The organism is Alkanindiges illinoisensis, assembly GCF_004377485.1.
GTDB lineage: Bacteria > Pseudomonadota > Gammaproteobacteria > Pseudomonadales > Moraxellaceae > Alkanindiges > Alkanindiges illinoisensis_A.
Map to the genome: position 1 here is coordinate 1 of NZ_SNTY01000009.1, position 87,330 is coordinate 87,330.

Annotated in this window: 72 protein-coding genes, 1 other RNA gene and 8 pseudogenes; 33 read left to right on the plus strand and 48 right to left on the minus strand. The window is 45.5% G+C overall.

The window, feature by feature from the left end; genetic code table 11:
• Window positions 1–134 precede the first annotated feature (134 nt).
• The 3 genes from E2B99_RS02120 to E2B99_RS02130 form a co-directional block, all read right to left on the minus strand.
• The gene (locus tag E2B99_RS02120) at window positions 135–917 is read right to left on the minus strand and encodes a hypothetical protein (protein ID WP_134243349.1); all 783 of its coding nucleotides are present in this window, start codon (window positions 915–917) and stop codon (window positions 135–137) included.
• A gap of 180 nt (window positions 918–1,097) precedes the next feature.
• On the minus strand, window positions 1,098–1,730 hold the full coding sequence (locus E2B99_RS02125) for an acyltransferase (RefSeq protein WP_134243350.1): 633 nt from the start codon (window positions 1,728–1,730) through the stop codon (window positions 1,098–1,100).
• Between the two features lie 55 nt (window positions 1,731–1,785).
• Window positions 1,786–3,498 (minus strand): glutamine--tRNA ligase/YqeY domain fusion protein, encoded by a 1,713-nt coding sequence (locus E2B99_RS02130; protein WP_134243351.1) that lies wholly within the window; start codon window positions 3,496–3,498, stop codon window positions 1,786–1,788.
• Between the two features lie 210 nt (window positions 3,499–3,708).
• Between E2B99_RS02130 and E2B99_RS02135 the strand changes: the two genes are divergently transcribed.
• A complete protein-coding gene (locus tag E2B99_RS02135) occupies window positions 3,709–4,218 on the plus strand; it encodes a peptidylprolyl isomerase (protein ID WP_134243352.1) in 510 nt (169 codons plus the stop codon).
• A 39-nt stretch (window positions 4,219–4,257) separates the two neighbouring features.
• Entirely contained in the window at window positions 4,258–5,007 is a 750-nt protein-coding gene (locus E2B99_RS02140) for a UDP-2,3-diacylglucosamine diphosphatase (RefSeq protein WP_134243353.1), read from the plus strand.
• Between the two features lie 83 nt (window positions 5,008–5,090).
• Here E2B99_RS02140 and katE read toward each other — a convergent pair whose 3' ends face one another.
• The 5 genes from katE to E2B99_RS02165 form a co-directional block, all read right to left on the minus strand.
• Window positions 5,091–7,232 (minus strand): catalase HPII, encoded by a 2,142-nt coding sequence (katE, locus tag E2B99_RS02145; RefSeq protein WP_134243354.1) that lies wholly within the window; start codon window positions 7,230–7,232, stop codon window positions 5,091–5,093.
• Between the two features lie 324 nt (window positions 7,233–7,556).
• On the minus strand, window positions 7,557–8,597 hold the full coding sequence (gene fba, locus E2B99_RS02150; RefSeq protein WP_134243355.1) for a class II fructose-bisphosphate aldolase: 1,041 nt from the start codon (window positions 8,595–8,597) through the stop codon (window positions 7,557–7,559).
• 157 nt (window positions 8,598–8,754) lie between these two features.
• A complete protein-coding gene (locus E2B99_RS02155) occupies window positions 8,755–9,165 on the minus strand; it encodes a hypothetical protein (protein ID WP_134243356.1) in 411 nt (136 codons plus the stop codon).
• 553 nt (window positions 9,166–9,718) lie between these two features.
• On the minus strand, window positions 9,719–10,096 hold the full coding sequence (locus E2B99_RS02160; protein ID WP_134243357.1) for a hypothetical protein: 378 nt from the start codon (window positions 10,094–10,096) through the stop codon (window positions 9,719–9,721).
• A 25-nt stretch (window positions 10,097–10,121) separates the two neighbouring features.
• Entirely contained in the window at window positions 10,122–11,315 is a 1,194-nt protein-coding gene (locus E2B99_RS02165) for a phosphoglycerate kinase (protein ID WP_134243358.1), read from the minus strand.
• Window positions 11,316–11,512: 197 nt separating this feature from the next.
• On the opposite strand from E2B99_RS02165, the gene E2B99_RS02170 reads away from it, so the two are divergent.
• Both E2B99_RS02170 and E2B99_RS02175 read left to right on the plus strand, forming a co-directional pair.
• Window positions 11,513–11,896, plus strand: a complete 384-nt coding sequence (locus E2B99_RS02170) for a DUF2237 family protein (RefSeq protein ID WP_026470297.1) — start codon at window positions 11,513–11,515, stop codon at window positions 11,894–11,896.
• Window positions 11,886–12,491: a Maf family protein gene (locus E2B99_RS02175; RefSeq protein WP_134243359.1), complete on the plus strand. Its 606-nt coding sequence runs from the start codon at window positions 11,886–11,888 to the stop codon at window positions 12,489–12,491. Before E2B99_RS02170 ends, E2B99_RS02175 begins: the two co-directional genes overlap by 11 nt.
• Before the next feature lie 134 nt (window positions 12,492–12,625).
• Here E2B99_RS02175 and E2B99_RS02180 read toward each other — a convergent pair whose 3' ends face one another.
• The 4 genes from E2B99_RS02180 to E2B99_RS02195 form a co-directional block, all read right to left on the minus strand.
• Window positions 12,626–13,672 (minus strand): hypothetical protein, encoded by a 1,047-nt coding sequence (locus E2B99_RS02180; protein WP_205669624.1) that lies wholly within the window; start codon window positions 13,670–13,672, stop codon window positions 12,626–12,628.
• Window positions 13,673–14,181: 509 nt separating this feature from the next.
• Window positions 14,182–16,059 carry a tRNA uridine-5-carboxymethylaminomethyl(34) synthesis enzyme MnmG gene (gene mnmG, locus E2B99_RS02185; protein ID WP_134243361.1) on the minus strand — a complete coding sequence of 626 codons (1,878 nt, stop codon included), beginning with the start codon at window positions 16,057–16,059 and terminating at the stop codon, window positions 14,182–14,184.
• A gap of 338 nt (window positions 16,060–16,397) precedes the next feature.
• Entirely contained in the window at window positions 16,398–17,294 is an 897-nt protein-coding gene (locus E2B99_RS02190) for a bile acid:sodium symporter family protein (RefSeq protein WP_134243362.1), read from the minus strand.
• Window positions 17,295–17,464: 170 nt separating this feature from the next.
• Window positions 17,465–18,679, minus strand: a complete 1,215-nt coding sequence (locus tag E2B99_RS02195; protein ID WP_240687695.1) for an alkane 1-monooxygenase — start codon at window positions 18,677–18,679, stop codon at window positions 17,465–17,467.
• Window positions 18,680–18,848: 169 nt separating this feature from the next.
• Here E2B99_RS02195 and E2B99_RS02200 point away from each other — a divergent pair, with 169 nt between their 5' ends.
• The 5 genes from E2B99_RS02200 (at window position 18,849) to E2B99_RS02220 (ending at window position 24,511) form a co-directional block, all read left to right on the plus strand.
• The gene (locus E2B99_RS02200) at window positions 18,849–19,814 is read left to right on the plus strand and encodes an AraC family transcriptional regulator (RefSeq protein ID WP_134243364.1); all 966 of its coding nucleotides are present in this window, start codon (window positions 18,849–18,851) and stop codon (window positions 19,812–19,814) included.
• A gap of 291 nt (window positions 19,815–20,105) precedes the next feature.
• Window positions 20,106–22,010 carry a phosphotransferase gene (locus E2B99_RS02205; protein ID WP_134243365.1) on the plus strand — a complete coding sequence of 635 codons (1,905 nt, stop codon included), beginning with the start codon at window positions 20,106–20,108 and terminating at the stop codon, window positions 22,008–22,010.
• Between the two features lie 16 nt (window positions 22,011–22,026).
• Window positions 22,027–22,521, plus strand: coding sequence for an HAD hydrolase family protein (locus E2B99_RS02210; RefSeq protein ID WP_134243366.1), 495 nt, complete (start codon window positions 22,027–22,029; stop codon window positions 22,519–22,521).
• A gap of 54 nt (window positions 22,522–22,575) precedes the next feature.
• A complete protein-coding gene (locus E2B99_RS02215; RefSeq protein ID WP_134243367.1) occupies window positions 22,576–23,325 on the plus strand; it encodes an NTP transferase domain-containing protein in 750 nt (249 codons plus the stop codon).
• 130 nt (window positions 23,326–23,455) lie between these two features.
• Entirely contained in the window at window positions 23,456–24,511 is a 1,056-nt protein-coding gene (locus E2B99_RS02220) for a WavE lipopolysaccharide synthesis family protein (RefSeq protein ID WP_166738964.1), read from the plus strand.
• A gap of 122 nt (window positions 24,512–24,633) precedes the next feature.
• Here the strand turns inward: E2B99_RS02220 and zapE are convergent, their stop codons facing one another.
• From zapE to E2B99_RS02235, 3 genes are all read right to left on the minus strand, one after another.
• The gene (zapE, locus tag E2B99_RS02225; protein ID WP_134243369.1) at window positions 24,634–25,773 is read right to left on the minus strand and encodes a cell division protein ZapE; all 1,140 of its coding nucleotides are present in this window, start codon (window positions 25,771–25,773) and stop codon (window positions 24,634–24,636) included.
• A gap of 102 nt (window positions 25,774–25,875) precedes the next feature.
• Window positions 25,876–26,529, minus strand: a complete 654-nt coding sequence (locus E2B99_RS02230) for an alpha/beta hydrolase (protein ID WP_134243370.1) — start codon at window positions 26,527–26,529, stop codon at window positions 25,876–25,878.
• Window positions 26,530–26,727: 198 nt separating this feature from the next.
• Complete coding sequence (locus tag E2B99_RS02235; protein WP_134243371.1) at window positions 26,728–27,759, minus strand: AraC family transcriptional regulator; 1,032 nt, start codon at window positions 27,757–27,759, stop codon at window positions 26,728–26,730.
• 251 nt (window positions 27,760–28,010) lie between these two features.
• Between E2B99_RS02235 and E2B99_RS02240 the strand changes: the two genes are divergently transcribed.
• Both E2B99_RS02240 and ovoA read left to right on the plus strand, forming a co-directional pair.
• Window positions 28,011–29,546, plus strand: a complete 1,536-nt coding sequence (locus tag E2B99_RS02240) for a flavin-containing monooxygenase (RefSeq protein ID WP_240687694.1) — start codon at window positions 28,011–28,013, stop codon at window positions 29,544–29,546.
• Between the two features lie 393 nt (window positions 29,547–29,939).
• A complete protein-coding gene (gene ovoA / locus E2B99_RS02245) occupies window positions 29,940–32,204 on the plus strand; it encodes a 5-histidylcysteine sulfoxide synthase (RefSeq protein ID WP_134243372.1) in 2,265 nt (754 codons plus the stop codon).
• Between the two features lie 145 nt (window positions 32,205–32,349).
• On the opposite strand, the pseudogene mfd reads toward ovoA, so the two are convergent.
• A pseudogene (gene mfd / locus E2B99_RS02250) lies at window positions 32,350–35,826 on the minus strand (transcription-repair coupling factor); the annotation flags it as partial.
• Window positions 35,827–36,093: 267 nt separating this feature from the next.
• On the opposite strand from mfd, the gene E2B99_RS02255 reads away from it, so the two are divergent.
• Both E2B99_RS02255 and E2B99_RS02260 read left to right on the plus strand, forming a co-directional pair.
• Window positions 36,094–36,381 (plus strand): AbrB/MazE/SpoVT family DNA-binding domain-containing protein, encoded by a 288-nt coding sequence (locus E2B99_RS02255; RefSeq protein ID WP_134243374.1) that lies wholly within the window; start codon window positions 36,094–36,096, stop codon window positions 36,379–36,381.
• The gene (locus tag E2B99_RS02260) at window positions 36,368–36,760 is read left to right on the plus strand and encodes a type II toxin-antitoxin system VapC family toxin (protein WP_134243375.1); all 393 of its coding nucleotides are present in this window, start codon (window positions 36,368–36,370) and stop codon (window positions 36,758–36,760) included. Before E2B99_RS02255 ends, E2B99_RS02260 begins: the two co-directional genes overlap by 14 nt.
• A 251-nt stretch (window positions 36,761–37,011) precedes the next feature.
• Here E2B99_RS02260 and E2B99_RS02265 read toward each other — a convergent pair whose 3' ends face one another.
• The 5 genes from E2B99_RS02265 to E2B99_RS02285 all read right to left on the minus strand — a co-directional run bounded on the left by E2B99_RS02265 (window position 37,012) and on the right by E2B99_RS02285 (window position 40,912).
• Complete coding sequence (locus E2B99_RS02265; RefSeq protein ID WP_134243412.1) at window positions 37,012–37,785, minus strand: nitroreductase family protein; 774 nt, start codon at window positions 37,783–37,785, stop codon at window positions 37,012–37,014.
• A gap of 265 nt (window positions 37,786–38,050) precedes the next feature.
• On the minus strand, window positions 38,051–38,596 hold the full coding sequence (hpt, locus tag E2B99_RS02270; protein WP_134243376.1) for a hypoxanthine phosphoribosyltransferase: 546 nt from the start codon (window positions 38,594–38,596) through the stop codon (window positions 38,051–38,053).
• Between the two features lie 214 nt (window positions 38,597–38,810).
• Window positions 38,811–39,584 (minus strand): glutathione S-transferase N-terminal domain-containing protein, encoded by a 774-nt coding sequence (locus E2B99_RS02275; RefSeq protein ID WP_134243377.1) that lies wholly within the window; start codon window positions 39,582–39,584, stop codon window positions 38,811–38,813.
• A 78-nt stretch (window positions 39,585–39,662) separates the two neighbouring features.
• Window positions 39,663–40,184: a ribonuclease E activity regulator RraA gene (gene rraA / locus E2B99_RS02280; RefSeq protein ID WP_134243378.1), complete on the minus strand. Its 522-nt coding sequence runs from the start codon at window positions 40,182–40,184 to the stop codon at window positions 39,663–39,665.
• Entirely contained in the window at window positions 40,181–40,912 is a 732-nt protein-coding gene (locus tag E2B99_RS02285) for an NAD-dependent epimerase/dehydratase family protein (protein ID WP_134243379.1), read from the minus strand. Before E2B99_RS02285 ends, rraA begins: the two co-directional genes overlap by 4 nt.
• A 303-nt stretch (window positions 40,913–41,215) precedes the next feature.
• On the opposite strand from E2B99_RS02285, the gene rpsT reads away from it, so the two are divergent.
• From rpsT to E2B99_RS02300, 3 genes and pseudogenes are all read left to right on the plus strand, one after another.
• A complete protein-coding gene (gene rpsT / locus E2B99_RS02290; protein ID WP_026470274.1) occupies window positions 41,216–41,485 on the plus strand; it encodes a 30S ribosomal protein S20 in 270 nt (89 codons plus the stop codon).
• 247 nt (window positions 41,486–41,732) lie between these two features.
• Window positions 41,733–42,896: an acyl-CoA dehydrogenase family protein gene (locus E2B99_RS02295; protein WP_134243380.1), complete on the plus strand. Its 1,164-nt coding sequence runs from the start codon at window positions 41,733–41,735 to the stop codon at window positions 42,894–42,896.
• A 103-nt stretch (window positions 42,897–42,999) separates the two neighbouring features.
• Window positions 43,000–43,455, plus strand: a pseudogene (locus E2B99_RS02300) (Holliday junction resolvase-like protein); the annotation flags it as partial.
• Window positions 43,456–43,666: 211 nt separating this feature from the next.
• On the opposite strand, the gene E2B99_RS02305 reads toward E2B99_RS02300, so the two are convergent.
• The 3 genes from E2B99_RS02305 to E2B99_RS02315 all read right to left on the minus strand — a co-directional run bounded on the left by E2B99_RS02305 (window position 43,667) and on the right by E2B99_RS02315 (window position 45,860).
• Window positions 43,667–44,080, minus strand: coding sequence for an ADP-ribosylation/crystallin J1 (locus E2B99_RS02305; protein ID WP_134243382.1), 414 nt, complete (start codon window positions 44,078–44,080; stop codon window positions 43,667–43,669).
• Between the two features lie 14 nt (window positions 44,081–44,094).
• The gene (locus E2B99_RS02310; protein ID WP_134243413.1) at window positions 44,095–44,811 is read right to left on the minus strand and encodes a histidine phosphatase family protein; all 717 of its coding nucleotides are present in this window, start codon (window positions 44,809–44,811) and stop codon (window positions 44,095–44,097) included.
• A 98-nt stretch (window positions 44,812–44,909) separates the two neighbouring features.
• Window positions 44,910–45,860 carry a 3'(2'),5'-bisphosphate nucleotidase CysQ family protein gene (locus E2B99_RS02315; RefSeq protein ID WP_134243383.1) on the minus strand — a complete coding sequence of 317 codons (951 nt, stop codon included), beginning with the start codon at window positions 45,858–45,860 and terminating at the stop codon, window positions 44,910–44,912.
• 30 nt (window positions 45,861–45,890) lie between these two features.
• Between E2B99_RS02315 and yrfG the strand changes: the two genes are divergently transcribed.
• From yrfG to E2B99_RS02335, 4 genes are all read left to right on the plus strand, one after another.
• Entirely contained in the window at window positions 45,891–46,571 is a 681-nt protein-coding gene (yrfG, locus tag E2B99_RS02320) for a GMP/IMP nucleotidase (RefSeq protein ID WP_166738965.1), read from the plus strand.
• A gap of 30 nt (window positions 46,572–46,601) precedes the next feature.
• A complete protein-coding gene (locus tag E2B99_RS02325; RefSeq protein WP_134243385.1) occupies window positions 46,602–47,069 on the plus strand; it encodes an RNA-binding S4 domain-containing protein in 468 nt (155 codons plus the stop codon).
• 180 nt (window positions 47,070–47,249) lie between these two features.
• Window positions 47,250–48,305 (plus strand): recombinase RecA, encoded by a 1,056-nt coding sequence (gene recA / locus E2B99_RS02330; protein WP_026470267.1) that lies wholly within the window; start codon window positions 47,250–47,252, stop codon window positions 48,303–48,305.
• 129 nt (window positions 48,306–48,434) lie between these two features.
• On the plus strand, window positions 48,435–48,932 hold the full coding sequence (locus tag E2B99_RS02335) for a regulatory protein RecX (protein ID WP_134243386.1): 498 nt from the start codon (window positions 48,435–48,437) through the stop codon (window positions 48,930–48,932).
• Between the two features lie 82 nt (window positions 48,933–49,014).
• Here the strand turns inward: E2B99_RS02335 and ffs are convergent.
• Together ffs and E2B99_RS02345 are read right to left on the minus strand one after the other, a co-directional pair.
• Window positions 49,015–49,111: signal recognition particle sRNA small type (gene ffs, locus E2B99_RS02340), an RNA gene on the minus strand.
• Window positions 49,112–49,465: 354 nt separating this feature from the next.
• Complete coding sequence (locus E2B99_RS02345) at window positions 49,466–49,957, minus strand: hypothetical protein (RefSeq protein ID WP_134243387.1); 492 nt, start codon at window positions 49,955–49,957, stop codon at window positions 49,466–49,468.
• 488 nt (window positions 49,958–50,445) lie between these two features.
• Between E2B99_RS02345 and E2B99_RS02350 the strand changes: the two genes are divergently transcribed.
• The 3 genes from E2B99_RS02350 to E2B99_RS02360 all read left to right on the plus strand — a co-directional run bounded on the left by E2B99_RS02350 (window position 50,446) and on the right by E2B99_RS02360 (window position 53,543).
• A complete protein-coding gene (locus E2B99_RS02350; protein ID WP_134243388.1) occupies window positions 50,446–51,504 on the plus strand; it encodes an MBL fold metallo-hydrolase in 1,059 nt (352 codons plus the stop codon).
• Window positions 51,505–51,695: 191 nt separating this feature from the next.
• Window positions 51,696–52,625, plus strand: coding sequence for a YbgF trimerization domain-containing protein (locus E2B99_RS02355; protein WP_166738967.1), 930 nt, complete (start codon window positions 51,696–51,698; stop codon window positions 52,623–52,625).
• A gap of 216 nt (window positions 52,626–52,841) precedes the next feature.
• Entirely contained in the window at window positions 52,842–53,543 is a 702-nt protein-coding gene (locus E2B99_RS02360; RefSeq protein WP_430981436.1) for an SIMPL domain-containing protein, read from the plus strand.
• Window positions 53,544–53,639: 96 nt separating this feature from the next.
• On the opposite strand, the gene lpxA is transcribed toward E2B99_RS02360, so the two are convergent.
• From lpxA to rimO, 12 genes are all read right to left on the minus strand, one after another.
• Window positions 53,640–54,428 carry an acyl-ACP--UDP-N-acetylglucosamine O-acyltransferase gene (lpxA, locus tag E2B99_RS02365; protein WP_134243414.1) on the minus strand — a complete coding sequence of 263 codons (789 nt, stop codon included), beginning with the start codon at window positions 54,426–54,428 and terminating at the stop codon, window positions 53,640–53,642.
• A gap of 26 nt (window positions 54,429–54,454) precedes the next feature.
• Window positions 54,455–54,946, minus strand: coding sequence for a 3-hydroxyacyl-ACP dehydratase FabZ (fabZ, locus tag E2B99_RS02370; RefSeq protein WP_134243391.1), 492 nt, complete (start codon window positions 54,944–54,946; stop codon window positions 54,455–54,457).
• Window positions 54,939–56,030: a UDP-3-O-(3-hydroxymyristoyl)glucosamine N-acyltransferase gene (lpxD, locus tag E2B99_RS02375; RefSeq protein WP_134243392.1), complete on the minus strand. Its 1,092-nt coding sequence runs from the start codon at window positions 56,028–56,030 to the stop codon at window positions 54,939–54,941. The genes fabZ and lpxD overlap by 8 nt, the downstream gene beginning before the upstream one ends.
• Before the next feature lie 17 nt (window positions 56,031–56,047).
• On the minus strand, window positions 56,048–56,551 hold the full coding sequence (locus tag E2B99_RS02380; RefSeq protein ID WP_134243393.1) for an OmpH family outer membrane protein: 504 nt from the start codon (window positions 56,549–56,551) through the stop codon (window positions 56,048–56,050).
• A 45-nt stretch (window positions 56,552–56,596) separates the two neighbouring features.
• The gene (bamA, locus tag E2B99_RS02385) at window positions 56,597–59,086 is read right to left on the minus strand and encodes an outer membrane protein assembly factor BamA (protein ID WP_134243394.1); all 2,490 of its coding nucleotides are present in this window, start codon (window positions 59,084–59,086) and stop codon (window positions 56,597–56,599) included.
• A gap of 52 nt (window positions 59,087–59,138) precedes the next feature.
• Window positions 59,139–60,494: an RIP metalloprotease RseP gene (gene rseP, locus E2B99_RS02390; protein ID WP_134243395.1), complete on the minus strand. Its 1,356-nt coding sequence runs from the start codon at window positions 60,492–60,494 to the stop codon at window positions 59,139–59,141.
• A complete protein-coding gene (locus E2B99_RS02395) occupies window positions 60,491–61,720 on the minus strand; it encodes a 1-deoxy-D-xylulose-5-phosphate reductoisomerase (RefSeq protein ID WP_134243396.1) in 1,230 nt (409 codons plus the stop codon). The genes rseP and E2B99_RS02395 overlap by 4 nt, the downstream gene beginning before the upstream one ends.
• Window position 61,721: 1 nt before the next feature.
• Window positions 61,722–62,525, minus strand: a complete 804-nt coding sequence (locus E2B99_RS02400) for a phosphatidate cytidylyltransferase (protein WP_134243397.1) — start codon at window positions 62,523–62,525, stop codon at window positions 61,722–61,724.
• The gene (uppS, locus tag E2B99_RS02405; protein ID WP_134243415.1) at window positions 62,518–63,282 is read right to left on the minus strand and encodes a polyprenyl diphosphate synthase; all 765 of its coding nucleotides are present in this window, start codon (window positions 63,280–63,282) and stop codon (window positions 62,518–62,520) included. The genes E2B99_RS02400 and uppS overlap by 8 nt, the downstream gene beginning before the upstream one ends.
• Window positions 63,283–63,378: 96 nt before the next feature.
• Complete coding sequence (gene frr, locus E2B99_RS02410; RefSeq protein ID WP_134243398.1) at window positions 63,379–63,933, minus strand: ribosome recycling factor; 555 nt, start codon at window positions 63,931–63,933, stop codon at window positions 63,379–63,381.
• Between the two features lie 75 nt (window positions 63,934–64,008).
• Window positions 64,009–64,734 carry a UMP kinase gene (gene pyrH, locus E2B99_RS02415; RefSeq protein WP_026470252.1) on the minus strand — a complete coding sequence of 242 codons (726 nt, stop codon included), beginning with the start codon at window positions 64,732–64,734 and terminating at the stop codon, window positions 64,009–64,011.
• A gap of 315 nt (window positions 64,735–65,049) precedes the next feature.
• Window positions 65,050–66,384: a 30S ribosomal protein S12 methylthiotransferase RimO gene (gene rimO, locus E2B99_RS02420; protein WP_134243399.1), complete on the minus strand. Its 1,335-nt coding sequence runs from the start codon at window positions 66,382–66,384 to the stop codon at window positions 65,050–65,052.
• Between the two features lie 563 nt (window positions 66,385–66,947).
• Here rimO and glnL point away from each other — a divergent pair.
• From glnL to E2B99_RS02445, 5 genes are all read left to right on the plus strand, one after another.
• Window positions 66,948–68,048, plus strand: coding sequence for a nitrogen regulation protein NR(II) (gene glnL / locus E2B99_RS02425; protein WP_134243416.1), 1,101 nt, complete (start codon window positions 66,948–66,950; stop codon window positions 68,046–68,048).
• Window positions 68,049–68,105: 57 nt separating this feature from the next.
• Window positions 68,106–69,545, plus strand: coding sequence for a nitrogen regulation protein NR(I) (gene glnG / locus E2B99_RS02430; RefSeq protein WP_430981437.1), 1,440 nt, complete (start codon window positions 68,106–68,108; stop codon window positions 69,543–69,545).
• Between the two features lie 151 nt (window positions 69,546–69,696).
• Complete coding sequence (locus E2B99_RS02435) at window positions 69,697–70,143, plus strand: hypothetical protein (RefSeq protein WP_134243401.1); 447 nt, start codon at window positions 69,697–69,699, stop codon at window positions 70,141–70,143.
• Between the two features lie 163 nt (window positions 70,144–70,306).
• Window positions 70,307–72,736: a penicillin-binding protein 1B gene (gene mrcB / locus E2B99_RS02440; RefSeq protein ID WP_134243402.1), complete on the plus strand. Its 2,430-nt coding sequence runs from the start codon at window positions 70,307–70,309 to the stop codon at window positions 72,734–72,736.
• A gap of 18 nt (window positions 72,737–72,754) precedes the next feature.
• Entirely contained in the window at window positions 72,755–73,417 is a 663-nt protein-coding gene (locus tag E2B99_RS02445) for a hypothetical protein (protein WP_134243403.1), read from the plus strand.
• A 132-nt stretch (window positions 73,418–73,549) separates the two neighbouring features.
• Here E2B99_RS02445 and E2B99_RS02450 read toward each other — a convergent pair whose 3' ends face one another.
• Window positions 73,550–74,572 (minus strand): Nudix family hydrolase, encoded by a 1,023-nt coding sequence (locus E2B99_RS02450; protein ID WP_166738968.1) that lies wholly within the window; start codon window positions 74,570–74,572, stop codon window positions 73,550–73,552.
• Window positions 74,573–74,699: 127 nt separating this feature from the next.
• On the opposite strand from E2B99_RS02450, the gene hemP reads away from it, so the two are divergent.
• From hemP to E2B99_RS02465, 3 genes and pseudogenes are all read left to right on the plus strand, one after another.
• A complete protein-coding gene (gene hemP, locus E2B99_RS02455) occupies window positions 74,700–74,864 on the plus strand; it encodes a hemin uptake protein HemP (RefSeq protein WP_026470245.1) in 165 nt (54 codons plus the stop codon).
• A 193-nt stretch (window positions 74,865–75,057) separates the two neighbouring features.
• Window positions 75,058–77,181, plus strand: a complete 2,124-nt coding sequence (locus E2B99_RS02460; protein WP_134243405.1) for an alpha/beta fold hydrolase — start codon at window positions 75,058–75,060, stop codon at window positions 77,179–77,181.
• A 71-nt stretch (window positions 77,182–77,252) separates the two neighbouring features.
• Window positions 77,253–77,908 (plus strand): annotated as a pseudogene (locus E2B99_RS02465) (GGDEF domain-containing protein).
• A 700-nt stretch (window positions 77,909–78,608) separates the two neighbouring features.
• On the opposite strand, the gene E2B99_RS02470 reads toward E2B99_RS02465, so the two are convergent.
• A complete protein-coding gene (locus tag E2B99_RS02470; protein WP_134243406.1) occupies window positions 78,609–79,115 on the minus strand; it encodes a DUF6438 domain-containing protein in 507 nt (168 codons plus the stop codon).
• A gap of 262 nt (window positions 79,116–79,377) precedes the next feature.
• On the opposite strand from E2B99_RS02470, the gene E2B99_RS02475 reads away from it, so the two are divergent.
• Window positions 79,378–79,887 (plus strand): DUF4124 domain-containing protein, encoded by a 510-nt coding sequence (locus tag E2B99_RS02475; RefSeq protein WP_134243407.1) that lies wholly within the window; start codon window positions 79,378–79,380, stop codon window positions 79,885–79,887.
• Window positions 79,888–79,938: 51 nt separating this feature from the next.
• Here E2B99_RS02475 and E2B99_RS02480 read toward each other — a convergent pair.
• From E2B99_RS02480 to E2B99_RS02505, 7 genes and pseudogenes are all read right to left on the minus strand, one after another.
• A pseudogene (locus E2B99_RS02480) lies at window positions 79,939–80,811 on the minus strand (putative bifunctional diguanylate cyclase/phosphodiesterase); the annotation flags it as partial.
• Between the two features lie 245 nt (window positions 80,812–81,056).
• Window positions 81,057–81,230 carry a hypothetical protein gene (locus tag E2B99_RS14540; protein ID WP_166738969.1) on the minus strand — a complete coding sequence of 58 codons (174 nt, stop codon included), beginning with the start codon at window positions 81,228–81,230 and terminating at the stop codon, window positions 81,057–81,059.
• A gap of 199 nt (window positions 81,231–81,429) precedes the next feature.
• Window positions 81,430–82,574, minus strand: a pseudogene (locus E2B99_RS02485) (IS3 family transposase).
• A gap of 429 nt (window positions 82,575–83,003) precedes the next feature.
• Entirely contained in the window at window positions 83,004–83,417 is a 414-nt protein-coding gene (locus tag E2B99_RS02490; protein WP_134243408.1) for a PaaI family thioesterase, read from the minus strand.
• Between the two features lie 178 nt (window positions 83,418–83,595).
• Complete coding sequence (locus E2B99_RS02495; protein WP_134243409.1) at window positions 83,596–84,615, minus strand: fatty acid desaturase family protein; 1,020 nt, start codon at window positions 84,613–84,615, stop codon at window positions 83,596–83,598.
• Between the two features lie 237 nt (window positions 84,616–84,852).
• Window positions 84,853–85,731: pseudogene (locus E2B99_RS02500) on the minus strand (SDR family oxidoreductase).
• A 31-nt stretch (window positions 85,732–85,762) separates the two neighbouring features.
• Window positions 85,763–86,626, minus strand: a complete 864-nt coding sequence (locus E2B99_RS02505; protein WP_134243410.1) for a PaaX family transcriptional regulator — start codon at window positions 86,624–86,626, stop codon at window positions 85,763–85,765.
• 359 nt (window positions 86,627–86,985) lie between these two features.
• On the opposite strand from E2B99_RS02505, the pseudogene E2B99_RS02510 reads away from it, so the two are divergent.
• Window positions 86,986–87,119 (plus strand): annotated as a pseudogene (locus E2B99_RS02510) (Fic family protein); the annotation flags it as partial.
• A 96-nt stretch (window positions 87,120–87,215) separates the two neighbouring features.
• Here E2B99_RS02510 and E2B99_RS02515 read toward each other — a convergent pair.
• Window positions 87,216–87,330: pseudogene (locus E2B99_RS02515) on the minus strand (IS5/IS1182 family transposase); the annotation flags it as partial.

Here is an 87,330-nt window from a genome sequence, read left to right on the forward strand (position 1 = left end):
CAATTACGCAAAATAATTCGGTACTATTGAACATCAGGACTAGAGTTGTGAGTTTGGTGTGGTAACTCAACTGATGGCTCTAGTCCTCTTATTTTTCAAGTCAATTGCTTATCCGCGATTCGGGTTAGATTATTTTAATTCCCTGTAGCATTGGCAATCTTTTGCATTTTTAATAATGACGATAAACGAAACAAAAGCTGCAAACTTAATGCACTAAAAATCGCGATTAAAACTGGCCACCAAAAACCATAATGCTGCCAGGCAAAAGTAAGAATCAGAAAAAACAGACTGAGCGAACATAAGCCCTTTACCATGCCCCGATATAACTGAGTGACAGCTGCCGCACCCTGATTACGATGGGTAAATACCGCCAACACTGAACCAATTAATGGAAACACGGCCAGAATGCCACTCCAGCTTCCACCGAGTAGCTGGGCTGATTGTGTTACTGCAAGCGTTAAAACAGCGCCTGATATTAATCGTAGCGGTAAATCTTTTAAACTGCTTGCACCACTGGATTTAAATGGCACTTTAGGTAACAAAACAGGTGTCAGCACAATTGCCATTAATGCCAAAACCAATGCGAAAAAAGGAGTAAGCGTCAGCTGTGCCAATAAAGCAGCCGTTGTCAGCCAGACCAATAGCGACAATGCGTAAGTTACTGGCCAGGATTTTGATAAACTGAGCCAGCTATAGGCTAACCCAAACGCCAGCAAGGCAACCACTGAAGCAATGGCAGAAGTCGATGCAACAACACCAAAAGCTTGCCCCTGCTCCATGGCAAGAAAAACAACAATCGGCCCAGCAACCACTGGTAAACCACCCAGCATGCCTGCCAGTTGTGCACCCCATTTTTTTCCGGCAAGGGTTACTAGTGCAATAAATAACGGCACAATGGTGAGTTTTAAAAGCAGCATAATTTTCCTTATGGTTTTTAATACGATTTGAAAAAATGGTTATTGGAATAATAGATCTCTTGCATAAGTCTGGTTTCGACAAGCTCAACCAACGCTGCCTGAGCCTGTCGAAGGCGAGTTGGTACAACTTATGAAAGAAGTCTAATGTATTAGCAGAGATTATAGATGACTGCTATTTCTTTATTTCTTATCGCGCCGATCACCGATTTTTTTGGCAGGACTTCCGGCCATAATGGCATAAGCTTCTACAGGATGCGTGACAGTGCTGTCCATACCGATCACTGCAAAGTCATCAATTTTGACGCCATCGACTACGCCCACATTGGCCCCTAGCCAGACATCCTCACCAATATAAATCCCGGTTGAAGTTACAGCCTGCTCATGAATGGTACTATCCAGCTTCATGCCATGATTAAAGGCGTAAAGATGACAATAAGCCGCCAGCCTCGCATTATTGCTGATGTGAATACCTTTGCGCCCACCATCCAGCGTACAATGATGATTTAATGCTACGTTTTTACCCAGCGTGATTGGGCCATGCAGCACACAATCAGCCGCAATAAAACTGCCATCACCAATAATGATATTGCGATTGGGTTCGGCAAACAGGTGAGCATCCGGTGAAATAAAACAGTCCTTGCCAATCTGCACACTTTCCATGCTTTGCAGATAATCCTGATAGTCTTGCTGCCACGCTTGCGCCCATTCCCGGTGCTTGGGTTTTAAGCGCCAATATAGCCACGGCATATAACTCAGGCGTTTTTTGTGCTGCTCGCGGTATTTTAGTAATGGATCAGAAAATTCTATTGTCATCGGTTAAAAAACCAGAAGCCTCCCTTGAATAAGGGAGGTTGGGAGGGTTGATATGTTAACTCGGCTTATAGCTATCTCTTAAATCAAGAATACGGTTAAATACCGGTTGATTTTGGGTGAAATCTTTTTCATCTGCTACAAAGTAGCCTTCACGCTCAAACTGGAAACGGTCACCCGCTTTGGCTTGTGCAAGAGACGGCTCAATCACTGCCTGTAACACTTTAACTGATTCAGGATTGAGGTTTTGCATAAAATCATCGCCTGCTTCCGGATTAGGGTTGCTAAACAGGCGCTCATAAATACGCACTTCAGCAGACACACCCTGCGCACTGTCTACCCAGTGAATCACGCCTTTCACCTTGCGGCCTTCCGGGTTTTTGCCAAGCGTTTCTGGATCAATGCTGCACTTTAGCTCAACTACTTCGCCGTTTGCATCCTTGATCACTTCGTTGCATTTAATCACATAAGCATGACGCAAGCGCACCTCACCATCAGGGATTAAGCGTTTGAAACCTTTAGGTGGTACTTCGGCAAAGTCATTTCTATCAATGTAAATCACAGAGGATAAAGGAATATCACGTTCGCCCATATCTACATTCGGATGACGTGAATGCTGCAAGGTCATACTATCTGGCAGGTTAGTCAGGGTTACTTTGAGCGGGTTAAGCACAGCCATGGCACGCGGTGCGGTATTTTCCAGTGACTGGCGAATACAGAATTCCAGCAAGCCAATATCCACCACACCATCGGCTTTGGAGACACCGGTACGCTGGCAAAAATCCCTTAAGCCTTCAGCAGTAAAGCCGCGACGGCGCATCCCAGCAATGGTTGGCATACGCGGGTCGTCCCAGCCTTGTACCACGCCATCATCCACCAGTTTTTTCAGCTTGCGCTTACTGGTTAAGGTGTAATCCACATTCAGGCGCGAAAATTCAATCTGGCGCGGCTTGGCCTGTGTATTGACTTTGGAAATGATCCAGTCATAAAACGGACGATGGTCTTCAAATTCCAGCGTACATAGCGAGTGGGTAATGCCTTCAATTGCATCAGACAGCGGATGCGCATAATCATACATGGGATAAATGCACCATTTGTCGCCAGTCTGGTGATGGTGTGCCTTCAGCACGCGATACAGTACCGGATCACGCAGGTGGACATTTGGGCTGGCCATATCAATCTTGGCACGCAACACCGCAGCACCTTCGTTAAATTCACCCGCACGCATTTGCTCAAATAGCTTGAGGTTTTCCTCAACGGTTTGATCACGGTTGGGGGAATTGGTGCCTGCTTCAGTAAAACTGCCACGGTTCAGCTTGATTTGCTCCGGGGTTTGCAGATCCACATAGGCATCGCCTTGCTCAATCAGTTGCACGGCCCATTGATATAATTGGTCAAAATAGCTGGAGGCATAGCGGATCTCACCATTCCAGTCAAAACCCAGCCAGTGAATGTCATTTTTAATATTGTCGACATATTCCTGCTTTTCAGCAGACGGATTGGTGTCATCCAGACGCAGGTTACACAGGCCATTATTTTCAATCGCTACGCCAAAATTCAGGCAAATGGACTTCACATGACCCAGGTGCAGGTAGCCATTGGGTTCTGGTGGAAAACGTGACACAATCTGGCTGTGTTTGCCACTGGCCAAGTCATCTGCAATAATCTGGCGAATGAAATCCAGACCGGCCTGTGCTTGCTGCTGTTGTAGTGCGTTGGAAGAGGTTGGGGTCAAGTCAGGCATCGCAGTGGCAGCATCATTTGGCTTCATATGGATCACACGCAGGAAAAGGTTTAGGTACGAAAATTGAAAAATATACTCGCAAAACTCGAAAATTTCGTCAAAACTATGTCACTCAATTTAGGAACGCTTTCGTTTAGACCGCAATTTCTTGCTTTACTGGCCTTGCAGTTTACCGTTTGCGTCTCTATCACTCAACCAATTCAAACGGCTTTTGCCGCACAACCTGGAGATACAGCAATGAGTCACCCTCAAGTTGAGTTAAATACCAACAAAGGTCGCATTGTATTGGAATTAAATCCTGAAAAAGCCCCAAAAACTGTGGCGAATTTTCTGTCCTATGTAAAAAGTGGACATTATGATGGCGTTATTTTCCACCGTGTCATTGATAACTTCATGATTCAGGGCGGTGGCATGGACGCTAATTTCAAGGAAAAACCAACTCGTGATTCCATTGAAAACGAAGCAGACAACGGTCTAACCAATGAAGAAGGCACTGTGGCCATGGCGCGTACCAATGCACCGCACTCTGCCAGCGCCCAGTTTTTTATCAACGTAAAAAATAATACGTTCCTGAACCATACTGGCAAAACACCACAGGGCTGGGGTTATGCGGTATTTGGTAAAGTGGTTGAAGGCATGGATGTTGTAAATACCATTAAAAAAGTAAAAACCGGCAATCGCGGCTATCACTCTGATGTACCCGTTGAAAACATTGTGATTGAATCTGCTAAAGTCATTAGCGAATAAATGGCCTGCTAACCATGCTTTCTTGTCTAGAGCAATTCTGTGCGACAGCTGTTTATTGCTGATTTACATTTGTCTCCTAAACACCCTCGCCTTGTGCGGGGGTTTTTAGATTTACTGGCTCATTATCAGAGCCATGTTAACCAGCTTTATATTCTGGGCGACTGGTTTGAAGCCTGGCTGGGTGATGATGATCATTCACAGTGGCTGGATGACATTGTTCATGCTTTACAAGTGTTTAGTAACGATGGCACCGAGATTTTTTTTATGCATGGCAACCGTGATTTTGCGCTGGGCCAGCAGTTTATGAGCCGCTTTGGTGGCCAATTAATTACCAAAGAACGTATTACTATTGAGAATGCAGGCCAGCGCATTGTTCTGGAGCATGGCGATGCGCTATGTACCGATGATATTTCCTATCAGCGCTTTAAAAAAATTATCCGTAATCCTTTAATCATCAATAGCTTGCTTTATTTGCCATTGTCATTACGTCGTAAGGTTGCCCAACAAGCCCGGCAAAAAAGCAAAGCTAGCCATCAGCGCAAGTCTGCCTATATTATGGACGTGAATGAACAGGCCGTTGCCCGTGCGCTTGTCAGCAATGATATTTTGCTGCATGGACATACACATCGTCCTGCTATCCATGAATACAGCAATGGCAAAAAACGTGTGGTGCTGGGTGACTGGCGCGAATCAGAAGCTACAGATTCGACCACAGGTTCAACCAATGGCAGTGCCATGATTGCCCTGCTTAATGAACAAGGCTTACAACTCATTGAATGGAAGTTTTAGACCAGTTTCTAACTAACAATTAATTAATAAACCGCTTCAAAAAAAACCAGCCTGAATTAGACTGGTTTTTTGTTAGCTTAAAATCAGGCTGGAACCATTTTAGCCAGTGGTTCACGTGCCCAAACGCGGTGCTTTAACAGACCCTGCTTTAACTGATCCTGCACATCAGCAAAACTGTTTCCGCTGAGGGTGCCTTCATCCGGGGTCAGACGCAGCTGCTCCAGTAATTGAGCATGTTCACCCAGCAGTACCAGTGGCTTTAAGTGCTTATAAGTTTCCAGCAAATAATGCAGACCTTCACCGTTTTGCTGCATATCGGCAATATCATCACCATCGACTACCACCACAGCATCAAACATAATGGATGGCATGCTATCCATGGCTGCATCAACTTTGAGCATTTCACCCTTACTGGTTTTAACAGGCGCCGGACTTGGGCCAACCAGCTTCACTACGGCCATTTCCTTTAACGCCCAGTTCAGAATGTCCTCAACCGTATCGGCATTGACGCCATTGCTTACCAGTACCGAGATTTTTCGTGCCTTAATGTCTTTTGGCAAAAAGCTCATCTGGCTTAATGATGGTGCTGGTTGCAGATTTACTTCAGGCACCTCAACCGTGCCTTTAGTAGGCGGCTCAACACCAATATTCAAGGCTACCTTTTGAGCCAGCTCCAGATCAATATTGGCTAAAATTTCATTTACGGTACGCTCACGAATCCATGGTCTTTGCACTTTGCCCAGTTCAAAGCTATAGGCATTTATTACATGTTGTTGCTCAGGCTTGCTCAGGCTATGAAAGAACAAACGTGCCTGAGAAAAATGATCGCTAAAGGATGGACTGCGCTGACGGATTTTATGGCCATCTATACGTTCCTGATAACTCTCAAAACCGCCCTGTGCTGCTGCTGGCGGCGTTTCCTGTGGCCAGTTACCATCTATTGAATTGGGATGATAAGAGGCTTGACCCTTATTGATGGTATTGCGGTGAATGCCATCACGCTGATGATTATGAAATGGACAAACCGGGCGGTTAATTGGTATTTCATGGAAATTTGGCCCACCCAAACGGCTGAGCTGGGTATCTGTATAGGAAAACAAACGACCCTGTAATAATGGGTCATTACTAAAATCTATACCAGGTACAATATGCGCGGGGCAAAATGCTACTTGCTCAGTTTCAGCAAAAAAGTTATCTGGATTGCGGTTTAAGATCATTTTACCCAGTGGCGTAATAGGTACTAACTCCTCAGGAATAATTTTTGTGGCATCTAGAATATCAAAGTCAAACTTGTGCTCATCTTCTTCTTCAATAACTTGCACACCCAATTCCCATTCTGGATAATGCCCGCTTTCAATGGTATCCCACAAATCACGGCGATGAAAATCAGGATCCTTACCGGCAATTTTCTGCGCTTCATCCCAGACTAAAGACACAACACCTTGCAGCGGTTTCCAGTGAAACTTAACAAACCGTCCTTTCCCTTTACTGTTAATAAATCGGAAAGTATGCACGCCAAAGCCCTGCATGCTATGTAAATTGCGTGGTATCGCACGATCAGACATTTGCCACATGACCATATGTGCTGACTCTGGGGTTAAGGAAATAAAATCCCAGAACGTATCATGTGCAGATTGTCCGGTTGGAATTTCATTGTGTGGTTCCGGCTTTACCGCATGGACCAGGTCTGGAAACTTAATGGCATCCTGAATGAAAAATACCGGAATGTTATTACCAACCAGATCATAATTGCCTTCATCAGTATAGAACTTAACCGAGAATCCTCGCACATCACGTACTGTATCTGCTGAACCACGTGGTCCCTGTACTGTCGAAAACCTTACAAATACTGGTGTTTGTTTAGTGGGATCTTGCAGAAATTCTGCTTTAGTAAGTTCAGAATGATTTTTATAGCTTTGGAAATAGCCATGCGCTGCTGAACCACGGGCATGTACAATCCGCTCTGGAATACGTTCATGATCAAAATGGGTAATTTTTTCCCGTAAGATAAAATCTTCCAGCAAAGTAGAACCGCGCACCCCTGCTTTTAAACTATTTAGGTCATCAGCAACCTTAACCCCTTGATTGGTGCGTAATGCCTGGCCAGTCGCGTCTGATTTGAATTCATCAAGCTGCTGGATTTTTTCACTTGAATTTTGTCGATCTAATGTATCTGTGCCAGCAACTTTGCTTTTAGCCGTGCTTTTATCTGTATTACTTTTCATATCCTGCTCCAGTGCGATGGGTTTTTTGTCTAATAGATGTGATTAGACGTTTATGACCGGTCTGTATTGTCAGCGCTATGAATAAGGTAAATTGAAAGGTCAATCAATATGCAGGTACAGCTTAATAACACATGACAACAGGAAGCACGGCTATAACTACAATGCTGATATACAAGATACGTTTAGCTACATTGTTAAGCGTTAACCTTAAAAAGATTCTTTAGTTATTTTAATAAATGAGAATGATAAGTTTGATGGCTGAAAACCATAAAAAAACCCGCAGACAGATAGGCTACGGGTTTTTTACTAAAATTTGATAAGCTGTTATTTGCTGTAGCGACTTACCATTTTTTCCAGAGAAATCGGGTTGATCTTGCTGGCATTTCCAGCTGTACCGAATGCTTCATAACGGGCTACACAGATTTCCTGCATGGCAGTAATGGTCTTGGCAAAGTATTTACGTGGATCAAACTCAGCCGGGTTTACTGCCAGTTCGCGACGGATAGCACCTGTAGAGGCCAGACGCAAATCAGTATCAATATTGATTTTGCGTACACCATGTTTAATAGCTTCTACCAACTGTTCTACTGGAACGCCGTAGGTTTCCTTGATGTCGCCGCCATACTGATTAATCACAGCCAACCAATCCTGTGGTACAGAGCTGGAGCCATGCATTACCAGATGGGTATTGGGAATGCGGGCATGAATTTCCTTAATGCGCTCAATCGCCAGAATGTCATCAGTTGGTGGACGGGTAAACTTGTAAGCCCCGTGACTGGTTCCCACCGCAATTGCCAAGGCATCCACGCCAGTATCTGCCACAAACTGGGCTGCTTCTTCCGGATCGGTCAATAACTGCGAATGATCCAGCACACCTTCGGCGCCTACACCATCTTCTTCACCAGCCATGCCTGTTTCCAGACTGCCCAGACAGCCAATTTCCCCTTCCACAGAAACACCACAGGCATGCGCCATTTCAACCACACGGCGGGTTACGCTCACGTTGTAATCATAATTGGTTGGCGTTTTGCCATCTTCACCCAGTGAACCATCCATCATGACCGAGCTAAAGCCCAACTGAATGGAACGCTGGCAAATCGCAGGACTGGTGCCATGATCCTGATGCATTACCACCGGAATATGTGGCCACTCTTCGATAGCAGCCAGAATCAAATGACGTAAGAAAGGTGCACCGGCATACTTGCGAGCACCGGCGCTGGCCTGCACAATCACCGGAGAGTTGGTCTGGTCTGCGGCCATCATAATGGCACGCATTTGTTCCAGGTTATTTACATTAAAAGCAGGAACCCCATAATTATATTCAGCTGCATGGTCAAGCAACTGGCGCAAGGAAATCAGTGCCATATTATCCTCCAGAAAATTAGGCCAATTCTAACGTGTGTCAAGCAATATGTCAGTGATATTAGGAATTTTTATTCTTGTGGCCGAAGGGCTTTAAATAAATAAAAGGTGCTAAAACAACAAATCCCGTATCATGTACGGGATTTGCGTTTACTAGTACTTAGCGTGCACTGTTATCAGCAGCTGCACTATTGGTAGCAGCAGCAGCGGCTTCATTAGCAGCTTTTGCTGCAGAGTTGGCAGCATCAGCAGCAGACTGTGCGGCGTCGGCCGCTGAGTTACTACCAGTACCTGCAGTTGCAGTGGTGCCAGTAGCTGTACCGGTGGTATCAGTTGCTGTAGTGCCTGTAGTACCAGTTGCAGTGGTGTCACCCATACCAGTTGCAGTGGTATCAGTGGTTGTCATGTCAGTCATGGTATTGTCGGCTGTAGTTGCCATGTTATTCATGTTGGCACTGGTATCAGCAGCCGCAGAATCAGCAGTCGCTGCTGCATTATCTTCAGTACGTTTGCTACACGCGCCCAAGGCCAGTGGAATTGCCAGTGCTGCAACTAATAAAACCTGTTTCATAAATCACCTCATAAAAATTCAAATTATTTATCGATATAACTCTGGGTTGACTCAACAGCTTTTCTGAATGGATAACCTGTTGAACTTTCACCAGCTTGATTGCAACTTCATATTTATCAATCGCAGACAGGTTAGCATTGGTGTAATTGATCGGAAACCCTGCACTGTCTATAATTTCTTATGCAAATGTTGAAGTTCGGTTAATCACTTTGCCGCTTAAAAATGAAAGGCAGATGACAGTATTTTGTTGATTTATGGTTATATCTGTTGGTTTACATGATTTTGTAGCTTTTTATAAAAGATTTTCATATATCAATAAAGTTTTTAGCTTATAAAACAGATTAATAATTCTATGACCGATATTTACAAACCGATAACGATTATTAGCGATGATAATGAACATTTATTCGGTAGGGAATCAACACTATAAAATGATTAGCAGGTGATAGTTCAACTGTTTTTTTAATAGTGAAAACAAAATCCAAGGGTAAACGGGATTTTTATAAAAATTAAACCCTGCACCACTGACAGGGTTTAACTCAAAAGCGATCAATTAATCTTTTTTGGCATCAGCAGTTTCTTCAGCTGCATTAGCTTCTGCTTTGGCAGCAGTTTTATTGGCTGCTTCAGCAGTTGCATTGGCCGCATCAGCAGCAGAGCGCGCAGCCGCAGCTTGCGCATCATCGGCAGCATCGCCTACTGCATCGGCTGCATTAATAGCTGTACCTGCAACGACTGCACCAGCAGTTTTGGCAGCTTCAGCAGTTTTGGCAGCAGCTTCACGGCCTTCCTCTTCAGCACGCTCAGCAGCAACACTGGCATCCTGAGCAGCAGAGTCAGCAGTAGCTTCTGCATGCTCTTGAGTGCGTTCGCTACATGCAACCAGGGAAAAAGGAATTGCCAAAGCAGCAATCAGTAAAATATGTTTCATAAGTCACCTCACAAACCAAGTAGAATTAGTTATTGGAATAACGCTCGGTTAATACAGCAACTGCTGGTAGAACCTTGCCTTCGACAAATTCCAGAAAAGCGCCACCACCTGTTGAGATATAACCAATTTGATTAGATACTTCATATTTATCAATCGCTGACAGCGTATCACCACCGCCAGCAATGGAAAAGCCTTCACTGTCGGCAATTGCCTGTGCAAGTGTTTGAGTTCCGTTACCAAAGGCATCAACCTCAAATACACCCACCGGGCCATTCCATAAAATGGTCTTGGCATTTTTTAGTAATGCTGCAAATTGCTGGGCAGTTTGTGGGCCAATGTCCAGAATCATGTCATTGTCACTAATGTCGCTTACATTTTTAGTGACTGCTTGGCTATTGGCTACAAAATCCATGAAATCGCCACTGAGCTGGCTGGCATCGGCAACTACCACATCAACTGGCAAAGGCACATTCACCTTGGCCGCAATGGCCTTGGCGGTATCAATCAGATCTGCTTCATACAGAGACTTGCCCACGTTGTAGCCAGCGGCTGCAAGGAAGGTATTGGCAATACCACCGCCCACAATGAGCTGATCGCAAATACCGGACAGCGAGTTTAAAACATCCAGCTTGGTAGACACCTTGGAACCCGCCACAATGGCCACCATTGGTTTTTCTGGCGCCTGCATGGCACGGCCCAGTGCATCCAGCTCGGCTGCCAGTAATGGGCCTGCTACGGCAACCTTGGCCAGTCTTGCTACGCCTTCAGTCGAGGCCTCAGCACGGTGCGCAGTGCCAAATGCATCCATCACAAACACATCGCACAAATTGGCATAGGCTTGGGCCAGTTCACTGCTGTTTTTCTTTTCGCCCTTGTTAAAACGCACATTTTCCAGCAAAACCACCTGACCAGGATTTACCTCAACACCATTTAAATAATCATCCTTTAAAGCAACAGGCTGGCCTAGCGCGTTCGATAAATACTGTGCAACAGGTGCCAGCGATTGCTCTGCCTTTGGCTCCCCTTCAACTGGACGACCCAAGTGCGAGCACACAATGACTGCTGCACCCTGCTTTAGGGCTTGCTGGATGGTGGGCAACGCCGCACGCAGGCGGGCATCGCTGGTAATTTGTCCATTTTTAACAGGAACATTTAAATCTTCGCGGATTAAAACGCGCTTGCCGTTTAAATCAAGATCGGTCATACGTTGAAAATTCATTTTAATCTCCACCCTTTATCAAGAAATCATTGCCAAAATAATTGGCGCAAATGTTAAAGCAAATCATTACGGGAATCTATGTTTCAATTTACGAAGAAATAATGAAATTTAGCGAAACGAATTGGACAAATACCGTATAAAATCCTATTGTCTAGACAGAGAAGTCTACCCATTCAGGTTTTGGATCTATTTTAACCATGTCAATAAACCCTGTTCCCTCACAGAATATTCGAAACGTTTTGGGTGAACGTTTGGCAAGCTGCTGCTTTGACCCGATAACTGGTTTTTTTCGTGATGGCTTTTGCCATACCGGTCCTTATGATCTTGGCCAGCACACGGTATGTGCACAGATGACCTCAGAATTTTTAAGCTTTTCACAGCAGGTTGGTAACGACCTAAGTACACCATTGCCCGAAATTGGTTTTGACGGCTTGCAACCGGGTGATTTCTGGTGCATTTGTGTGACACGCTGGAAAGAAGCGTATGATGCCGGGGTCGCTCCCCCGATCAAATTACAAGCATGCCATGAACGGGCGTTGGATTTTATATCACTGGAGGTGCTGCGTAATTATGCGATCTGATCAATTTCGGCCACCGATTATTCTGGCCTCGACCTCAAGCATTCGGCGTCAGCTTTTATCACGCCTCAATGTCCCCTTCGATGTGATTTCCCCAGAAATTGATGAATCGCCTTTTGAGCGAGAAAATGCCCAGACCCTGTCCTGTCGTCTGGCAGAACAAAAAGCAGCAACCATATCAGCACAGTTTCCTCATGCACTGGTGATTGGTTCTGATCAGGTGGTGTGGATTGAAAGTGAACCGCATGTGTTTATTGGCAAACCTTTAACCGCAGCTCGGGCTTATGAGCAATTACGCAATCTTTCCGGCAAGCTGGTGCATTTTGAAACTGCCGTTAATGTGCAGTGCCAGCAGTTAAATATTAACCGTACTGAATTGATCCGTTTTCTGGTGCATTTTCGCAATTTAAGCGCGGTTGAAATTCAGCGTTATGTGGCGTTCGACCAGCCATTTTATTCAGCAGGCAGTATCAAAGCCGAAAGTTTGGGCATTAGCCTGTTTGAAGCCATGCATGGTGAAGACTTTACGGCACTGATGGGTTTGCCCTTGATTAAACTCAGCCAGATGTTGCGTGAAGTCGGCTGGCAAGTGCCTTAACTGTTTTAGCCTATAGATTACATAAAAAAAGCCCTTTGGATTTAAAAGGGCTTTTTTGATTCCGTAAATAAAATTATTTTGCTATCTCAATAATTTAAGATCATCATTTCAATTTAGATACGCATCAAATTGATTTATGAATATACATTCCATGTGTCTAGTAAACGCCAAATTGCAGCATCTATTTCTTTCCAATTTTTTAAATCTTTGACCGTAGCCTGCCACTCTACCCTTAGCCCGCCATATAAATTGGTATAACTTGTCGCATAAATGGTCATATTTTCCGAATGCACGTTCTTACTCGTATATAAATAAACCTGGGGATGATGTGGATGACGGGTTATGCCAAGACATATTGAATTATTGCTCTCATCGGAAGGATAACACTCCAGACCAAATGCTTCATATTTTAGGCGTTTATTCGCTAATCCATTCAAAGTTAATAAATAATCAATCCTTTTTTTGGGCCATGTTAATTTGGATGAGTCAAAATTTTCGACTGGCTGTAATGTAACTCTGACTTGATTTAATAGGGGATACATTGAATTATCAAAGATTGGAATATTTTTTGCGTTATTGATAATTAAATCGAATTTAAAGGCATTATTAATGTCGGTAATATCTTTTATTTCTTCAGGTTTAAATTTTAAAATTTTCTTTGGTACATAGTTAACAGGAAACTGACCTAAGAAGAACTTTCCATTAGGATCGTTGTATTCAAAAGTATTTAACTTTCCAGCCTTTGCATTAATTAACAACTGCGGCGTTACTTTCCATGTCACGATATCGCCAGTTTTTAAGCTATTACGATACGTTTTAATCGGTGCGTCTATTTTTAAGGGAGAAACATTCCATGCAGTCAATAACCTCCAGATTGCTTCATCAATTTGCTGGGCTTTAGCCAAGTTTTTTTTATCTGTACGCCACTCAACCTCTACTCCACCAAATACCAATTCGGTGCTTTTACTTTCTAGTAACTCATCCTTACCCAAAGACGCATATAAATGAAAACCTGAAATTAGTTTATTTTTAGATTGACCCAGACAGGTTTTGCTACCGCTACCGTCTGCATAAACCCTGTCATAACAGGTTAAACCATTATTTATAAGGATAGGATTATGGTCTAACACTGCGAGTTCAGGATCAAAATCTTGTTTGGTTGTTCTGGTTAACCTATCCACATAAACAGGTTTGACATTGACTACAACCTGATCAGGGTCATCTAATTAATGAATAAGGACTTTATTAATATCGGTTGGCAGCGCTGTAGGACCATTAAAATACAAATAAAACTCAAGCCCATATGGAAGATCCATTGCTTTTACTGGCAGCGTTTTGGCTGTATGTTCATCAAGTTTTTCAAACTTTATAGGTTGATGGTCTATCGGAAACTGGCCAATATAATAAACATATTGAGGACGATAAAATTCTGCTTCACATCTTAGGCATTTCATATCAGGAATATGGTGCCGCCGCTTACCTAGTTTGTTTTTATAATAAAGCGGTCATTAAATTTCCAGGTGACAATTTCGCCCTCGTTCCCAGGACTTTTCGGTTTCAGACCACAAGCACTTAAAATCAGAACACTGCAAAACAGGGTAATCATGCGCCGAATTTTAATCACTGCCACGATTCCCTGCCTTATGCTTTATCAGGTTATAAACTATACTTTATAGAATGAAGAGTTATATTAACTAGCCCGCTTTAAACCCTGTTTTTTCAGCGTCACCATCAGCAAATGTACCGCCGCTGGCGTGACCCCAGGAATACGGCCTGCCTGCGCCAAGCTGGCCGGACGCACATCTTTAAGTTTTTGGGTGATTTCACGGGATAAACCGGATACCGCATCGTAGTCAAAATCAATCGGCAACAAACTTTCTTCCAGTTTTTTCAGTTGCGCAACATCGTCCTGCTGGCGATCAATATAACCCGCGTATTTAACACTGATTTCAATTTGCTCACCCACCAACTGGGAAACGTCTGAACCTGTGAGTTCAGCGATCTGGTTAAACGTTACGTTTGGACGCTTGAGCAAGTCAATGGCATTGCATTCCTTGCTCAGCACTTCGCCAGTTTGCTCCACAAAGCGCTGGCCCAACTTGTTATTAGGCGCTGCCCATAATGCCCTTAAACGTGCAGTTTCTTGTTCAACGCTTTCCATTTTTTCGCAAAAATGCGCCCAGCGTGCGTCATCTACCAGTCCCATTTCCCGGCCAATAGCAGTCAGACGCTGGTCAGCATTGTCTTCACGCAGCATCAGGCGGTATTCGGCACGACTGGTAAACATACGGTACGGCTCTTTGGTACCCAGCGTAATCAGGTCATCGACCAATACACCCATATAAGCCTGATCACGACTAGGCGTCCAGCCGTCCTGATCCCAGGCCCGGCGAGCTGCATTTAAACCAGCCAGCAAGCCCTGTGCACCCGCTTCTTCATAACCTGTTGTTCCATTAATTTGACCAGCAAAAAACAGGTTTTTAATCGACTTGGTTTCCAGTGTTGGCTTAAGTGCCTGCGGATTGAAATAATCATATTCAATGGCATAACCGGGACGCAGGATATGCGCATTTTCCATGCCCTTAATTGAGCGTACCAGCTTAAACTGGATATCAAACGGCAAGCTGGTTGAAATCCCATTTGGATACAGCTCATGCGTGGTTAGGCCTTCTGGCTCCAGAAAAATCTGATGGCTGTCCTTATCACTAAAGCGATGGATTTTGTCTTCAATAGATGGACAATAGCGCGGCCCTACCCCTTCAATCACGCCTGTGTACATGGGTGAGCGATCCAGACCACTACGGATAATATCGTGGGTTTGTTCGTTGGTATGCGTGATATAGCAATTGATTTGCTGCGGGTGCATCGACACGTCACCCATAAAAGACATCACGGGCGTTGGGGTGTCACCCGGTTGCGGCGTCATGACTGAAAAGTCTACTGATCGCGCATCAATCCGTGGTGGTGTTCCGGTTTTTAAGCGGCCAACCGGTAAATTCAGTTCACGCAAACGGTCTGCCAGTGCAATGGATGGTGGATCACCCGCGCGGCCACCACGGGACTGCTGTAAACCCACATGAATCACGCCGCCCAAGAACGTTCCGGTAGTAAGCACGACAGATTTGGCATCAAAGCGAATGCCCATTTGCGTAATAACGCCTTTAACGGTATCGCCTTCAACCACCAGATCATCAGCAGCCTGCTGGAAAATATCCAGATTAGGCTGGTTTTCCAGTACATCGCGAATGGCAGCCTTGTACAAAATACGGTCAGCCTGCGCACGGGTTGCCCGCACCGCTGCGCCCTTACGGCCATTGAGTACACGGAACTGGATACCACCTTTATCGGCGGCCAGCGCCATGGCACCACCCAACGCATCAATTTCACGCACCAGATGTGATTTGCCAATACCGCCAATGGCAGGATTGCAGCTCATTTGTCCTAAAGTTTCAATATTATGCGTGAGCAGCAGGGTTTGTCGCCCCATACGGGCAGCAGCAAGCGCGGCTTCAGTACCGGCATGACCACCACCAATCACAATCACGTCATACGCTTTAGGATAATGCATCTTGATGTCTACAGGCTAAAAAACAGGCGGCAATTATAGTCTACTTTTGTCATTCGCCATAGTAATAGTTAAGGATCTATTTTCAGCTATTTGCTTGCAACAACCATGCGTGACCGCTTAAAAGTATTTCAGTTACCAGAATTTATTTTGGACGATGCTGGATTTCAGTGAGCAGTAATATTACTTGCTATGAGCTTATTGAATGCTCTGCTGGCTTTATTAATTTCTTTCAATGTTAATTTGTTTTAACCTGTAGCATCTACTGCCATTTATTCAAATAAAAAGCCTGCTGAGCTTAAGCAGGCTTGATTTAATTACTTTTTAATATAATTTACCCATCAGGATTTATGCATTGAAGTGGTTGGCACCGGAACTGTTTTGTTAAATTTGCCTTTGCTAATAATCAGGCCAAAGATTGCGGCATAAATAAACATAAACATGGAATAGACCGCAGCAGGAATGGCGACAGTCATGTTATTCATTAAGCTAAGCGCAATGGTTAAGGCAAGCGTGCCATTGTGGTTACCGATTTCAAAGGCGCTGGCCCGTGCCTGAGCTTCGCCAATTCCCAACAAACGTGGAACCACATAGCCCACACACAGGCTAAGAATGCAAAACAATGATGTTGCTGTACCCACCTGCACCAGATACTCAACCACATGGTCTTTTTCCTGAAACAATGCACCCAGTATGAGTAGCGCCAGCAAAACCACGGAGAAAACCCTGACCGGCTTATCCATGCGCCTAGCAAAATTAGGCGCATAATGGCGCACCACCATGCCGATGGCAACCGGCACAATGACAATGGCAAATACCTGCAAAACCTTGGAGAATTGCAAGCTAAGCTGCTCATCGCTATTGAGGAAATAACGGCTGGCCCAGTTAACAATCAACGGCAGGGTAAAGGCTGCCAATATGGAATTAATGGCTGTCAGGGTAATATTCAATGCAATATCACCCTTAAACAAATAGCTGTACAAATTGGCAGTGGCACCACCCGGGGATGCAGCCAGTAGCATCATGCCCAGCGCGAGTAAAGGTGACAGGCTAAACACCTGGGTAATAACAAAGGCAAGCCCTGTGAGCACAATAAGCTGGCAAACCAGCGCAATAAATACTGCTTTTGGATGCTGCGCAACCCGGGCAAAATCCCTGAGGCTAAGCTCCAGGCCCAAGCCCATCATCACCACTGCAAGCGCCAGTGGCAGCAGTTGTACAATAATATTTGATTCCATGTCGTGGCTTCCCTGAAGTGACTATTTTGCTGATTGCAGGGTTTCACCTTAGCAAATACTGTCACCGTGGAACAACCCGGAACATGCACTGGCCAGTTTGCCATAAAAAACCCGTCAATTGACGGGTCGCAGGGTACAGCTACAGCAACAACAACTTTTGTGCAATTGGCCTATTCAGTTTCAGCCAGCTTGCCAACCTTGGTTAACAACTGATCGACTACGCCATATTTGGCAAACAGGCGGGCACGCGCTTTGGGATGCACATTGGCCTTGTTCAAGTCACCTTTATAGTGATCCACCACACGCTGATCCATTAATTTAAACCACCACTGTGGAATGATGGCTGGCAGCAATAATGAAGAATAGCCTGCTGGCAATTGTGGCACGTCATCAAAATGGCGCAGGGCCTGAAAGGCGCGGGTTGGATAGGCATGATGGTCAGAATGACGCTGCAGCTGGTACAAGAACAGGTTGGTTACCATGCTATTGCTGTTCCAGCTGTGTTCCGGCATGGTGCGCACATACTTACCATCCGGTAATTGCTCACGCTTTAAGCCGTAATGTTCAAGATAGTTGATTACCTCAAACAGGGTAAATCCATAGACGGCCTGAGTCAGCATATATGGAATGACCCGGCGGCCAAATATCGCAATCATCGCGGCATGAAATGCCGCAGACATGGCCCAGCCTTGTAGCAGCTCATTGTCCAGGCACCAGAATTGCTTGCCCTTGCGTGCCAGACGGCGGGTCTCGATTTCAATGGCTGATTTGAAGCTCCCAACGACGGTGCGTGGCCAGAACTGCCAGAAGCTTTCACCCATTTGTGACGATGCCGGATCTTCCGGCGTGGCAACGCGCTTGTGATGTCCGTACGGATGCTCAATACGGAAATGGATATAACCGGTTGGCAGCAGTGCCAGATGTGATAAATAATGATAAACCTTTTCAGATTTGTGGCTTAGTTCATGCGCTGTGTTTAAAGCAATGCCATTGACGGCACCCACCGACATTCCTAGAACAATCTGGTCAATTAACGGGGTTCCCTTGCGGCTTGCAGCATAGGCGCCTACCACGGTTGCCAAATACTGGGCTGGAATATAGGCTTTAACGATACGCATATAATATGGATCGTTTTCCAGCTCTTTAATGGCTTCTTCGGGGTGATTTTCAGCATCTGCACCCACTATCTTGTCAATCAGTGGAATCACGCCATGCATCATGATTGGCCCTAGACCAGCCAGCACACGCAGCTTTTTGGGGGCAATGGCGTATCCTGCAGCTGCACCTAGTCCAATGAGCGGCAAGGCAGGGCTTAACAGCCACAAATAGCGCTTGGGATCTTTATGTTTGGCGTTTTCAGTGGCTCGCTGTTTAAGCAAGGCCATCGGGGTGTTGGCGTTCATGAAACTTCACTCCGGCAATCATAGACTCTATGACCTTATCATTGACCAATGGTAGAATAACTGCCAGTGGTGATCGTCCAAAAAATCTATTGCAGACACTTTTGACATCATTTGTAATAAAGACCAGAAACATTGCACAGCAGAGCCCGCCATGGATGCTTTAAGTAAAATTCTCGACGATATACATATGCGTGGTGCTGAATATTTATATGTTTCAGGTCGAAATGACTGGAATTTCTGTCTGGATACCCAGGGCGAGTTTGTATTTCATATTGTACTGTTTGGCCATGCCAAACTGCATATTGATCACCAGAGCGGCATGACCACCCCACTGTCAATTCAGGGCGGCGATATTGCCATTATTCCGAGTGGTAAAAAGCATCAGGTGTATGGCTGTAGTGCCAATGCAGCACATATCAAATCCCATAACCTGTACCCCGAATTTAATGGCCACCGTAATGATCCGGTGCTTCTGGGTGATCCTGGCCGGGGGCAGGCCTTGCTGCTGACTATTCGCTGCCTGCTGGATGTGGACATGGCGCGACCCTTGCTGACTGCCTTGCCTGTGGTTATGACCATTAGCAATGCCATGGGCACAGGCGCACCGCCCTGGTTACAGATTGGACTACAATTTTTGGCATTGGAAGCCGAACGCAGCCGTCCCGGACGTGACACCCTGCTCAACCGGTTGGTAGGTATGCTGCTGATTGAATGTGTGCGTGATCATATTGAACAGTTACCGGAAGGATCGGAAAACTGGCTGACTGCTTTACGTGACCCTCAACTGGCACCAGTGCTGAGTGCCATTCACGCAGAGCCAGAAAAGCCGTGGACGGTTGCTGATCTGGCCAGTCTGGCCTGCATGTCACGCTCTGCTTTTGCCGAACGCTTTAGCAGTACAATGGGTGATACCCCACTGGCCTATCTCGCCGCTCACCGCTTGCGTCTAGCAGCATGGCATTTGCGTGAAAGCCAGATTTATAACAACCAGCAAAGTATTGCCCGCATTGCTGAAAAAGTAGGTTACGCCTCAGAAACCTCGTTTAGCCAGGCCTTTAAGCGGTTTTATGGCTACTCGCCCAGCCAATACCGTAAGCAGAATCCTGAGCCACAGTAAAATGTGTGATACGTCACACTCCAAGATGACATTTTTGTTAAGGCTTACGGCTTTTTTAAGCCATTATTAAATAAAAATTAATTGGTCAAACGCTAGTGTAAAGTGGTTTAAACTCACTCAAAACCCATCGGGCGCGTAACAATGACTACAAATTGTTCGTGTTTCCACACAAAACGTAAAACGACAGCCACATTACTTATCGCCTTTAATCAATGCTCCAACACACAGACTTAATAAAACAATTTTGATTCTGCTTGTGGCAGTTTGATTTTAAAAACGAGGCAATGATAAATGACTCAGGCTCTTGCTGCGGCTATGTTTTGCCAAAAATTTCCTGTGGTCTTTGACTGGACTATTCTCATTGAAAGTCATCATCTGGATTTTGCAGAATTAAACAGCCTCAATTGTCACTCAACCGCATGGTCAATGAGCAAAGGCAGGCCATTAATCTACACACAGATTGAAAACCTGATTGCTCATGGATTTAAAAAATTCCTGATTGCACTGTTTCAGGTCGATGGCATTGTTAAACAGCAAATCCAGCAGTTACAGTCGCTCTATCCGGCCTGCACCTTTAAATGCATGCAAGTGCGGGATTCATGGTTTTTTGAGCAGGGCGGCGGCCTGACCTTGCAGGGTGAAAAGTATCTGCAACACTACATTAATATTTTTTTACGGCATGATCCGGCTAATCCTTCTTTTGTCTGGGTACAAAAAATCCAGAGTCGCAGCTTTAATCCCCTGCAATATTTAAAAATTGATCCACATCACTCTTGTCCGCTGGTTTGGGTTAAGGAAAGCCTGACCAGCAGCCCTACTTCAGATTCCACCACTGACCCACTCCATAAAAACTCATCGGTGGCGGCCTCAGAGCCGTTAGGATTTTGGCTGGATATTAAAGGCTTTGCCCATCGTTATCGCGCAATGCGTACAGCAGCTACGCTGTCGCACGGCTCTAGAATTCAGCGCTGTTTTCAGCAAGTGAATCAGCACTGTGAAGAGATTCTGCTCAAGTCTGAGGACGACAGTCTTTTAGCAGACAGCAATAATGACAGCATGGTCGCAAGCCGTTGTTTTAATCAGGTGTCTATTGACCAGAAAATGGGTGTAGTAACCAAGCAATCCAGTGAAGTCAAAAAACTACAGCAGGAAGTGCATTTTTACCAGAGCCTGCCTGCACACTTGCAAATTTACTTTCCACGACTGATTGATTCCGGTATCAGCTCCAGTGTTGATAATGCAGGCACTGGAGCTGATACAGCATGGTATTCACTGGAATACTATCCCTATAAATCCTTGTCGCAATACTTTGTGTACTACGCCCTGCCTATGGAAAGCTGGGATGACATTTTTGACCGTCTGCTATTTATCCATCAGCAATTTACCAAGACAAGCAGCCTTGATGCTCATGCCTGTAATGAGGCTTCCCGGCTGATTGACAGTGAAGCCCTGAATCAGTTTTATGCACAAAAACTAAATGCACGGCTGGCACAGGCAAAAACCAGTGCCGCACTTGAACAAATTCTTGATGCCAAAACCATTTGTCTTAACGGACAGACCTTGCAAGGCTTTAGCAGCTTACAGCCATGGCTAATGGATCAGATTCAGCAACTCAGCAGTAATGTAGAAATGGGTTTTATGCATGGTGACCTGTGTTTTTCCAATATTTTGTTTGAACCCGGCAGTGGCGTATTACGGCTGATTGACCCACGTGGTGATTTTATTGGTTCAGTCAACCAGGGCGACCCACGTTATGACCTTGCCAAGGTATTGCATTCAGTGCATGGCCGTTATGATTTTATGATTAATGACTTGTTCCGGCTGGAACAGGATGGCCTGAATTTTGAGTTCACCATGCCGCAGTCAGACTATCTGGAAAAACTGCAAACTCTCTTGTTTGACAAAATCGCTGCTCAAACCCCTTATGCACGCCATGAATTGATTTTGCTGGAAAGCCTGCTGTTTTTAACCATGTTGCCCCTGCACCGTGACCAGCCCAAACGTCAGGTTGCCTTTTTACTAACTGGACTCAAGCTACTTAATACGGTTTATGACAGCCTTAAATCTTCTGCTAAAAATGGGTTAGAGCTACATAACAAGCCTGCTAACACTATAGCTATTACCCATCAGCAAAACTGGTCAGCCGAAGTGGCACAAAAAAAACCGCAGACAATTGAAGAAGTAATTTCCGTATAAAAACTAGAGGTTGAAAATGCGTTTATGTATTGATATTGATGGCACGCTTTGTGAAATCAGACAGGCAAACCAGACCTATGCCGAAGTACAACCGCTACCCGGTGCAGTCGAAAAACTTAGAACACTACGCCAGGCTGGACATTACATTATTTTAGCCACTGCCCGGCACATGAAAACCTGTGATGCCAATGTGGGTATGGTTATTGCGCGACAGGGAAAAATCCTGTTGCAATGGCTTGAAGACCACCAGATTGAATACGATGAAATCTGGTTTGGCAAACCCAATGCGGATATTTACATTGATGATCGGGGCTATCGTTTCAATGGCAACTGGCATGACATCTCGGTTGAACAGCTTAATACATTGCTCATTGATGATGCTGCCAAAACCAATCCTACCCAAATACATAGAACGGCTGATGGCCAGATTACATGCAACAACAAAGCTGATTCCTCGGAGCGCACGACAATGGCTAGTATGCCTAGCGCCACTGTCACTGAAAGTGCCTGAGTTTCAGCTTAAAAATATTGTCCGAATCAAATTATCCGAATCAAGGAGCTTGAAATGAACATTGTTATTCCTATGGCAGGTGCAGGTTCACGCTTTAGCAAAGCCGGTTTTAAAACGCCAAAGCCACTGATTGATGTGCAAGGCAAACCCATGTATCAGTGGGCGACCAACTCTTTACCACTGGAATATGCATCACGGCTGATTTTTATTGTGCGTGAAGATGCCTTTACCGAACAGATTATCGCAGACATCAACAAAACCTATGGCATGTTTGAGCCGCGCATTAAGGTGCTGGAAAACCTGAGCCGTGGTCAGGCAGAAACGGTTTATCTGGCGCACGACCTGATGGATTTGACCCAGCCGACCCTGATTCATAATGCCGATACAGCTTTTCAAAGCATGGATATGCCGGATGATGATGTGTTTGGCGGCCTGGTGGTGTTTGAATCAGCCCCAAATGATGCGCGCTGGAGTTTTGCACGTACCCACGATGAACAGCCTGACCGGGTGGTTGAAGTGCGGGAAAAGAAAATTATTTCACGACTTGCGTCTACTGGAACCTATTATTTCTCTGATAGCGCCTGGCTCATGTATTCCATCAAGCATTCCTTAATGAACGACATCACCGAACAGGGTGAGTTTTATATTGCCCCGTTGTATAACCGTGCGATTGAAGACGGACATTATATCCAGTGCTTGAATTGTGAGAATTTTACCTGCCTTGGCACGCCAGAAGAACTGGAAAACGCCTTGCCACGCATGCCCTTGCTCATGAACAGCCAAATCACCCAGATTGCGGTATAAATTGAGCCAGATAGAAAACGATTAACGACCTTTTGATTAAAGAATTCGACACCGACAATCAGATTACGCTCTAGAAATGACAGAAAAAATGATCAAGCATCAGGATTTTTTTAAGTTAAACGCGGCGCAAATGATGCAGTATATTCAAAGCACTGCATTGCCGCCCGCTGCATTATCGCATCGACAAACTCAGCGCAACGCACAACCATCAGCCAATGCATCTGGCACGCCATTACAACCTATTGACAGTCGTGACATTAGCGTGGTGATTCAGGGGCCTGTGTTTAGCAATATGACGCCATTGGCACCTAATGGTATTACCCGGCAGGTACTTAAAGCACTGAGGCAGCATTTGCCGCAAGCCACCTTAATTTTATCCACCTGGAAAGGCCAGCCGATTGACGGACTGGATGCTGATATTATTTTACAGCTTGATGATCCGGGCACGACCAATTTTTATAAACCAAATGCCAAGGCAGAAAACCTGTATAACAATGGCAACCGGCTGATTTATTCAACCCAGGCCGGGCTGGCACAGGTAAAAACCAAATATACGCTAAAAATTCGGAGTGACCTGCTGCTATTCCATCCGCTGTTTAGCAGTTATTTTGACCAGTTCCATCATGTGGATGCGCCGTGGCATGTACTGGAACAACGCATTATTGGCTTCCCGGTTTATAGCCTAAAATATGAAACCACGCCGTACAATCCACAAAGCAAGCAAACTGAAAGAATTCAGCCACGACCATTTCATGTGTCGGACTGGGCTTATTTTGGTCTCACAGTAGACTTAAAAAAACTGTTTGATTGCCCGCTAATGGATGAGCCTGCAACCTCGCGCTGGTTTGAAACCCGTCCAAAACCTGCCAATGATCTTTGGCCAGACCGCTTATGGCGCTACTCACCGGAGCAATATATTGTATCCAATCTGGCACAACGCACCTTGGGCATTACACTAGAACATGCTTCACAGGATGATGCAGAAATCCTGCAAGCTTCCGAGCGTTTTATTGCCAATAATTTTATTATTCTGGACCAGCACCAGTGGGGCTTATGGTCACTTAAATTGCAGGTTTATCAGGACCAGTTAGCACCTGAACTGTTAAAAGGCCTATATAGCCATCAGGTCTGGTATCGGGATTATCAGAAATACAGCATGAATACTCCAAATCTGATGCAGGCTTAATTTCTGCTTGTCATTAAAAAGCTGCTTCCTCTGGATTAGATTACAGATGAAGCAGCTTGGGCATTTTAATAAGGCTATGATTCAATCTGACTAGGGCTTAGCCTGACTATAATTTAACCTGATTAGGATTCAACTTGTCGGTGTTCGGCCTGCAGGTATTCATCAGATTGCATTTCCAGCAGACGCGAACGGGTACGCTCAATTTCAAATGCCAGTTTTTCACCCTGATATAACTCCAGAATGGATTGCTGTGCGGTCACAATCAGCTTGACCCGGCGATCATAAAATTCATCCACCAGATAAATCAGCCGTCGCGTGGCATCGGCAATATTGTCATTTAACACAGGCACTTTACCCAGCAAAATGGTGTTATAGGTATTGGCCAGCTCAATATAATCCGCTGGACTCCGTGGCTTCATACAAAGCTCGGCAAAATCACACCATAACGTGTCTTCGGTGCGGCCACGCGTTTCAATCTGGCGCTCATTGACAGTAATTGGTTCATCTGAGTATTCATGCTGGCAGGTTAAGGCGGCAAAGCGTTTGGCCATCCAGATTTCGGCATCGTGAGTGAGCGGTGATAAATACAGATGCGCCTGTTTGAGTACCCGCAGGCGGTAGTCAATGCCGGCATCCACATTTAAGACCTTGCAGCGGTTTTTGATCATGGCAATCGCTGGCAAAAAGCGGTCACGGTGAATACCGTTCTTATACAGGCCGTCCGGTGCAATATTAGAGGTAGCAACCAGCGTAATACCGCGGTCAAACAGCTTCTGGAACAGGTCGCTTAAAATCATGGCATCGGTGACATTGGTGACAAAAAATTCGTCAAAACAAATCACCACAGCATCCTCATAAATGCGGTCTGCCACGGTATCCATGGGATCGCGCTGACCAGTCAGGCTATTAAGTTCCTTATGCACGCGCTGCATAAAATGATGGAAATGCATACGCATCTTGCGGCGAAAGGGAATTGCGTCAAAGAACTGATCCATGAGCCAGGTTTTGCCACGGCCCACGCCGCCCCACATATAAACCCCATTGGGAACCGCAGGCTGCCTTAACCGGCCAAATGGTTTTTTGGTGGCCTCATAGCGCTGGATCAGTTGTTGCCAGACCTCATCCAGTGCATGAATGGCCGCGCCCTGCTCTTCATCCGGCATAAATTGGCCAGACGCCAGCGCATCCGTATAGCGCTGCTCGGGAGAACGCGCATCCGGCGCATAAGGATTTCTGGGATGTTCTGGCGCTTCAATACTCATATAGGCTGCTCTAAAACTGCGTGGACTCAGTAAATCTAAAAAAATGCGGGTTTGAAACGTCTTAAATCACGTTGGGGTGGCTTAAGAACAGATGTCACACAATCAGGGAAAATGCTGTACCAGTTGCTGCCCTAAATCCGGCAAATGACCATGAAAAAAATGGCTGCAACCCGGCATCATGACCAGTTGCAGATCAAGCTGGTTTGCCCATGATATCACCTCGGCTGGCGGCACCACTTCATCCTGATCACCCATCAGTACTACGGTATCTTTGGCAAGACTGAGTTCATGCATCGGGTAATGATGCACTGGCGGCGCAACCAGAAAGGTTTTAACCAGCTTAAATTCGGTTAATTCTGCATTGATTTGCTGCTGGTTAAAGCGTGAAGCCACGGCTGCGGCAATGTATGCGCCAAAGGAAAATCCGGCCAGATACAATTGACGAGGTTGAAAATCAGACTGGTTTTGAAACGGGTTTTGCTGAATGATCCAGTTGAGAACAGCCAGCGCATCATCAATTTCGCCCATGCCATTGTCATGCTGGCCGCTACTACTACCCACCCCACGGAAATTAAAGCTAATAACCGACACATTCTGGTTTTTAAAAAAACGGGCCAGTGTGGTCACGACTTTATTGTCCATCGTGCCGCCAAATAAAGGATGGGGATGGCAAATGAGCACGATACGCTCAGACTGCTGCCAAAGTGCCCGTACCTGCAATGAACCTGCTGGCGCAGCAATTTGAATATCAGTCATTGGCGTAACCCTCAAACCTTAATTTATGGAATAAATGTCTGCCTACAACATGAGCCTGTGATCACCATGCCTGACATGGCCTGCTCAATGCAGAGCTGTATATTAAGGGGTTTGCCTGCCAGTTGTAATAGGCTAAGACTAAAATCTAATCATTAAAGCCAATAGAGATTGATCTTTTTACAGGCTGTCTATTATTGTCTACCTAGCCTGCTGCGTCTTGCGGTACTGGTTTGGGCTTTGGCCACTCCAGCGCATAAAGGCATGGGCAAACGCCGAGGCTTCGTTGTAATGCAGTTTTTCGGCAATTTGCTCAATGGAATCCGCAGTAGATAATAGCAACTGGCAGGCCTGCTCATACCGCAACTGGTCGCGCAGTTTGCGAAAACTGGTGTCCTGTTCCGCCAGCCGATAGCGCAAGGTACGCTCAGACAAGCCCAAGGCAGTAGCTACCGCAGCAATTGGTGGCAAAAAATGCAACTGCATTTTTAGGTAATCCAGTACCTGCTCTTTAATGGATACAGCTTGCTGCTCTTCCTGTAAATAGTGCTGTAATACCTCATCGCACTGTTGTCGATAGCGCTGATGGGTAGCTGCATCAGCCACCATGATCCGGTGATTTAACGCCACTGTTTTACAGTAAAACGCGCCACAGGGCTGGTCAAAATACAGCGGCACTTCATAAAACTGCTGGTATTGCTGCAAGATATGCTCATCACGCGGTGCGCTAAACGGTAAATCAATCCGCTCTAGTGCAATATGGATTCCTAATGCAGCCTGCATGTCTTTTAGCAGCTTTAAGGTGCCTGCAATTTCAGCATCCGCCCGGAAACGATGCAACACCGGATCAGTTTCCACAGAATCATAGGTCAGGATGGTTAAATCCTGTTGCTGCCTTAAGGCAAGCCTGCCAAACAAGAAAGTGATTTTTTGATAATAAACGCCCAGTCGCATGGCTTCCTGCAAATCCGGGCTGGTCATCAGTAGCATGAGTAGCGGTCCATAGCCTGCCAGATTAAATTGCTGGCCGATATACAAGCCAATGGCCGGATGGCGAATCTGCCCGACAATCTGCTTTTGAATGGCATATTCCAGCTCAAGGTCAATAGCGGCTGAAGGATCAAGCTGGGTCATATCCAGTGCCAGATTGTGCAAAATGGCCTGCGTGTCTTCGCCAGCAGCCTGCAAACCCTGCAATAAATACAATAATCCCAGCACTGAACGCTTGGCCATAGTTCTCCCTTGCCATCAATTTGCATCACTAGCTTAATAGTGATGAACACATGCTTTTACTAAAACTGATAAAAGCAAATTTCACTAAACAGAATATGTAGCACAGTTTACAAAAAAGTGCTTTTGCCGAAAAAAACAATTTTCATGTCAACCTTAGCATGGTTTATCATCGCGCACTTATTTAGTATTGCCCCCAAATTACATTTTTTCTTGAAAAAAATGTCTTACCTACTGTTGCCCAGGAGCCTGACATGAATGCTTCAGTAAACCCGAAAATGAATGGTGGATCATCTTCCGATGCCTTGCGCGTGCTGGAAATGGTCATTATTGGTGCTGGTTTTGGTGGTCTGGGCATGGCAATCCGCATGCTACAGGAAGGCCGTAAAGACTTTTTACTGCTGGAAAAAGCCGATGACGTGGGCGGAACATGGCGTGAAAACAGCTATCCGGGTGCTGCCTGCGATGTGCAATCCCACATGTATTCTTTTTCGTTTGCGCCAAAGACTGACTGGTCCAAGCGCTATGCTGAACGTCCTGAGATTTATAACTATATTCAAGAAACCACGGAAAAATTTGGCCTGCGTCAATACCTGAAATTCAATGCCGAAGTGGTAGGCGCACAGTTTGATGAACAAGGCGCGCTCTGGACACTAAACCTGAAAGATGGCTCTGTGCTCAAAACCAGATTTGTGGTGCTGGCCTCTGGCCCGCTGCATGTGCCGCAAATTCCAAACTATAAAGGCATGGAAAAGTTCAAGGGCAAGATTTTCCATTCTGCGCAATGGGATCACAGCTACGACCTAACGGGTAAAAAAGTGGCTTCTATTGGTACAGGCGGTAGTGCCATTCAGTACATTCCTGAAATCGCGCCGAAAGTTCAACAACTCGATGTTTATCAGCGTACGCCAGCCTGGGTTATTCCACGTGATGAGCGTAAATATGGCAACTTTGACAAAACATTATTTGAAAAAGTGCCATTTGCCCGCCAGATTCACCGTGCCCGTCTGTACTGGAGCAATGAATCGCGCGTAATGCCAATTTTCCATCCAAAAATTATGGAAACGGCGCAAAAAGCCATTGAACTGTTTATTCGCTATCAGGTGAAAGGCGACAAGGCACTGGCCAAGAAACTCACTCCCAATTATGTGATGGGCTGTAAGCGCATTCTGATTTCCAATAAATACTACCCGACCTTTATCCGCAAAAATGTTGACCTGATTCTGGACAGCATTCAGGAATTTACTGAAACTGGCATTATCACCAAAGACGGTACGCATCGCGAGGCGGATTGTGTAGTACTGGGAACCGGCTTTATTGTTGACCCGCGCATTTACATGAAAGATTTCCCCTGCACCGGCTTGAATGGCCGCGAGCTGATGAATGACTGGAAAGACGGTGCCGAAGCCTATTATGGCATTAGCGTTGCGGGCTATCCAAACCTGTTCCAGCTGGTTGGGCCAAACACGGCGCTGGGTCATAATTCGATTATTTTTATGATTGAAGCGCAGGCCAATTATATTCTGGACGCCATTAAAACCGTTGAGAAGAAAAAGGCCGATTATCTGGACGTGAAGCCGGACGTTCAGGCCGAATTTAATGACAACGTGCAAAAGAAACTAAAAGGCACCGTGTGGCAAAATGGTGGTTGTGTGAGCTGGTATCAGCAAGCCGATGGCAAAAACTTTACCATCTGGCCGGGTTACACCTGGCGCTACTGGCTAGAAACCCGCAAGATCAAGCCAAGTGCCTATAACTTTGTAAAAGTAAAAGCCAAGCAGGTCGCCTAAAATAGATTAATTGCCTAAGAAAGAGTCGCTTTTGCGGCTCTTTTTTATTGCCATTATTGATGAATTCAAAGTAAGCAAAATCACAAAAGCTGCAATAAATTCTTTATATTTAAAATGCTAGATACCAATTTACTATGCAGCACACTATATATCGTTACTTAACAATATAAGAAAATCTGGCACTCTGGCTTAAGCAACTAGCAAAAGACAACTACCAGTCTTAGCAAATTAGATGCTCACTTTAGTTGTTCACTAAATTAATAGTTCAATGCGCGTATTAAATCGGGGTTTTATTACAGGTTTCAATCATAAAACCAAAATGCAGGCTAATACAGCTATTGGTTTTCTGCATTTTTCATGTGACCTGTAAGCCAATCAATGAGGAATTCACAAATGTTTTCAGAAGCTTGTATCCAAAAAAAAGCAATTTCACGTCAAGACTGTGCGAATAAAGAAACTAATCAAAACTCTACTTTTGTGAATAAGACTGAGCCAGCAATAGGTACTTTTCATAATGATGAGCACAATATAACCAAGTCTTCTGCCCTGCTTTCACGCACGCCTAATTTACGCGATAGTGACCAAGTAACCATGCGCCGTACCTTGCGGCATTATTTTCTGGACACTTTCAACACTTACGAATCGCTGTTTGACTGTCTGGCCAGTGAGAATGCGTTTTATATCAAGCCCATCAGCCTGCGCCATCCGCTGATTTTTTATTATGGCCACACTGCCACGTTTTTTATCAATAAATTACTGCTTGCTCGCCTGATTAATGAACGTGTCGATCAGCGCATGGAATCCATTTTTGCGGTAGGTGTGGATGAAATGAGCTGGGATGACCTAAATGAAGCTAACTATGACTGGCCCAGCGTGCATGACGTTAAGGCCTATCGGGACAAGGTTCGTACGCTGGTACTAGATTTAATTGACCATGCGCCATTACACATGCCAATTGACTGGGAAAACCCGTGGTGGGCCATCATTATGGGGATTGAGCATGAGCGCATCCATCTGGAAACCTCATCCGTACTAATTCGCCAGCATGACCTTTCAATGGTCAAATCTTCACCCAACTGGCAGCCCAATAATTACAGTGGTGTTGCGCCGGAAAATCAGTTGATTCATGTGGCTGCGGGCAAAGTACGATTAGCCAAAGATAAAACCAGTCCTTTTTATGGCTGGGACAATGAATATGGCGTGCATGACGCAGAAATTACTGCCTTTGAAGCTTCAAAGTTTTTGGTGAGCAATCAGGAATTTCTGGAATTTGTAGAAGCCAAAGGCTATCAAACTGCTGAATACTGGACAGAAGAAGGTCAAGGCTGGCTACAATTTACTAACGCTGAGCATCCAACATTTTGGCGTAAAGCACCGGATGGCTGGTATTTACGCCTGATGACTGAAGAAGTTTGCATGCCATGGGACTGGCCCGTGGAAGTGAACTATCATGAAGCCAAGGCTTTTTGCAACTGGAAAAAGCAGCAAACTGGCCACGCGGTGCGCCTGCCTACTGAAGATGAATGGTATCGATTGTATGATATAGCTAGTATTCGTGATGTCGGTGCAGCACCAGCTCAGGCCAATATTCATCTGGATCATGGTGCTTCAAGCTGCCCGGTGAACCAGTTTGCACAGGGCGAGTTTTATGATGTCGTTGGCAATGTCTGGCAATGGACAGAAACGCCAATTTATCCGTTTGAAGGCTTTGAAGTCCATCCGATTTATGATGACTTTAGTACGCCAACCTTTGATGAACGGCATAACCTGATCAAGGGCGGCTCATGGATATCGACAGGCAATGAAAGCCTGCATTCGGCACGCTATGCCTTCCGGCGGCATTTTTTCCAGCACGCTGGTTTTCGCTATGTTATTTCTGGAGAGATTAATTCTGTGCCAGCCTCACACTATGAAACTGACAAACTCATGTCGGAATATGCCGAATTCCATTATGGCGATGAATATTTTGGTGTACCTAATTTTAGCAAGGCACTGGTTGAGTTAGCCGTCGCAACTTTAACAAAGCATCAGCTGGATGGCCTGCCTAAACATACTGCACTGGACCTGGGTTGTGCTTCTGGCCGGGCTACTTTTGAACTGGCACGCTATTTTGATCAGGTGACTGGAGTTGATTTTTCAGCCCGATTTATTGGTCAGGCCGTGCAACTGGCCAAGGGTGAAACCTTGCGCTATACCTTGATTGATGAAGGTGAGCTGGTTTCTTATAAATCCCGTTCGCTGGCTGGTTTAAAGCTGGAAGACACCAAGCATAAGGTCGGTTTTTTTCAGGGTGATGCCTGTAACCTAAAACCTGTCCTCACGGGTTATGATTTTATTCTGGCTGCCAATTTAATTGACCGTTTGTATGATCCTGCCAAGTTTCTTTCCAGTATTCATGAACGGTTAAACGTGGGCGGTGTGCTGATGCTGGCCTCGCCGTATACCTGGCTGAGTGAACATACACCACGAAAGGACTGGATTGGCGGCTTTAAAAAAGACGGTGAAACTTTTACCACATCTGACGGCTTACAAGCGCTATTAAGCAAACACTTTTGCCTGATTCAGGAACCGCAGGAAATTCCATTTGTGATTCGGGAAACCAAACGCAAATTCCAGCATACACTATCTGAAGTGACATTTTGGCAGCGGACTGCTTAAAGTGTTTTATCTGTGATCACAGCATAATTCAAGTTAGAAAAATGCTGTGATGACAGAACCATGGCATCTACTTACGCTTTTTCTTGGTCTTGCCACTGCCCTCACTCAAGCCTTTTGCAGCTTCCTGCTGTTGTACATTATCACTCTCACCACTCAACTGCTGCAACAACTGCACAACAAACTCAATTCGCTCACTGGTGTCCTGCAACTGGGCAGAAATCTTCAAGCGCTGGCCGCCTTCCATCCGGTACATAGTAGGTTTGGACTGCATCAACTTGATAATAGTAATTGCCTCAACCGGGGTATCTGGGGAAAACTCAATCATGCCACCATTGACATTTATATCCATTTTTTCAATGCCAAGGCTCTCCGCCTTAATCCGCATTTGATGCACGGCAAACAGGTTTTGCGCAGGCTTTGGTAGCAGGCCAAAACGGTCAATCATTTCCATGCGGATATCATTGAGCTTGTCGACTTCCGATACATTACTGATGCGCTTATAAAACAATAAACGCTGATGCACATCGCTCAGGTAATCATCAGGAATTAAGGCTGGCATATGCAGGTTAATTTCCGAAGTTAATGACAGCGGCGCATCCAGATTGGGTGATTTGCCGTTTTGAATGGCCTTGGTGGCACGCTCCAGCATGTCCATATACAGGCTGTAGCCAATCGCCTGCATGTTGCCGCTTTGCTCCTCGCCCAGCAGCTCGCCTGCACCACGAATTTCCAAATCTTCGGTGGCCAGTACAAACCCTGCACCCAGGGTTGAGGCACGCTGAATGGCATCCAGCCGTTTTTCAGCATCGCCTTTCAGGTGTTTAATGGATGGTACTAATAGGTAAGCATAAGCCTGATGGTGCGAGCGACCAACGCGGCCACGCAACTGGTGCAACTGCGCAAGACCCAGCTTGTCTGCCCGCTCAATGATAATGGTGTTGGCGCTGGGCACATCAATCCCGGTTTCAATAATGGTGGAACATACCAGCACATTAAACTGTTTGTGATAAAACTGCTGCATCACCTGCTCCAGCTCGCGCTCACGCATTTGCCCATGTGCCACAGCAACGCGGGCTTCAGGTAATAAGCGACGCAGGTCTTCTGCGGCACGTTCAATCGAATCAACATCATTGTGCAGGAAATACACCTGACCGCCACGCAGCAATTCACGCAAAATGGCTTCTTTGACCGTGGGGTTATTGTGCTCCATGACAAAAGTTTTCACGGCCAGACGACGTGCGGGCGGCGTGGCAATAATCGACAGGTCGCGCATGCCGGAGAAAGCCATGTTTAGGGTACGTGGAATCGGCGTTGCAGTTAGCGTTAGCATGTCCACATCGGCACGCAATGCCTTGATTTTTTCCTTGTCGCGCACGCCAAAACGGTGTTCTTCATCCACAATCATCAGGCCAAGGTCATGAAACTTCACGCCTTCCTGAAGCAGCTTATGCGTGCCAATCACAATATCCACTTTGCCTTCCGCCAGATCGGCAATGGCTTTTTTCTGGTCTTTGCTGGAACCAAAACGCGACAGTACTTCAATGCGTACTGGCCAGTCCGCAAAACGATCCTTAAAGTTTTCATAATGCTGTTGTGCCAGCAGTGTGGTAGGCACCAGTACCGCCACCTGCTTGCCTGCATGCACGGCCACAAATGCTGCCCGCATGGCCACTTCGGTTTTACCAAAACCCACATCGCCACACACCAGCCGATCCATCGGCTTATCCTGGCTCATGTCATACAGCGTGCCTGCAATGGCATTGGCCTGATCCATGGTTTCTTCAAAGGCAAAGCTATTTGCAAACTGCTGGTAGGCATGCTCATCAATTTCAAAGGCCAAGCCCGGTTTGGCCTGCCGCCGTGCCTGAATATTTAACAGCTCTGCGGCCACATCATGGATTTTTTCCAGTGCCTTGCGCTTGGCCTTGTTCCAGGTATCCGTGCCCAGCTTATGCAACGGTGCATGGTCTGGATCGCCGCCACTATAACGGCTGATCAGTTGCAGATTGGCAACCGGCACATACACCTTGGCATTTTCAGCATAATCAACCTGCAAAAATTCATGGGTTTGCTCGTCAATTTCCAGTGTTACCAAACCGCCATAACGCCCGACGCCGTGGTCAATATGCACAACCGGCGCGCCAATCGACAGTTCAGCCAGACTTTTTACCAGAAATTCTTCGGACACTTCGCTGCTTTTGCGACGACGACGCTGCACTACGCGCTGCTCAAAAAGCTGGTTTTCAACAATGAGTACAAAATCTTCCAGTAATAGCCCACGTTCCAGTGGTGCCACCGCAATAGCCACCTGATGACTACTTTGCAAAAACTCCTGCAAACTGTCACAGACTGCCAAGTCACGCCAAACGGGTTTAAATAATTCTTTTAAGCCTTCACGCCGCCCGGCACTTTCGGCCACAATCAGCACACGGCCTTTAAACAAATCAATAAAGTTTTTCAGGTTAATGAGTGAATCACTGACTTTATGGTCAATCGGAAGTTTGGGCGGCAAATTTGCCACCACGTTAAACACGCCAGCGCGCTCACTGATGGGATTTTCCGACAGCACCAAGCGGCCAAAACTTTTTAGACGGCCCAGCAGCTCATTTACAGTGAGAAACAGCTCATTCGGCGGCAAAATCGGCTGGTCAATATTATGGCGGCGGTCTTCATATCGCTGAGTCACTTCCTGCCAGAAACTGTTCAGGCATTCTTCTATCGCAATATCAGTGGCAATCAGTGTGTCTTTTGGCAAGTAGTCAAACAGCGTACCGCCCTCGATAAACTCATCACGGCTAAAGAACAGCGGCTGATAGTATTCAAGACCTGGCGCAGCAATGCCATCAAGGACATCCTGATAAAGCGGCATTTTCTTGGGACTGGCCTGCGGAAAAGCTTCTGCAAACCGCGCCCGAAATTCACCGCGCCCTTCAATTAATGGAAACTCACGGGCTGGCAGCAAGGTAAACTGCTCAACCTGCTCTGTCGTGCGCTGGGTTTCCACATCAAAATGGCGCAGGGTTTCAATTTCATCATCAAATAAATCAATACGAATGGGCGCTTGCTGACCCGTGGGAAAAATATCCATCAGGCTGCCACGTATTGCAAATTCACCTGGTTCAAATACGGTATCAACAGCACGGTAACCGGCCCGTGTCAGGCGCTGGCGTTCATGTTCTACATCAAATTTCTGGCCTTTACGGATATCAAAATGCTGACCCAGCAACCAGCTTGGCGGCGCAATGCGCTGGCTTAAGGTACTGGCGGCAATCAGCACAATGCCAGTGCTTGGCATGTTGGCCAGCAATGCCAGCCGCTCGGAAATAATTTCCTGATGCGGTGACAGTCGGTCATACGGCAGGGTTTCCCAGTCCGGGAACAAATACGGCTTGATACCAAAAAAATGCAGCTCTTCTTCAATCTGTGCCACCTGAGTGGTGTTTTTTGCCACCATCACTATCAGTTGCTTTGCGCTTTGACTGGCCTGTGTCAGTTCACTCAGAAGCAATGATGGCAGTGCACCCGGGAGATTGCCAATCCAGCGCCGCTCGCCTGCTGGTATTTGTTGTAAGTTGCTTTGTTCAAAGTGTTCAGCAATAGATGGCAAAAGCAGTGCGGTCATGGTTTAAGAGTGATTTTTTCAATATAAAAGAGGGCTTAATGGTAACAGCGTTTGGTCTTTCTGGCCTGTTGGTTATGTGTGAATCCAGAGCCATCCTCACCCACAAAATAGGTATGAAAGTCTTTTATTTTTAATCATGCATTAACGGATTTTCTTAATTTTTAATTTCAATATTTTCTAAATCTTAGTTGATCAGTACTGTATCTTGATTGATTTTAATAAGATTAAGTGATATTCTTACCTACGTCTTACTTCAAGGACTGTACAATGGAAATCGCTAATCTCTCCAAGGTTTCTACAGTAACCCGGCTTTCTAGTAAAGGTCAGGTGATTATTCCCAAAGCTATCCGAACAGCACATCAGTGGGAGAGTGGCGCGGAATTTAATGTTATAGATACCCCAGAAGGCGTATTGTTACAACCTAAAGCTTTATTTGCGCCAAGTAGCTTAGATGAAGTAGCAGGCTGTCTTCCTATGGTAGCTAAAAAAACACAACATGAAATAGACATTGCTATTGCTCAGAAGTTAAAGCGGGTATGGCATGATAGCAATTGATACCAACATTATTATTCGTCTTTTAACCCATGATGACAGTAAGCAATACGATATTGCCTATAAGCTTTTTCAAGATTCAGTTATTTATATTGCTGACTCAGTGATATTAGAGAGCGAATGGGTATTACGTTACGCTTATGACTTTTCAGCTGCACAAATTTGCAACGCGATGACTAAATTATTTGGTTTACCAAATATCATTCTGGATAATCCTGCTTTAATCGCTCAAGTGATTAACTGGTATAGTCAGGGATTAGATTTTGGTGATGCTATGCATCTGGCAAAATGTGAACAGGTTAGCCAATTGAAAACCTTTGACCAAAAATTTATAAAAAAAGCCGTAGGTTTAAGTTTATGTCAGGTTACGCTGGCTGGTTAGCCTTCTTGTATAGAATAGATTTTCATTACTCGCCCTTCCATAAAAAAGGGATACCCGTCTGAGTATCCCTTTTATGTGCCTGTACTAGAAACAGGCGTTAAATTACCCAAACATGATGCCTAGGAACAGGTATGCTGGGCAATGCGTATTGCTTAAATTCACTATCAACCCATTACAACCTCAATGCAAGCCATCATTGATAAACAGCCAGCACATTTGTAAGCAGATTTAAATATAACGTCTGAAAATTCTTAAACTTCTTTAACAAACAAATTACGGTCAAAGCGCAATTGTGGCCAGAACACGCCATCGTCAGCACGCTCGCCTGCACCAATCACCATAATCGGGAATTCTTCATCCTGCAAATCTAGCAGCTTGCGCACACGCGGTTCATCAAAACCTTCCATCATGCAGCTGTCAAAACCATGTGCCCGCAAGGCCAGCACCAGATTTTCACAAGCCAGCGCTGTACTTTTAGCTGCCCATAAACGCGCATCCGCATGGGTAAATGCAGTGACCGGCAAAGGCTGAAATTGCCCAACAATACTAAATACCACCTTTTTGGCAGCGCCCAAAGTGTTCAAGAAACCAGTTTTATAGTTATAGGCAATCAGGCTGTAATACTGCTTCACAGGCTTTGGGGTTTTCGGCATGGGCCAGTATTTCAGGTTGTTTTTGGCCATTTCATCTAAGCGGTCAGTACGTGCCACGCAGACAATTAATTCAGCCGCAGTTTTGGCCGCCAGCTGGCTCATGCAGGCGGTGACCAGTTTGGCTTTTTTCTCAGGGCTGCGCACCACATAAAATGTCCACGGTTGCAGGTTGGAGGAATTTGGTGCCAGCAATGCCATATCTAGGCAGTCATCCAGCACCGCCTTGGGAATTTGTGTATTGGTAAACTTGCGAACTGAACGACGACTGGTCACTACTTTCTTAAAATTTTCCACGCTAATATCAGCAGGCGCTGGCTCAAAATAGCGCTCTTTACCGTCTATTTGAATGGTAGATAAACTGTCCTGTGGCATTTGCTGTGATGAGGGCTGATTTTCTAAATTTCTGTCTTGAGTGCGTGAGCCAGACTTAGTCATTGAAATATCCAGATTTAATATGAATAACTTCACGCTATAACAGCATTACTAAACCGTCAAGTTTAATATCTGGGCTATTCGGTAATAATTTTATCAAAAGCAATGGCTGAAGAATTAAGGTTTCAAAAGCCGTGCAATAAAAAGCCCCGATAGTGATCAGGGCTTTTATTAGCCATATTTAAACTTTATTGATTAGACCTGTTTAATCATTCGCATTTTCAGCCAGCGTTACAATGCCAATATACGGCAAATGACGATAGAACTGCGCATAATCCAGCCCAAAGCCGACAATGAATTTGTCGGGAATAGAAAAGCCAATATATTTAACTGGCACTTCAACTTCACGGCGTGAAGGCTTGTCAATTAATGTACAAATTTCCAGTGAAGCAGGTTTACGCAGTAAAAACAGGTCGCGCACCTTACTTAAGGTATTACCCGAATCAATGATGTCCTCCACAATCAGCACATGCGTATTTTCAATGCTTTCATCCAGATCCTGCACAATTTTCACATCGCGCGAACTGGTGGTATTGTTGCCATAACTGGACACCGTCATAAAATCCACTTGATGTGGCACAGTAATTTCACGGCACAAATCAGCCATAAAAATAAATGAGCCGCGCAACAGGCCAATCAGTAAAAGATTGGAACCTGCGTGCTGGTAATCCTGATTAATTTGCGCGGCAAGCTCCTTGATACGCGCTTTAATTTGTTGCTCACTAATCATGACATCAACATGGTGGTTCATGGCTAATCTCTCACTGACGGGTTTTACAGGTAGCGCGGTGCAAATGCTGCACTTTTAGATTTGAGCGTGCAATGCAGGCGTAATCAAACACACGATTGCATGATGGACTGCTCAATAAAAAACGATGCAACTGGATGATGCATCGTTTTTGAAAAAGGCGGCTATTTTAACCAGAAAGCTGCATTAATGTGGCATATTTTGCAACAATTTTGCGTTAAGCATAGGTTTTGTTCAGATAATCGAGAATATCTTTTGACTCATACAAACTAATACCTGTATTGGGATCAACCAGATAAGGCACCTGTAAACGCCCCTGCACGGCGTAAACACCAGCACGCTTGCCACCAGCAATCGGTACATATTTACCCGGCTTTAAGCGCAGTTTGGCTGGCCCCATGTCCTGCCAGCGCTCTTTGGCGACATTATGTAATACATACGGCAGTTCCAGTTCAGACAGACGCTCACGCACCAGACGGGTATAAGGGCTGCCTTCAAAGCTCCATAGCTCCAGCAACTGGTCTGGTACCGCTTTTTGGGCATTGTTTTTTTCTGCCATCAAGCCATTGATTCCGCCAGCAATGGTCACTAAAAATCCACCCACTGGAATTTTTGGCAGGTTCTGGTATTTACTCGGCGTTTTGCCATTTTTGCCATAAGTTTTGAATAAATAATCAATAATATCCTGTGATTCCAGCAGTTTGATGCCTGTGTTTTCATCTACCAGAAATGGAAACTGGGTTTTACCGGCCAGTTGCTTAACCTGTGGACGAAAGCGTGTGCCTTTTTTAGGACAAGGATAAATTTCCACATCCAGATTCAGCATGGTGAGCACTTCCCGCACGCGACGGCAATACGGTGACGCTTCAAAGTCATACAGGCGAATGGGTTTTGCTGGCTGATTGGGATTTGGCGTGCCCATGACCCCACGCCCGCCCTCTAAAATAGTGGCCAACACAGAACGCAAGACTTTGGCTTGATGTACGATCATAATTCTCTCAATTCAATTCTTTAGTAAAAAATGGCAGTTATAGTGCGGCAAGTTGCTGTGCTGCTAGTTGCTGTGCTACTAAAAGTCAGTTAGTTTCTCGGTAGATACCAGAATGCCATTATTGTCTGCATAAATATAATGACCCGGTTCAATGGTAACACCGCCAAAAGTTAAGGTCAGGCCAGTTTCACCAGCGCCTTTACGGTTACTTTTTTGTGGAATGGCTGCCAGTGCCTGCACGCCCAAATCAAGCTGCGCCAGAGCATCGACGTCCCGCACACAGCCATACACAATCACACCAGCCCAGTTATGCTTAACCGCACTTTCGCCAATCAGATCACCCAGCAATGCACAGCGCATGGACGCACCACCATCCACCACCAGTACCTTGCCAGCGCCTTCTGTGGCCAGTAATTCCTTTACCCGTGAATTGTCTTCAAAGCATTTGACAGTCACCACTTCACCACCAAAGGCCTTGCGTCCACCAAAATTCCTGAATGATTTACCATCAAGGGATGGGCTCATTACTTGGGTTTGTGGATGGTCATCCAGTAAGTCACAGGTCACAAAATCAGGCACTACAGCGGTTACAGTGGTCATGCAGGAGTCTCCAGGGTCATATTGAGTAAATCAGTGTTGGAATAAACAGTTTTGCCATAACTTATTTGGCCATTAATAAGGCATGTGGCTGCCAGATACATGGCCTGTGCTACCCGCTCAGCCTCAATGGGTCGATAGCGCCAGTCCGCAGGCAATAAATGCTGACCCAGTGTAAAGGCTTTTTGTGCCATGCTTTCCATCAAACGTTGATCACGATGCTGACCCAGCAGCAAGGATGGCTGAAAAATGGACAAACGCTCAAAACACAACTGCTCAATAGCACGCTCAAGCTGGCCTTTAATCCGGTTATAAAATATTGGGGAATCGGGTTTAGCACCGGTAGCACTTAGCAATAAAAAGTGTTGTGCACCCAGCTCCCTAACAATTTGGGCAAAATTCAGGTTATAAGTTAAATCAACCTGACTGAACTGTTGCTTGCTACCCGCCTGTTTTAAGGTGGTACCCAGTGTGCTAAAGGCGTCTGCGTGCTGTAAATCCAGCCGGGTCAGCATTTTTTCAAGCCGTCCGAAGTCAGGAATAACAATTGTTTCCAGCGATTGCTCGGGTGCTGTGCCTAGCAGTGCAACAGGTGCTTGCCGCACTACCTGATAGACCGTGCGATAATGCCTGGAAGCCAGAAGTTTCTCTACCAGCAAAGAACCAACCAGTCCGGTTGCTCCAATCACAATAGCACTTTTTTGCCGTGAGTCAGCCTGAAACACTGTCATAAGGAAAAATCGCCTATGTTATTGTTTTAGCGAATCATACAAGAGCAGAATGTCAGCATAAAGGTGTATTGATTAAAATAATGTTCAAATCTGGTGGCAAAGTGCTGAGACTGCACGCTTATATAGCATTCAGGCTTGACTTTAGGCATCATTTTGGGCAGAATTCGCCACTTGTTTACGGGCTGGGTTGTTAGCAACCTTAATGCGCATGTAGCCATATTATCCAGTGTTAATGGTGGATGGACACATGAGCAACGCAACAAGGCCCGCCCATAACTAATCTATTTTTCAAGGAGTGCACGAGTGGCAAACTCTGCTCAGGCTAAAAAACGCGCCCGTCAAAACGTGAAAGCGCGTCAACACAACGCAAGCTTGCGTTCCATGGTTCGTACCTACATCAAAAAAGTAGTGAACGCAATTGCTGCTGGCGAACACGCTGTAGCAAGCGAAGCCTACAAGAAAGCTGTTCCGGTTATCGACCGCATGGCTGACAAAGGCATTATTCACAAAAACAAGGCTGCTCGTCATAAGAGCCGCCTGAATGCCCATATCAAGGCACTGGCTAGCAAATAATTTGCATAGTCCTCCAGTAAATCGTTTCTGGTAGCGTTCATTCGTCACTAAAAATGATTTTTCAAAAGGCTCACTTCGGTGGGCTTTTTGCATTTAATGAACAAGAAGATATTTAAAAAAGCAGCATAGACTGCCTGATCAAAAAGACCTATTCACTATTTTGCCTGATTTTTTTGAGCATTTTGATCAAATCATTCGTAAAACAGGCATGGCAGAATCAAAAGCAATTTGCAATGGAAACTGCCTGATGAATCCTAACCCGCTGTATTATACACCTGACCACCTCGCATTTGCCGACACCATCCGTAAGTTTACCGCGCAGGAAATTACCCCTTTTGTCAACGAATGGGACGAGGCTGGCACCTTTCCACGCGAGTTGTATAAGAAAGCTGCTGATATTGGCTTGCTAGGGCTGGGTTATCCAGAACCCTATGGCGGCACACCTGATGTCGATGCATTTTATACAATGCTGGCCTCTATTGAGCTGGCGCAGTGTAGTTCAGGCGGTTTATTGGCGTCCCTACTCTCACACAGCATTGGCGCCCCACCCATCAAAAATTTCGGCAGTGATGAATTAAAAGCCAGGGTACTGCCACAGATTTTATCCGGTGAAAAAATTTCAGCACTGGCCATTACCGAACCCGGCGGTGGTTCAGATGTCGCAGCGCTTAAAACCCGCGCCATCCGTGATGGCGACCACTATATTGTGACTGGTGAAAAAACCTTTATTACCTCGGGCATCCGTGCCGATTATTACACAGTTGCCGTGCGCACTGATCCTGATGCCAAAGGTGCCAATGGAATTTCAATGCTGCTGGTTGAAGGCAACACGCCGGGCCTTTCGAAATCCCCACTGGATAAAATGGGCTGGTGGGCTTCGGATACGGCTCACCTGCACTTTGATGAGTGCCGCGTTCCCGCAAGTCATCTGATTGGCCCGGAAAACATGGGCTTTTTGGTGATTATGCAAAACTTCAATATGGAGCGCTTCTGGCTGGCTGCCTCATCCTATGGTTTTGCCAAAGTCTGCTATGAAGATGCATTGGCGTGGGCGAAAGATCGCAAAACCTTTGGCAAGCGGCTGGTGGATCATCAGGTGATGCGGCATAAGCTGGTGGATATGGCCACCCAGTTGCAAACCACGCGTGCGCTCTTGGAGGATACAGCTTGGAAACTGGGCCAGCCTGACCAGCAAGGTTCCGATCTGGTGGCACAAATCTGTATTTTAAAAAATGTGGCAACACGTGCCATGCAATTTTGTGCAGATGCAGCCGTGCAAACGCTGGGCGGCATGGGCTATATGCGCGGTACACGGGTTGAACGCATTTACCGTGAGGTTAAGGTCAACATGATTGGTGGCGGTGCAGAGGAAATCATGAAAGATCTGGCTAGTCGTCAATTGGGCTATTGATTTTAGGCACACAGCCATTTGGTCTGACTGTGAGTCAAAGCGTTTGTATCTATCAGGGTATTATGGTTTGCTATAATGCCCTTTTTATTTCATTTAGGTATTTATGGCGATTGCAGTAGCGATTTTCATGGGTATTGTCATTGGTGGCCTGCTCACCTATTTTATGCTGTCCAATAGTCGCAATACCAGTGTAGTCACCGAATATGAGCAAAAAATCCAGCAGCTCCAGCTAAGCCATCAACAAGAAATCCAGCGTGCGGTTAAAAAAAGCCTGAACACCAGCCGCGCAACCATTAAAGGCCGCATCGCCGAGCAATTTGCTCCATTGCTGCCTGACTTTGAATACCTGCCTTCTGATGCCAAGTTTCTGGGTGATCCGGTGGATTACGTGATTTTTGATGGCTATACCGACTGGCGTGACGGTAACTTGCCCAGCGACGCCATTGAAGTCATTTTAATGGACATAAAAAGTGGAGAGGCACGCTTAAGTCAGGGCCAGCTTGCCATTGCTGAAGCGATTAAACAGGGTCGGGTTCGTTTTGAAACCTTGCGAATTAATCCGTCTGAGCCTGATCTGTCCAGTGATGGAATGGAGTCAGGTTTTTCAGTTCAGCAATTTAATGATCCTGATGAAGAGGCTGATAATTACTTTGATTATACGGCTGATAAAACCATGCAAAAATAAATCTGCAAGTTGACCGACAAATGCTGAAGTAATCGGATGGAAGTCGGGTTAACGTCAAATCTTCAAATGTTACAAATCACCATCACTACCACTCCGAAACACCACTGTCATTTTTATGCATATAATCCGGTATTTGCGCGTCTTCCCGAAATTTCTCGCCTTTAAATACATTAATGATTTCTATGGTGCCCTGAATCTGTGAGTTAAAGTTTTCCAGCTCAGCAGCAGGTATCCATAACTCTTGACAAAAAGAATCGCCAACCACTTTGACTTCAAATTGGCTTAAATAGGCATCCGGCATTTTAAAGCGAGTTACATAGCCTATATAACCACCACCTTGATCCTGCGTGTTCCACTCTTTGGCAATTTTTTCAGCATATTGCTGTGTTAATACCGGATAAAAAATAGGTTGCCAATATAATCTGGGCGGAAATTTTTTAAAGCCGCTTTCTTTAATTAATTGATATTCAAATAACCCAACTGGTCTGTATAAGTACATTTTTATGGCCTACCTTAAATATTTTGAACTTTAAACTGATAATGCTGACCGCGCCAGATCCAGTTCACACGACTACTTTCAAAGCTATCCCCGTCAAACCATAAAAACGCGCCTTCCATCATGTCAGGCCAGTCCTTGCGCTCAATCGTGGTTTGACCTGCCATCACCGCAAACAGGGCTGCCAGAATAGTGTCATGGCTTACCGCCAGCAATAAATGATTGTCCTGTTTGGGCAAATGATCAAACAGCAGGCGCAAGATATCCTGCGCGCCCTGCACTGGAATTTTCATACCGGGTAATTGATTGCTCAAAAAACAGTTTATAAATTTTAATGCCCCATACTGCTTGAAACGTGGCCCGGCCTGTGCAATATCTACGACAAAACTACCCGGCTCTACCAACAGGTTATGCTGGTTAATGTTTAACAGGGAAGTTTCTGACTGCTGCTGCGGATTAAGCGGGATTTCGATAGCAGCTTGCGCCCCTTTTAACATCTCGCTTGCGGTATCAACACAGCGCGGAATGGGACTGCTCAGACAGGATGCAATTTGCAAATCGGTATTTGCTGATAGCCATTGACCCCACTCAAAAGCCAGATCACGGCCAAGTGACGTTAATGGCAGTTGATAGCTGGCAAAACCGTTGCTGTCAGCAGGCTCACGAATGGAATGACGTGTAAGCAATACCAAGGGCTGATTACCTTTTGGCAGCAGCTCAATGGCCTTAAACATGGAAGCAGGCAAATGTTGGGTTAAAGCACTGGTCACGTCATTTTTAAATCAGGCAAACTGGTCACTGACTATATCACGAGTCATGCACAAAATTGGGTCTATGTCAGCGCTTTTAGGGTTTCCTGAGCGACTTGTAAAGCAGAGGGTAGGAAATCATTTTGCCGCACTGCCATAAAATGCCCGTTTAGCAAATCATGGCGCTGGTTATAGGCAAATGGCCGTCCCTGCAAGTCATACACGCCGCCGCCAATGGCCTCCAGCAAGCCTTGCCCTGCCGCAGTATCCCACTCGCTGGTCGGGTGAAAACGCGGGTACACATCAATTTCACCCTCGAGCATCAGACAAAACTTGTAAGCACTGCCAGCATTTTTGCAGTCAAAGGTTTGCTGGCGGTCATGCAATACCTGCTTAAACTGCTGATACACTTTCCATTCACTACGACGACTAATTGCAATCTGCCAACTGCTTAAATTAACAGGTTTTGGTTGAATTTCCTGCCACAGCAAACTATCCCCTGCCTCATCAATCCGGTAGAGCGGCTGGTTTTTGCGCGTTAAATATATGCGCTTTAAAGTTGGAATACCAATAATGGCCAGCTGCACCACGCCGTGATGGATCAGCGCAATATTGACAGTAAATTCACCCGTTTGATTAATAAACTCACGCGTGCCGTCCAGTGGATCAACCAGCCAGAATTCATGCCAGTCAAAGCGCAGCTTATAGTCTGATGATTCTTCCGATAGTACCGGAATCAGTGGATTAATCTTTTTTAAACCCTGTTCAATCAGGTGATGCGCCGCCATGTCTGCTTCCGTGACTGGTGACTTATCGGCCTTATTGGAAATCTGCAATACTTGGTTTTGCTGGTAATCCTGATAAAATTCACACAACAGATGATTGACGTTTTTTACCAGTTCTACCAGCAACTGAATAGACTGATCCGCCTTTAAAACCGCTGGACTTTCAACTATTGATTCTGCAACTGTTGCACTTTCAACCGCTGCATCATTAATCGGCATCTCATCCGGCATGGGTTTATCTTCAATCATTTTTCACTTCATTATTTACAGGAAATGGTTTTGAACATTAACTGGCAAGCAATTGATCTCGTCATGTTTGACATGGACGGAACCCTACTTGATCTGGCGTTTGATAATCTGTTCTGGCAACAGGCGGTGCCACAGGCATGGGCAGCCTTGCATCAGCATCCTTTCGATCATGCATTGGAATTGCTCAAGCCACAATTCAAGGCACAGGAAGGCACGCTAAACTGGTATTCCCTGCCTTACTGGAGCAATGCGCTGAACCTTGATCTAACCACGCTGAAAATTCAATATCAAGATCATATTTGTCTGCGCCCGCATGCCTTGCAGTTGCTGCATGACCTTAAAATGGCCAATAAAAAGCTGTGGCTGGTAACCAATGCACATCCGATTGTCCTCAACGTTAAAATGCAAAAAACCGGAATTGCCCACTGGTTTGATCATCTGATCTCAAGCCATGACCTGGGTTTTGCCAAGGAACAGGAATTATTCTGGCATAAGCTGGCTGCCCAGTATCCTTTTGATAAGAAAAGAACAATTTTTGTGGATGACAGTGAACCTGTCTTACAGGCTGCGCAACACTATGGCATTCAACATGTTTATGGCATTGTGCAACCAGATAGTAAATTACCGGCACGTCAGCAGTTGAAATTTCCAGCAATAGACCAATTAAATGAACTAAGCAGCAGCTTATTATCCATTCAGGTTGAGGAATGATTGACCCCTAACAGGTCTAATGGAATGTTAATGAAAAAAAACCAAACGCTGGACACTCAGCGCTCAGATGCTCAATTATCCCCGAACGCGCTGCAAACTATGCGCATTGACAAATGGCTGTGGGCAGCCCGTTTTTTCAAGACCCGCAGCATGGCCAAGGAAGCTATTGAAGGCGGCAAAGTGCATTATGACGGTGACCGCGTCAAGGTCAGTAAAGAAGTTCGCATTGGCATGGAGCTAACCATTCGGCAGGGATTCGATGAGAAAACTGTGGTGATCAAGGCCTTGTCGGAAGTGCGCGGCGGTGCACCTCAGGCACAGCTTTTATACGAAGAAACGCCACATAGTATTACCAAGCGCGAGTTTTATAGCAGTCAGCGCAAACTGGCCAATCTGGCACGTCCAGACCATCGACCCAGCAAGCGTGACCGTCGTCAAATTAATCATTTTAAGCAAGAAAATTCAATCACTTATAGTACTGATGATGAAGGTTATTAATCGCCTTTAATCCACGACAAGCTATGTCGTTTTACTTGGTTTTCCCCTATTCACCCACTCTGTTTTTTGGCATGATGTGCTTGCCCAAGTTGCAAATCAGATATAGTCGACCCAAGGCATCCACTTTAGTTTTGAAAGCAATCAGCGTATAAACGCGATACAGTTAATGAGGTTTATGAGATGGATGAGAATAAAAGCAAGGCATTAAGTGCAGCTTTAAGTCAAATTGAAAAACAATTCGGTAAGAATACCGTCATGCGCTTGGGCGACAACACCGTACAAGCCATTGAGGCCGTATCGACTGGCTCTTTGAGTCTGGATATTGCGCTCGGTATTGGCGGTCTGCCAAAAGGCCGTATTATCGAAATCTATGGCCCGGAATCTTCCGGTAAAACCACCATGACTCTGCAAGTGATTGCAGAGTGTCAAAAAGCTGGTGGTACGGCAGCTTTTATCGATGCTGAGCATGCGCTTGATCCGCAATATGCACGCAAGCTGGGCGTTGATATTGATAACTTGCTGGTATCACAGCCAGACCATGGTGAACAGGCACTGGAAATTGCCGACATGCTGGTGCGCTCTGGTGCGGTTGACCTGATTGTGGTGGATTCTGTTGCTGCCCTTACTCCTAAAGCTGAAATTGAAGGCGAAATGGGTGACTCGCACATGGGTCTGCAAGCCCGTTTGATGAGTCAGGCACTGCGTAAAATTACCGGTAATGCCAAGCGTTCCAACTGCATGGTGATTTTCATTAACCAGATTCGTATGAAAATTGGTGTCATGTTCGGTAGCCCGGAAACCACTACTGGTGGTAATGCCCTAAAATTCTATGCATCCGTACGTCTTGATATTCGCCGGATTGGCGCCGTGAAGGAAGGTGATGAAATCACTGGTTCTGAAACTCGCGTTAAAGTGGTGAAAAACAAAATGGCTCCGCCGTTCCGTGAAGCACTGTTCCAGATCATGTATGGCAAAGGCACCAACCGTCTGGGTGAGCTGGTCGACCTTGCGGCCAATCAGGAAATCGTGCAGAAATCCGGTGCCTGGTATGCCTATAAGGGTGCCAAGATTGGTCAGGGTAAAAATAACGTGATTCGTTATTTTGAAGAAAACCCGGCCATTGCTGCCGAAATTGATGCACAGGTTCGTGATCAATTGCTGGTTAAGGTTGATCCGGCCAAGCTACAGGAAGACGATGATGAGCGTGAACCAAGTCTGGCTGAACTGGACTTGTAAAACGCCCTGCCTTAACAGGTATGATTTTCTGACTGTTTAGACAAACGCCTTTATGGTTAACCCTGTAAAGGCGTTTTGTTTTTAGGCTATTGGTGAATCAGATAAATTCTTTCTCATACTGGTACGAGCATGAAAAATTTTCAGAAAAATAGTGATCTGCCCAAACCGGCAGGCAGCTTAAAAGGCCAGCGCTTGCGCAGTACTGCCTTTGCCTTGCTGGCCAAACGTGAGCACTCCAAGCAGGAACTTAAAAGCAAATTGCTTCTTTACGGTGCCAGCCCTGAAGAGCTTGAGCCATTGCTGGCAGAACTCACAGGGAATGATTATCAAAGTGATGAACGCATGGCTGGCATGCTGGTGCGCGCTAACATGCGTAAAGGCCGTGGCCCGGCCCGTATCCAGCAGGAGTTAAAAAAGCATCATATTGAGGCCGAGCTGGCTGAGGAAGATATTGAGCAGGTGAACTGGCTGCAACAGGCTATGGAACTGCGCATGCGTAAATTTGGTGAAGAACTGCCTACCGAGCAAAAGGAAAAGGTACGTCAGGTACGTTTTTTACAGTATCGTGGTTTTAATCTGGATATCTGTTTTAAGGCCATTACCAAAAATAGTCTGGATGATGAGTAAAGAACTGGCGTAATTTCAGGCAAGGAAAAAAGGCTGATTTTTGGCTTTTATGGTTTATTAGTTTTTATCAATATGGTGGCAACCCCATCAGCTTACCTTCGGCACATCACTAACCTGCTACCGTTGCTACCTTCCGGTCCTGGCGGGGTTCACAAGCAGTCATTGCGAAGACACCAATGGGGTTACCATTGCAAGGGCAAGTATAGTGATTATTTAAGCTAATGCAAGACCGCAGCCGTTCAAAACTTGTGCATCTGATTAATTTTGCTTTGTTTTCCTTGGAATACAATAAATAATTCAAATGATTTATACATGATTAAATCAATCAGCAAGGTATTAATTTTAAAATCAGCTAATTATAGTGAGTCAATTATTTTATAATTTTCATCCCTTAGCTTTCTCATTATTGGGGTGGCTTTCTCAGCATTAAAATAATAAAACCCGGGCTTTAATGATGTATAAAGCCACATTTAAATAAAAGTGGCTTTATAGTTAAAAATGATCATGAATTAATACTTAAAAAGAATCAATACTTAGCCATCAGACTGGGTGCTAGGATCTTCCTGAATGGTGCTTTGTGGCTGATTTGGCTGAGTCTGATTGGATTGATAGGACTGATTTAACGGTTTTTTCTCGCTATTCTGGTCTTGCCAGTTCATTTGCCCGGTTTGGCTACCTTGCTGGTTCATCTGATTATTCTGGTCTTTTTGGTTTTGTTGATTCATTTGGCTGTTTTGACCAGTCTGGTTGTTCTGGTTCATTGAATTGTGTTGGTTATGCTGATTTATCTGGTCACTTTGCTGGTTTTGTTGATTTTGGCTCTGATTATTATTGGGTGTCTGCTGGTTATATTGACTTTGCTGATTCATATCAGACTGGTTTTGTTGAGCCTGATTATTCATGCCAGACTGATTATTCATACCGGCCTGGTTTTGCTGATTTTGCTGGGTTCCCTGACGCTCGCCATATCCTTGCGCGTTGTTGCCCATGTTGTTGGCCATACTATTATTAGACTGATTACTCATAGTGCACCTACCTTGACGATTAATGACTACCGGAAATTCGGCATATTCAACATAGCCGTAATACTCAAGTTACGATGTTTTAAAAGCATCAGGTTTAATAGCATTAATGCTGCTTTGGGTGAATATAAGTAAGCGAAGTAATTTTTTATAGAAAACGTAACTTTTTATTTATTAAAATTTTCTCATTAATTGAAGTAAAAACATCTAGTTATTTAAATTCTCATTTTTAGGACAGAAAATGGTCTTTATAATTAATTCAAAATTCAATTTCTCTTATTCTAAAATGGTTTAATACCTGTTATTCAGAACAATTTTAAGATTCAATGCGCACAAATACCTAATTTTTAATAAAATTCATGCTAACTGATTAATTTAAACTTATTTAGCTACTTATGACGTTTTTTCTAGGCTAACATTCAATTAGATTGCACAATTACCTAATGGCTATTTCATCAATCCCTATTGAGCCAGCCATACTGGAGAATTTTATGTCGCGCTTGCGTCGTTCCCATCCGATTCACCAGCTTACCACCCAGTTTAGTGGACAACATGCTTTGTTAGTGCCAGATTTTGAGTATGTACCTAGTGATCACAGCACAAACCAAGGCTTTTTTAATCCTGCGTCAGCGATTACGGCCAACGATGCGCATCGCAGTGTCGCGCTATATGAATGGTTGTTGTTCCGCAAACCTGCCCAGTGGCCAGCTCAGGAAACTGTAGCTTCCTGTCCGGATAAGCCGCAAGTACGCCCTAATGCAAATCTTAACGATTGGCAGGTGTGGTTTGTTGGTCATGCCACTGCACTGATGCAGATTGGACCCTACAACTTTTTAACTGATCCCGTATGGGCACAACATGTTAGCCCAGTTCCGCATCTGGGGCCAAAACGGGTACGCCCTGCTGGTATTGCACTAGATGAGCTGCCACCCATTGATGCAGTCCTGCTAAGTCACAATCATTATGATCATCTGGATTTGGCCAGCTTAAAATGGCTGCATCAGCGTGATCGTATGCCCATTTATACCGGCTTGGCCAATCGCTGTTATTTACCAGACGAGATGCAGGTCATTGAACTGGACTGGTGGCAACAGGCTGACTTTAATCCTGATGCCCGCATTAAAATCGTTTATACCCCGGCACAACACTTTTCAGGCCGTGGCCTAAAGGATCGTAACAAGGCATTATGGGGCGGCTTATCCATTTTAACGCCGGATGATCATTGTTTCTTTGCAGGCGATACCGGTTACTCGCCACATTTTCAGCAAATCCGGGAAAATCTGGGGGCGCCGCGTTTAAGTCTATTGCCAATTGGCGCGTATGAGCCTCGCAAGATCATGCAAACCATGCATATGAATCCGGCCGATGCAATTCAGGCACATCTTGATCTGCACAGCAAGCAGTCACTCTCCATTCATTACCGTACATTTCAGCTTACAGATGAAGCCATTAACCAGCCTTTACTAGAGCTAGCTTCAGCAATGACTAAAGCACAAGTCACGGATGGTTGTTTTTTCAATTTGCTGGAAGGTTATGGACGCAAGGTATAAGTTGTACAACGGTTATGTCACCTGAACCAACAAAAAAACCTTGATTTAAAGCTGGATTGGCTTCAATTCCATGATTGTCTTGGTGTATTTTTGTAATAACTGCTTTTAATGATGAGATGTTGCTTTTTATGGCCAGTTTTTCAATTTCAAAAAAATTTATGCAGGGTCTACTGCTAGCAGGAGCGCTGGGCATGACTGCGCTTCCGCAGGCACAGGCAGTTCCGATTGAGCAAGGCAGCCTGACTCAAGCCAATAACAGCGCAGTGTCATCAGCTGGCAGCGCAGCAACAGATGACCAAGGCTCTACCTTGTGGCAGCTTTATCAGCAGGTACAGCAGCTGCAACAGGAAGTTCGTGAATTGCGTGGCCAGCTCGAATCACAACAAGACACGCTGGATAGAACCCAAAAAGAGGTAAAAAACCGTTATACCGATCTAGATCAGCGACTTGAGCTATTAAAAGAGCAAACCCAGCCTGCTGATGAAAACAGCGACAATCCTGATGATGGTACAGGAAATGGGGATACTAACTCAGCCACACCAGAGGCCAATTCGCCTGTAAGCAATCCACCCGGCACCAATATGACGCCGCCTGATAATCCCAAGCCTGCAGCAAAAACCACATCTCCAGCACTGGATGCCAATCCACCTGTTTCCAGCACACCATCAGCACCTGCAAGCAGTAAACCATCTTCTGACAAGACACTGTATGTACAGCAGGACGGTTCAAATGACAAACAACCTGACAAACAAGCCTATATCAGCGCTTATGATGCATATAAGGCAGGTGGCGCGTCCAAAGCCATTAAGCCAATGCAGCAATTTATTGCCAGTTTTCCCAATAGTGTTTATGTCCCCAATGCCTATTACTGGCTTGGGGAGTTTTATTTAGCCAGCAATCCGGCTGATTTTGTTAAAGCTAAAAAAAGCTTTAATGAAGTCATCACCAAATATCCAAAAAGTGCCAAGGCTTCCACCGCCTTGTACCGGGTTGCTACCATCACACAGGAAATTGACAAACGCACCAGTGAAGCTACAGCTTTAATGAAAAAGCTGGTGCGTGATTATTCAGGTTCGCCCGAAGCCCAATACGCCCGCAGCTTTATTACTGCGCATCCATAATTTTTTGTTTTTTAGCCAATTTTCTACTTAAAACAATGAAGTATTCACATTAAACGAACTGAGTTTAATCAGCAGTCCAGCCATGATGCTTGTCATAAACCTTAAAGCAATGATTTTTCATAATCGACTTTCTGGTTATTTTTCTGGGCAACAATTAACTTTAAATTGGGTCATAAGGATTTATAACTGATGAAAAACATCAAATCACACAGCTTCATTCAACGTGCAATTTATAGTACGGTTCTTGCAGGTTCACTAGTGGGTTTAAGCGCGCCAGCAGCATTCGCGGATACTGACAAACCGCAGTACCGTCTGATTCAGCTCCAGGCCGATGCGACGCGTGAAGTCACCAATAACCAGATGGAAGCCGTGCTGTTTACCGAACTCAACAGCAATAGCCCAACCAGCCTGTCGCAGGATATTACCCGTACCCTGAATGAAGCCATGCGTCAGGCAGCCAAATATCCACAAGTTAAAGTGAGTACCGGGGCACAAAGCACCTACCCTATTTATGATGACAAGAACAAGCTCAAAGGCTGGCGTGCCCGTGCGCAAATTGAGCTTAAAAGCACTGACTTTAAAGCCACCAGTGATTTGATTGCAGCCTTGCAGGACAAGATGCAGGTTCAGTCCATTAATTTTAGTGTCTCTGATGATGAACGCAAGCGGGTTGAAAATGAATTAATGGTGGAAGCTTCTCAGGCATTCCAGCAACGTGCTCGCCTGTTACAGCAATCCTGGCAAGCCAGCGGTTATGAACTGGTAAGCCTTGATTTAAATGCCATGAACAATGAACGTCCACCTATCATGTATGCCATGAAAGCCAGAGATGCCGCAGCTTCCATGGAAAGCCAGAATGTGCAAGGCGGCAACAGTCAGCTTCGGGTTAATGCTTCAGGTAGTGTTCAATTGCGTTAATTATTTCTGAGCTTAACTCAAGGCTGCAAGCTTTAAGCATAAAAAAACCGCCCAGTTGTTTAATCAATATGGGCGGTTTTTAATCGATGCTAAAACTTAACGAACAATGCCGCGCTTCGATGATGTCAGTGAATCAATCAGCAATTGTACTTCTGGCGTTTGCGGTAACAGCTCATTAGTGAGTTTATCAATGGCCTGAACAGTCGTTAGGTTTTCACGATAAACCATTTTAAAGGCTTTACGCAGATTATTGATTTTATCAGCATCCCAGCCTTTGCGACGCATGCCTTCATAATTCATGCCATAGGCATGCGCTGGATTACCAGACACCATGGTATAAGCAGGAACATCTTTTAAAATCGTGCTACCGCCACCAATCATGCTATAGGAATCAATGCTGCAAAACTGGTGAACACCTGAATTTCCGCCAATAATAATATGATCACCTACACTCACATGCCCGGCAATACCGACATTATTGGCAAAAATATTATCATTGCCAATCATGCAATCATGCGCAATATGGGTATTTACCATCAGCAGGTTACGATGGCCAAGCCGGGTTAGGCTTTGATCCTGCACAGTACCACGATGCAGGGTGCAGGCTTCACGGATAATATTATCATCCCCAATTTCAAGCCAGGTTTCCTCACCCTTGAATTTCAAATCCTGGCAAATTTCACCAATGCTGGCAAACTGAAAAATCCGGTTGCGTTTGCCAATGCGGGTCAAACCTGCAATTACCACATGTGGGCCGATGTCACAATCCACATCAATGCTCACCTGCGGGCCAACAATACTATAGGCACCAATCGTGACACTGGCTGCAATCTCTGCGGTTGGATCAATAATTGCAGTAGGATGAATGTTTGGGTTGTAAGCCATACGGCTATTTTGTACGCTGTTATTGTTCATATTAATGTAATCTGTTGTTCCGAAACCAGAATTTCAGCACTGGCCACAAGTTTTCCTTCTACATGAGCCTGGCAACTGAACTTGAAAATCCCTCTTCGCTGCATTAACAGCTCAGCACTTAATATGAGTGTATCCCCAGGAATTACCTGACGCTTAAAACGTACCTTGTCTGCACCGGCAAACAAAAACATGTAGCCATCACGCGGGCGCTTGCCTGCACTCATAAAGCCTAGAATACCAGCAATTTGTGCCATTGACTCAACAATTAGCACACCAGGCATAATTGGCAAGCCTGGAAAATGTCCCTGAAAGAATTCTTCATTGATAGAAACATTTTTTAAGCCCTTGATAGACTGATTAGGTACAACATCAGTCACCCGGTCAACCAGCAAAAAGGGGTAACGCTGCGGCAGATAACTGCGGATAGCGTCAGCCTGCATGGGCAACTGGTAATCAAGGGATACAGCAGCGGAAATATCTTTAGTCATCTTGAGGTAATGATGATGGCGGGTAAGAAGTTGCCCGCGATTCTACCTGTTCAACCCGCGCTTGCAAATGCTCAATTTGTTTAATTAGCTGGGTTAATGGCACATCAGCAAGCTGCCGCAAACGTACCACCATTTTCTTCCATTGCGAATTTTCAGCAAATGATGTGCCGGAAGAATAAGTACCTGGTTGATTAATAGATTTGGTAATCATAGCCATGCCCGTCAGGTTAACATGATCACAGATGGACAAATGCCCGGCAATACCGGAAGCACCGCCAATAATACAATGCTTGCCAATGCTGGCACTACCTGCAATCCCGACATTCGCTGCGATGGCAGTGTAATCACCAATCTGTACATTGTGGGCAATCTGCACCAAATTATCGATAATGACGCCATTACCAATCGTGGTATCATCCAGCGCGCCACGATCAATCGTACAGTTAGCGCCAATCCGTACATCATCGCCAATAATGACACGTCCCAGCTGGGCAATGCGATACCATTGACCTTCATGCGGGGCAAAGCCAAAACCATCGGCGCCAATTACTGTACCTGCATGAACCCGGACTCGTTCGCCAAGCTGGCAATGATGCTGAACCGTGACATGCTTATCCAGCCATGACCCCTTGCCAATGGCGCTTCCTTTGGCAATACAAACATGGCTTTCCAGAATGACATTGGCAGCAATATTGACCTCATCTTCAATGACCACATAAGGGCCAATGGAAGCCGTTGCATCAATAATGGCTGAAGGAGCAATCACTGCCGTTGGATGAATAAAGGCAGCAGGCTTGGGGGTTTGGTCAAATAAATGGCTCAGGCCCGCAAAGGCAGCATAGGGATTGGGTACAATCAGGGCATTGCCCTTATACTCTCCCATATCTTCCTTTCGAATAAGGACAGCACCAGCTTGTGTGTCAGCTAGCTGGGATTTATAGCGACTATTGGATAAGAAAGCCAGATGCCAGGGCTTGGCATGCTGTAATGAAGCCAGACCCTGAATGGCAATATCCGGGTTACCGATCAGCTCAGCATTAAGCCGCGCCGCCAGTTGACCCAGTGTCAATGCGGAAGTAACCATACCAAATAATCTGGCAATTACTGGGTAGCATCCAGACGTTCAGTAATTTTGCTGGTAATGTCCACAGTTGGGCTGCTCCAGATGACATTTTTCTTTTCAATGATAATGTCATAATTGCCTTCCTTGCGAATATCTTCAATGATTTTCTCAAGTTTTGGCAGCAGCGTTTTGTACATGGTGGCTTGCGTTTCATCAACACGCTTTTGCAAACCTTCAGCCGTACTGTTGTATTCGTTGATCTTGCTTTGAGCCTGCGTTTGCAATGCTCTCACCTGATCTTCCTTCAGTACTTTGGCATCAGTCTTGAAGCGATTTTCAATACCAGCCAGTTCTTTTTGCAGGGCTTCAATCCGGTCACGCTGCGGCTTTAGGCTACTGTTTAGGTTAGCCACGGTTTGCTTGGCGTATTTTGAATTAAAAATTGCTACCTGAGAATCGGCAACTGCAACATTATTGGCATAAGCAGCACTGGTTGATAAAGCAGCAATGGTCAGTGCGGCTGTGGCAAATAAATGACGCATATTAAACTCCTTGTGACTCTTAAATGTTTTTAAGCATCCATTTGCTTAAAAGGTACGTCCAATTTCAAACTGAACACGTTTTGTTTCATCACCATCTTTCTGATTAAGCGGATATGCATAGCTCAGCGATAATGGACCAATCACCGTAATCCAGGTAAACCCGACACCAGCACTGTACCGAATGTTATCTGCACTGATTTCAAAATCTGAAGCATCGGTATTGTAGACCTGACCACCTTCGACAAACAGGACAGGACGGATCTGGCGTGACCAGTCACCCTTGAATGGTACAGGCAATACCAGCTCTACCCCACCCTGAATCAGGGCATTACCACCAATTGCTTCTGGATCTGTATCGGTAGTACCAGTTTCCTGATAAATCACTGCGGGACTGCGCGGGCCCAGCGTACTTACCTTATAACCGCGGACTGAGCCATAACCACCAGCAAAATAGTTTTTATAAAACGGCAAGTCATTACCATAGCCCAGTTTGCTATAAGTGCGCAGAACAAATTTGTCACCCAGTGGAAATAGCGCCTGACCATCATACGTCAGTTTTTGATATTCCACATCACTACCGGGCAAGGCAATATCCAGCGACAAACGATGGTACATCCCTTTGGTTGGGAATACCGGACGGTTTAGGGTGTTATAGGCCCAAGCCAGATTTAAATTATACGTTAAATAATCACCTTCAAAGCTGCTGTCATAGAGCTTTGTGGTTTGTTGTTCGGTTTCATAGACAATACTACCATCGGTACCACGGACAACGTTCCCATCTTTATCTAATTGTGGAATTTTATTGCCATTGGCATCTGTTTTGTCCACCGTTGTGGTTTTATAAACACTACCTGTAGGCTTACCACCATTAGCCAATAAATAATCACGTATCGCTGTTGATACAAACTGGCCCGTAGAAATCTGGGTTTCATCCACATTGAATGATGCACTGACATTCTGGTTTTCATCCAGCGGATAACCAAACGTTAAGCTACCACCTACAGAATCTGTAACATAAGTACTAACGTTCAGTTTATCCAGCTTGGTTTTGCGGAAATAGGCGTTATAACCCCGGCTGACCCCATCAATCGTGAAATAAGGATCCAGAACATTCAGGTTATAATAATCCAGTGTTTCTGAGCGTGACAGATCAATTGCCACCTGATTACCAGTTCCCAGAAAGTTAGTCTGGCTAAGACCCAGCTGGAAAGTGACACCGCCACCTTGCGAATAGCCTACCGCTACAGTACTGGTACCAGAGTTTTGCTCTTCAACCTTAACATTGAGATCAATCTGATCGGCTGTATTAGGAACACGCACAGGTTCAATTGCTACAGTCTTGAAATAGCCTGTGCGTTCCAAGCGCACTTTGGACAGATCAATTTTTTCATTGGTAGCCAGTGCACCTTCCATTTGACGCATCTCACGGCGTAGCACTTCATCGGCTGTCTTGGTATTGCCATTAAAGTTAATACGACGCACCGTGACCTGCTTGCCCGGATTAATATAATAATTTAGGTTAACGGTCTTATTTGCTTCATCAATGTCAGGTACAGCATTGATCTCGGCAAAATAATAGCCGGCATTACCATATTTGCGGGTTAGTAACTCCTTAACCGCATTAACTTGCGCCTGCGAGTAAGTTGCACCTTCCTTGAAAATTGCCAGTGGACGTAATTCATCTTGCGAAAATAGCGTATCGCCTAAAAACTTGGTTTGACCAAATTTATACTGCTCACCTTCACTAATGCTCACTTCAATAAAAATGCGCTTTTTATCTTCACTAATGTTTAACTGGGCATTATTCACATTAAAATTAACATAGCCCTTGTTTAAATAAAGCGCACGCAGACTTTCCAGACTGGCTGTCATGCGCTCGCGGGCATAGCGGTCATTCCGGGTCAATACGGATGACCATGAGCTTTCTTTAACTGCAAAGGCTTGCAGGATGTCACTGTCCTTAAATACGGTATTGCCAATGACATTAATATCAAAAACCTTGGCTGCCGTACCCTCAATGAACTTGAAGTTTAAATCAACCCTGTTGTTGGCCCGTGGGGTAGTTTCCACAGTGACGTCAGCATCATAACGACCCTGCTGGGCATATTGCTGCTCAAGCTCATTTTCAATATTTTGCAAGGTCGCACGCTTGAGCACCTGACCTTCACCCAGATTCAGGCTTTTTAAACCCTGTTTCAGGGTATCGGTTGGAATCAGTTTATTGCCAGTGAAGGTCACTGATGAAATTACAGGACGCTCAATAACCTTGAACACCAGTGTATTACCGTCACGTACACTTTGAATGTCATCAAAGTTGCCAGTGGCATATAAGGCACGAATACTATCTGCCACTTTTGCATCAGTAATCTGATCACCGCTGCTGACCGGCAATACCCCGTAAACGCTGGCTGGTGCAAGCCGTACCAGTCCTTCAATCCGGACGTCCTGTGCTACAAAATCTTCAGCATTGGCCTGCTGTACCAAAGCCATTGCGCTAACCAGTGTCAGAGGCAGTGTAAAATATGAGTGCCGCATGCCTAAGGATTCCAAAAGTAAAAATTAATTAAAAATCATTGTTACACAGCTGTTAGATCAGGCGTGCAAAATCATTAAATAGTGCAAGGATCATCAATGCCCCAAGTAATACTATACCAATGCGCAAGCCAATCATTTGAATTTGCTCGGACACTGGTTTACCGCGCAGTGCTTCAATAAAATAATAGACTATGTGTCCACCATCAAGTACCGGGATAGGTAATAAGTTTAAAATTCCCAGACTAACACTCATTAAGGCCATAAGCCTGATAAATGGCTGCCAGCCCATTTCGGCACTTTGGCCAGCCATATTGGCAATAGTCACTGGACCAGACAAGTTTTCCAGGCCAATTTTTCCGGTAAACATTTTACCCATGGCCTGAACTGTAATTACCGACAATTGCCATGTTTGGTTAGCGGCCATGCCCAGCGCGGTGAGCGGACTGTACTGAACTGTTTGGGTATATTCTGTTGGAATTTTATAATTTTCAACTTTAGCGCTTGCACCCAGAAATCCATATTCAGTGCCTACCGCATCCTTTTTACCCTTGGGCATTACTTTTAACTGCAAAGGTTTGCCATCACGTACGATGTCAAATACCAACACCTGCTCAGGATGGCTGCGTACAATCTGGGTCACCTGAAACCATTGATTGATTGGTCGCTGATTAATCTGTACAATCTGATCGCCAGCTTTCAGCCCCTGATTTGCAGCGGCTTCATGAGGAGTTACCTCACCAATAACAGGCTTAATATCAGGCTGATAAGGTAAAAAACCCAATTGTTCAAGTGGGTTTTGCCCACTGGTGCGCATGAAATTCTGGATTGGCAGGTTGTAGGTTTGAAGTTGCTGATGACGTTCGGCAGTGATCTGAATGCTGCCAGTTTCACCCATGCGCTCTACCAGCGCATAGTTCAGGTTTTCCCAGGTTAAGGTCTGGGTGCCATCCACTGCGGTAATTTTATCACCGACCTGTAGCCCTGCCTGAGCCGCAGGAGAATGGGGCTGGATTTGACCAATACGGGTATTTAATTGCTCACTGGCAGGCAGAAACAAGATCCAGTACAGCACAATTGCAAATAGCAGGTTAATCAGCGGACCAGCTGCCACAATGGCAATACGGCTCCAGGCTGACTGGCGGTTAAAGGCATAGGGAATATCTTCAGCGGCAACTTCACCTTCACGCTCATCTGCCATGCGTACATAGCCACCCAGCGGAATGGCAGCAAGCTGATAGCATACTCCGTCTTTGCCGTGCCATTTCAATAATGTGGGGCCAAATCCAATGGAATAGACCAGTACCTTGACTCCCATTCGTCTGGCAACCCAGAAATGGCCGAACTCATGAATTGCAATCAAAGGCCCTAGTAAAACAATTGCTGCAAGAATAATAAATACGATATTCATGTAGTCCTGTTGGCATTCGCCATTATCCATTGCCCTGCAAGCTCGCGCGCTTCAAGGTCTTGCACAAGGATTGTGTCAAGGTCGTGTGCAGGAAGCACATTGATTTGTGTTATTACTGCGTGTATGAGTTGTGTAATCTGTGTAAACGCAATTTTATTAGCCAGAAATGCTGCAACAGCAACTTCATTGGCTGCATTCAATACAGCAGGCGCACAACCGCCGGTTTTCATGGCGGATTTTGCCAATGCCAAAGCGGGAAACCTGACTTCATCCGGTTGCTCAAAGTTCAGGCAATTGGCAGAAAATAAATCCAATGGCGGAACGGTGGTTGCAATCCGCTGTGGCCATGCAAGCGCATGTGCAATTGGCGTACACATATCAGGATTACCGAGCTGCGCTAGGGTAGAACCATCAATGTACTGCACCAATGAATGAACAATGCTTTCCGGGTGAATGACCACTGTCACGCGTTCAACGGGTAACTCAAACAAATGACAGGCTTCAATCAGTTCGAGCCCTTTATTCATCAGGGTTGCTGAGTCAACAGAAATTTTCTGGCCCATTGACCAGTTAGGATGTTTGCAGGCTTGTGCTGGCGTAGCCTGCTGCATTTGTTGCAGTGTCCATGTCCTGAATGGGCCACCGGATGCCGTCAGCAAAATCTGTGAAACACCAGCCCGATTGCCGTGATTTGCAAAGCGTGCTGTACTGCTGAAATAATCTGTAGGCAGGCATTGAAAAATGGCATTATGCTCAGAATCTACTGGCAGCAAGGTGGCTTGAGCCTGCTTGACGCGCTGCATAAACAGCTCACCTGCCATGACCAATGCTTCCTTATTAGCAAGTAACACGCGTTTCCCTGCATCAATGGCGGCCAGTGTCGGTTTTAATCCGGCGCTGCCAACAATTGCTGCCATCACAACGTCCACTGCTGCTGCACTAGCAACCTGACATAACCCGGCTTCACCCTCAACAATTTCAATAGCATGTATTTTCTTGTCATTACAATGCAATGCAAGTAATGATCTAAAAGCATCTATTTTGCCGTCTGGAACAACCACAACTTTTGGAGAATACTGTTCAACCAATTGTGCCAGTTCATCTAGACGCTGAAAGCCTGTCAAGGCATAAACCTGATACTGATCAGGATGCTGAGCCAGCACCTTTAGGGTACTTTTTCCAATGGAACCAGTAGCGCCAAGAATCGTTACCTGTTGCACTGGCATCTTAAAAACCACCTAAAAATTGCTGCTGTAACCATAACCCTAGTGCAAACACCGGGGTTGCGGCCATTAAGGAATCTATACGATCCAGTACGCCACCGTGGCCGGGCAAAATTTTTCCTGAATCCTTAATCCCAGCCTTGCGCTTGACCATGGATTCAAATAGATCGCCCTGTACAGAAGCAAGTACAGTGACAATAGACAGCGCAATAAACACAACCAGTGCAGTGGCATCAAGCTTGAGTTGACCAAAGCCTACCGCCAGTATCACTACCAGTGTTAATGCTAATCCGCCAATCAATCCCTCTACTGATTTATTGGGACTGACATTGGGCGCCAGTTTGCGCTTGCCAAATGCACGTCCAGCAAAATAGGCGCCGCTATCAGCACACCATACCAGTGCAAACACATACATGAGCCACCACGGCGACTGTTGCCATAAGGCAAAAATAGCTATTACCGTTGCAACTAAGAGTATTGCACCGAGGACATTCAGACTTTTATTGTACCAGCCTGTTTTTTCAGGATATTGCTTGACCCACGACAGACTTATGAGCCAGATCAGTAAGGCAATTGCCCAGAGATAAGGCCAGCTTTGTGGTAAAAATAAAGTACCCGCAGAAATTCCAGTAACAATAGCTGCATATAGAATGTATTGTTGATTGGGAATTAAACGTGCCCACTCATAACCGGCAATTGCCACCATGAGTAACATCAAGCCCATCATGGGCAGTACACTTGTGCTGGCAAACATACACAGCAGGACAATAGCAACTAAAATCAGTGCTGTGCGAATGCGCTCAATCATTATCAAAGCTCGTTGCTGTTGCAGGATGGTTATTATCGAGTTGCTGCTTAACCTGCTCGCTCGTACGACCAAAACGGCGTTCACGCTGGGCAAAAACCTTAAGCGCCTTATTAAATTCTTCTACTGAAAAATCAGGCCATAAGGTTTCAGTAAAATATAGCTCTGCATAGGCAGCTTGCCAAAGCAGAAAATTGGACAACCGATAGTCGCCACCAGTACGGATCATCAAATCGACTGCTGGCAGGTCGGATAGCGAAATATACTGTTGCAGCGCCTGTTCGTTAATCTGACCGACATTTAACAGCCCACGCTCTACCTGAAGCGCCAGTTGCTGGGCAGCCTGAGCAATGTCCCACATGCCGCCATAGCTTACGGCAATCACCAGCGTCATTGAACAATGATGCGCTGTGGCACTTTCAGCTTCCAGCATGAGCTGCTGTAGTTCATCAGATAGCTGGGCACGATTGCCAATAAAGCGCAAGGCAATATCGTGTTTGATCATGCGGGGAACCTGCTCGCGGATAGTCTGGGCAAACAGTTCCATCAGCAGGGCAACTTCCTTGTGGGGGCGCTGCCAGTTTTCACTGGAAAAGGCAAATACAGTGAGTACCTCAACATCCAGACGACGAGCCTGCTCGACCACAGGATCAAGCTGTACCTTGCCCGCTCGATGTCCCCCACCTTCTGGCAAGGCTTCACGCTTTCCATAACGGTTGTTGCCATCCATAATAATCGCCACATGACGTGGCAAGTTCATGGAAGTCTGATCAGCGCCCTGCTGTTCACTGGAGACAGGCTCAGCAGCAACCGGATTACTGGAAATGGAATTACTGGACATAGGGTGCCTGCTGTATTAAACCTGAATCAACTCGGCTTCTTTGGCAGCAAGCATTTTATCGACATCCGCCACATACTTGTCGGTCAGCTTTTGAATTTCTTCACCAGCACGACGTTCTTCATCTTCGGAAATTTCTTTTTCTTTAAGCAAATCTTTAATATCACCCAAAATATCACGGCGAATATTACGGATAGCCACTTTGGCATTTTCTGCTTCACCGCGCGCCAGCTTTTGCATGTTGCGACGGGTTTCTTCAGTAAGCGCTGGTAACGGCACACGGATAATGTCCGCAGTGATTGGATTTAGACCAAGATCACTTTCACGGATTGCCTTATCAATGGTACTGGTCATGCTACGTTCAAACGGCTGTACCACCAGTGTACGTGCATCGTCGACACCAATGTTGGCCACCTGATTCAGCGGCACATCGCTACCGTAATAAGGCACCATAACGCCATTGAGCATGGAAGGATGGGCACGGCCTGTACGAACTTTGGCAAAGCCTGCTTCCAGCGCCTCAATACTTTTTTTCATGCGGCTCTCGCCGTCTTTTTTCAAATCATTAATCATGACCAATCTTCCTCATTTTATTCCAGAATCAATATATTGTAGCAATGTCGGCATTTAAGCGTACCGGCCTGCCATCTAGCGGGTCACGTGGGTTCCTTCAGGCGCACCCATCACAACAGAAAGCAGTGCACCCGGTTTGTTCATGTTAAAAACCTGCAATGGCACACTATGGTCACGGCACAGGCAAATCGCTGTCAAATCCATAACACCGAGCTTACGATCCAGTACTTCATCAAAGCTCAGGTAATCATACTTGATCGCATCGTCATGCTTGCTTGGGTCTTTGTCGTACACACCATCAACTTTGGTGGCTTTTAGAATCAGGGTTGCTTCAATTTCAATACCACGCAGGCATGCTGCGGTATCCGTGGTAAAGAATGGATTGCCCGTACCTGCTACAAATACGCATACTTCACCATTTTTCAGGTGGCGAATTGCATCACGGCTGCTATAGGTTTCTACTACCCCGTTAATAGAAATGGCAGACATCAAACGGGTTTTAATATTGCGGCGTTCCAGCGCATCACGTAGCGCCAGACCATTCATGACTGTGGCCAGCATGCCCATCTGGTCGCCAGTGACACGGCCTACCAATCCTTCCTGTTGTAGCTGGCTGCCCCTGTAGAGGTTACCACCACCCACCACAATGCCAACCTGCACGCCAAGGCCCACCAGATGTGCGATAGACAGCGACATTTGATCCAGAATAGAGGCATCAATGCCCATATCCTTATTGCCTGAAAGCGCTTCTCCTGACAGTTTAAGCAGTATGCGTGAAAAACGCGGGCTATTCTCAGCCATTGTGTTGCTCCCAAGCAATTCAATTATAAAACTTTAAAACAGATAACTTTATATCAAAAACAGCAGCATAAGGTTGGTGTAAATGGCAAGACTAAATGCAGATAATTAAATTTGCACACAAATTTACCCTGACATCCTCATCGCTATCCCAGACACTAGCTAACCGGGGCGCATGGTAACAAATGCTGTGTCATGCGCCAATCCACCAAATTCACCTTAAGGCAGAATCACTGTAAAATTTATCAAATACAGGCTGATAAAAGCTGAACTTTTAGCAGTCCCGCATCAAAACACTACAGACCTGACAAATAGACTTTATGCCGAAATTAGCTTGGCAAACAGGTCATATTCATCGGCATCGGTAATTTCAACATACAGCATCTGGCCCGGCTGAATCTGGCTTTTGTCGATATCTTCAACAAATACGTTGCCATCAATTTCGGGGGCATCGGCATAAGAGCGCGCGACAGCAACCGGATATTCGGGATCAAGCTCGTCAACCAGCACCGTCATGCGCTTACCAATTTTATCCTTAAGGATTTGCTGTGATATTTCTTGCGCAACCAGCATAAAGCGCTCGTAGCGATCCTGCTTAATCTCTTCAGGCACCAGATCCGGTAAATCATTGGCTGGCGCACCTTCAATCGGTGAATAGGTAAAGCAGCCTACGCGATCCAGTTTGGCCTCGCGTAACCAGTCCAGCAGGTACTGAAAATCTTCTTCGGTTTCACCGGGAAAACCAACCACAAAAGTGGAACGAATGGCGAGGTCTGGACAAATAGAACGCCACAGCTTGATTTTTTCCAGCGTGTTTTCGCTGTGTGCTGGGCGTTTCATCAATTTTAAAATACGCGGGCTGGCATGCTGGAACGGAATATCCAGATACGGCAGGATTTTGCCATCACGCATCAGTTCCAGTACGGCATCCACATGCGGATAAGGATAAACGTAATGCAGGCGCACCCAAACGCCCAGTTGCCCCAGCGCAGCACACAGGTCATAAAATTTGGTTTTAAGCGGCTGGCCGTTCCAGAAATCCAGCTTGTATTTGGTATCTACACCATAGGCCGAAGTATCCTGCGAAATCACCAGAATTTCTTTTACGCCTGCATTCACCAGCGCCTGTGCTTCATCCATAATGCTACCAATTGGACGCGACACCAGATCGCCACGCATTTGCGGAATGATACAAAACGTACAGCGGTGATTACAGCCTTCGGAAATTTTTAGGTAAGCATAATGCTTGGGCGTCAGGCGAATGCCCTGTGGCGGCACCAGATCAATATACGGATTATGCGCTGGCGGTGGCGGCACATATTCATGCACGGCACTTATCACATCCTGATAAGCCGCAGCACCGGTCACTTTTAGAACGCTGGGATGCATGGCCCGGATTTTTGCTTCATCCTTACCCAGACAGCCTGTCACAATCACCTTGCCATTTTCATTGATCGCTTCACCAATGGCATCCAGTGACTCCTGTACGGCGGATTCAATAAAGCCGCAGGTGTTGACCACCACTAAATCTGCGCCCTCAAACGAAGCTGCAACGTCATACCCTTCCGTACGTAACTGGGTAAGGATTCGCTCCGAATCAACCAGTGCTTTAGGACAGCCCAGAGATACAAAACCGACTTTAGGGGATTTCATGCATACAGCTCCAACAGATTAGTGCATATTGTAAGCACTTTGGCGTTGCTTTAATAGTATAACCAGACCTTGCCAAGCGGGTTTTCTTGCATGGTGCGTATCAATTGCACACTGGAATTACAGAAAGCGCTGACTTATGTTAATGAAGCGTTGCGCAGGATGCTCTGATTTAGGGCGTTAATTTTAAATTACAAGACAAATCCCTATTAATGCATTAATTTGGTGCACTGTGGGGTACGGCTTTGTTTTATAATAGGGCACTCATACCAAGTTACCGTCTATCCAACTTGTCTTTTGCAATACTTAAAACACTAAAAATGGCCTTTAAACCTTTTGAATTATTTTTTAAAGCCTAAATCCAGTGTTGGCGTGCTAATTGCTAAATGAATACACGTCTATGAAAAGTCTAGCATTCAGCTCTTTTAGCAATATACTGGGCTTTTTTAGACCACATAAATTTCTGTACGAGCACAGGTTTTTAGCCAAGATTTAACGATTAACTGCTTATTTAGCGACAGCCTAACTCTCTATTACGGTTTAATTGATCCATGAGCCATTCAGTAATGCATCTTAGTCCACCTGTTGATTATCGCAGTCTGGTTGATCACATGCTAACGGCCATTATGCAGGTATCGCCCAATCTTGAAATTGAGTATTTGAACTCTGCCTGTGAAGCATTACTAGACATTAGCCGTACCCGCGCGATTGGCATGCCGCTGTTGTCGATTCTCACTGAACAGGATGAAAACTTTGATACCAAAGCGGCCATTTTACGCACCCTGCACACTGGTCAGCCCTATACCCGCCGTGAAGCTATCCTGACGATTGGCCTTAAAGACAAGGCCGTGGATTATTCCGTATCGCTAATTATTGATGACCGGATTGGTGCCATAGCCCACCAGCATTTATTGATTGAAATTCAGCCGATTGACCGTCTGCTACGTATCAACCGGGATGAACATCTGGCCCAGCAGCATCAGATTGCCCGCCAGCTGGTGCGTGGAGTTGCGCATGAAATCAAGAATCCTTTGGGCGGTATTCGCGGGGCAACCCAGCTACTGGCGCGCAGCCTGCCTGATGGCAGTGTCAGCGAATTTACCGACATTATTATTAGTGAAGTGGATCGCCTGCGTACACTGGCCGATACCATGCTAGGTTCACGGCATTTGCCATCCCTGCAAAAAGTAAATATTCACGAACCACTGGAACGGGTGCGTAGCCTGATTTTAAGCCAGACTAAAAATACCGTGCAGGTCATTCGTGATTATGACCTGTCCCTGCCGGAAGTCAGTGCCGACCGTGACCAGATGATTCAGGTGATGCTAAATATCTGTGTAAATGCCGTGCAGGCCATTAGTGAAAATCCGGAAATTTTTACTGACCGTGATCCCAAAATTGTGCTGCGCACCCGTATCCAGCGCATGTTTAACATCAATGGCGTGCTGCACCGTAGTGTGATCCGGGTTGACCTGGAAGACAATGGCCCCGGTATTCCGGCGGATATTGTCGAGTCGGTGTTTTACCCGATGGTGACAGGCCGTGCCAGTGGCACCGGGCTTGGCCTGAGTATTGCACAGAATATTGTGCATCAGCATGGCGGAATGATTGAGTGCCAGTCTGAACCCGGCTGTACCGTATTTAGTTTGTTTTTGCCTTGGGAATAATTGGAGATAGTCAATATGTCGCATGAAGCCATTTGGGTGATTGATGATGACCGTGCCATGCGATGGGTACTTGAAAAGACCTTTAAAGAAGAAGGCTTTAATGTCACCAGCTTTGAAGAAGGCCAAACTGCGCTGGATCGTCTGGAAAAAGAACAGCCTGATGTAATACTGACCGATATTCGCATGCCCGGCATCGATGGGCTGACGTTTTTATCCCGGGTCAAAGCCTCTCATCCTGACTTGCCTGTGATTATTATGACCGCCCATTCAGATCTTGAATCTGCGGTATCCAGTTACCAGACCGGGGCATTTGAATACCTGCCCAAGCCTTTTGATATTGATGAAGCGCTGACATTGGTCAGCCGCGCTATTCAGCATGCTGCCAAGCTACAGCAACAGGATACCGGACGAATTGCTCCCTTAAAGACGGTTGACATTATTGGTGAATCGCCTGCCATGCAGGAAGTTTTCCGGGCAATTGGTCGTTTGTCGCAATCGCATATTACGGTGCTGATTAATGGTGAATCCGGTACGGGAAAAGAGCTGGTTGCCCATGCGCTGCATCGCCATTCGCCACGTAGCGCCAAGCCATTTATTGCCCTAAATATGGCTGCCATTCCCAAAGACCTGATTGAAACCGAGCTGTTTGGCCATGAAAAAGGCGCGTTTACCGGAGCCAATACCCAGCGTCAGGGCCGGTTTGAACAATCCAATGGCGGAACACTGTTTCTGGATGAAATTGGCGATATGCCATTTGAAACCCAGACTCGCCTGCTGCGTGTCTTGGCGGATGGCGAATTTTACCGCGTGGGTGGTCATACGCCAGTCAAGGTCGATGTACGCATTATTGCAGCAACCCATCAGGATCTGGAAAAACTGGTGGCTTCCGGCAAGTTCCGCGAAGATTTGTACCATCGCTTAAATGTCATTCGGATTCATATTCCCAAGCTGCGCGACCGCAGTGAAGACATTCCCATGCTGGCCAGCCATTTTCTGGCCCGTGCTGGTCGCGAATTATCGGTAGACCCAAAAATCCTGCGCAAGGAAACGATTGCCTATATGCAGCAACTGCCATGGCCCGGCAATGTGCGTCAGTTGGAAAATACCTGTCGCTGGCTGACTGTCATGGTGACTGGCCGTGAAATTTTCCCGGAAGACTTACCCGCAGAGCTGCGCCAGTTACATCAGCAGGAACACGATCAACTGCTGATCAGCCCAAGCAATGACAAAGTTGTGACAAATACGCATGTCGCAATCAGTCCTGATCAGTGGGATGGCCTACTGCGCCAGTGGGCCACGCAAAAACTGCTGGCTGGGGAACAGCAACTGCTGGAAACTGCTTTACCGCTGTTTGAGCGCACCATGATTGATGCCGCACTGGATTATAGTCATGGTCGCAAGCGGCATGCAGCAGAGTTGCTGGGCTGGGGACGTAATACCCTCACCCGCAAACTTAAGGAACTGGGTATCAGTAGCACTGACGATGACGAGCTGTAGCAGCCGTCATCTTTTTTCTATGCAGTCACCAGTTATCCAAAACTGATGAGATATGTTTGGCTTTAGGCCAGCGCTACTCATATAATGAGCGACATCAGAGATTTGGCTATTTTAAAAAAATACCAGAGCTTGCTGAAGGAGCTCAAAAACCATGATAAAACTAAAGTGGAATAATCGATTTTTGGCGGTACTCATTACACTTATTGTTCTTTTTGTGGCGGTTGTCGGCTGGATTATTGTGCGTGAAAACACAGTAACCTCGTCAGCCTCTTATGTGTCGCATTCGCCCATTAATCATGTTTTTAATAAGGTGCAGCCACCAGCCACGCCTGTTTATGCGCCTTCACGTGCACCTGATTCGGCCAAACAAATGTATGCACACATGCAAAACACCAGTGCAGCCCATCCATTAAGCTCTCAATCCAGTGCTGACCAGAACTACAATATGGGCTATGAATGGGCCAATGAGCAAAAAATTAGCACATCCGAACAATGCAGAATGCTAAGTACTGAATATTTAAGCGGTTGTCATGCCTATCTGGAAGTTAAAAATTACGTCAACCAGACTGATGTCAATCCCAATACGCCACGCTATTAAGCGTTTGATATTACTATTAACTTTAAAGTAAAACAGCAACTGTCATACAGGCAGAATTTAGTCGGGCAATTTGCATGTTTTAACAGTGTTTCGATTGCATCTATAACACTGCTCACGCATTATCGCCTTTAATTTTATTTATCATTTTTTATTTTTTCGACGCATGAATTTATCACGTGGTTTTACCTTCATCAGCATGGTGCTGGTTATTATTATTCTGGCTGCATTCGTTGGTCTGGGCATTTATACCGTAAGGCTTGACTATATTGTACGCAGCAAATTTGAAGGCAAGCGCTGGGAAATTCCTGCCAAGGTATTTGCACGGCCACTTGAACTGTTTAACGGTGCACTGGTAACACCGGATAACCTGAAACAGGAACTCAAACTGCTTAATTATAAAAAAGCTGATAACTATGAATCACCGGGAACCTATGTTGATAAAGGCAGCATGGTCTATGTGCATACCCGGGGCTTTGATTTTGGTGATTCCACGGAACCAGAACAGGTACTGGAAGTCACCACCGATGGCCAACAGGTTACGGATGTCCGCAGTACCCAGCAAAATGGCACCGGCATTGCCCGTCTGGAACCCATTCTGGTGGGTGGTATCTATCCGCGCCACAATGAAGACCGCGTACTGATCCAGCTTGGCAAAGTTCCCCAGCCTTTAATTGATGCCCTGATTTCCACGGAAGACCGCAAGTTCTATAGCCATCATGGCGTATCTATTCGCGGAATTGCGCGGGCAATGGTTAGCAACATGACTGGCGGCCCGCGTCAGGGTGGCTCTACCCTAACCCAGCAATTGGTAAAGAATTTTTATTTAAGCCCTGAGCGCACCTTAAAGCGCAAGGCCAATGAAGCCCTGATGGCATTGCTGGTAGAACTGCACTACAACAAAAATGACATTCTGGAAGCTTACTTAAATGAAGTGAATCTGGGACAAAATGGCAATCACTCCATTAATGGTTTTGGCCTGGCATCACAGTTTTATTTTGGCCAGCCCTTAAATGAGCTGAAGTTACCGCAAATGGCATTTCTGGTGGGTCTGGTAAAAGGACCAAGCTTGTACAACCCGTGGCGCAATCCTGAGCTGGCGCTGGAACGCCGTAACGTGGTCCTGCACAATATGCTAATTACAGGCAGGATTGATCAGCAGCAATATGACGATGCCATAAAAACCAAACTCAATGTCATTAAAAAGCCAACCGTTGGCCAGAGCCTGTTCCCGGACTTTCTGGATGTGGTACGCCGCCAGCTTAAAGAAGAATATCAGGAAGTGGACCTGACCAGTGAAGGCCTGCGCATTTTTACTACGTTAGACCCGATTGTGCAGACTTCGGCCAACAACGCATTCGACACAACGCTCAAGCAATTAATCAAGCGCAATCCAAAACGGCTGGAAGGCCTGCAAGGTGCGGTCACTGTTGCCAATCCTGAAAATGGTGAAATTCTGGCTGTGGTGGGTGGTTCAGGCATGTTCACCGGCTTTAACCGCGCGGTGGATGCCAAACGTCAGGTGGGTTCACTGTTAAAGCCTGTGGTGTACTTTAATGCCTTGGAATCGCAACGTTATAGCTTGAATAGTCCCATTAGTGATGCGCCAGTCAGCATTACCGGGATGGGTATGAAAGACTGGAAACCCAAAAACTATGATGGGCAAAGTCATGGCACAGTCCCTTTAGTATATGCACTAGCGCATTCCTATAATCTGGCCACTGTAAGGCTGGGCTGGGAAATGGGCATTCCCAGCTTTATTAATACCCTGCATACTTTGGGTATTGACGATGACATTAAACCTTATCCATCCATTCTGCTGGGTGCAGTTAACCTGTCGCCCATGCAGGTTTTGGGCATGTATCAGGTTTATGCCGCCAATGGTTTTCGCTATGCCCCCCGCTCCATCCGCAGCGTGGTAGATGCCAAGGGTAATCCCTTACAGCGTTATGGCCTGAATGTGCGCCAGAGTCTGGATCCGGGTGGGGTTTACCTGCTTAACTATGCATTACAACAAGTGATGCGTAGCGGTACAGGTGCCAGTGCTTACGCCACGCTACCGTCTAATTTAAACCTTGCGGGTAAAAGTGGCACTACCAACGACGCGCGTGATTCATGGTTTGCAGGATACAGTGGCAATTATGTGGCAGTGGTCTGGCTGGGACATGATGACAACCGACCTATTGGCCTGACAGGTTCCAGTGGTGCATTGCCGGTATGGATCAATGTGATGAAACAGCTGAATCTGGCACCGGTTGAACCAGTGCAGCCTACCACTGTGCAGTGGCAATGGATTGATCAGGCCAGTGGTAACCTGTCTGCACAGGAATGTCCCGGTGCTGTTTATATTCCCATGCTGGCGTCTACAGTGCCTAATCAGGCTACGTCCTGTGGCATGCTCCATATCTATGGTTCACAGGAAGCGCCGTATGGCGAAACTGAACTGGATGAAAATGGCCAGCCGGTTTACCAGCAATATGCCCGCCGCGTGCCGGAGCCTGCGGACACAGGCGAAGCCAGCATTAATCTGGAATTACCGCCAGACCCTGACACTGGCAAACCCCCTGTAGTCCGTCGTTTCTGGTCCAGTGAATAATTGATTGAGGCAATACACATGACAATGAGCATAACGACAACATCTGTAGGGTCTAAAACTGCACTTAAACCGGCTATACTGGTTTTGTTACCTTTAATGGGTATTAGCCTGCTCACAGGTTGTCAAAGCATGACCGGGGTTAAAAAATCCTCCAGCCCTTATCTGGACATTGAAGAAAAAACCCGGCCAGTGGTAACTGCACCGACTACCCCTGCCAAAGTTCAGGAAAATGGTGCCAAGCGCACACCATTGCCTGAATATGCAGAGCCTTCCATTCAAAGCCAGAGCCTGCCATCGGCCATTCCCGCACCACGGCCATTGCAGCGCAAAGCAGCACTTCGTGACGGCAGCAATATTCCTGCATTTAGTAAACTCATGGCGCAGGCGCAACAGCAGATTCAGGCCAATCAGCTTAATGCGGCTGAGCAAACCCTGATTCAGGCGCAACGCATGGCACCGCAATCAGCAGCCGTATACGCCCGCCTTAGTGAAGTTGCATTAAAAAAACGGCAAGGTGGCAATGCTGAAGCCATGGCCCGAAAAGGCCTGATGCTCACCAGCAATCCGCGTCAGCAGCATGCATTCTGGCAATTGATTCTGGCTTCTGCAGAACTGCAAAATAATGCCGCGCTGGCCGGTCAGGCCCGTAGTCAAATCCAGAAGCTGGCCAGCCAGTTTTAAAAGTACTTCTTTTAAAAGTACCTCAATGGGTTATGGTTAAATGAATCAGGCTTTCATCAGGCAACCTTTAATCTATCTGGTTTAAGGTGATCCTAACTGCTAATCAGTTGATTAAAGCCTGATTTCATTTATTTAAGACTGATAAAACGCACGAATACCTGCCACACCAAATCCACCAGCCTGATGCACCTGCCCCAAGTCATCAGGTGCGATGCCTCCCAGTGCATACACAGGCACATTACTTTGCGCACAAAGCTGCTGCCAGGCTGCCCAGCCCAAACCAGCCTGTCCGGCATGTGTGCTGGTAGCATGCACGGGACTTAACAGCACGGCATCCATTGCTAATGTATTGGCTTGATGAATAGATGCTGCATCGTGGCAAGCCGCAAAGTAAAACCATGATGATGGCAACTGCACCTTGTCATTAAACTGCATCTGGTTATCCAACTGCATCAGATCACGCTGGCTCAAATGCACGCCTGTTATTGCTGAGTCCAGTTCAGGCCATAGCGGCTTTAAAGTTTTAACCTGTGAATACATGGCAATCAGTTTTAGGTCTGGTCGCTGACTGGACAATGTCTTAATAGCCTGCTGGTACAGGCTGGCATCCAGCTGTTTATGGCGTACATATAACCATGCCTGTTGTGGCGTATGTCGACTATGCCAGTCCAGCCATTGATTTAAAGTTTGCTGATGATCTTGCGACTGTGTAATCACATAGTGGTCTGGCAGCAGCACCATAGGCAAAATGGGCGCATTGGCATCTGGAAACTGGTACTGGCCAAGCTCATGTCTGTTTACCCAGCGAATTGCCTGATTTTGCTGGCCACAAGGCTCCCCCTCAAATTCAGTCACCTTAAAAATATGCAGGCATACGGTTTTTTCAGGATAATTAAAATATAACTGCTGCGCACGGATTGCTTTTTTAACCTGAATATTAATTTCCTCAAGCAGTTCCCGTGTCAAGGCTTGCAGCGGCGTTTCGCTGGCTTCCACCTTACCGCCTGGAAATTCATAGCGGTTGCCCTGGTGCAAACTGGCATCACGCCAGCAAATCAGCACCTGATCAGACTGTACAATAACGCCCACAGCAACATGCACAACTTTTGAATGATGAGGATTTAAACCGGAACTCAATGGCGCATACTCTGGCAAAATGGCAATTATGCCTTGCCTTGTTTAGTAGTTACAAAAAATTATTCAGATGCTTGCACAAATGATTGACAGTTTTATTTGATAATGATTATCATTAATTAAACCAGCGCACGGAGACGAAACCGTCATGAACGCCCCATTCCAGATGTTTAACAATAATACTGCTCAAACCTTGCCCATGCTGCATTCACACAATCTGTTTGCTATGGGTCGTGAAATCCGCATCCTGCATGAAGGTGAAGAATACCGTTTGCGCTTGACCCGTAATAACCGGCTTATTTTAACCAAATAGTTATTGTCGGTTTTCAAAACAATTATTTTATAAAAACAGTCTTATCTTGCTCTGTTAGCAACCATTTACAGGGCTATATTTTATCTATGCAGTACTGATGGGCTGTAGCAACATGACTGTTACGGTTTAGTCATTGGGTATTAAAAGTTTTTTTGGTTATGATCACCCTATGCCAAAAAGGATATTATTAACCATGCCAAAAACTTCAACCATTTCAGCACTAGCGGGCCTTGTTTTTATTGCGTCCAGTTTGACGCTGTCAGGCTGTCAGGTGGTAAAAGTCAAACAACAGCCACTATCGGTGTCGCTGAGTAACGAACGCGACAGCATTCTGGTACGCTCGCGTTTGAGTGAGGCTACGCTGAGTGTACTGGCCAGTACCGGACAGGATGCGGAAGAATGCACCAATGATCCTGAAGCCTGCCTGACCAAGTTGCGCAAGGTTCCTCAAGTGGTTGACGAGCAATATTTATCTGTAGGCAGTGAGCTATATCTGGCCAAGGTTAACCAGCTTAAGGACACGCCGGAATGCCACTCGCCCTTTGAGCCTGAACCGTTTAGTACGCAGTTAAGTGGCCTTGGCAATAAAATTGTTCGCCCGGTTAATACCCCAGTCAATGTTGATTTAAAGCCTTATTATAACTGCCTGTCTATCCAGCAGGGTTTGCTGGCCAGTAGTTTGGGCCATGCCTATGCCTACCTGTTTTATACCGAGCGCGAACCGAGCCAGCGCCTGTTTGATAACCGGCAGGTACAGGTGCGGGATTTTTATAATCAGGCTTTGGTCAACCTGATTACTTTGATCAACCAGACCAATAAAAATTACCGGTTTACCAATAACCGGCCATTCCAGCTGGGTGACAATACCTTTTATTTTTATCCCTATTTAAGTCAGGATAAAACCCTGCCCGCCTCAACTGAACTGGTGTCTGCCTACGACCTGAATTTTAGGGGTTTGCAATCTATTAACCGGCGTGATGGCTTTGGTACGGAGTTTGTCAGTATCTTGCCGGAAAGTGCTGAAGAGCCAGTAAAGCCAGTGGACACCTATAGCGTAAAGCAGGCGGTTAATAAAAATATTAAAGACGGGCAAGGCAAAGCTCAGGCTAAAAATAATATTCATCAGGCCCGTTACCTGCCCGTCACCATGGTGGCTCAGCCGCGTGGCAATAACATTAAGGAAATCCTGCAAAGCCATGCCTTTGATGTGCAGATTTATAATCCCTATCAATATGAAAAGATCGAAGTTGATCAAAAATCCTATCCACTGGCTGCCAATTTTTCAGCACCCTACGGGCTATGGCTGGCACGTACTGATTTGGCTGCAACGGCTTACCGGAGCTTGCTGGGCCGCGAAGAGCGCCTGATTGCCCCGCATCTTTACATGCTGGAGCCTTATAATCCCAACAAGCGTGTCATTATCATGGTACATGGGCTAGCTAGCAGTCCTGAAGCCTGGATCCGGCTAACCCATGATGCATTGGGTGATACTATTTTGCGTGAACATTATCAGGTGTGGCAGGTTTTTTATTCTACCAATATGCCCATTCTGGAAAACCGCTATCAGATTCACGGCCTGATTGAAAGTGCCTTTAAGCAGGTTGATCCACAAGGCAATGCGCTTGCTAGTCAAAAAGCAGTGCTGATTGGACATAGCATGGGTGCCGTGATTGCACGGCTGCTCATGAGCAATGATAACTTTCAGGATAAAGCCCTGACCGATATCAATCCGCAAGTACGCCAGAAGTTAATGTCCATTCCTGCCGTACAGCAGCGCTTTAGCATGCAGGCACTGCCAGAAGTTGGCCGTATGGTCTTATTGTCTGCCCCGTTACGCGGTACTGATTATGCGGATCGCTGGTTTACCCGTGCTGTCCGTAAGGTAATACGCTTGCCCAAATCATTTGTGGAGTCGATTGTTACCGGTTCGCAAACTGCCAATATTGATCAGCAACTACTGGAAACCATTCATAATATTTCGCTTACTAAAGTGCAAAATGGCCCAAGTGACCTGAGTAAAAAATCCGACTTCACCAAACTTACTCAAGACGCGCACATTATTGCAGGCTTACCTTACCACTCCATCATTGGAAATGATAAAGGCAACGTGCCCAAGTCTGAAATGAGTGACGGCATTGTGTCTTACAGTAGTGCTCATCTGGATGGCGCTGTCTCGGAAAAGATTATAGAAGGCGGCCATTCCATTCAGGAAACGCCACAGGCGATTTTGGAGCTACGCCGGATTTTACGCCTGCATTTGGAGCAATTAGGAGATGTTTCACCCAATCCTTCCAAGTCGGAGGAACCGGCAACCTAATGCATTTTTTGCTTCCAATAGGTAATTTAGGCTAATTGATCTGGCAGTTATAACGGATAGCCTGATGTTTCCTGCATGAGCGTCTGGGCTTTAACCTGTGGATGATCACCCGTACCCGTACCGAAGGTGAGGACTGGATTGTTCTGCAATCTGAAGACCATGGTTATGACATCAAACCCGGTCAGGTCTTTCGCTGGGCGGCTTGCTTAGTCTTACCCTACAAAAAGAACTCAAGCTGGCTGAACATAGCCGCTATCTAAAACGTTTACAGGCTGAAGCACTCACTGATGAGTTAACCCAGGTGTATAACAAACGGGGCTGGGAAAAACTGTTACAAGCTGAGGAAAAACGCACCCGTCGCTATGGGCACTCCTCAGCCATTTATGTGGTAGATCTGGATGGACTTAAGGAAATCAACGACACCTGTGGTCATTTGGCAGGCGATGAGTTAATCCGCCAGACTACACAAATTTTGCGTCATTCTGTCCGAACAGAAGATGTGGTGGCCCGGCTGGGGGGCGATGAATTTGCCACCCTGACTATCGAAACCAGTGAAGCTGAAGCCAATGTCGTCAAGGAGCGTATACAGCAGGCCCCCATTAATAACCAGGTCGAGGCTTCTGTTGGTGTTGCCATCCGCCTGCCTGTAACTGGCTTGAAAGAATCTTTCCGTCTGGCTTACCAGCAGATGTATGTCCATAAGCGCAGCAAGCAAGATCAAGGCTAATCGCTATTAAGAAACGAGAAACAAGGATTTTGTTATCAGGCTGCGTAAATTGAGTAAATCGTGTTCATCAAGCTACACAACCCTGCGTTTTCATTAATCACTGTAACCATTCAAGCTTCTCCTGAATAATTCATAACTATTTTTGCACTTATGCTTACAGCAAGCCGTTCTAAAGTATCTCTTAGAATCTGGTACTAGCTTATATACAAGCTGACAGTACTTATATTTATTGATGGCTTACAAATGCATTTTTTAAGGCGCTCAACATTTAAAGCCTTTCAATAAATATTTTTAAGTCAATAGATTAACTGAAATTATTGAACAATAGCCGCTGGCCAACCGCACAATCAACCGGGTTAATTGCAAGCTATGGTGAACTCAATGCGGTAAAAGGATTAACGACATGATGCAGCCCCTCACATTAAAATGCCTAAAATGCGGCCATAGCGCAATCAATAGCACCCTGTGCAAAAATTGCCTGTCGAACAGCTATAAAACACTTGGACTGCGCCTGTTAAAGGTTAATAGCTTTCTGTTATTATCGGTTGCCACAGTGCTGCTATTTTTACGCTAATTTCTGTATATCTTATTCCTAAGATTTTCATCATAACTAATATTCTTATAGCCTGAAAATGAGTGATTTTTCAGGCTTTTTATAATAGTAATCATCTAATGATTTGTCGTAGCGCTTTTTTAAGTCTTAACGCCTAATCCAGCTTGCAATGCCCAGCTCTTGTGGCAGGCGATCCATCACCTCATTTAATGCGCGGCTTGTTTCAGACAGACAACCCCGGTTATGATGCAGTACAGTCTGGCGGCCATCTGCCTTTTGCCAGACAATCTGATAAGTTTGCTGGTCGGTGATTTGGTTTTCACACTGAGTGGTTTCAGTGCTCCCCTCAACCGGGCGATAAGGTTTTAATTGTGATTTAACCTGGTTGTAGATGGCTGGTTCCGTGGAAAGCACTCGTGTTCCCTGCACAGCAGTATGCTGTTTGCCCTCAAACTCTACCCGGCCATTAGGACGAATTACGACTGTATACACTGGACAGGCGCCAAAACATGGGCCTACTGTGTATTGAATGGTTTCCTGATTGGCCAAATCTGTTGAATTGGCAGATGTTATTGCAGGCGCGCTACACGCAGCCAGACTACCTATAAGTGCAGCAATACACGACATACGGCACAGCATAAAAGTTGTTTCCATAGCGAATGATTCTCACTTTTACAATTATTAATGGCCTAGTATGTGCAGCTAACGACTCAGCGCTATACCTTTTTTGTGAATGCTTTTCTACCGTTAACAGAAGTCACAATTTCCCGGCACAAGCTAACTGTATTTTTAAGAAATATTGCGCTTTAAATAACCTGAATCTTGAGTCTATAATAGGTTTTATATCGTTCAAAAATAGTCTTAAACAATATTTTTATGACCTAAAAAATAGCTTAAATTGTAGTGGAAACAATAAATGCGACCCTTAAACTATTTAATCTTGCTGCTGTTAATTTCGCCACTGGCGCAAGCACAGGTGATGAAATGTACCGATGCCAAAGGCAATGTCACTTTTTCTGATGGCGGTTGCCGCAGTACCCATAAAACGGCTACCGTGATAATGAATGACGCCCAAAACAGCTCCAGCGCCGTTAATCGATATCGTACGCGGTCTGACTATTCCAGCAATTACTCCAATAATCATATACAGCAGGAATATGACAGATATAACGCCCGCGAATCCTGGGATAACTATAAAACCAATTATGAAAAAGCCAGAAAATTTGCAGCAGACCGACAACATGCCAAAGAATATGAAGATGAAATCCGGCTGGCCAATGAAGCCCGCATGAGAAATATGGATAGAAACTCAAGCTATAATCCATATAGCTCAAATGCATACTCATCAACTGGTTATTCTTTAAACCCCTACACTTCAAACCGCAGAGCCTGCCACTTCAGTGGTAGCCAAATGGTATGTAACTAGCAGTAAAAACAGCAAAATTTATCTAAACTTCACGCTGCCGCAATCCAGTATTTAGGTTTTATCCATCAATAACTTATAAAGGGGTTTTAACTCGCCAAGTGGTGCCCGACGTGAATAATAATAACCTTGCAGCAGGTTGCAACCCTGCTGGTACAGGAATCTGGCTTGTTGCAATGTTTCGATTCCTTCTGCCACAACTTTCAGGTCAAGCTAGTGCGCTAGCTGAATAATCGATTTTACAATGGCTGCATCCTGTTCATTTTCGCTCAGGTTTTCAATAAAGCTAAGATCCAGCTTGATTTGATTAATCGGCAGGCGGCGCAGATAACTCAAGCTGGAATATCCTGTGCCAAAGTCGTCAATAGAAACTTGCACGCCCAAATGACGGATTGTTTCCAGGATTTCAATGGCACGGTCTGCACCAATGATGACCATGCCTTCAGTAATTTCAATTTTGAGCAATCCAGGGGGCAACTGGCTCACGTTCAAGGCATGCTCCAGTTCCTGTAAAAACCCTGCCCTACGAAATTGTAGCGGTGAAATATTAACTGACAGCGTCAGGTGTTTTTGATTGATCCGGTTCCATTCGGCAATATCCCTACAGGCTTTTTTAAGCACCCACTGACCAGTTGTAATAATTTGCCCGGTTCGTTCTGCCAAGGGAATAAAAACATCCGGGAAAATGTAGCCACGCTGCGGATGAAACCAGCGAATCAGTGCTTCCACACCCTTGACGATTGCGGTTGCCGGATCAACCAGAGGCTGATAAAACAGGCTAAACTGGTCTTGCTTCAATGCCTCCATTAATTCCAGCCGTAAATAGGCATAGTCGATTTCCGGGCCATGTTTTTTAGTAATTTCCTCAGACCAGTGCCAGGTATTACGTCCCTGCCGCTTGGCTTCCTTCATGACCAGAATAGCCTGATTTCATTCTGGTCCGATCCCCAGACTGTTTATTATGGGAGATTAGTACTAAAAATGATGATAACCAGCAGCGCATCCGGCTGGTTACCCTGCATGTCAATAATTTCAATGCCTGAGACGATGTTTGCTGGCCATAAAAGTCCAGCAGCGTCTACACTTCCTAAATATTGTCCAGCTCTACAAAGTACTGTAAAAATTTATCATGGGTCAGGTTTTGCCATTTAGAGATTGCCCGTTAAGTCGGGTTAAGCCAGCGCACGCTCAAAAGTATCTATGACTTGATTGGCTTCCTGCTCATTATCAAAATCAATTTTTTCCAGTTCACCCGTGCTCAAATGCACGTAAAGCATGCCATCGTTTACATCCATGCTCACAATATGCTGAGCATTATATTTTTTACCTTTAATCGTAATGACCATTATCTCTCTCGCTGGAAATGATGAGGCTTAAAAGTTAAGGGTAATTTATATTGCCAATAGAAACTATGCAGATTAAACAATGAGGTATCTAACTTAACTATTCCTCAACAAACCAAAGCCTTAACCAACTAATGTGGTTCCGTTAATTAGACCACTCAATTCAGTTTTATAAGTGATAAATCCGCTCTAAATATTTAAATTATGCTGCCATTACTTTTAGTAAATGTTGATCATAAAACTCATTCGGTGTTGCCTTATTCAAACTTGAGTGAGAACGTATCATGTTATAAAAATCCAAATATTCAGCAATTGATTGTTTCGCTTGTTTAACCGTATCGTAAGCCTTCAAATAGACTTCCTCATGCTTCACGCTGCGCCATAAACGCTCAATCATCACATTATCCATCTATGAGCAGTATACTGCGCAAGTTTACCATCCATACTGATACGGATATTTCGCAATTTTAACTCATTCAAAAATGCCTCGCTTGTGAATTGACTGCCTTGGTCTGTATTAAACACCTCAGGACAACCATATTGCACAATTGCTTCTTGCAACGCATCCATGCAAAAGTCTGTTTTCCATACTGATCGATACACGATGAGCCAGTACTTTACGACTATACCAATCTATAATTGCACACAGATAGACAAAGCCTTTAGCCATAGGAATGTACGTGATATCTGTACACCAGACTTGATTAGAGTGATCTATGAGCGTGTTTTTCAACAGATATGGGAAAATACGGTGTGCAAGATTAGGCTTACTGGTATTGGGTTTTGGATACAAGGCATGTATTCCCATCAAGCGCATTAAACGTCGGACTTTACGCCGACCTATTTGATGTCCTTGACGCTGTAGCATATCTCGTATCATTCGACTGCCCATAAATGGGTAATCGACATGAATTTCATCAATCAGACGCATCAAACTCAAATCAGTTGATGAAATCTCTTTGGGCTTGTAGTACAACCTACTGCGATTGATTTGAATCAATTGCGATTGTTGTCGTACCGAAAGTTGATGGGTCTTATCGATCATTTTTTGCCGCTCAGCTGCCCTATTTTTCTGAGCGCACCTTCTAAAAAATCAATTTGCAATGCCTGATGTCCTATCTTGGCATGTAAAGCTTTGAGGTGAATCTCTGGTTCTTGTTGTGCTGTTGGTCGTGAAAAAATATTGACTGATTGTTCAAGCAGTTGATTTTTCCAATCAATGATTTGGTTTTGATGTAAATCGAATTGAGTAGAAAGTTCAGCGAGTGTGTGGTCGCCTTTAATTGCTGCCAGAGCAACTTTAACTTTAAACTCTGCTGAATGATTACGACGTTTTCTTCGTGTCATGATTGACTCCAAAAACAAGCATTTCCCATGCTTATTGGGGAGTAGATTATCACTTATAGGCATGGTCTAAAATCCTACACCCACATCAGTAATAGTAAACATGCCATGCAGGCTTATCTGGACTGGGAATATGGGCTAATACAGCAACTCAGCAACGATGGCGCACATGGATTTTTTGTCATTTGACCAAAAGCTAATACCGCTATAAAAACTGTTAGGATGAATCCAATAAAAAAGGCAGGTGTGAAGCTACACCTGCCTTTTTGTTTATCATGTGGATGAGCAGACTATGTTATGAAGTTAGCTCATAGACAACCTATTTAAAGTTATTTCTAGCATCCAACCGCATTCCTGAACCGTATCGCGAGTAGCTCGCCCAGCACCTTAGTCCATCATGATTAAGCAGATTATAAAGATACCGCGCTGCAATTATTGGGCTGGAATTGCATAAGTTCCTACCGCATGTGCAACGGGATCGTCGATACCTTTTGAATATAGCCAGACTTCACCCACCACCAGCGTCTTGCCCACTTTCATGAGTCGGCAGTCGCCAATAACTTCTCGATCACCGGCAGGTTTACGTAAAAAATTAAGTGTCATGCTGGTGGTCACTGCCAGTGGAATTAATCCAGCCGTTCCCAATATCGCTACATACAGGGCAACATCGGCAACCAGCATCAGAGTTGGGCCAGACACCGTTCCACCTGGACGTAAATCATTGTGATCAGTGTGATAAATAATCGTCGCACTTCGATCCGAAACTTCGCCAATCTCACATTTTGCTTGTGTCCGCTGAAACTCACGGGCTAAAAATGCGGTGATTTCTGCCTTGGATGCCCCCATTGTAAACTTCCTTGATATGTTATTAAGACTGGTTAAAGCTGCTTTTTGCGCTCAAATGAATGCGAGCTGGGCTTTAGTTTTTTCTTCCAGCACTCTGGAATCATGTTGCGCTGGATAAATGTCTAACCGGTATTCATCCAGATCATTCTGCCCTACGGCACTTCATCGCGTTGGCTTACTAACTTTTTTGGATGACAGCTTGATTACCATCAATCTTACCGGACTTTTTCGAAAGCAAACTCATGACCTGTCGATAGGTTGGCGGTTCAGGCGCATAACCCCGTTCACGCAATAACTGATGCATTTTTGGCAACTTAAAATATGGCACAGATGCCATCAGGTGATGTTCCATGTGATAGTTCACTCGAATTGGCGCGACAAAAGCCCGTGCAATCCAGCCAGCCTTGGTGGTACGGGTATTGGTGAGTGCCGAGTTACTGTTTTCCATACCTGCATGCTCAGCCATGGAACGGATGCGGATAAATAAGGGAAACGGCGTGAGATACGCCAGCGGCCATAGTAAATATAATTTGGGATGGCCTGCCGCCCACAAAGCGCCAAATAGCGCAGCATTGGTAATGATCGCGCCACGGCTATTTTTCAGCAGGGTGCGTGGATAGTCATGCCACTGGCGGCCTTCGCGTGGCAGCCATATCTTGTCATTGGCAACTGTCCACCTTAAAACCTCGGCATCCATCAGAACACGGCCCAGACTGAATTTCAGTCCGGTAATCCCGCTAATATCACGCAGGAACTTGCGGGCAAGTGATTTTTTAGTGGTGGGATAGCCGGTTACCAGTGACATGTCAGGATCATCAACCGTGAAGGTTTTGGCATGATGGCGCATATGGTGCGTACGATATTTATGCAGGTCATTCCAGATTGGCTTGGCACATGCCCAATCTACGATATGATCATTGAGCCACTTGTTTTTAAACAGGCTATTGTGCGAGGCGTCATGCATCAGGATTGCCAGCGCCAGCTGCCGTCCAGCCAGAATCGCCAGCACCGCAGCACAAACCAGCAGCTTGCCCCAGCCCGGCAGATACTGCCACGACAAAGCAACTCCGGCAAAGGTAGCCCCAATCACTGCCCAGGTTGAAGCCACTGCCCAGCCACCCTGACTGTCCGATGGTTCAGTCAGTTCCCTGATTTCATCCCGGCTAAACAGCTCAGCAACGCTTACACGAGTATTCATGCCTAATCCTTCCACGTTTGACGCCAATGGCATTGATTTCATATTTTCAATAATATTATCAAAAAAGAAATATTTTCAATTAATTTATTTAAATTTTAAAAATGTAATTATAATAGAGATGAGCATAAAATAAAAAAGCATCGTAAAAGATAACTGAGTGTTCGCCAGGTATAAAACATCATGAGAAACGCTGTGTTAAGGTAGGTACTCAGTAATAATAATTTAAAAAAATAACGCTTAAGCTTTTTGCATTTCCTTGATCACATTAGGTACACCGTCACGATGAAATGCTTCAAAAGGCCTGGAATTATTATGGTCTGGGAGCGGAAAATACGGCGAAACCAGCGATGCCCCGCCATCAATCCTAACATTCACGCCAGTCATAAACGCAGCCGCAGGCGATAATAAAAAACACATCAGTGCAGACACTTCAGACTATGTTGCCATACCCTTTAATGGAATTTTGGCAGCAACCGTAGGAATCATGGCTTTCATGTCATCCTTATAGGAATCCAGTCCCGATGCCATAACCCAGCCCGGCGCAACCGCATTGACCCACACACCCGCCTTTGCCCATTCCAGTGCAGACGTTTTGGTTAAATTATCAATCCCTGCCCGTGCTGCACCTGAATGACCCATGCCCGGCAGTCCATCCCACATATCGATGGTCATATTGATAATACTGCCTCCCGTTTTTGACATGCTCTGGTTAAACACTTCCCGCATCATCAAAAATGTTCCCAACAGGTTATTACGCACCACACTGTCAAATGCATTGGCCGACATGGCTTCCAATAACGCAGGGAACTGACCGCCTGCATTGTTGACCAGTCCATCAATCCTGCCAAACTCGGCAACAATAGAAGCCACCGTTTGCTTGACGACCACTTCATCACGATTATCACAAACGCGATAGCTGGCCTTGCCGCCATCCTCAATGATTTCCTGCTGCCCTCGCTGAAGCTTGTCTTCTTTTCTGCCGGTAAGAATCAACTGTGCACCCAGTGACGCCAGTTCATGCGCGGTGCAGCGGCCAATGCCTGAACCTCCACCAGTAATAACAACAACCTGCTGATCAAAGATATTGGCTGCCAAGGCAGACTGATATAACGGCATAGTGGCTCCAGCGCACAAATCAATTATTTAATTAGCAGAACTTAGGCTGATTCTGTGTGTGGACAGCATCTTCCGCAGTTAACAGTGCGGGTGTTGTTGTGCCCAAAGTTAACTCATGCAACTGTTGCCATAGCTGTTGACCCACCTGATCCAGTTGCTGCACGTCAGCCGCGAACCGGTTTCTTGCTTCAATATTGATAAAAGGTTCAGGCAATAAAGGGTCATTCATTAATAAGGAAATAGTTTGTCGGCCCAGTAATAATGATTCTCTGGCTGCATCTTCAAGACCGAGGGCTGGTACTCGGCTTAACCAGTGCTGGATGATGTGACTGTACTTTTCATAATTTTTATTCAAGGTCTCAGTTGACCATAACTTTTTAATCATTCCTGCGGTAACTTGATCAAAATAACTGATCTGGCACATCTTGGCTTCTGGCTCCAGCCCAGCGGTTTTGAGATTTTTAAGAATATCCTCAAAAGAAGCCGCCAGATTATCAGGACGAATAAACACCCCCTGTTCCAACTCACGAAAGCCATAATGCTTGAGCGCCCGCTCCCGGCGTTTTAAGGCAGTACGATCCACTCTGCCCAACGTTCCTGTCAAGACCGCCAGATATTGTTGATTCCAAACCTTGGTTTCCCTAAGTCCTGTTCTGCGGTTGAGCATCACATTGGCCCACTCATGCGATTGCTCACTCAGTTGGTACACGCCCCGCTCGACAGCAACAATCACGCCTTCGCTAGATAAACGGGTCACTGCCACGCGAATGCCATTTTCACTTAGCCCAAATAGTTTGGCTGCCAAAATCATTTGCTTAATTGAAACGGGTTGCCCTTCAGAAGCCAGCAAAAGGTCAGTAATTAAGTGACGGGCATTGAGTTTTTGAGTGGTCATAACGTTCCAGTTAGCTTAAAAAGGCTTTGGCTATGGACAGGAATTGAAAATATGGGAATCGCAGCAATATTAGAGTTGGGGCAATTCTCAACAACAGCTCTCAACAACAGTACCAGCCAAATATTACATTTAGTTAATTAAATTTCAATGTTTGAAATATAATTTCAAGATTAATTTATACCGATTGCTGTTTAAATGATGAGTTTTTAAAAAATAGCTTATTGCAGTAAAAAATGTGTGTGGCAAATCCCAATAGATTATCGGTAACCCTATTCACCCAAGTTGTATTTCCGTTCTCATTTTTAATAGTAAAAGCGAACTATGCTGATCACGCAAATTAACTTGATAAACACCGCCCTCTGCCGGGTGTGGTGGTCAAGAACCTGCACAATGATTTGGTGTTACGCTGGACTATCACTCCAATGCCATTGAAGGGAACACGCTTACCTTGCTTGAGACCAAGGTTGTCCTAGAAGGCATTACGGTGGGTGGTTACACCTAATTTCTCTATCATCCAGTCAGTTATGGCACTGATAAGCTTGCTCAGGCTATACTAAATAGTCATTATTATATTTATTAGGGTGTGTCCTCATTTGGCTTTACACCAAATCAACATGCAGGCTATACGGATCATAGACTGATAATTTCGTGCAAGCTTATCGAATCGGGTTGCAATAGCACGGAAATGTTTTAATCTTGCAAAC

Coding starts and splice junctions, on each gene's coding strand:
- E2B99_RS02120 (WP_134243349.1), bottom strand. CDS start 917: ATGCTGCTTTTAAAACTCACCATTGTGCCGTTATTTATTGCACTAGTA.
- E2B99_RS02125 (WP_134243350.1), bottom strand. CDS start 1,730: ATGACAATAGAATTTTCTGATCCATTACTAAAATACCGCGAGCAGCAC.
- E2B99_RS02130 (WP_134243351.1), bottom strand. CDS start 3,498: ATGAAGCCAAATGATGCTGCCACTGCGATGCCTGACTTGACCCCAACC.
- E2B99_RS02135 (WP_134243352.1), top strand. CDS start 3,709: ATGAGTCACCCTCAAGTTGAGTTAAATACCAACAAAGGTCGCATTGTA.
- katE (WP_134243354.1), bottom strand. CDS start 7,232: ATGAAAAGTAATACAGATAAAAGCACGGCTAAAAGCAAAGTTGCTGGC.
- fba (WP_134243355.1), bottom strand. CDS start 8,597: ATGGCACTGATTTCCTTGCGCCAGTTGCTTGACCATGCAGCTGAATAT.
- E2B99_RS02155 (WP_134243356.1), bottom strand. CDS start 9,165: ATGAAACAGGTTTTATTAGTTGCAGCACTGGCAATTCCACTGGCCTTG.
- E2B99_RS02160 (WP_134243357.1), bottom strand. CDS start 10,096: ATGAAACATATTTTACTGATTGCTGCTTTGGCAATTCCTTTTTCCCTG.
- E2B99_RS02165 (WP_134243358.1), bottom strand. CDS start 11,315: ATGAATTTTCAACGTATGACCGATCTTGATTTAAACGGCAAGCGCGTT.
- E2B99_RS02170 (WP_026470297.1), top strand. CDS start 11,513: ATGTCAATAAACCCTGTTCCCTCACAGAATATTCGAAACGTTTTGGGT.
- E2B99_RS02175 (WP_134243359.1), top strand. CDS start 11,886: ATGCGATCTGATCAATTTCGGCCACCGATTATTCTGGCCTCGACCTCA.
- mnmG (WP_134243361.1), bottom strand. CDS start 16,059: ATGCATTATCCTAAAGCGTATGACGTGATTGTGATTGGTGGTGGTCAT.
- E2B99_RS02190 (WP_134243362.1), bottom strand. CDS start 17,294: ATGGAATCAAATATTATTGTACAACTGCTGCCACTGGCGCTTGCAGTG.
- E2B99_RS02195 (WP_240687695.1), bottom strand. CDS start 18,679: ATGGCCTTGCTTAAACAGCGAGCCACTGAAAACGCCAAACATAAAGAT.
- E2B99_RS02200 (WP_134243364.1), top strand. CDS start 18,849: ATGGATGCTTTAAGTAAAATTCTCGACGATATACATATGCGTGGTGCT.
- E2B99_RS02205 (WP_134243365.1), top strand. CDS start 20,106: ATGACTCAGGCTCTTGCTGCGGCTATGTTTTGCCAAAAATTTCCTGTG.
- E2B99_RS02210 (WP_134243366.1), top strand. CDS start 22,027: ATGCGTTTATGTATTGATATTGATGGCACGCTTTGTGAAATCAGACAG.
- E2B99_RS02215 (WP_134243367.1), top strand. CDS start 22,576: ATGAACATTGTTATTCCTATGGCAGGTGCAGGTTCACGCTTTAGCAAA.
- E2B99_RS02220 (WP_166738964.1), top strand. CDS start 23,456: ATGATGCAGTATATTCAAAGCACTGCATTGCCGCCCGCTGCATTATCG.
- zapE (WP_134243369.1), bottom strand. CDS start 25,773: ATGAGTATTGAAGCGCCAGAACATCCCAGAAATCCTTATGCGCCGGAT.
- E2B99_RS02230 (WP_134243370.1), bottom strand. CDS start 26,529: ATGACTGATATTCAAATTGCTGCGCCAGCAGGTTCATTGCAGGTACGG.
- E2B99_RS02235 (WP_134243371.1), bottom strand. CDS start 27,759: ATGGCCAAGCGTTCAGTGCTGGGATTATTGTATTTATTGCAGGGTTTG.
- E2B99_RS02240 (WP_240687694.1), top strand. CDS start 28,011: ATGAATGCTTCAGTAAACCCGAAAATGAATGGTGGATCATCTTCCGAT.
- ovoA (WP_134243372.1), top strand. CDS start 29,940: ATGTTTTCAGAAGCTTGTATCCAAAAAAAAGCAATTTCACGTCAAGAC.
- E2B99_RS02255 (WP_134243374.1), top strand. CDS start 36,094: ATGGAAATCGCTAATCTCTCCAAGGTTTCTACAGTAACCCGGCTTTCT.
- E2B99_RS02260 (WP_134243375.1), top strand. CDS start 36,368: ATGATAGCAATTGATACCAACATTATTATTCGTCTTTTAACCCATGAT.
- E2B99_RS02265 (WP_134243412.1), bottom strand. CDS start 37,785: ATGCCACAGGACAGTTTATCTACCATTCAAATAGACGGTAAAGAGCGC.
- hpt (WP_134243376.1), bottom strand. CDS start 38,596: ATGAACCACCATGTTGATGTCATGATTAGTGAGCAACAAATTAAAGCG.
- E2B99_RS02275 (WP_134243377.1), bottom strand. CDS start 39,584: ATGATCGTACATCAAGCCAAAGTCTTGCGTTCTGTGTTGGCCACTATT.
- rraA (WP_134243378.1), bottom strand. CDS start 40,184: ATGACCACTGTAACCGCTGTAGTGCCTGATTTTGTGACCTGTGACTTA.
- E2B99_RS02285 (WP_134243379.1), bottom strand. CDS start 40,912: ATGACAGTGTTTCAGGCTGACTCACGGCAAAAAAGTGCTATTGTGATT.
- E2B99_RS02295 (WP_134243380.1), top strand. CDS start 41,733: ATGAATCCTAACCCGCTGTATTATACACCTGACCACCTCGCATTTGCC.
- E2B99_RS02305 (WP_134243382.1), bottom strand. CDS start 44,080: ATGTACTTATACAGACCAGTTGGGTTATTTGAATATCAATTAATTAAA.
- E2B99_RS02310 (WP_134243413.1), bottom strand. CDS start 44,811: ATGTTTAAGGCCATTGAGCTGCTGCCAAAAGGTAATCAGCCCTTGGTA.
- E2B99_RS02315 (WP_134243383.1), bottom strand. CDS start 45,860: ATGATTGAAGATAAACCCATGCCGGATGAGATGCCGATTAATGATGCA.
- E2B99_RS02325 (WP_134243385.1), top strand. CDS start 46,602: ATGAAAAAAAACCAAACGCTGGACACTCAGCGCTCAGATGCTCAATTA.
- recA (WP_026470267.1), top strand. CDS start 47,250: ATGGATGAGAATAAAAGCAAGGCATTAAGTGCAGCTTTAAGTCAAATT.
- E2B99_RS02335 (WP_134243386.1), top strand. CDS start 48,435: ATGAAAAATTTTCAGAAAAATAGTGATCTGCCCAAACCGGCAGGCAGC.
- E2B99_RS02345 (WP_134243387.1), bottom strand. CDS start 49,957: ATGAGTAATCAGTCTAATAATAGTATGGCCAACAACATGGGCAACAAC.
- E2B99_RS02350 (WP_134243388.1), top strand. CDS start 50,446: ATGTCGCGCTTGCGTCGTTCCCATCCGATTCACCAGCTTACCACCCAG.
- E2B99_RS02355 (WP_166738967.1), top strand. CDS start 51,696: ATGACTGCGCTTCCGCAGGCACAGGCAGTTCCGATTGAGCAAGGCAGC.
- lpxA (WP_134243414.1), bottom strand. CDS start 54,428: ATGGCTTACAACCCAAACATTCATCCTACTGCAATTATTGATCCAACC.
- fabZ (WP_134243391.1), bottom strand. CDS start 54,946: ATGACTAAAGATATTTCCGCTGCTGTATCCCTTGATTACCAGTTGCCC.
- lpxD (WP_134243392.1), bottom strand. CDS start 56,030: ATGGTTACTTCCGCATTGACACTGGGTCAACTGGCGGCGCGGCTTAAT.
- E2B99_RS02380 (WP_134243393.1), bottom strand. CDS start 56,551: ATGCGTCATTTATTTGCCACAGCCGCACTGACCATTGCTGCTTTATCA.
- bamA (WP_134243394.1), bottom strand. CDS start 59,086: ATGCGGCACTCATATTTTACACTGCCTCTGACACTGGTTAGCGCAATG.
- rseP (WP_134243395.1), bottom strand. CDS start 60,494: ATGAATATCGTATTTATTATTCTTGCAGCAATTGTTTTACTAGGGCCT.
- E2B99_RS02395 (WP_134243396.1), bottom strand. CDS start 61,720: ATGCCAGTGCAACAGGTAACGATTCTTGGCGCTACTGGTTCCATTGGA.
- E2B99_RS02400 (WP_134243397.1), bottom strand. CDS start 62,525: ATGATTGAGCGCATTCGCACAGCACTGATTTTAGTTGCTATTGTCCTG.
- uppS (WP_134243415.1), bottom strand. CDS start 63,282: ATGAACTTGCCACGTCATGTGGCGATTATTATGGATGGCAACAACCGT.
- frr (WP_134243398.1), bottom strand. CDS start 63,933: ATGATTAATGATTTGAAAAAAGACGGCGAGAGCCGCATGAAAAAAAGT.
- pyrH (WP_026470252.1), bottom strand. CDS start 64,734: ATGGCTGAGAATAGCCCGCGTTTTTCACGCATACTGCTTAAACTGTCA.
- rimO (WP_134243399.1), bottom strand. CDS start 66,384: ATGAAATCCCCTAAAGTCGGTTTTGTATCTCTGGGCTGTCCTAAAGCA.
- glnL (WP_134243416.1), top strand. CDS start 66,948: ATGCATCTTAGTCCACCTGTTGATTATCGCAGTCTGGTTGATCACATG.
- glnG (WP_430981437.1), top strand. CDS start 68,106: ATGCGATGGGTACTTGAAAAGACCTTTAAAGAAGAAGGCTTTAATGTC.
- E2B99_RS02435 (WP_134243401.1), top strand. CDS start 69,697: ATGATAAAACTAAAGTGGAATAATCGATTTTTGGCGGTACTCATTACA.
- mrcB (WP_134243402.1), top strand. CDS start 70,307: ATGAATTTATCACGTGGTTTTACCTTCATCAGCATGGTGCTGGTTATT.
- E2B99_RS02445 (WP_134243403.1), top strand. CDS start 72,755: ATGACAATGAGCATAACGACAACATCTGTAGGGTCTAAAACTGCACTT.
- hemP (WP_026470245.1), top strand. CDS start 74,700: ATGAACGCCCCATTCCAGATGTTTAACAATAATACTGCTCAAACCTTG.
- E2B99_RS02460 (WP_134243405.1), top strand. CDS start 75,058: ATGCCAAAAACTTCAACCATTTCAGCACTAGCGGGCCTTGTTTTTATT.
- E2B99_RS02470 (WP_134243406.1), bottom strand. CDS start 79,115: ATGGAAACAACTTTTATGCTGTGCCGTATGTCGTGTATTGCTGCACTT.
- E2B99_RS02475 (WP_134243407.1), top strand. CDS start 79,378: ATGCGACCCTTAAACTATTTAATCTTGCTGCTGTTAATTTCGCCACTG.
- E2B99_RS14540 (WP_166738969.1), bottom strand. CDS start 81,230: ATGGTCATTACGATTAAAGGTAAAAAATATAATGCTCAGCATATTGTG.
- E2B99_RS02490 (WP_134243408.1), bottom strand. CDS start 83,417: ATGGGGGCATCCAAGGCAGAAATCACCGCATTTTTAGCCCGTGAGTTT.
- E2B99_RS02495 (WP_134243409.1), bottom strand. CDS start 84,615: ATGAATACTCGTGTAAGCGTTGCTGAGCTGTTTAGCCGGGATGAAATC.
- E2B99_RS02505 (WP_134243410.1), bottom strand. CDS start 86,626: ATGACCACTCAAAAACTCAATGCCCGTCACTTAATTACTGACCTTTTG.